Below are 111755 nucleotides of genomic sequence, written 5' to 3' on the forward strand. Positions count from 1 at the left end.
GGGGGGGGGCCCGGGTCCGCGCCCCGCCCCTTCGTCATGTCGGCATCCGCCGCTGGTTGCGTCGCTTCTCCGCCTGGCTGAACGGCTCCCGGACCGAGATCGGCGCGTCCACCGGCGCCACAGCCTCCTCGGGCGCGGAACTCCCGGCCCCGGCCATCTCCGCCCGCTGGTCGGCATCCCCGTAGTCCAACCGGGCCGCCGGACCGGGCGTGGAGAGATCCGCCGTCGGGGCCCAGGCGACCGAGAGATCGTCAACCGGTTCGTCGTCTTCTGCCATGCTTCCTCCTCCAGGAAACGGTAGGAGGCCCGGGCCGGTCACACGGGCAAATGGCACGGTGTCGATGCGCACCGCTGCCGGAGCCGCCCGCCCCGGCGGCCGCCCGCTAGAGCTGCTTGCCGTAGAGGAAGAAGACGCGCTCGATCCGCGCCCCGGCGCTGCCCGCGTAGAACGGCACCGGGCCGACCCAGCCGATCTCGGCCCGCAGGTGTCCGGCCGCCCGCTGGTCACGCAGGCAGCGGCGCAGCAGTACGCCGCCGATTCCCAGGCCCTGGGCGGCCGGCGCGGTACCCATCGGCCCGAACCAGCTCGGCCGGGACGAGCCGTACGCGGCGAAGCCGAGCAGTTCCGGTGCGCCGCTCCCGGCCGGCGTACGGACCGCGAGGTGGCAGCCGGCGCCCGATCGACCGATCGAGTGCAGCAGTTCGAGGTCCCAACTGCCGCCGAAGGTCGACAGGGCGAACCCGGTCAGCATCTCCAGGTCGGCCGGCTCGGCCCGACGGACCGTGACGCCCTGCTCCGCCAGCCGTCGCTCGGCCGCCTCGGTGGAGCGCAGCGCCGGAGAGGAGTCGGTGGAGAGGTCGGCGGTCATGTTCCAGGCGGTGCCCTCCGGGCTGTAGTCGAGCGCCAGCACGGTGCAGATCGCCGGGGTGTACCGGACGTCGATGCCGGGCCAGACGTAGTGCGGCGGGTTTCCGGCGACGCGTACCCGAGACGCCCCGAGCCCGCCGAGCGCCTGCTCCAGCCGCCTCACCAGGGCGCGGCCGATGCCCTGTCGCCGCCGGTCGGGGCGCACCGCGACCAGGTCGAGGTGGCCGGCGGTCGGGTCCGGACCCCGGTCCGCCATCGAGCCGAGCGCGACCCCGGCGAGCGCGCCGTCCTGCCAGGCGGCCACCCCGACGGTACGGCGTGGCCCGGCCGCACCCGGCAGCGGCGAGTCGTCCCGGAGCCGGGCCACGATCTCGGCAGCCTCGGCCGAGTCGTCGGGCAGGTCCAGTGCCGCCCGGCAGAGTTCCACCACGGCGGGTAGCTGGTCGTCGGTCAACTCGGTGAGGGACGGCTCGGCGCTCATGGTCGGCGACCCTAACCGAGCCCGGCCGACCCGACACGGCCCGGTCCGGCGCCGGCCGGGCCGGGGGCGGCTACCGCCCGGTCCGGCCGAGTTCCCGGGCGGCCTCGACCGCCGCGTACGCGTCGACCAGTCCGGCGCCGGTGAGGTGGCGTTCCGCGCCGCACGTGTCGGTGTTCAGTCCCGACGGGTCGGTCGGGTCGGCCGGGCCGGCGGTGTCGACCAGGATGCGTCGGGTCGCCTCCAGGTCACCGACCAGCGCCGGGTTGGCCGACCAGATCAGCGCGACCACCCCGGCCAGGTGCGGTGCCGCCATCGAGGTGCCGCTGAGCGGGCCGTACCCGCCGCCGGGCAGCGCCGACAGCACGTCGGCGCCGGGCGCGACCAGGTCCGGTTTGCTCACCCCGCCCGGCGCCGGGCCACGGCTGGAGAAGGAGGTGACCCGGCGCTGCCGGTCCACCGCACCGACGGTGAAGACGTCCGGGTACGGGGCGGGCGGGTCGTCGACCGACCCGCAGAACGGGCCGGTGTTGCCGGCGGCGGCGACGAAGAAGATCCCGGCCGCCGCCAGCGCCGAGGTGGCCGGCTGGAGGGTCTCCCGGGCGCAGCCCTCGACCTCCGGGCAGCCCCACGAGTTGCTGAGCACCTGGGGTGCCCGGTCCGGGCGCCCCTGGCTGAACGGGTCGGCACCCGGCGGGAACGGTGCCAGCATGAACTGGAGACAGTCGAGGTAGTGCGCCGGGTTCCCCAGGTTCCGGTCCAGGTTCACGCAGCCGACCCACTGCGCACCGGGCGCCACCCCGACCCGCTCGTCGCCGACGGCGGTAGCCAGGGTGTGCGTACCGTGGCCGCCCAGGTCGGTGGGGGAGCGGGAGCCGTTCCACGGGTCGTGCCAGGAGTCGTCGCCGCCCCGGAAACCGGCGGAGAGTGCCGGGTGCCGGCCGTCCACGCCGGAGTCCGAACTGCCCACCACGATGCCGGAGCCGTCCACGCCGAGCTGCGACCAGACCCGGTCCGCGCCGATCAGGCCGAGGTTCCAGCTCGGTACGGTCGGTGCCGGCTCGTCGCCACGTCTCGGTGAACCGCCGGCCGGCAGCGGGCGCAACCGCTGGCTGACCAGTACCCGGTCGACGTCTCCGCGCCGGGCCAGCCAGGCCCGTACCGCCGCGCCGCCCTGCACCTCGATCCCGTTGACCAGGTAGTACGGGGTGTGCTCCAGGTGCAGCCGGTCCAGTTCCCGGCGCAGGTCCGCCTGGGAGCGTTCGGCGGTCTCGACCAGTCTCCGGTACACCTCCCGGCCCCGGGCCTGCCGACCGGCCGGACCGGTCTGCGCCGCCACCCCGGTCAGGTCCGCCTGCTCCCGGAGTACCACGAAGAGCCGTTCGCCGTGCCAGCCCGGGGAGCCGAGCCCGACGTACACCGCGCCGGTGGCGAGCAGCAGGACTCCGGCCACGGCCGCGGCGACCGGGCGGCGCGGTACGGGTGCGGCGGTGCGACCGAGGCCGACCCCGTACCCGATGCCGAGCAGCACCGCGACGGCGAGCGAGCCGGTGGCGGCGACGGCGGCCCAGAACGGCACGTCCCGGGCACCGGAGAGCAGCAGCGTGATCTCCTCCGGGTCGACCAGGGTCAGCGGCCCGGCGACGGCGATGCCGACCAGCCAACCGACCGGGGCGGAGCCGACCGGCCGTAGTCCCGATTCCGTCGCCCCGGCCGCTGGCCGGGCCCGGGAGGTCACCCGCAGGGCGGCGAGCGCGAAGCCGGCCGGTGGGAGCAGGAGCAGCGCCCCGAGTTGCGCCCCGGACTGGCCGATCCCGCCCGCGAGCAGCGCCAGCGTCACCCCGGCCACCAGCCCGCCGACCAGGACCAGTCGGGCCCCGCCCACCGGGCGTTCCGTCGCCGGGCCGCCGCCGTGACCCGTCGCCGGGCGCTCATAACCGGCCCAGAACCCTCCATCGAGGACGGTGGCGGCCAGCCAGCCCAGCGCGGCCGAGGCGAGCAGCCCGCAGAGCGTCTCCACCACGCCACCGAGGGCGCCGAGCCAGACCCAGGGCAGCAGCAGGGCGAGTCCGCCGGCCACGGCCAGGCCGGTCGCGGCCGGCTCGGCCCGGACCTGCCCCGGCCGGCCGGGTGACCGCCGAGACGCGCCGCCGAGACGCCGGATCAGCAGGGCGCCCACTCCGGCCGTCCCGGCCAGCCCGCCGAGGTAGACCTCCGGCAGGGTGGGCGGTACCGCCCGGAGCAGTCCCAGCCCGCCGAGGGCGATCGCGCCGAGCAGCCAGGCCCGGCCGGCGGCCCGGACGGCCGGGGAGCGGGGCAGCGCGGCGAGCAGGCCGGCGGGTACCCCGACGAGCAGCGCGGTGACGACACCGGTCACCGGCCAGAGCCAGTCCTGCCGGTCCAGGCCGGCGACGAGCAGGACCTGTTCGAGGAGCCAGCCGACGGTCTGGCCGCCGACGGTCGCGCCGACCGCCCCGACCCCGACCAGCGCGGCGGCGACCACCGGCCAGGCCCCGCCGCCGGCCGCCGGCACCGGCCGGACCGGCGGTGCCGGCCATCCCGGGTACGGCCCGCCGGGCCAGGGCTGCTGCGGTGCCGTCGACCAGGGCTGCTGCGCTGACGCCGGCCAGGGCTGCTGCGCTGCCGGCGGTGCCGACCGGCCCGGAACCGGCGGGGGTGGGGGCGGTGGCAGCGGGGAGGGTTCGTCGGGCGGCGGTGGCGGACCATCCTGCATCACCGAACAGTACGGCCCGGCCCTGCCCAGCGCCGACCTGCCGTACGGCCGTGATCAGCCGTCTGCCGTACGGCCGCGATCAGCCGTCCGCCTCCGGCTCGGCGGTGGCGTTGCGCAGCCGGCTGACCAACTGCTCCAGCGCGGCGACCTCGGCGCGCAGCGCGGCCCGGCCCTGGCGGGTGAGTCGCAGCCAGGTGCAGGGCCGGCGTCCCTCGTACCCCTTGACCACCCGGAGCAGTTCGGCCTGTTCGAGGATGCGCAGGTGCCGGTTGAGGTTGCCGTCGGTCAACCCCAGCTCGTCCCGGAGGGTGGCGAACTTGCACTCCCGGGTCTCGCTGAGCACGGTGAGGATGCCGAGGCGGACCCGCTGGTGGACGGTGTCGTCCAGGGCCAGTGCCGGATGGGCCGGGGTCGGCCGCTCGTCAGGCATCGCGGACGCGTCTGGCCCGGGCCGCGCGTACGGCGGCGAAGACGAGGAGCGGCAGTGCCATCAGCACAAGGTAGTGCCCGGGCCGGAGGGCGAGCTGGCCGCCGAGTGAACCGGACTCGCCGCCGAGGATGTCGGTAGCCCAGGGCGGCAGGTAGCCCAGCGGGTAGGTGCCGCACAGCCAGGCGGTGAGCAGGGCGATCCAGATCCCGGCGGCGGTGAGACCCGCACTGCGCTCGGCCCGGGCGAGCGCCAGTACGGCCACCGCGACCGGCAGCAGCGGGGTCAGCAGGCCCGGCCAGAACCAGGCGGGTGCGGGGGCGAGGGCGGTGGACCGGACCTCCGTCCCGGGTACCGCCGCGAGGACCGCGAGCAACAGCAGCACTCCGAGACCGGCGCCGACGAAGAGCGGCCAGGAGACCCGCAGTCCGAGCCGGCGCGCCCGCAGGGTGTACCAGGCGGCTGTCGTGGCGAACAGCAGCGGGGTGCCGACGAACCAGAAGGCGTAGGACAGGACCGGGTGTCGCTGCTCGTCCGGGAGGCCGGCCCAGTATGGATGGTCGATGCTGAGCGCGACCGGTTGGCCGAAGGGCGTCCGGTAGAGGGCGATGCTGGCCAGCAGCAGCACGGCGACGGCGAGTGCCGGCAGCCAGGCGCCGCCGTGGGTCCGGGTGCGGGTGCGGCTGCGCAGCCGGTCCAGCTCGGCCAGGATCTCGGCGGGCCGTTCCTCGTCGGTGGAACTCATCGTCGCCCCCTCAACTTTGCATCAGCACTGAACTCTGCAATGCAAAGTCTAGAGGCCCTGTCAATGCTCCGCGCCGGCTCCGCTGGAAGTGACACCCGCCGAGGCCCGCTCCGGCACCGGTACGGCTACCGTGGACGGGTGCGTGACCCCAGCCTTTCCCGGAACACGGCCAGCCGGCTCTCCCCGTCCCGTCGCGCCGCGGACCTACGACGGCTGCGGAGCGAGCGCTTCGACGTACTCGTCATCGGTGGTGGGGTGACCGGCGCGGGCGCCGCACTCGACGCCGCCTCCCGAGGGCTCAAGGTGGCCCTGGTCGAGGCCCGCGACTTCGCCGCCGGCACCTCCAGCCGGTCCAGCAAGCTGATCCACGGCGGGCTGCGCTACCTGGAGCAACTGGAGTTCCACCTGGTCCACGAGGCGCTGACCGAACGGGGCCTGCTCGCCACCCGGCTCGCACCGCACCTGGTGCGCCCGGTGCCGATCCTGGTGCCGCTGCCGCCCGGCAGCGGTCCGGCCGGACTCGCCGGCCGGGCCTGGCGACGCTCCTACTACGGCACCGGGGTCGCCGCCTACGACGCCTTCGCCGGGATCTTCGGCGGCGGGCGGGGCATGCCGCTGCACCGGCACCTCACCCGGGAGGGAGCCCGGCGCACCTTCCCCAGCCTCCGCGCCGACGCGATCTCCGGGGCGATCCGCTACTACGACGGGCAGGTCGACGACGCCCGCCTGGTGGTCACCCTGGCCCGCACCGCGGCCAGCCTCGGCGCGGCGACGGTGAGCAGCGCCCGCGTCGTCGGCCTGCTCCGGCAGGCCCGCGAGGTGACCGGGGTGCGGGTCCGGGACATGGAGGCGCCGCCCGGCTCCCCGGACGCCGAGTTCGAGGTACGCGCCCGCACCGTCATCGCGGCCACCGGGGTGTGGAGCGACGACATGTCCGAACTCCTCGGCGACGTCGGGGTGCGGCGCGGCCTGCGGGTACGGGCCTCCAAGGGAGTACACCTGGTGGTGCCCCGTTCGGCGATCACCGGCGACGCCGGGCTGATCCTGCGTACCCCGACCTCGGTGCTCTTCGTGATCCCGTGGGGCGGGCACTGGATCATCGGCACCACCGACACCGACTGGCGGCTCGACCGGGCCCACCCGGCGGCCTCGGCCCGGGACATCGACTATCTGCTCGACCAGGTCAACACCGTGCTGGACCGGCCGCTGACCACCGCCGACATCGAGGGCGTCTACGCCGGGCTGCGCCCGCTGCTCAGTGGCGAGGCGGACTCGACCTCGAAGCTCTCCCGCGAGCACGCCGTCTACGAGCCGATGCTCGGGCTGCTGCTGGTGGCCGGCGGGAAATACACGACGTACCGGGTGATGGCCGCCGACGTGGTCGACCGGGCCGCCCGCCGGCTCGGCGGGGTACGCGCCTCACGCACCGCCGACCTGCCGCTGGTCGGCGCCGACGGCTACGCCGCGCTGTGGCGGGACCGGGCCGACCTGGCCCGCCGGCACGGGGTGCAGGCCGGGGTGGTCGAACACCTGCTGGAGCGGTACGGCAACCTCACCACCCACCTGCTGGACATGGTCGACGCCGAGCCGCTGCTCGGCTCCCCGCTGGCCGGGGCACCCGAGTACCTCGCCGCCGAGGTGGCGTACGCCGCCCGGGCCGAGGGGGCGCTGCACCTCGACGACGTGCTGACCCGGCGTACCCGGATCTCCTTCGAGACCGCGCACCGGGGCACCGAGTCGGCCGAACACACCGCCGAGATCATGGGTCGGGTGCTCGGCTGGGACGCCCCGGTCCGGGCCCGCGAGGTCGAGCACTACCTGGCCCGGGTGCAGGCGGAACGGCAGTCCCAGCGGATGCCGGACGACGCCACCGCCGACGCGGCCCGGGTCGGGGCGCCCGACGTACGCGGTTTCGCCGCCGACCGGGGTGCCGGCCGGGACGGGGCGGAACTGCCCGGCTGAGGCGCGCCGGACCCCGTTCAGCCCGCGCCGTCAGCGCACCTCGCCCGGACCCGGCTCAGCCCCGCCCCGTCAGAGCACCTTGCCGGGGTTGAGCAGCCCGGTCGGGTCGAGTGCGTCCTTGATGGCCCGGTGCACCCGCAGGCCCACCGGCCCGATCTCCCGGGCCAGCCAGTCCCGCTTGAGCAGGCCGACGCCGTGCTCGCCGGTGCAGGTGCCGCCGAGCGAGAGACCCAGCTCCATGATCGCGTCGAAGGCGCGCCGGCCCCGCTCCAGGTTCGCCGGGTCGGCCCGGTCGACCACGATGTTCGGATGCATGTTGCCGTCCCCGGCGTGCCCGACCACGCCGATCGGCACGTCGTGCTCGGCGGAGATCCGGGCCACCCCGTCGAGCAGCGCCGCGAGCGCGTCCCGGGGTACCGCCACGTCGTCGATGACCAGCCCGCCGATGCCGTCCGGATAGGTGGCGGCGGCGAACCGCTCCATCGCCGGGTGGGCCAGCCGACGGGCCTGGAGCAGCGCCGCCGCCTCCTCCGCGTCGGTGGCCGCGAAGACCTCGTCGGCGCCGCTCGCCGTGCAGACCTCGGCGAGCTTGGCGAGGTCTGCGGCGGCCCGGGTGCCGGTGTCGGCGGCGGCGAGCAGCAGCGCCTCGGCGTCGGTGCGCAACCCCATCGGCCGGTACGCCTCGATCGCGCCCAGATGGGTGCGGTCGAGCAGTTCCAGCAGGCTCGGGCTGAGCCCCCGGGCGGAGATCTCCGCGACCGCCCGGCCGGCGGCGGTGGTGGAGGGGAAGACCGCGACCAGGGTCAGCGACTCCTCGGCGGCCGGCCGGAGCGAGACGGTCACCTCGGTGATCACTCCGAGGGTGCCCTCCGAGCCGACGAAGAGCCGGGTCAGGTCGTATCCGGCGACCCCCTTGGCGGTACGCCGTCCGGTGCGCAGCACCTCACCGTCGGCGAGCACCACCTCCAGACCGAGGACGTACTCCGTCGTCACGCCGTACTTGACGCAGCACATTCCGCCCGCGTTCGTCGCCACGTTGCCGCCGATGGTGGAGGACTCCCACGAGCCGGGGTCGGGCGGATAGCGCAGGCCGTGCTTGGCGACGGCGGCGGCCAGCATGGCGTTGACCACGCCCGGCTGGACCACCGCGATCCGGTTCACCGGGTCGACCTCGCGGATCTCGTCCATCGACACCGTGGAGAGCAGCACCGCCCCGTCGACCGCGTTGGCGGCTCCGGCGAGCCCGGTCCGGGCCCCCTGCGGCACCACCGGTACCCCGTGCGCGGCGGCGGTGCGGACCACCGCGACCACCTCCTCGGTGGTCCGGGGCCGGACCAGCACGGCCGGTGTTCCGGCCACGCAGAGGTCGGCCTCGTCGCGCTGGTGGCTGCGGAGCAGGTCGGGGTCGGTGAGCACGGCGGAGTCGCCGAGCGCCGCCCGCAGGTCGTCGAGAAGATCCGGCATGCCTGGCAGGCTAGTCGCCCGACGAGTACGTCGACCACGGTCGTTTCCGACCGTCGGGGAACACCTCGGACAACCCGGTCGACGCTCACTGGCGCCGCCCGGACGGGTTCGACCGGTTCGTCAGCGGGTAGTCCCCGCCATGCGCTCCGTCCGGGCCACCGTGGCCAAAACGCCCGTGGACCTCGATCGGGAGCGGATCGCCAACCTGGCGAAGGAGTTCCGGCAGCGGTCCCGGGCCACCGTGCGGGACCGCTGGCACGCCGTACGCTTCAACCTGGTGCTGGCGCTCCAGGCGGGGGTGGCGGCCGCGCTGGCCTGGGTCGGCTCGCACGAGTTCCTGGGCAACCCGTCGCCGGTCTTCGCACCGATCTCCGCGATCGGTACCCTCGCCTCCTCCGTCGGCCAGCGGCTCCGCCGGACGGTCGAGTTGATCATTGGCGTGGCGGTCGGCATCGGCATCGGCGACGCCCTGGTCTTCTCCGCCGGCGCCGGACCCTGGCAGCTCGGCGTGATCGTCTTCCTGGCGATCGTGGTCACCATCTTCCTCGGCGGTGGTCCGGCGGTGGTGACCCAGGCGGCGGCGACCGCGGTGCTGATCGTGACCGTCGAATCGCCGCTGCGGGGCACCATCGAGTTCCCCCGGGTCATCGACGCGCTGATCGGCGGGGCCGCCGGGCTCGTGGTGATCGCACTGGTGCTGCCGTTGAACCCGTTGCGCGTGGTGGACCGGGCGGCCCGGCCGGCCCTGGGCCGGCTCGCCGAGGAACTCTCCGAGACCGGGGAGGCGCTCAAGGTCCGGGATCCGGGCCGGGCAGAGGCCGCGCTGGACCGGCTCCGCGAGGTGGAGAGGCACCTGCAGGGCTTCGAGGAGGCGTTGGAGGGCGGCCGGGAGACCGCGATCCTGGCACCGGTGCGCTGGCACCGCCGGGGAGCGCTGACCCAGTACGTGGAGAGTTCCGAGTACATCGAGCACGCCGTGCACAACAGCGGGACCCTGATCCGGCGGGCGGTCACCGCGCTGGAGGACGAGGAGCCGATCCCGGAGGAGATGTCGAACGCGGTCACCATGCTCGCCGAGGCGGTACGGCTGCTGCGCCGGGACCTCGGGCACGGCGTACGCCCGGAGGCCGCCCGGGAGCAGGCGTTGCAGGCGATCGGCAAGGCCGGTCGGGCGTACGCCGAGGGGGTCGGGTTCTCCGGCAGCGTGGTGATCGCACAGGTGCGTACCACCGGCAGTGACCTGCTCCGGGCCACCGGCATCGAACGGCTGGAGGCGAACCAGCTCGTACGCCGGGCGGCGGGCGGGCACGCCGGAGAGGCAGCCGCGGAGGCCGCCCGGCAGCCCGACATGCCGCCGTCGGACCGACGCTCCGGTGGCCCCTCGTTCGGGATGGGCCCGGCACGTTGACCGTGGCGCCGCCACTCCGCCCGGCAGCGCGCCCGCACCGGGCGCGGACCACCGGGTGCCGGGCGCGGCGCAGGTCAGCGGGGGGCCGCCAGGGCGGTGAGCAGCCGGTCGACGTGCCCGGCGGTGCTGCCCAGCCCGATGCTCGCGCGCAGCGCGGTCGGCGGCAGGTCCGGCCGCCCGCTCCGGGCGGCCGCCTCGGCGAGCAGCCGCCGGGCCAGCGGGTGCGCACAGAAGAGCCCGTCCCGCAGCCCGAGCTGCCAGCGCTGGGCGAGGTCGGCCGCGACCGCCGCCGAGTCCCGGCCGGCGACCACGAACGAGACGATGCCGACCCGGGGCGCGGCCGCGTCGAAGGTACGCAGTTCGACCACCTCCGGCAGGGCGGCGAGCCCGGACCGCAGCCGGGCGAGCAGGGCCTGCTCGTGCGCGTACAGCGCGCTGCGGTCCGCCCCGGCCAGGGCAGCGCAGACCGCGGCCAGCGCCACCGCGCCGAGCAGGTTGGGCGTGCCCGCCTCGTGCCGGGCGGGCCCCTCGACCCAGCGCACGTCATGGGTGGCCGCCCCGACCCCGAGGGTCGCACCGCCACCGGCCAGGTACGGCGGGGCGGCGTCGAGCCAGTCCGCCCGTCCGGCCAGTACGCCGATTCCGAACGGCGCGTACAGCTTGTGTCCGGAAACGGCCACGTAGTCGACTGCCAGGGCGGCGATGTCCAGTTCGGCGTGCGGGGCGAGCTGGGCGGCGTCCAGCGCGATCCGGGCGCCGTGCCGGTGGGCGACCCGGGCCAGGTCGGCGACCGGCCAGCACTCGCCGGTGACGTTGCTGGCCCCGGTCACCGCGACCAGGATCGGTGCGCCGCCGCCGCTGCCCCGGCGCAGTTCCCGCAGTGCCGCGTCGACCGCTCGCACGGCGTCGGCGACCGAGCCGGGCACCGGCAACCGGACCGTACCGGTGGGCCAGGGCAGCAGGTTCGCGTGGTGCTCGGCGGCGAAGGTCACCACCCGGGTGCCGGGCGGCAGGGCCCGGGCCAGCAGGTTGAGCGCGTCGGTGGTGTTGCGGGTGAAGACGACGTGGTCGTCCGCGCGTGACCCTAGGAAGTCGCCGACCTGCTGCCGGGCCCGCTCGTACGCCAGGGTGCTGCGCCGGGAGAGCGCTCCGGCGCCCCGGTGCACGCTGCCGTACCAGGGCAGCAGCTCGGCCACGGCGTCGGCGGCGGCCTGCGCGCACGGTGCGGTGGCGGCGTAGTCGAGGTTGATCTGTCCCGGCACTCCGAGCACCCCGAGCGGCGCTGCCGGAGTCGACGTTGCCGGTGCGGTTACGCCGGTCGGCCGGGCGGGTGCGGAAACGACACTGGTGCTCATCGGGGATACCTCCGGTGGCCAGGGACCCCGGAGCGGGTGGGGACGGGGTCCGCGCTTGCCCGGTGCGGGCGCGCACCGAGCCCGGTCATCACCCGGGGCACCCCACCGCGAACCTCGACGAGGGTTGCCGGCCAGCAAGCCGGGGCTTGACGCTGGCGCTCGTGACCTGCCAGAGAGCATAACCGGCCCGGTTGTGGTCCGGCCGGGCTGGCCGGAGGAACTACGCTGATCACATGGCCGACACCCCGCCCGGTACGGCGGCGCCCCAGCCGCCGTCGCCGACCCCGCCGTGGCCGCCCGCCCCGTCGGGGCAGTTCCCGCCCCCCGCATTCGGCCTGCCGGAGGTGGCGGCGCCCGAGCGGCGCAGCCTGGCCCGGCTGTTGACGATGATCGGGGCGATAGCGCTGATCGTCGTCTGCGCGGTGCTGATGGCCTGGGAACTGGTGTCGCCGGCCGGGGTCACGCCGCCACTGATCGGGCTGGGCGCGGCGGCGCTGCCGGTGCCGGTACTGGTCGCCTGTTTCCTCTGGCTCGACCGGTACGACCCGGAGCCGGTCAAGTATCTCGCCTTCTGCCTCGGCTGGGGTGCGGCGGTCTCCACCTTCGCCGCGCTGCGCACCAACACCTTCGCGGCCGACACCCTCCAGCTCCCCCTCCCGGTGGTCGGGGTGCTGGTCGCGCCCTTCATCGAGGAGCTGACCAAGGCGCTCGGGCCGCTTCTGCTCCTGCTCTACCAGCGCCGCAAGTGGTCCGGGATCACCGACGGCATCGTCTACTGTGGTCTGTCGGCGGTCGGCTTCGCCATGGTCGAGAACATCCTCTACTTCGGCCTGCACGGCTACGCCGAGGGCGTCGACCAGTACGGCCCGGCCACCGGTGCGCAGAACGTCTTCGGGATCTTCATCCTGCGGGTACTGATCAGCGGCTTCGCCCACCCGCTCTTCACCTCGATGACCGGCATCGGGCTCGGCATCGCCGTCCGGTCGGCCAGCCGCCCGATCCGGATCCTCGCCCCGCTCGCCGGCCTGCTGCTGGCGATGATGCTGCACGGCGCCTGGAACCTGGCAGCGACCCTCACCCAGCTCTCCGGTGAGCCGCTGATCCTGCTCTACAGCTACCTCGGGCTGATGGTGCCGATCTTCCTGGGCGTGGTCGGCCTGGCCGTCTGGGTCCGGAGCTGGGAGGGCCGGCTCACCCAGCGCCGGCTCCCCGACTACGTCTCGACGGGCTGGCTCACCCCACCCGAACTGGCCGCGCTCGGCACCCTCGGCCGGCGGCACGCGGCCCGCCGCTGGGCCCGCCGGATCGCCGGTGAGGAGGGCGCCAAGGCGATGCGCGCGCTCCAGATCTCCGCGACCCGGCTCGCCCTGCTCCGGGACGGGCTGGTGCGTGGGCTGGAGCGCCGGCCGGCGCAGCTCGCCCGCAAGCTCGACGAGGAACGCCGGCTGCTCGACGCGATCCAGGCCGCCCGCAGGGTCTTCGTCGGCCGGGATCCGCAGGCACCGGCGGGAATCTGGGACGGATCCCGCTACCACCTGTCCTTCCCGGACGGCTCCCGCCGGACCCTGCCGGCGCCGGCCGAGCCGGTGGTACCGATCCCGGTGGTCCTGGTGGCGCCCCCGCGCCCACCGGCTCCGGTCTACCCCGCCCCCGGGTACGGCCCGTACGGCGGACCGCCGGCCTCGTACCCCGGAGCACCCGGCCCGTACGGCGGACCGCCCGCACCCGGCTCCGGGCCGGTCGGACCCTGGCCGGGGCCGTACCGGCGCTGACTCCGAGCGTCAGTGGCGGCGGGCGGCCGGGCGCGTCACAGGTAGAGGCCGGTGGAGTCGGTCTCTACCCGCTGGGCGGCGACGGCGTGCACGTCGCGTTCGCGCAGCAGCACGTACTCCCGGCCGTGCAGCTCGACCTCGGACCGGTCGTCGGGGTCGAAGAGCACCCGGTCGCCGGAGACGATGGAGCGCACGTTCGGACCGACACCCACCGCGGTCGCCCAGGCCAGCCGCCGGCCCATCGAGGCGGTCGCCGGGATGACGATGCCGGCGGTCGAGCGCCGCTCGCCCTCGCCGCCGTCCGCCCGGACCAGCACCCGGTCGTGCAGCAGGCGGATGGGCAGGCCGTTGTCGTTGGTTTCCTCGGCGGTCACGACCGGAACGGTACCGCGTGCCACCTCGGGCGGGTCGCCGGTGTCACCCCCCGCCGGCCGTCCGAGCCGGCCGGTCAGGGTGCGGCTACCGTAGGAAGGCCGGTTCCGCCGTGGGAGGTGCGCTTGCGCCGTTTCGAGCAGCTACGAGCAAGGATTCGTCGCGCGTACGCGTTCGGACGTTCGTCGGACCCGTCCGGCGGGCACACCGATCCGGCGGGGGTGAGTCCGGCCGCCACGCCCGAGGCGGCGCCCGTCCCGCCGCCGGTCGGGGGCGAACCGGCCAGGGAACTGCACCCGTCGACGTCGAGCCGGGACGACGCGGACGTACCGCACGCGCTGCGGATCGCCGCCGCCTGGTCGTGGCGGCTGATCGTCATCGGCCTGGTCGCCTGGGCACTGCTGCGGCTGGTCGGCGCGGTCCGGATCGTGATCATTCCGTTGGCGATCGCGCTGCTGCTCTCCGCCCTGCTGGCCCCGCTGGTCGGGCTGCTGCTCCGGGCCCGCTTCCCCCGCTCCCTGGCCACCGCGGTGGTGCTGGTCACCGGGCTGGCCGCGGTGGTCGGCACGCTCACCCTGGTGGTCAACGAGTTCATCCAGGGCGTACCGGACCTCAGCCGCAACGCCACCAGCGGTATCCGGCAGATCCAGGAGTGGCTGAAGACCGGGCCGCTGCACCTGTCGGACAACCAGCTCAACTCGTACATCGAGCAGGGCGAGCAGTGGATCAACGAAAACACCCAGTCGTTGACCAGCGGGGCGGTCTCCACCGCCGCGACCGTCGCCGAGCTGCTCACCGGGGCGCTGCTGGTGCTCTTCGCCACCTTCTTCTTCCTCCGGGACGGCGAGAAGATCTGGCGCTTCCTCGTCCGGCTGCTCCCGGTGGCCGCCCGGTGGCGGGTCGACGACGCCGGCCGGGCCTCCTGGGCGACGCTGGTCGCGTACGTCCGGGCGACCGTACTCGTCGCGTTCATCGACGCGGTCGGGATCGGCATCTTCCTGGTCATCTTCGACATCCCGTTCGCGTTCCCGCTGGCCGCGCTGGTCTTCCTCGGCGCGTTCATCCCGATCGTCGGCGCCACCCTCTCCGGCGCGGTGGCGGTGCTGGTCGCCCTGGTCGACAGCGGCTGGGTGACCGCGCTGATCATCCTCGGCGTGGTGATCGGGGTGCAGCAGGTCGAGGGACACATCCTGCAACCGCTGATCATGGGTCGGGCGGTGGCGATCCACCCGCTCGCGGTGATCGTCGGGATCGCCGCCGGTGTCGTGCTGGCCGGCATCGTCGGCGCCCTGGTCTCGGTACCGCTGATCGCGGTGCTCAACACCGCCGTCCGTCGACTGGCGCACCGCCGCCCGCCCGCGGTGCCCCCGGACGCCGTCGTGGTCGCCGCGAAGGCACCGTAACCGCCCCGGCGCGGAGCGGCTCAGGACTTGCCGAGTCGCTCCAGCGCGCCCCGGGCGACCTCCGGCCGGGTCGTGTACCAGAACGGTGGCAGCGACTTCCGCAGGAAGGCGCCGTACCCCCGGGCGGTCTCCAGCCGGGAGTCGAGTACCGCCACCACGCCCTTGTCGCCGGTCGACCTAATCAGCCGGCCGACCCCCTGCGCCAGGCGTACGGCGGCGACCGGGACGCTCACCGAGGCGAAGCCCGAACCGCCGGACGCGTCCACCGCCGCCGCCCGGGCCGCTGCCAGTGGCTCGTCCGGGCGCGGGAACGGCAGCCGGTCGATCACGACGAGCTGGCAGGAGTCACCGGGCACGTCCACGCCCTGCCAGAGCGACATCACCCCGAAGAGGCAGCTCGCCCGCTCCTGCCGGAAGCGGCGGACCAGCAGCGGCAGCGCCTCCTCGCCCTGGAGCAGGATCGGCAGGTCGGTGCGGGCCCGGAGCAGCTCGGCAGCCTGCAACGCGGCCCGGCGCGACGAGAAGAGCCCCAGGGTACGGCCGCCGAGCGCGCCCACCAGCCCGAGCAGTTCCTCGCCGGCCGCCGCCGGCAGCCCCGAGGCGCTCGGCCGGGGCAGATGCGCGGCGACGTAGAGGATGCCCTGACGCGGGTAGTCGAACGGGGAGCCGACGTCGAGCGAGCGCCAGCCGGCGTCCGGCTGCGGCCCGTCCGCGTTCGAGGTCTCCGCCTTCGAGGTCTCCGCGCTCGCGCTGCCCGCCCTCGCGGCACCGTGCTGCTCGGTGGCGTCCGGCTGCGCCGGGCGGGACGCCCCGGCACCCGGTCGCGCCGCCTCGGGTCGTACCGTCCGCAGCGCCGCCGCGCGCGGGTGCGGCCGGGTCGGGTCGACCGCCGGATCGGCCGGTGCGGCGAGCCCGAGAGCCCGGGCCACGGTGTCGAACCGGCCGCCGAGGGCGAGCGTGGCCGAGGTGGCGACGACGGTGCGGTCCTCGTACAGGTGGGTGGCGAGGGTGCCGGCCACGGAGAGCGGCGCGACGACCAGGGCCCGCCGGCCCGCGCCGCCGCCGTCCGGCTTCTCGACCCAGGCCACGTCGTGGTCGGCCTCCTCCAGCAGCCGCTGGGCGGTCTTCGACAGGTCGTCGAGTACGGCCTTCGCCTGCTGCTTGCGGACCGGGTCGGGATCGTCGGCCTTCACGTCGCCGATCTTCTCCAGCGCGCCCCGGGTCGCCGCGTCCAGCAGCGTGCACGCCTCCCGCAGCGGCCCCGGCAGCTCGCCGGTGATCCGCCCGGCCGGCGCCTCGGCGAGTCCCACCGCCAGCGAGTCGCCGGCCGCCACCAGCGACTCGGCCAGCTCCGGGTCGAGCAGGGGCCGACTGCGCCGGGCGGCCCGGTCGATCAGCTCCGGGATCAGTTCCGCCTGCGCCGCCGAGGAGACCCGGTCCGCCAGCTCGTGCGCCTCGTCGATCACCAGCAGCTTGTGCGGCGGCACGATGTGCCGGCCGGCGAGCATGTCGACGGCGAGCAGGCTGTGGTTGGTCACCACCACATCCGCCTCGCGGGCCCGGGCCCGGGACGCCTCGGCGAAGCACTCGGTGCCGTACGGGCAGCGGCCGGCGCCGACGCACTCCCGGGCCGGCATCGAGACCAGCCGCCACGCCTGGTCGTCGACGCCCGGGTCGAGTTCGTCACGGTCACCGGTCCCGGTCTCCATCGCCCAGTCCCGGATCCGCTCGATCTGCTTGCCCAGCCGACCGGCCTCACCGAGCCACTTCATCCCGCCGCCACCGCCCCGGCCCGGCGTGTCGAAGAGGGCGTCCTCCGGCTCGTCCTCTGTGGAGTTCTCCAGCCGGGCCAGGCAGAGGTAGTGGTGCCGGCCCTTCAGCACCGCGAACGTCGGCCGCTCGCCGAGGACCGGGGTGACCGCGTCGGCGAGCCGGGGCAGGTCGTGCTCGACGAGCTGGGACTGGAGCGCGAGAGTCGCCGTGGAGACCACCACCGGACCGTCCACGGTCAGCGCCGGGGCGAGGTACGCCAGCGACTTGCCGGTGCCGGTGCCGGCCTGCACCAACAGGTGCTCGCCGGAGAGGATGCTCTCCTCGATCGCGGCGGCCATCTGCTGCTGACCCGGACGGGCCTTGCCACCCGGCACGGCCCCGACCGCCGCGGCGAGCAGCTCCGCTCCGCTGGGGCGCTCGCCCCGGCGCCGCCGACGGGACCGGGGCGCCGGGGGGCGGCCGGATTCCGCCGCCTCGGAGCCGATCAGGGTGGGGACGCTGGAGTCGGTGGCGGGGACGGTCACCGTGCGACCGTACCCGCCGTTCCCGACACCGCCGCGCTCCCTCGCCCCGGCGGGTCCGCGACCCCGCCCCGACCGGCGTACGGGCCAGGGCTGCCGGCCGCCCGCGGGCTGGGGCGATGTTGTCGATTCCGATGCCTGCCGGTCCCTTCGCGCACCGCGTGTACTGGGCGACATCGGCTAGGGTGCGGGCATGTCGAGCGATGTGGTCCGAGTCGTCTACCGCAAGTACGACGGCACCGCGCACCGGGACTACCCCGCCCGCAGACTGACCGAGGACGACCTCGGCGTGTGGCTCGGCGTGACCGCCGGGACGGCGTCGGTCTACCACGGCCGCCCCTCGGTGGAACAGATCCCGTTCGTGCTGCTGGTACCGCACGGCACGTGGTGGAGCGCGATGTTCAACCCGCCGCCCCGGACCAGCGAGGTCTACTGCGACATCACCAGCCCGGCCCGCTGGGAGGGGGACACCGTCCACCTGATCGACCTCGACCTCGACGTGGTGCGCCGCCGCGGCACCGGCGTGGTGGAGCTGCGCGACGAGGACGAGTTCGCCGAGCACCGGGTCCGGTTCGGCTATCCGGAGGAGACGGTGACGCAGGCCCGGGCCGCGGCGGAGTGGCTGCACGTCGCGCTCGGCGACGGTACCGAGCCGTTCGCGTCGGCGTACCGGAAGTGGCTGGCGCTGGTCGTCTGATCCCGGCGCCGGAGGCACCCGGACGGGCGCGGACGCCGCGCGGCGCAGCTCAGCGCCGGAGCAGCCAGGGGTGCTCGTCCTGCCCCATCCGGGGCACCCGGGCCAGCTTCTCCGGGTTGAGCTGGTGGTAGGCGGCGGTGATCCGGCCGTCGGCGGCGGTGAACCACATGACGCCGTGCAGCGGCAGGCCCGGCCGGTAGTCCGCCTCGATCTGGAGGCCGAGCGTGCCGTTGACGAGCACCGGCCGCATCCGCAGGTCGCGGGTCTCCCAGGCGGCCCGGCGGATCAGCCCGAGCGTGAACCGGGCGACCTTGACCGCGCCGACCACCGGGCGCCGCGACGTCGGGAAGAGGCCGCCGCCGTCGCCGACGAAGAGCACGTCCGGGGCGAGCACCTCGAGCAGCCGCTCGGGTTCGCCGGACTCGACGGCCGCCAGGAACGCCCTGACCAGCCGCTGGTGTTCGGCCGGGTCGGCGGAGTCGCGCGGGCCCTCCTCGGCGACCGCCCGCCGGGCCCGGGAGGCGAGCTGCCGGGCGGCGGCCGGGCTGGTCCCCAGCACCGTGGCGATCTCCGCGAAGGGCACCGCGAAGACGTCGTGCAGCACGAACGCGACCCGTTGCTCCGGACTGAGCCGTTCCAGCACGGTGAGCAGGGCGATGCCGACCTGCTCGGTGTGCGCGGCCCGCTCGGCCGGGTCGGGCGCGAAGCCCTCCGCCCCGCCGGCCGGGTCGGTGAACCGGCTGACGACCGGCTCCGGCAGCCACTCGCCGTGGTAGGACTCCCGGCGTACCCGGGCGGAGCGGAGCACGTCAAGACAGATCCGGGCGGTGGCGGTGGTGAGCCAGGCCCGCAGGTCGCGTACCTCGGCGCGGGCCTGCGGGGTGTCCAGGGCGGCGGCGTAGCGCAGCCAGGTCTCCTGTACGGCGTCCTCCGCCTCCGCCCGGCTGCCGAGCATCCGGTAGGCGACCGTGGTGAGGTGGGCCCGTTCGGCCTCGAACTCGCTGGCCAGATCGCGCACCGCTGCCTCCCCCGCCGCCGTACGTCCCTGCCGCGAGGTTAGCCCCGACCCGGGGTCCGGCCGCGCCCGGTCCCGGGTCCGGTGGTACGGAATCGGCAGGTCAGGACCTTCCGGCACCTGAACGGGCGGTCTCGGCGCGGCGAATCTCACACCGCCGGTGCGGTGGGGTCGTTCGGGCGGATTCGTCCCGGCGTGCCGGTAACCAAGGTGAACATCAGATGAATGGCAGATGAATCGCCTCCGACCAGGGGTGGGCGGGCGAAAACTGCGATCCGAGGTTTCCTAGCATTCCCCCAGGGGCAGCCTCTTGCGGCCCGCCACCCGTCCGCCGACGCAACGAGGTCCGTGCCGTGAAGTTTTCCCTCCGCCCCTCCGAGGGCGCGTTCTACGAGTTGTTCACCAGGGCCGCTCAGAACCTCGTGCGGGGCACCGAGCTGCTGAACGAGCTGGCGCTGCCCGGGGTCGACGTGCAGTCGGTCAGCGAGCGGCTCACCGAGGTCGAGCACGACAGCGACCAGATCACCCACGACCTGTACAAGAAGATCAACTCCACCTTCGTCACGCCGTTCGACCGGGAGGACATCTACCGGCTCGGCTCGCTGCTCGACGACGTGATGGACCACCTGGAGGCGGTCGGCAACCTGCTCTACCTCTACGGGCTGACCAAGCTGCCGTCGCTGCCCCGGGAGATGCACGAGCTGGTGAACGTCCTCGACCAGCAGGCGAAGCTCACCGCCGAGGCGATGCCCCGGCTGCGGGCGATGAAGGACCTCGAGGACTACTGGATCGAGTGCAACCGGCTGGAGAACGACGGCGACCAGGCGTACCGGATGCTGCTGGTCCGGCTCTTCTCCGGCGAGTACGACGCGCTGACCGTGCTCAAGATGAAGGAGGTCGCCGACGAGCTGGAGGCGGCCTGCGACGCGTTCGAGCACGTGGCCAACACGGTCGAGACCATCGCGGTCAAGGAAAGCTGACCTCCTGTGGAACCTGAACTCATCGCCGTACTGGCGGTGATCGCCGTCGCGCTGCTCTTCGACTACACCAACGGCTTCCACGACGCCGCGAACGCCATCGCCACCAGCATCTCCACCCGGGCGCTGACGCCCCGGGTCGCCCTCGGCATGGCGGCGATCGGCAACTTCATCGGCGCGCACTTCGGCGCGGACGTGGCCAAGACCGTCGGCTCCGGCCTGGTCGAGCTGCCGCCCGGCGTCTCCAGCCTCGGCATCGTCTTCGCCGGGGTGATCGGCGCGATCACCTGGAACCTGGTCACCTGGTACTTCGGCCTGCCCTCCTCGTCCTCGCACGCGCTGATCGGCGGGCTGGTCGGGTCGACGCTCGCCGCCTCCGGCACGGTGCTCTGGAAGGGCATCGGGGAGAGCGTCGTCCTGCCGATGATCCTCTCGCCGCTGGTCGGTTTCCTCCTCGGTTACCTGGTCATGGTCGCCGTTCAGTGGATTTTCCGGAACGGCCAGCCGGGCAAGCTCAACCGGGGCTTCCGGTGGGCCCAGACCGCCTCGGCGGCGGCGATGTCGATCGGGCACGGCATGCAGGACGCCGCCAAGACGATCGGCATCGTGGTGCTCGCCCTCTTCGTCGGCGGCTACCAGGGCAGCGCCGAGCACATCCCGGAGTGGGCGTTCTGGACCTCGGCGACCGTACTGGCCCTCGGCACGTACGCGGGCGGCTGGCGGATCATCCGTACCCTCGGGCGGAAGATCATCGACCTCCGCCCGCCGGAGGGCTTCGCCGCCGAGACCGTCGCCAGCGGGGTGCTCTACTTCAACGCCCTGGTGCTGGGCGCGCCGATCTCCACCACCCACACCATCACCTCGGCGATCATGGGTGTCGGAGCGACCAAGCGGCTCTCCGCCGTCCGGTGGGGCGTGGCCGGCAACATCGTCGGCGCCTGGATCCTGACCTTCCCGGCGGCCGGCTCGATCGGCGCGCTGATGTACGTCGTGGTCAACCCGCTCTTCTGAGCACGCAGAGGTGTTAGGAAGGGCCCCTTCTACAACAGAAAGCGATAAGCGGGGGCCCTTCCTTTCACGGGTACGTGACGCCGATCTGGGCGCGGATGTCGTCTAGCAGGGCCATCACCTCCAGGGTGGCGGCGTGCGGCACCAGCGGGCTCTCCAGCAGCCCGGCGGCGAGGCAGCGCTGCACCTCGGCCGCCTCGTGCTGGTAACCCGAGCCGGTCAGGTCGACCGGCAGCAGCTCCGGGTCGGCGCCGTCCCGGATCAGCGTGACCTGGCCGGGCCGGTAGAACGGCGGCGCCAGCTCGATCCGGCCGGTCCGTCCGGTGATCGCCGCCGCCACCCGGGTCGCGCCGATCATGCCGCAGCTCAGCGTGGCGACCGCACCCGTCTCGTAGCCGAGGATGATCCCGGTGTTCTCGTCGACCCCCTCCGGGCTGATCCTGGCCCAGGAGCGGATCTGGTCCGGCCGCCCGAGCAGCAGGTGCGCCAGGCTGATCGGATAGACCCCGAGGTCCAGCAGGGCGCCGCCGCCGAGCGCCCGGGCCCGCATCCGGTGCTCCGGCGGGAACGGGCCGCCGACCCCGAAGTCCGCCTGCACGCTGGTCACCTCGCCGATCGCGCCGTCGGCGATCAGCTCCAGGATCCGGAGTACGACCGGATTGCACCGCATCCACATCGCTTCCATCAGGAAGCGGTTGCTGGCGGTGGCGGCGTCGACGAGCCGCTGTGCGGCGGGCCGGTCCAGGGTGATCGGTTTCTCGACGAGTACCGCCCGGCCGGCGTCGAGGCAGGCCATCGTGGCGTCGAAGTGTGCCGCGTGCGGGGTGGCGACGTACACCACGTCGAGGTCGTCGTCGGCGGCGAACTCCTGCCACGACCCGTACGCCCGGGGGACCCCGTGCCGCTCCGCGAAGGCGCGGGCGGTCTCCGGGGTACGGGAGCCGACGGCGACGACCTCGGCGTCCGGCAGCAGCTTCAGATCCTCGACGAAGGTCGCGGCGATGTAACCGGTGGCCAGGATGCCCCAACGGGTCCTGCTGTCGGGGCTGGATTGCTGCGCCATGGAACCTCTTCGACTACGGGCCGGCGGCTACGTCCGGCAGCCAACGGCAGTCAACGGCACGGGGGCACGACTCCGAAGCATCTGCCGGACCTGCCGGGTGAACCTGATCATCGTCCACCACGTCAGCCCCGTTCCGCGACTCAACCCGCCCCCGGGTTGCCGCACAGTCGCCGCGCCGGGCTGAAGATCGCGCACAATCCGGGAAGTGGTGCGCTTCGCCCTGGGCTGAGGGCGCCACTTCCCGGAAACAGCATTCCCGGCGTTCACTACGCTCGCTGCATGACCAGCTTCGCCGTCCCGGAGTCGATTGCCGCGCACGCTCGTCGGTTCTACGCCGAGGGCGGGGTGCCGGTGGCGCCTCGGCCGGCCGCGACCGTACTGCTGCTTCGGCCCGACGCGTCCGACGAGACCGGCTTCGAGGTCTACATGATCCGCCGCGCCGCCAGCATGACCTTCGGCGGCATGTACGCCTTCCCGGGCGGCAGCGTCGACCCGGGTGACGAGGAGATCCGGCTCGACTGGACCGGGCCGGACGCCGCCGGCTGGGGCGACCGGCTCGGCCTGGCCCCCGGGGCGGCCCAGGCGGTGGTCTGCGCAGCGGCCCGCGAGGTCTTCGAGGAGGCGGGGGTGCTGCTCGCCGGCCCGGACCGCGACGCGGTGGTCGGCGACGTCAGCGGCGACGAGTGGGAGCGGGCCCGGCAGGCGCTGGTGAACCGGCGTACGGGTTTCGCCGACCTGCTCCGGGACTGCCGGCTCACCCTCCGCTCCGACCTGCTGCTGCCGTGGAGCCGGTGGGTCACCCCGGAGTTCGAGCCGCGTCGCTTCGACACGTACTTCTTCGTGGCGCTGCTGCCGCTGGGACAGCGGCCCCGGGACGTCTCCGGGGAGGCCGACCACACCACATGGATCCGGCCGGCGGACGCGCTGGCCCGGGCGGCGGCGGGGGAGATGGCGATGTTGCCGCCCACCCTGATCATGCTGACCGAACTCGACGCATGTCCCGACCTGGCCAGCCTGCCGGAGATGGCCGCCGGCCGGAACCCGGCGGCCCCGGTCGTGCCCCGCATCGCGGAGGCCGAGGACGGCACCCCGCGTTTCGTACTCGACTGAACCTCACTCGCGGAGGACCGGTTGCGGGTCAGCCGAAGCGGCCGGTGATGTAATCCTCGGTCTTCTTCACGCTCGGGTTGCTGAAGATCTTCTGGGTGTCGTCGTACTCGATGAGCCGGCCCGGGTCGCCGGTGCGCTCGATCGAGAAGAAGGCCGTCCGGTCCGAGACCCGGGCCGCCTGCTGCATGTTGTGCGTCACGATGATGATCGTGTAGCGGTCCTTGAGCTTGAACATCAGGTCCTCGATCGCCAGCGTGGAGATCGGGTCCAGCGCCGAGCAGGGCTCGTCCATCAGTACCACCTGCGGTTCGACCGCGATGGTCCGGGCGATGCAGAGCCGCTGCTGTTGCCCGCCGGAAAGGCCCGCGCCGGGCTTGCCGAGCCGGTCCTTGACCTCGTCCCAGAGGTTGGCCGAGCGCAGCGCCCGTTCGGCCGACTCCGCCAGGACCGACTTCTTCCGTACCCCGTTGAGCCGCAGCCCGGCGACCACGTTGTCGAAGATCGACATGGTGGGGAAGGGGTTGGGGCGCTGGAAGACCATCCCGATCATCCGGCGGACCGCGGTCACGTCCACGTCCCGCTCGTAGATGTTCTGGTCGTCGATGGTGAGCCTGCCGTCGACCCGGGCGCCGGGCAGCACCTCGTGCATCCGGTTGATGGTGCGCAGGAAGGTCGACTTGCCGCAGCCCGAGGGCCCGATGAGCGCGGTGACGGTCTTCGGTTCGACGGTGAGGTGGATGTCCTCGATCGCCTTGAACGAGCCGTAGTACGCGGTGACACTGGTCGCGTCGATTCGCTTGGCCATGATGGTCATTCCTTCGGATTGGCGGCTGGAGCCGTCGGGTTAGCGGCTGAACCGGTTGCGGCGGGCCAGCAGTTTCGCCGCGATCGTCAGGATCAGCACGAGGGCGACGAGGGTGAGTGCGGCGGCCCAGGCGCGGGCCGGCGCGTACCGGGAGGCGTCCCCGGCCTGCTGGTAGACGAAGAGCGCCAGCGACGACTGGTTGTTCTCGAACGGGTTGAAGTTGATCGCCGCGCCGCCACCGGCGACCAGTAGCACCGGTGCGGTCTCGCCGGCCGCCCGGGCGACGGCCAGCATCACGCCGGTGACGATCCCGGGCAGCGCGGTGGGGAGCACGATCCGCAGGATCGTCTTCCACTTCGGGATGCCGAGCGCGTACGCGCCCTCGCGCAGCGGCGCCGGCACCAGCCGGAGCATCTCCTCGGTGGACCGGACGATGGTGGGCAGCATCAGCACGCTCAACGCGAGCGAGGCGGCGAAGCCCGAGTAGCCCGGCCGCCCGTCGTTGAAGTACGGCGAGACGATCAGGATCCAGAAGGCGAGTACGAAGAGGCCGGCGACGATCGACGGGATGCCGGTCATCACGTCCACGAAGAACCGGATGGTGAAGGCGAACCGGCCCCGGCCGTACTCGACGATGTAGATCGCGCAGGCGATCCCGAGCGGCACGGTGATCAGGGTGGCGACGCCGACCTGCTCCAGCGTGCCGACGATGGCGTGGTAGGCGCCGCCGTTCGGGTCCCGGGCCCCGATGTTGTTCATCGAGGTGCCGAAGAAGTTGCCGTCCAGCCGCTCGACGCCCTTGCTGACCAGCGTCCAGGTGACCGAGGCCAGCGGCAGCAGGGCGAGTACGAAGGCGGAGTGGATCAGCGCGCTCCAGGTGCGGTTGCGCGCCTGCCGCCGCCCCTCCACCGCGTTGCTGGCGGCGAAGAGACCGACCAGGTAGAAGACCACCGCGAGCGCGACGACCAGGGCGGCGCCGCCGATCCCGGCGCCGTAGACCAGTGCGGCGGAGACCACCACGGCGGCCACCGCGATGCCGAGGCTCGCCGCCACCGGCAGTTTCCGGGTACGCAGTTGCGGGCTCTGCCCCGGCGCGGCCGAGGGGGGTGCCGGCGTCAGTGTTGTCGTCATGCGGCGGACTCCGTGAACTCCCGGCGCCGGTAGATGATCGCCCGCGCGGTGATGTTGACGATCAGCGTGATCGAGAAGAGCACCAGGCCGGAGGCGATCAGCGCGCCCCGGCCGACGTCGTTGGCCTCGCCGAACGCGTTGGCGATGTTGGCGGCCACGGTGTTGCCACCGTTTTCGATGATGTTGAACGAGATGTTCGAGACGATGCCGAGGGTCATCGCCAGCGCGATGGTCTCGCCGAGCGCCCGGCCCAGGCCGAGCATGGTGGCGCCGATGACGCCCGGGCGGCCGTACGGCAGCACCGCCGTGCGGATCATCTCCCACTTGGTGGCGCCGAGCGCGAGCGCGGCCTCCTCGTTGGCGGTCGGGGTCTGCCGGAACACCTCGCGGGAGAGCGAGGTGATGATCGGCAGCACCATGATGGCCAGTACCAGCGAGCCGAGCAGGATCGACCGGCCGAACGGCCCCTCGCCGCCGAAGATCGGGATCCAGCCGAAGTACCTGTTCAGCCAGACCGAGAACTCCTGGACCGGGCTGTAGAAGAAGTCCCGCCCCCAGAGCCCGAAGACCACGCTCGGCACCGCGGCCAGCAGGTCGACCAGGAAGCCCAGCGCGGTGCCGAGCCGCCGGGGCGCGTAGTGCGACAGGTAGAGCGCGATGCCCAGCGCCACCGGTACGGCCAGCAGCAGCGCCAGCACCGAGGTGAGTACGGTGCCGAAGGCCAGCGCCCCGATGCCGAACCTCGGCTGCGCCTCGTTGGGGAACCAGCCCTCGAAGGTGAGGAAGTTGACGGTGTTGGCGTTGAGCGCCGGTACGGCCTTGGCGATCAGGAAGATCGCGATCGCCACGATGATGACCAGCACCATCGTCCCGGCGGCCATGGTGAAGCCGTGGAAGAGGCGCTCGGCGCCGAAGGCCCGCCGCCGGGGCAGCGCGCCGCCGCCACCCAGGCCGGTGCCGTCGCCGCCGCGCCAGCCGGCTCCGTCCGGAGCGCGGCCTGCGGGTGTCACTGGTGCGTCGACCGACAGCGCGGCACCGGCGGACCCGGGGTGACCGATGGTCACAGCGGGTCCGCCGGTGCCGGCGTTGGCCGAGCGGTCTGGGGTGTCGCCCATCTGCTCGCTCGCTCCGTTGACGAAGTTATGAGGATGATCTATCGGTGGATCAGGCGAGAGCCTTGACCGACGCCTCGACCTTGCTGCGGACCGACTCCGGCAGCGGGGCGTAGCCCAGCTCGGTCAGGTCGGCCTGCCCCTCGGTGCTGGCGGCGTAGCTGAGGAAGCCCTTGACCAGCGCCAGCTTGTCCGCGGCGAGGCCCTTGGAGCAGACGATCTCGTAGGTCACCAGGACGATCGGGTACGCCCCGGACTCCTTGGTGTTGAAGTCGATCTTCATCTTGAGGTCGTCGCCCTGGCCCACCACCTCGGCACCGGCGATGGTCTTACCGGCCGACTCGGCGGTCAGCTCGGCGAACTCGCCGGCCCCGTTGCCGATCTTGGCCATCTTCAGGCCGCCGTTCTCGGCGTACGACATCTCGACGTAGCTGATGCTGCCGTCGGCCTGCTTGACCGCGCTGGCCACGCCATCCGACTTGGCCGCACCGGTGCCGCCCGGCGCCTTCCACGCCTTGCCCTTGCCGAAGGTCCAGTCCGCCTCGGCGGTCTTGGCCAGGAAGTCGGTGAAGTTGTCGGTGGTGCCCGACTCGTCCGAGCGGTGCACGGTCTGGATCGTGGTCGACGGCAGGGTCGCGCCCGGGTTGTCGGCCTTGATCGCGGCGTCGTCCCACTTGGTGACCTTGCCCGCGAAGATCTTGGCGAGGGTGGCCGGCTTGAGCTGGAGGTTGTCCAGCCCGTTGACGTTGTAGACGACCGCGACCGGGCCGATCACCATCGGCAGGTGGATGGCCTTGCCGTCGGGGCACTTGGCGTCGGCCTTCGGCTGCTCGTCCTCCTTGAGTGCCGAGTCCGAGCCGGCGAAGTCCGCGGTACCGGCGATGAAGGCCTGGATGCCCGCACCGGAACCGCTCGGCTCGTAGTTGATGGTCGAGCCGGTGCACTTCTGCTGGTACGCCTTGCGCCACTCGTCGACCGCGTTCTTCTGTGCCGACGAACCCTGGGCGTTGATCGTGCCCGTGGCGCAGTCGGCCGCCGCGGAGGACCCGGAGGCCGATGCCTCGGTGGGCTCGTTATTGTCCGAGCCGCACGCGCTGACTGCCAGTGCCGTGGCCAGAGCGAGGCAGGCAATGGTGCCGTGCCGCTGGAGCTTCACCTGAAAGGTTCCCTTCACCTTGTACGAAGCAAGCCCGAGGCGCGCCCCGGGAGCCGACTGGTGGTCGGCTAGTAGGGAAGTTAGGAGCGCCAGGTAGCCGGTTCGCCGGTCGTGAGTGAACGCAGGGTGAACAGGGGGAGCCGGCTGGGTGGCCGGATCCTGAGGGCGAGATGTCCGTTCCGTGAACCGTGGGACCGGTGCGACATGTAGGGCCGTTAGTGCGGTTCGCCACCACCCGGGCCGACCGGACGGAGGGTGCCGGATGCTCCGTACGGCCCGGTCAGGCCGGGGTCTGCGCCGACGGCGGTGACGAGCGGTACCGCACGTGCCGCAGCCAGTTCGCGAAGCCGAGCCGGGTGTAGAGCGCCATCGCCCCGGTGTTGGACTCGTCGACGTAGAGCATCACCCGGGTCAACCCACGGTCACGCAGGTGGTGCAGGCCGGTCAGGGTGAGCGCCCGACCCAGCCCGAGTCCGTGGCTATCCGGGTCGACGCCGAGCACGTACACCTCGCCGATCGGCGCGCCGCCCGCCGGCTGGTCGGGCGGCGCCGTCGCGCCGTGCACCTTCGCCCGGTCGTGCACCTTCGTCCAGTGGAAGCCGAGCAGCCGTCCCGACGACTCCTCGACGGCGAGCAGGAAGCCGGCCGGGTCGAACCACGGCTCGGCGAGGCGCAGCCGCAGCTCGGCCAGGTCCCAGCGGCCCTGCTCGGGATGGCTGGCGAAGGCCCGCCGGTTGACCGCCAGCCACGCCTCGTCGTCGGTGCCGGGCCGGAAGGCGCGCACCGAGACCCCGTCCGGCAGTTGCGGCTCGGGCAGCGGGTCCCGCAGCGAGCGGCGCAGTTGCCAGAGCACCCGGGAGCGGTGCAGTCCCAGGTCGAGGGCGAGCGCGGCGGCCGACGGGTGGTCGCTGTGCGCCCAGACCAGTAGCGCGCCGGTTTCGGGTACGCCCGCCAGCGCCGTCGAGACCAGCCTCCGGCCGAGCCCCTGCCGACGCCACATCGGGTGTACGACGAGTTCGGCGGCGACCTCGGCCGCCCCGTCCGGCGCCTCCAGGTGCGCGTAGCCGACCACCGTACCGGCGGGTTCGCGGGCGACGAGGTGGGTGGCGGTGTCCTCCCCGGCGGCCCGCCGGAGCCGCAGCGTGACGTGTTCGGAGAGCGGGTCGGCGCCGTCGGCGGCACCGGCGGCGCCGGCCAGTGCGAGTATCGCCTCGACATCGTCCGTTGCGAGCCGGTCGAGCCTGGCCACCCGAGGGTCCGCCGCGTGCTCCATGGTCATCTTGTCACCGTAGCTCCCGCTGCGGTGTGACCACCGGCCGGAGGATCAGGACCACACCGGCTGCCCGGCCGCTGGGGTACCGGCGGCGGGTTGTCCAGCCGGGGCCGCCGCACCGCCCGGCCGGCCCTGCGGCGGCGTACCGGCCGAGGGCTGTCCGGCCGCGGGTTGTCCGGCCGAGGGCGTGCCGGCCGGCGGCGTGCCGGCCGGCGGGGGGCCGCTGGGCAGCGCCGCCAGGGCGTATTTCCGGGCGAGGTCGGGCAGCAGCCAGTGGAGCGCGACCAGGGTGCCCTGCCGGTTGCCACCGGCGTCGTGCAGCAGCACGATCGCCCCGGGGCCGACGCCGGCACTCACCCGCGCCGCGATGGCACCGGCGCCGGGGCGGGTCCAGTCCTGCGGGTCCACCGCCCAGTGCAGCGAGGTCATCTCCAACTGCCGGGCCACCGCGACCACGGACGCCGTCCAGGCCCCGCCGGGCTGCCGGAAATAGCCGATCCGCGCGTCGGGTACGGCGGCCCGGATCGCCTCGTTGGTGCGGACCAGGTCGGCCCGGATGCTGGCGCTGGGTCGGCTGCCCAGCTTGACGTCGTGCCGCCAGGAGTGGTTGCAGAGGGTGTGTCCCTCCGCCACGATCGCCCGGACCAGTTCCGGATGCGCCTGGGCGTTCTCGCCGACCAGGCAGAAGGTGGCCTTGACGTGGTATTCGGCGAGCGCCGCCAGGATCTGTGGGGTGTACCGGGGGTCGGGGCCGTCGTCGAAGGTCAGCGCCACGTAGCTGGCGCCGGTGCTGATCCGGGCACCCTGCGGCCCGTCCTGCTCGGGTGGCAGCCTCGGCGGCTCGTGGCCCCGGGTCCGGTCCGGATCGGCGGGTTGCGGACCGCCGCTGGGCGGGACGGTGGCGGGCGGGGCCGGCAGCGCCGGATCCGCCGGCCCGCCGGGCTGCCCCGGGTCGGCCCGTCCCTCGGCGGGCCCGCCGGCCCGGTCTGCGGAGTGCTGGTCGGTCGGCCCGTCTGCCTGGTGCTGGGCCCGGCTCTCCGGCCGGGCGGCCAGTGGTCCGCCGGGCCGGCCGAGGGTGTGGCCGAGGGCGTACGCGCCGCCGAGCACGGTGACGGCGACCAGCGTCGCGATCGTGAGCATCCGGGTACGGGACATGGTCGGCATCAGCGGTCCACCCCGGGGACATAGGCCCGTCCCGTCCTGAAACCCACCGTGGAAACCGCTGGTGCCACCTCTGCCTCCTCCGGACGCTCCCGGTCAAAGGCTACGTACGTATTGCCCGAATCATTATGGTTTCTCGCATCTGCTGTGAACTCTCCTCACGCCGGTACGCCAGAAGGCCACCCGGCCGTGCCGGATGGCCTTCCTGGTCGAACTTGGACGTCGTCGGGATCGGTTCAGACGGGCAGCGGCACGCTCTCCGACTCGGGCAGCGGGCGGGACGGCGGGGTGACGAACTTGTAGCCCACCTGCCGGACGGTGCCGATCATCGACTCGTACTCCGAGCCGAGCTTGGCCCGCAGGCGGCGTACGTGCACGTCGACGGTGCGGGTACCGCCGAAGTAGTCGTAGCCCCAGACCTCGCGGAGCAACTGGTCGCGGGTGAAGACCCGGCCCGGGTGCTGGGCGAGGAACTTCAGCAGCTCGAACTCCTTGTAGGTCAGGTCGAGCGGCCGGCCCTTGAGCTTGGCGGCGTAGGTGTCGGGGTCGATGGTCAGCTCGCCGGCCCGGATCAGCCCGCCGGCCGCCGCGGTCGCGTTGCTGAGCCGGCCGACCGCCAGCCGCAGCCGGGCCTCCACCTCGGCCGGACCGGCACTGGCCAGGATCACGTCGTCGACGCCCCAGTCCGCGTTCAGGGCGATCAGACCGGCCTCGGTCACCACCGCGACCAGCGGCACGCCGAGCCCCGTGGCGTGCAGCATCCGGCAGGTGGCCCGGGCCTCGCTCAGCTCGGAGCGGGCGTCGACGAGCACGGCGTCCGGGCTGGGCCCGGAGACGAGGGTGCGGACATCGCGCGGGGCGGTACGCACCGAGTGGGGGAGCAGGTCGAGAGCCGGCAGCACAACGGACGGTTCGCCTGCGCGCGCGGTCACCAGCAGCAGGATCTCCACACATCACCTCCGTCCCGGCGGCACCAGGGGCGCCGCGCGGTGGCCAGCGGCACTCGGCCGGGGGGATCCGGGACCGCTGGAGACTGGGGTCGTCCCGGCGTCACTGACGGGTAGGTAAGGCTCAACCTTATCGGAACTTCCGCCGGACGCTCTCACACGTTCGGTTCATGGGTTGTGGGATCGGTCATTACAGGCAGGTTTCCGATCGTGCCACCGGTTCGGGGAAGCCGGGCCCGGCGCGTCGGGCGGTCGGTCTGGCACGATCGGGGCGTGTACCCCTCGACGCCACCGGAGACAGGCCGCGACTCGTGGCCGGAGAACCGCCCCGGCCCGGCCGGCCCGCACCGCGCCCCGGACCCGCGCGGCCGCCCCGCCGGCCCGGACCCCCGCACCCCCTTCGACGGTCCGCGCCCGGCCGACGCCCCGCGACCACCGGACGGCGAGGCGGACCCCGAGGACCTCGACGCCGACGAGGAGCTGCCGCCGGTACCGATCCGCCGGCTGCTGTCGGTGGCGATCGCCGGCTTCGCCGGACTGCTCGGCATCGGCCTGATCTTCGGGGCCCAGACGGCCGGTCCGGGTGCCCGGCTGCCGTTCGCCGTGGTCGTCTTCGGGGTGCAGCTGCTCTTCGTCCTGGCCTGGACCATGGCGATGCGCCCGCCGGCCCTGCTGCTGGTCGGCGGCGTCGCGGTGGCGGTCGCGGCGGCCGCCGACGCCGCCGCGGTGCTGCCGCAGATCGCCGCGCTCGCCCCCCTCGGGTACATGGCCGCGGGCGGCTTCCTCGTCGGGGTGCTCGGGCAACTCGTCCGCCGGGCCGACCGGGCCCGGGTGACCGAGTCGCTCGGCGCCACCCTCTTCATCGTGGTCGGCGTGGTCGCCTTCGGCACGCTGATCGTGCTCAGCCGGATCCCGAAGGGTACCCAGGCGATCCTCGTCTGCCTGACCGCTGCCGCGGTGGCGCTGACCGTCGCCCGGGTGACCGACGCGGTGCTGCCCTGGCCGCGCCTGGCCCCGCAGGTGCCGCGCGGTGCCGCCGGTGTGGTGATCGGGGCGATGCTCGGCACCCTCGCCGCCGGCATCCTCGGCAGCTACCTGGTCGCGTTCACCCCGACCAGTGGTGCCCTGGTCGGACTGGTCGCCGCCGCCGCGGCGGTGCTGGCCGACCTCGGGGTGGGCTACGCCGAGGCGGGCCGGTTGATGGCCGGGGAACCGCCGACGATGTGGGTCGCCCGGCACATGCAGGGCCCGCTCGGCGGCTTCGCGCTGGCCGCACCTGCCGCGTACGCGATGAGCGTCTTCTTCCTCTGACCAGGGCCGTCCCCGGCGGCGGGCGAGGCGCTTCCCGACCCCCGGTACGGCGGTGTACCTCGACGGTTGGAGATGTGGCCGGTCGGGTAGATAGTGGTCCCGGCGACGGTGGTAGATGGGTGCGACGGCACCGGATCAGGGGGACGGCGTGGCGGACAGCTATCCGGCAGACGGCGGGACGTACGAGGAACGGCCCCGTCGGCGCAGGGGGCGTCGGGCGCTCGTCATCCTGCTGATCCTGCTCCTGGTGCTGGCCGCGCTGCTGGTGGTGGCCGACCGGGTCGCCGCCGGTGTCGCCGAGCGGGTCGTCGCGGACCAGATCGACCGGGAGATATCCCGGAAGAACGTGCAGTCCGCCGCGCCCGAGGTGACGGTCGGCGGCTTCCCGTTCCTCACCCAGGTGCTGAACGGCCGGTACGACTCCGTCAAGGTCCTGCTCCGGGACGTACAGGGGCCGGTGGAGGGCAGCAACGCGACGGTGAAGGTGCCGGAGCTGACCGTCGACGCGCGGGACGTGACCGCCTCCCTCGACACGCTCCGCTCCGGCCAGGGCGAGGTCACCGCCAAGACGGTCCAGGGCACCGGCACGGTGACCTACGACAGCGTGGTGGCGCTGATCAACCGGCCGGGAGTGCAACTGCGGGAGCAGGACGGCAAGCTCGGCGTGACCGCACCGCTCCAGGTGCCGATCATCAACCAGGAGCTGACCGTGCAGGGCATCGCGAACCTGACCGTCGACGGCGGCGAGATCGTGATCGGCTTCGACCAGCTCACCTCGGCCGACCTGCCGAACAACCCGTTGATCAAGACCTTCGTCAGCAACTTCGCCCGGCAGCTCTCGGTCCGGGTGCCGCTGCCGCCGCTGCCGTTCGCGCTGGAGGTGCACGAGGTGCGGCCACTGCCGAACGGACTGGCAGTGACCGCCAGCGCCCGCGATGTTGCGCTGAGCGAGGTCAGCTGATCAGAGTGGTCGTACCCGGCCCGGTGTCGATCCCGGATCGTGGTTGGTCCTGGGTGACGAGTCGGTAGCGCTGATAGGCTCCGTGGTCATGGGGACGCTCCTCACCAAACGGCGCGCGGTCGACCTGTGCCGCGTGGCCACCTGCCTGTGTCGCCCCGTCATCTGACGGCGGGGCTGTTCTGCGTACCCTCTGAGTCCTTTCCTCACGCCCGGCAGCGGCGCCGTCGCACGTACCCGTGATCCGTCCTATCAATGGGTCCCGCGCGTGACATGCGACAACAACATCGGTCGACCTCCACGCGCAGGCTCACACACAATCCTCACCAAGGAGTGATCTGATGAGTCGCGACACCGCACTCGTCTCGGCCGACTGGGCCGAGAAGAACCTCGACGCTCCCGGCGTGGTCTTCGTCGAGGTCGACGAGGACACCACCGCGTACGACGGTGGGCACATCGCCGGTGCGATCAAGCTCGACTGGAAGACCGACCTCCAGGACCCGGTGCGCCGGGACTTCGTCAACAAGGAGCAGTTCGAGGCGCTGCTCTCCGAGCGCGGCATCTCCAACGACGACACCGTGGTGCTCTACGGCGGCAACAACAACTGGTTCGCCGCCTACGCGTACTGGTACTTCAAGCTCTACGGCCACCGCGACGTGAAGCTGCTCGACGGCGGCCGCAAGAAGTGGGAGCTGGACGCCCGCCCGCTCGTCACCGACCAGGTCTCCCGCCCCGCGACGCAGTACGTCGCGCAGGAGCCGGACCTGTCGATCCGGGCCTTCCGCGACGAGACGGTCGCCGCGATCGGCGTCAAGAACCTGGTCGACGTCCGCTCCCCCGACGAGTACGCCGGCCGCCTGCTCGCCCCGGCGCACCTGCCGCAGGAGCAGGCGCAGCGGGGTGGGCACATCCCGACCGCGCTCAGCGTGCCGTGGTCGAAGGCGGCCAACGAGGACGGCACCTTCAAGTCCGACGACGAGCTGCGCCGGATCTACGGCGAGGCGGGGCTGGACGGCAGCAAGGACACCATCGCCTACTGCCGGATCGGCGAGCGCTCCTCGCACACCTGGTTCGTGCTCAAGGAGCTGCTCGGGCACCAGAACGTGAAGAACTACGACGGATCCTGGACCGAGTACGGCTCGCTGGTCGGCGTGCCGGTGGCGCTCGGCGACGAGCCGGGGGAGGCGTGAGCACCATGACCGCTCCGATCGCCGCCGGTTGCGCGGCACCCGACCAGGCGGCTCCGCTGCCGGCGGGCCTGGACCTGGAGAAGGAAACCGTCATCACCGGGATCGTCAGCGCCGAAAGCGGCGAGGCGGTTCCCGGGGCGTACGTCCGGCTGCTCGACTCGACCGGTGAGTTCACCGCCGAGGTGGTCACCTCGCCGGCCGGGCAGTTCCGGTTCTTCGCCGCGCCGGGCACCTGGACGCTGCGGGCGCTCTCCCGGCACGGCAACGGCGACCTCTCGGTCACCGCCGGCCGGGGGGTCAACGAGGTGGCCGTCACGGTCGCCTGATCCGCCGCCAGATTCCACGCCGGAGTCCCGCCGATCGCCTCCGATCGGCGGGACTCCGGCGTTTCGGGGTGTCCGGGCCAGCCGGTGGTGGAGCCAGCGGCACGGCTGCCGATTGAGCGATCGCTCAAACTCGCCTATCCTGACTTTTGAGCGATTGCTCAACCTGTCTGACGGGGGTGTCGAGATGGACGAGCCGGAGCGACCGCCAGGTCGGCGGAGCGGCGCGAACTGGATCCTGGCCGGACTGATCGCCGGAGGCGGCGCGATCGCCTTCGTGCTCACCGTGCGGACCGGGCGGGCCGACAGCGCCATGCTCTTCGTCGGGCTGCCGGTGCTGCTCGCCGCGGCGCTGGCACTCATGCCGCCGCGGACCACCCACGGCCGGGTCTTCGTGGTCACCACCATCGTGTTGCTGCTGGCCGCGGTGGCCCTGCACGAGGGCGCCATCTGCGTGGTGCTCGCCGCCCCGCTGGTGTACGCGGTCGTGCACGGCAGCACCGCACTGATCCGCTGGCTCCGCGAGTCGTCCTCGCGCGCCTACGGGGCGCTGGTGTTGCCGTTGCTGCTGCTCGGCGGGGTCGAGGGCAGCGTCGACGGGTTGCGGATCGCGCCGGACCAGTCGGTCGAGGTGGTCCGGACGGTCCCGGTCCCGGCCGGTGAACTCGCCGGCCGGTTGGCCGCCGGCCCACGACCCACCCCGGTCCGGTCCGTTCCGCTGCGGCTGCTCGGCGTACCCGTACCCCAGCACGTCGGCGGGACCGGGCTGGAGGTCGGCGACCGGTGGGCGTTCGGATACCACGGCACGGCACACGGTCCCGGCGGCCACCTCCTGGCCGAGGTCGACTCGGTGGCGCCGGACCGGATCGGCTTCCGGTTCGTCGAGGACACCTCGATCACCGCCCGGTGGTTGACCTGGGAGCGGGCCGACCTGCACTGGCGTGCGGTCGACGCCGGACACACCGAGGTACGGGTCACCGCCGCCTACCGGCGGGGCCTCGACCCCTCCTGGTACTTCGGGCCCCTCCAGGACGCGCTGGTGCACGAGGGCACCGGCCACCTGCTCGACATGCTCGACCTGCGATGACGACACCGGCAGCGGCACCCTCGGCGGCAGCGTCGACGGCACTGGCTCCGGCGACGACGGCGGTGCTGGGATGAACCTGACGACGGTCCGCTACCTCTGCCTGCTGGTACCCGTGGCGCTGACCCTCGGCGCGGCCCGGCTGGAGCGCGGCCGCGAGGCCCGGTTCGCCGCGCTGCTCGCCTTCGTCGCGGCGGCCGTCGGGATCGCGGCCCTGACCGAACTGGCCCGCCCCACCGGGTGGTACGCCTTCGCCCCGGTCGACGGCACGTTCCGGGGCATGCCGGTCGACCTCTGGCTCGGCTGGGCCCTGCTCTGGGGGCCGATACCGGTGCTGCTGCGCGGCGTGCTGCCGCTGCCGGTGGCGCTCGGCCTGCTCTGCTGGCTCGACGCGGTCGCGATGCCGCAACTGCGCCCGCTGGTCCACCTCGGACCGTCCTGGCTGGTCGGCGAGGCCGTCGGCCTGCTCTGCGTGGCGCTGCCCGCCCAGTTGCTCGGCCGGTGGAGCGCCGACCGCCGCCGGTTGCCCGCCCGGGTACTGCTGCAACTGGTCGTCTTCACCGCGCTGGTGCTGTGGCTGCTGCCGACCGTGGTGTTCGAGTTCGGCGACGGCTCGTGGGACCGGCTCCTCCGGTTACCGGCGACCTCGCTGTTCGTACTGGCCCAGCTCGGCCTGCTGCTGGCCGTACCGGCACTGGCGGCGGTACGCGAGTTCGCGGTCCGGGGCGGTGGCACGCCGTACCCCTGGGACCCGCCGCGCCGGCTGGTCACCACCGGTCCGTACGGCTATGTCGGCAACCCGATGCAGGTCAGCGTCGTTGGGCTGCTCCTGCTGCTGGCAGTGGCGACCGGCAGCGGTTGGCTCGCCGTCGCCGCGCTGGCCGGGGTGGCCTTCGGTGCCGGCGTGGCCGGCCCGCACGAGCGGCGCGACCTCGACGACCGGTACGGTCCGGACTGGCGCCGTTACCGGGCCCAGGTCCGTGACTGGTGGCCCCGGTGGCGGCCGTACCCGTCGGACGGGCCGACCGCGCGGCTCTGGCTCGACGGCGACTGCGGACCCTGCGCGGCCGTCGGCGCCTTCCTGGACCGGTGCGCTCCGCGCCGACTCCTCCTCCGACCGGCGGCGGAGCACGACCGCCCGCTGCGCCGTGCCGGTTATGCCGACGGCGACGGGTACCAGGAACGGGGGGTGGCCGCCGTCGCCCGCGCACTGGACCACGTCACCCTGGGCTGGGCCTATCTGGGCTGGTTGCTGCGGTTGCCGGGAGTGGCCTGGCTGGCGCAGTTGGTGACCGATGCGATGATCGCACCGCCACATCTGACCCGCCCGCGAGGAGAGGAATGTCCGACACCAAGCAGCGACTCCTCCACGGGACCCTCGCCGCCATCGGCACGCACGGCATCGCCGGGATATCCGCCCGGACCATCGCCAGCGCCGCCGGGGTGAACCAGGCGCTGGTCTTCTACCACTTCGGCAGCGTGGACGAACTGCTGGCGGCGGCGTGTACGGCCAACACCGCCGATCGGGTCGCGACCTACTCCGCCCGGTTCGCCGAGGTACGCACGCTGCGCGAACTGCTCGACGTCGGCCGGGCGCTGCACGAGCAGGAGAAGGAACTCGGACACGTCTCGGTGCTCGCGCAACTCCTGGCCGGCGCCCAGACCGACCGGCGGCTCGCCGAGTCGGTCGCCGCCGCGCTGAAGCTCTGGGTCGACGAGATCGAGTCGGTGCTCCGCCGGCTACTGGTGAATTCCCCCTTCGCGGAGATCGCCGACGTCGGCGGGCTGGCCCGGGCGATCTCCGGGGCATTCGTCGGCCTCGAACTCTACGAGGGAGTGGACCCGGCGGGGGCCAGCCGGGCGTTCGTCGCTCTCGAACAGCTCGCCCTGCTGATCGACGTCGTCGACGACCTGGGCCCGGTACCCCGGCGGGCGCTGAAGGCCACGGTCGAGCGCGCGGTCCGCCGTAGCCGGGGAGCCTGACCCGGCCTGACCCGGGCCGACCCGGCCTGACCCGCAGCCGGCCGCCCGGGCCGTGGCGGCCCGGCGGAGCTGGACGGGTGCGTGCCGGAGCGGCGTGCCGGACGTGTGCGACGGGCGGGAACGGGAACCCGCACGGGTGGCGGAAACGGGCTGAAACGGTCGATGGGGGACGTCATGCCGCAGAACTCGGCCGAGACCACCACCGTCGGCGAGTACCTGCTCTGCCGGCTGCACGACCTCGGCGTACGGCACATCTTCGGGCTGCCCGGCGACTACAACATGGAGTTCCTCGACCAGGTCGAGGCGTTCCCGGACATCGAGTGGATCGGTAGCTGCAACGAGGTCAACGCGGCGTACGCCGCCGACGGGTACGCCCGGCTCGCCGGCATCTCCGCGATCGTCACCACCTTCGGCCCCGGCGAGCTGTCGGTGGTCAACGGCCTGGCCGGCGCGATGGCCGAGTCGGTGCCGATCGTCTCGATCGTCGGCGGCCCGACCACGGAGATCATGGACCGCCGGACCGCCATGCACCACTCCCTCGGCGACGGTGACTTCGACCGGTGGGTCCGGGTCGCCCGGGAGGTGACGGTCGCCCAGGCCACCCTGAGCGCCGGCAACGCCACCGTCGAGATCGACCGGGTGTTGCGGGAATGCTGGATCCAGCAACGCCCGGTCTACCTCCGGCTGCCCGGCGACGTCGCCCGGCAGCCGGTCCCGAAGCCACCCCGGCGGTTCGACCGGCCGGCACCGGAGGTCGCCCGCGAGCAGCTCGACGCGTTCGACGCCGCCGCCCAGCGACTGCTCAACGGTGCCACCTGCCCGGCCCTGCTGGTCGGCAATCTCGCCCTCCGGTACGGCCTCGGCGCCGAGATCGCGGCGCTGCTGGCCGAACGGCACTGGCCGGCCGCGACCCAGGGGCTCGGCCGGGGGCTGCTCGACGAGACCAGCCCGAACTACGTCGGCGTCTACAACGGCGGGGACAGCGCCGAACCGGTGCGGCGGATCGTCGAGGAGGCCGACGTGCTGGTCTGCGTCGGTACCAAGTTCTTCGACTGGGACGGCCTCTTCACCGCCGACCTCGACCCGGCCAGGATCATCTCGATCGGTCGGCGGGCGAGTTCGGTCGGCGGGCGGCTCTTCGAACCGGTCGCCCCGGCCGCCGCGCTGGCCCGGCTGCACACCCTCGGACCGGTCCGCGCGGTCGACTGGGCGACCGCACCCGATCCGGGCCGGCCGGCGGCAGCGCGGCTCGACCCGGCCAGCAACGCGCCGATCACCCAGGCCCGGCTCTGGCCGGCGGTCGCGGCGATGCTCGCCGAGGGCGACATCGTGGTACCGGAGACCGGTACCCCGTCGTTCGGGGTCGCCTCGATCCGGCTGCCGAGGCGCGCGGTCTGCGTACAGGCGCCGCTGTGGGGAGCGATCGGGTACGCCGTACCGGCCGCGTTCGGCGCGGCGACGGCGGCACCGCAGCGGCGGGTGGTGCTGATCACCGGCGACGGTTCGCTGCAACTGACCGCGCAGGAGATCAGCCGGATGATCGCCACCGGTCAGCGACCGGTCATCCTCGTGCTGAACAACGCCGGCTACACCGTGGAACGGGCCGTCGACGGGCGGCGCCAGCCCTACAACGACATCGACAACTGGCGGTACGCCGACCTGCCGGCCGTCTTCACCCGGCAGGTCACGGTCGACTCGCACCTGGTCAGCACCGAGGGCGAGCTGGCCCGGGTACTGGCCGAGCTGGGCGGCGTACCGGATCGGCCGACCCTGGTCGAGGTGGTCCTCGACCCGCAGGACCTGCCGGCCGGGATGCCGCAGTGGGGCCGGGAGACGACGGCGGTCGACTACCAGTCGACGCTGGGCGACGAACCCCGGCTCTCCTGGCGGGGTCTGCCCGACCAGGTGTGATCGGTGGCGGGAGGACTTGACCCTGACGCTACGTCAACCCGCCATGCTGCCTGTCATGGAATTGCCGGCAACAACCAATCGGCTCCAGGAGCCTGCGATCCACGTGCAGGGCCTGACGAAGTCGTACAAGGAACTGCGGGTGCTGCGTGGCGTGGATCTCGACGTGGCCCGGGGCAGCATCTTCGCCCTGCTCGGCTCGAACGGGGCCGGCAAGACGACCCTGGTGAGGATCCTCTCCACGCTGCTTCGGGCCGACGCGGGCACCGCCCGGGTCAACGGTTTCGACGTCGCGAACCAGGCCGCCGGGGTACGCGAGTCGATCAGCCTCACCGGCCAGTTCACGGCGGTCGACCAGATCCTCACCGGGCGGGAGAACCTCGTCCTGGTCGCCCGGCTGCGGCACCTGAAGAACCCGGGCGTGACCGCCGACGAGCTGCTGAGGCGCTTCTCGCTGACCGAGGCGGGCAACCGGCGGGTGGCGACGTACTCCGGAGGCATGCGCCGCCGGCTGGACATCGCGATGAGCCTCATCGGGAACCCGCCGGTGATCTTCCTCGACGAGCCGACGACCGGGCTGGATCCGGAGGCGCGCATCGAGGTGTGGCAGGCCGTGAAGGAACTCGCCAACGGCGGCACGACCGTGCTGCTCACCACCCAGTACCTGGAGGAGGCCGAGCAGCTCGCCGACCGGATCGCGATCCTGCACCGGGGTCGGATCATCGTCGACGGCACCCTGGCCGAGCTGAAGCAGCTACTGCCGCCGGCCAAGGTCGAGTACGTCGAGAAGCAGCCCTCCCTCGAAGACGTCTTCTTCGCGGTCGTCGGCGATGCCGGCGGGGACGGGGGCGGCGGCGGGGACGGCGAGGCAGACAGGGGCAGCCAGGCTGTCAAGACCAGGTCGAGCAGGAAGTAAGGGACGACAATGGCCACGCATTTCCTCGCCGACACCGCCGTCCTCACCGGACGGACCATGCGGCACGTCACCCGCAGCCTGGACACCATCATCACCACCGCGATCACACCGGTCGCGATGATGCTGCTCTTCGTCTACGTCTTCGGCGGCGCGATCGACACCGGTGCGGTCTCGTACGTGAACTACATGCTGCCCGGCATCCTGCTCATCACCATCGCGTCCGGCATCTCCTACACCGCGTTCCGGCTCTTCACCGACATGCAGGGCGGAATCTTCGAGCGATTCCAGTCGATGCCGATCGCCCGCTCGGGGGTGCTCTGGGCGCACGTCCTGACCTCGCTGCTCGCCAACCTCATCTCGCTGGTGATCGTCGTCGGCGTCGCCCTCCTGATGGGCTTCCGCTCGGGTGCCGGAGTGCTGGCCTGGCTCGCGGTCGCCGGAATCCTCGTCCTGCTCACCCTGGCGCTGACCTGGCTCGCCGTCATTCCCGGCCTCACCGCGAAGTCCATCGACGGCGCGAGCGCGTTCTCCTACCCGCTGATCTTCCTGCCCTTCATCAGCTCGGCGTTCGTGCCCACCGACACCATGCCCGGCCCGGTACGCGCCTTCGCCGAGCACCAGCCGGTGACCTCCATCGTCAACACGATCCGCGACCTGCTCACCAGGCAACCGGTCGGCACCGAGGTCTGGACCGCCCTCGCCTGGTGCGTCGGCATCCTCCTCGTCGCCTACCTCTTCGCCAACATCTCCTACCGGCGCAGGATCTCCTGACCCGGCGTCGACGGGGTCGGGGCAGGATCAGGGCATGCTGACGATCGGTCAACTGGCGGCGTACGCGGGCGTCACGGTGCGGACGGTGCGGCACTACCACCAGATCGGGCTACTGCCCGAGCCGGAACGGGACGCCTCGGGCTACCGGCGGTACGGCGCGACGGCGGTGGTCTCGCTCATCAAGATCCGTACCCTCGCCAACGCCGGCGTGCCGCTGGCCCAGATCGATCAGCTACTCGACGCCGACGCGTCGACCTTCGCCGAGGCGGTCCAGGAGATCGACGGCCAGCTGCGCGACGAGATCGAACGGCTGGAGACCAGCCGTAAGCAGATCGCGCAGCTAGTCGCCGGGGACGATCTGGTACTCCCGCCGGAGGTGACCGCCTATCTCGATCGGCTGCGGGAGATGGGGGTGTCGGAGCGGATCGTGCAGGGCGAGCGGGACGGGTGGATCCTGCTCAGGGCCCGCTGGCCCGATCGCATCCGCGAGTTCATGCCCGGAAAGTTCGCGCAGCTCGACGACCCGCGACAGGTCCAGCTCTATCGGGTCCTGTCGGAGATCGTCGACGGCGACCCGTCCGAGGCGGGCGACGAGTCGCGTCTGGAGGAGGTTGCCGACATCATGGCCGGCCTGTTCGAGCAGGCGTACGCCTCCGGCGAGGCCGATCTCGGCGTGGTGCTGGGCGACACCCTGCCGTTCGACCTCCTGCACGCACTCGCCGTCGAGGCCGACCCTCGGGCGCGGCGGCTGCTGGGGCTGATGCGTGAGCGTGGCTGGACCGGTTGGACCAGGCTGGAGCGGCTGGCGGAGCCGCCGGCCCGCACCGCGCCGGACGCGACCGGCACCGAATAGAACCGGCCCGCACTGTCCAAATGGCGGAAGCGCGACGCTCGCCAGGAGACGCCCTGACACACGGCTCGGTGCGTCCGATCATGTCTTGAGTTGGACATCAGGCCGCGATGTCGCCGGAAGCGTAACCTACGGGTTACGCTTCCGAGCGTGGACGAGGTGGTGGCCGCGATCGCCGATCAGGTGCGGCGGGAGATCCTGCTGATGCTGCGCGACGAACCGCTCTCGGCCGGGCAGATCGCCGACCGCTTCGTGATCAGCCGGCCGGCGGTCAGCCGTCACCTGCGGGTGTTGCGCGAGGCCGGTCTGGTGCGCGACACGGCCGACGGACGTCGACGTGTCTACACACTGGTCACCGCGCCGCTCGACGAGCTGACCGGGTGGCTGGGACGGCTGATGCGCCCGTCCGGCTGGCAGCACCGCCTCGATGCACTGGAGACCGAGGTCTACCGCACCCGCCGCGAGCGGCAGACGGCCGCCGGGCGGCACCCATCCCAGAAGGAGACCGCATGAGCCCGACACCGACCGGCCGACTGTTCGGCAACGACCTCGTCCTGACCCGCACCTTCCGCGCGCCCGTCGCCGACGTCTGGGCGAGCCTCACCGATCCGGCGCGCACGGCACGCTGGTTCGGCCCGTGGCAGGGCGACGCGGCGCCGGGAAGCACCATCAAGGTCCAGTTGGTGCACGAGGAGGGCGAGCCCTGGATGGACCTGACCGTCGACGCGTGCGAGCCGCCGCGTCGGCTGGTGGTCTCCGCCGTGGACGAGCACGGCAGTTGGCACCTGGACCTGGCGCTGGTCGAGAATGCGGGCGTGACCGAGCTGCGGTTCACGCAGCACCTGACCGGTACCGAGGAGGTCGGCGAGGTCGGACCGGGCTGGGAGTACTACCTCGACGCGCTGGTAGCCTCCCGCGACGGCCGGCCGGCGCCGAACTTCGACGACTACTACCCGGCGATGAAAGGGCACTTCGAGGCAGAGCGATAGGCGATCCGCCCAAGAGCGAAGGCGGCTGCTGCGGCTTCGTCGCGCAATGCCGTGCGACGGGGTCGTCGGATCAGTCGCGTGCCGCGATCGTGTACGGCTGGCCCGCCACCGTGACCGGCGTGCCGAAGTACGTGTACCCGAGGTGGTAGACGAAGCCCTGCTCACCGGCGGCCGAGTCGTCGGTGAACGTGACCCGCAGGGTCGCCGTGTACGTCTGCCCGGGCTGGAGGCTCGGATAGCCGTCGGCGTACCACCAGTAGTAGCCGCTGCTCGGCCCGGACACCTGGGTCCACTGCCCACCGTCGAGCCGCTCGACGATGACCTGCTCGTTGCCGGAGCGGTACAGGGCGAGGCCCGGCCTCAGCAGCGGGTACGGCAGCGGCGTGGTGTTGGTGAGCGTCATCGTGACCACGGCCGGGGCGCCGACGGGGAGCCGGTCCGGCCAACCGGTCAGCTCGGCCCGGGGTTCCACCATCGTCATCCGGTCCGGCTCGGGATCGGTCGCGAACGTCGTGCCGTAGTCGTCCAGCGCCTCGGTCGTCACCCGCACCGTCACGTCGTCGACGTGCGGGGCGGAGCTGGTCGGCCGGGTGGACACCTGGAGGCGAACCGTGGCAGTGCCGCCGGCATCCACTCCGGACAGTTCCGGGGTGGTGGCGACGAGGCTGTCGCCACGGGTCTCGTAGCTCAGCTGGCGGTACTGGCTACCGAACTGGTGGGTCAGGACCAGCGTGGAGGCGAGCGGTCGTACCGCACTGCCGGCCACCGGTGTGACGGTCAGCCGCAGCCGAATCGAGAAGTGGGCGGTACCGCCGGTGTTGACGACCTGCACCGGGAGGTCGGTCGGATTGAGTCCGGCACCGACGACGGCCGGCGGACTGATGTCGACGTACGGGCCGGCGGTGGCTGCCCCGGCCCGGGTGGCAGGCAGCACGACCGAGCTGACCAGCAGCAGAGTCGCTGTCGTGCCGCGCAGGAACGCAAGGCGCATGTCGGTAACCCCCGTAATGGACACGTACGCTCCCGCGAGCGTAACGGCCGGGATCGCTGCCCGCCGTCCGGTTCCCGGCGGCGGTTGTATGGTCGGGACCGTGCGGGAGCTGCCGGCGTTCGGGGTGCAGTTGAGGCGGCTGGCCGAGCCGCGTGGCATCGACGTCGGCTCGTTGGCCGGACGGGTGGACGTCGCCGAGATCACGTCGGTGCTCGACGGTGGCGAGCCCGACCCGTTGCTGTTGCGTCAGCTGGGGCCTCTCCTCGGCCTGCATCGAAGCGACCTCTTCGTCATCGCCAATCGACAGGTACCCGACGACCTCGCCCCACGGGACGCGATGGCCGGCGGCGCCGTCGGGTGGCTGGCGTGGTCACTGACGTACCTGCCGCGCGCCGTACCGGAACTGCACCAGTTCGTCCGATCGCTGCCCCGGGAACCCCGGCCGGAGCGAGCCCGTCCGCCGGAGTCGCCGCCTGCGGTGCCCGCGCACCAGCGGTACCCGAACACCGCCGGTGGGCTGGTGGTGCGCCTGCTGCACAACCGCAATCTCACCTGGAGCGGTTCCGCCAAGTTCCTGTTCGGGCTGGGCGGCGGCCCGATGCTGTCGGCGTCGACGATCGGCCTGATCGGGGGTGCCAGGAAGGCGCTGACACCCGAACTGCTGGCCGGGTTCGCGGCGTTCCTCGACATCCCGGCAGCCGACCTCAGCGCGCTCACCGGCATCGACCTGACCGGCGTCGAACCGACCGGAGTCGGCCGGCCGGTCCACCCGGACGCGGCCGAGGCCGCGGCGTTGATCTGGAGCGCCCGTAGCCTGACCGCCGACCAACTGCGGCAGGTGGACGATCGGGCGCACGCCATCCGACACGACCGCGCCGACGAACTTCGGCCCGAACTCCGGTGCGGTTGCCCCGGGCCGCGCTGAGGCCAGGTTTCCGAGTTCGACGGCCAGGTTTCCGAGTACGGCGCGGCTACCCGGGTCGACGCGGATTGCCATGAGCTGGGGCGTTACGACGTTTCGCGCACCGGAGGTAGGGCTGGCACCACCTTGCCGGTAGCGCAGCCTGATCCCGGGATTGGTCAGTGGGCTGCAATGACCTGGCCGGGAATCCTCGACAGGATCGATGCATGACGACGACGCAGAACAGCACCGGCAGGAAATCCCGACTGGTCAGAATGACGGCGGTCATGGTGGCCGCCGCGGCCGCGCTGACCGCGACCGGTGCCGGCACCGCCGTTGCCGTGGCGGCCGACGACCGCCCGGCGGTGGCGACCCTCGGCAACCCCGGCAAGAACGACGTGATGGAGGACGTCGCCCGCCGGATGATGGCGGTCGGCCCACCCGGATTCGCGTCCCGGATCGGCAAGGACCACCGGGTCGGACGTACGGCCGCCGGGCTCGCGGACATCGCCACCAAGCGGCCCATGGCCCCGCGCGACCAGTTCGAGGCCGGCAGCAACACCAAGACCTTCACGGCGGTACTCGTCCTGCAACTGGTGGACCGGGGACAGCTCCGGCTCGACGCACCGGTCTCGCGGTACCTGCCGGGCGTCGTGCCGAACGGCGGGAACATCACCGTACGGATGCTGCTCAACCACACCAGCGGGCTGTTCAGCTACACCGCTGACGACGACTTCATGGCTGGACTGGAGCGCGACCCGCTGCGGGTGTGGACCGACCGGGAACTGCTCGCCGTGGCGTTCAAACACGAGCCGAACTTCCCGCCGGGCAAGGACTGGTCCTACTCCAACACCAACTACACGCTGCTCGGGATGATCCTGGAAAAGCTGACCGGCAAGAGCCTGCCCGTGCTGGTGCAGCAGCGCATCGCCGGACCGCTCGGCCTGCGGCACACCTACTACGCCAACCCGGCCGCGGTGCGGACCGGGCCGGGCTACGCCCACGGTTACGGGGTCAAGCTCGCCGGCCCGGAGCCGGCCTACGTGGACACGACCGGCTGGCCGATCGGCGGCTGGGGCGGTGCGGCCGGGGCCGTCATCTCCAACACCGACGACCTCGCCCGGTTCTTCTCCGCCGTACTCCAGGGCAAGCTCTTCTCGAAGGCGCAGCTCAAGCAGATGACGACCACGGTCGAACTGCCGGCGGGCTTCGGTATGACGGGTGGCTACGGTCTCGGGCTGATCCGGCTCGACGCGGCGTGCGGCACGGTGTGGGGCCACGGCGGCGACACCCTCGGGCACCACAGCGTCGCGCTGGCGACGGTCGACGGCCGGCGTACCGTGGTCAGCGTCGCCAACGCGGAGCCGTTCGACGCCGAGCCGAACCCCCGCTGGGACCACTACTACCGGGTGGCGATGGCCGCGACCGACGCGTCCGTCTGCGAAATGCTCGACAAGCCGGTGCCGGACTCGGTCCTGGAGGACCTGCACAGCGAGGCTCCCGCCTCGGCCACCGCGAAGTAGCTCCGCTCCGTACCGCTCACGACGCCTCCCGGCGGTCCTCGCCGGGAGGCTCGTCGCGTCCACGGTCGGGCGAAGCCACCCAGCATGCTGCTCCGGCCGTGGCCGTCATTGCGGAACTTCGGTCGCGGCGACGGCGCGCTCGGCGGCACGGCTGACCCGCTCCCAGCCGGCCCAGGTCTCCATCCTCCGGCGGGAGATGTCGAACGCCAGGTCGTAGACCATGCTGCCGAGCAGCAGCCGGAGCGGCGGATCGTCACTGTCGACCAGCTTCAGCAGCGCCTCGGCGGCCAGCCGGGGATCGCTGTCGATCGAGCCCTCCGCCCACTGCCGCTCCAGCTCGGCGCGGAGCGGCGCGTAGGCCGCCATCGGGGTGGTGGCGGCCATGCTGGTGTACAGGTCGGTCCAGTACCCGCCCGGCTGCACGATGCTGACCTTGATGTCGAAGGCCGCCGCCTCCATCGCCAGGGCCTCGCTCATGCCTTCCAGCGCGAACTTGCTCGCGCTGTACATCCCGGTGCTCGGGAAGCCGCCGAGCGCGGCGATGCTGGAGATCTGCACGATGTGGCCGGCACGCCGGGCGCGCAGGTGCGGCAGTACGGCCTGGTTGACCCAGAGCGCGCCGAAGAGGTTGACCTCGAACTGGGCCCGGGCCTCGGCCTCGGTGAACTCTTCGAGCATCCCCATCGACATGGTGCCGGCGTTGTTGACGACGATGTCGAGGTGGCCGAAGTGCTCGACCGCGGTGGCCACGGCGTCGATGACCGCCGCCCGGTCGGTCACGTCGAGCGGCAGCGCCAGCAGCCGGTCACCGTGCCGCTGGTCGAAGGCGTCCCGGGCGATGCTGCGGGCCGCGGCGACCACCCGGTCACCGCGGTCGAGGGCGGCGACGGCGAAGGCGCGGCCGAGACCGCGGCTGGCGCCGGTGATGAACCAGGTACGCGGCGCGGCGGTGGGAGGTGGGGTGCGCATGGGTGGAACTCCGTTCGTTGCATCTGTGAGACGAGACGGTCCGTCTCGTTGTGTTCTCGAAGGTAGGCCACCTCGCTTCCTGCGTCAAGACGAGACGGTTCGTCTCGCCTTTGATATGGTGATCTCATGACGCCCAACACAGCCCGCCGCAGAGAGGCGTCCCGACGCGCCATCCTCACTGCCGCGTTCGACCTCATGCAGGAGGTCGGCTACGCCAAACTCAGCATCGAGGGCATCGCCGCCCGCGCTGGCGTCGGCAAACAGACCATCTACCGCTGGTGGCCCTCGAAGGGCGCGGTCCTCTTCGACGCCTTCCTCGTACTCAGTGAGGGCAGCGAGGGCGAGCCGCCCGTACTCCCGGACACCGGCGACCTGGCGGCCGACCTGACAGCGGTGCTGCGTGCCACGGTCGAGGAGCTGAACGATCCCCGCTACGAGCAACCGATGCGCGCCCTGGCCACCGAGATCGCCCACGACCCCGAGCTGGCCGCCGCCTACGCCGAACGGTTGGACGGGCCGTTGAAGGAAGCCAAGCGACAGCGACTGCGCAGCGCACAGCGGGCCGGGCAACTAGCCGAGGACCTCGACCTCGACGTGGCCGTGGAGCTGATCTGGGGACCGCTGCTCAACCGCTGGCTGCAACGCAGCGGGCCACTCACCCCCGAGTACGCCGATCGGGTCGTCGCCACCGCCCTCAACGGCCTACGGCCCCGCCGCTCCGGCGATTGACCCAGCGCTCGACGCGGGGAGTCAGCGGTCGTCGGGGTCGATCCGCAGGCAGTCGTTGACGTGCCCGGCGCGCAGCGGGCACCGCCCGCCGCCGTCGAGCGGCTGGTCGCAGAAGACCGGGTGCCGCAGCGCCGGATCGCCGGCCGGGGCGACGGCCGTCTCGCCGGGGACCAGGTCGGGCAGGAAACGCAGCGACCGGGCGAGGGTACGGGCCAGCAACTCCGCCGCCGGCAGGTCCGTGCTGGTGACGGTCAGATGGACGACGTACCGCTGGCGAGGTCTGGTGGTCGTCGGCCCGTCGGCGGCGGCGGTGGTCTCCCGGCTCATACCCGGTTCGCCCGCCGGTAACGGGCCTGCCAGTCCCGCAGGGCGTTCTTGATCCGGCTGTTCTCGGTGCGGGTCCGGGCAAGCTCGGCCCGGACCTCGGCGAACTCGTCCGCGACCCGGTAGAGGAAGCTGCGCACCTCCTCCGGATCGAGTCCGCGACGCACGCCGGAGAATCGCTGGAAGCGGATCTGGCCGGCGGTCAGCGGCGGGTACGCGACCCGGGCATAGTGGCTGCCGGCGTTCGGTGGCCTGGCCGGGGTGGTCGGCGGCGGCGGGGCCGCTGCCGGGAAGAAGGATTGGAACAGTGAGCGCTCCTGGCTGCCACGCGAGGAGTACCCGGCAGCAACTATTGGAAGAACTGGAAGAAGCCAATGAGTTGTTGCAGGTGGCGTCTCAGGCCTGATCAGATTGGAGGGCCACGCGAGGAGTGCCATGCCAGCGACCCCGGATTACATCCGGATCTCCGACGAGATCATCGCCGACGTTCGGTCGGGAAGGTACAAGCCTGGGGACAGGCTGCCCTCCATCGCCGAGCAGTGCAAGCTCTACAACACCAGCTCGTCGACCATCAATCTGGTGAATGTGCGACTTGAGGCGCTCGGTGTCATCGACCGGCACCAGGGCAAGGGTGTCTTCGTGACCGATCCGAAGACCTGGCTGCGCAAGCCCTGACCACAGTGCCAGCTTCCTACTTGGCGTGCTGGCGGCGGACCATTTCGTTGATCCAGATGGGCGCGAACGGAGACGTGCAGCCGGCAGGCGTCGGGTAATCCTTGAGTACTTCCAGGCGCTCGCCGATGGCGAGGGCGCGGGCGCGGTGCTCGGGGTGTTCGATGCCGATCTGGGCCAGGCAGTTGTTCATCGCCCACTGGAGGCGATCCGGGGCGTCCTTCATCTCCGCCTCGACGATGTCGAGCAGTCCGGCGAGGTCGAGGCCCTCGGGCTTCTTGACCACGCGTTCGCTGGTCAGCGCCCAGCCGGCGCTCGCGACCACCGGGTCCGGATCGGCAAACCAGGCCAGGCGCAGAGCCTCGGAGTGCGGACTCTTCTTCACCACGTAGTTCACCAGCCAGTCGTGCACCTTGGGGGTGCGCGCCTCGCGCAACATGACGTCCAACTCGTCCCGCTCGAACGCCTTCGGGCGGCAGATCAGCAACGCCAGCAGCCTCGCCGCGGTGTCGCCGGTCTGCCAGAGCTGGCGCGCGAGTTCCTGCTGCGTCTTCAGCCGCTTAGCGACCGCGCGCAGCTTGCCGAGGTTCACCCCGTGATCGTCACCGTGTTTCTCGTTCACCTCGCGCATCTTCGGGTCGTCGAGCGCGGCCAGTTCGGCCATCACCTCGGCGACCGTCGTCCCGGTCGTCCCGGCCACCTCAGCCTCCTCTCCGGCACCTGCGACGTGCAGCGTACGTCGGAATGCCGGTGACCGGGGCCGGCGCGGCGGGCCGGCAGCGACCGCGACGGGCGTGGCCAGACCAGCGCATCGATTCGGGTTGATCCACGAGTCCACTTTCCGGCTCGGCCCTGCGACAATGGCCGTGCTCCAGCTAGGAGGGACACGCGGATGGCCGGGAGAAGTTGGCGGCTGAGCCTGACCTTCAGTCCCGTCGCGGTACTGCCGACGGCCGCACTCGCGCTGCTGACCCCGCTGATGGACGGACTCGACTTCGACGGCGGGTTCTGGAGCTGGGGAGTGCCGCTCGTCGCGGTCTACGTCGTCAACGCGGGACTGGACTGGCTGGGCACCGGCTCCGGTTATTCCGGCTGGCTCTCGGGGCGGACCGGCGGCTGGGTCAAACTGCGCTGGCTGTTGACCGGTGTGCTGGTCAACGTGCTTCTGCTCGCCGTGCTTCCCCGGTTGCAGGGCCTCTTCGGGTTGGACACCTCGACCGGCGGGCCGGGTACGGTGCTGCCGGCGGGAGCGATCCTCGGCCTCTGTTTCTTCGTCGGCTCCCGGTTCGAGGACGTGTCGTTCTTCTTCGAGAAGGGCGGTTCCGGCGACCCGCCGGAGGGCGTACGAACCGAGGACTGACCGGCCCGTCGAACCGGCCCGGCGGGTCGTCAGAGACCGAGGTCGCTCAGCCCCGGATGGTCGTCGGGGCGGCGCCCGAGCGGCCAGTGGTACTTCCGCTCAGACTCTCCGATCGGCAGGTCGTTGATGCTGGCCAGCCGGACCCGCATCAGGCCGTTCTCGTCGAACTCCCAGTTCTCGTTCCCGTACGACCGGAACCAGTTCCCCGAGTCGTCGTGGAACTCGTAGGCGAACCGTACGGCGATCCGGTTCCCCTCGGTGGCCCAGAGTTCCTTGATCAGGCGGTACTCCAGCTCCCTGGCCCACTTGCGCCGGAGGAACGCGACGATCTCGTCCCGCCCGTTGAGGAACTCGGCCCGGTTGCGCCACCGGGAATCCGGGGTGTACGCCTGCGCCACCTTCTCCGGATCCCGACCGTTCCAGGCATCCTCGGCCATCCGCACCTTCTGCGCGGCGGTCTCACGGGTGAACGGCGGTAGCGGAGGACGGGTCGTCATTTCCGCATCCTATGGAGCAGCGCCGGTGATTGCCGGTGTTCACCCGGGAGTCAGGCACCAGTAGCCGTACGGGTTGCGGTAGAGGTCGTCCGGGTCGTAGCGGGCACAGTCGCGGCGGCCGAGCAGCCAGTGCGGTGCGTCGGCGGCGAGCGCGAACACCTCACCGTCGCGGATGCGCCGGCCCGCCGGCTCGGTCAGCAGGTAGCGGGCCAGGGCGTCGAGCAGGCGTACCTGCTCGTCGACCTCGGCCGGCCCGGTCGGCTGCCCGGCGCGCAGTTCGACGTCCGGGGCGCCGAGCAGGTGCATGCCACAGCTGTAGACCGCCACGCCGTCGGTGATCGGCCGCTTCACCCAGGCCCGGTGCAGCACCACCGCCAGGGTCGAATCGTCGGTCGCGGCGGCGGCCCGGTCGGCCAGGTCGAGCCAGCGGTCGCGGCCGTGTGCCAGGCCGCTGCTCTCGTTGCGTACCGCCGTGGCGCCGGTCCGGAGCAGCGCGGCGGTCAACGCCAGCATCCGCCGGGAGACCTCGATCGCGGTCTGCCGGGTCACGGGCGGCGAGAGCAGGTACGCCACCGTGTCGTGCTCCTTGACCGCCCGCCGGTCCGCCTCGGTGAAACTGCGGCCGGTCAGCGAGGAGCGGAACGAGGCGGCCATCCTCGGGTCGGGCTCCGGACGGGAGTACTCGGAGTCGAGGCCGCATTCCGGGCCACCGATCTCGGCCGCGAGTCGGGCCACGACGTCGAGGTCCAGCCCCGCGCCGAGCACACAGAGGACGTGCTGCGGCGGTACCGATCCGGCCTCGTCGATCACGCCCGGCAGGTTACCAACGGGTACGGCCGCACTGTCAACGCCTCCGGCACAACGGATCGCCCGCACCCGGTACCGGCCGGGCGCCCGACGGCAGGGGCGGGGGGGCCCCCCCCCCCCCCCCCCCCCCGCGGGGGCCCCCCCCCGCCGGGGGGGGGCCCCCCCCCCCCCGGGGGGCGGGGGGGCCCCCCGCCGCTCGACAGTCACCGCCGGATCAGCACTCCGGCCGAGCCGCCGGTCAGATCCCGCCCAGCCGGGCCGGACACGGGTTCACCGGCTCCAGGGTGAAATCGAGCGTGCTGACCAGGCTGGCCTGGATCTGCTGTCGCCGCACCTGCGGCACCCAGCCGTCCTTGGCGACGATGACGTCGTACCGGCCGCGCGCCAGCCACCAGGAGTAGCCGCCCCGGTTGCTCGCCGACAGGGTGTAGCCGGTGGCCGGATCGCCGACCAGGTTGGCCCGGACCGTCGCCGCCAACGGCACCTCGGCGCCGCCACAGGTCCGGCCGATCACCGTGCCCTGGATCTTGCCCCAGCTGCCGGGCGGGGAGACGTTCATCTCCACCCCGACCACCGGTACCGGATAGGGGCTGTCGGTGACCAGGCCGAGTTCGGCGGTGTAGGTGCCGGGCTGCGCGACCCCGGCCGCCGCGGTGGCGGTCAGGCTGACCGTGATGGTCCGGGACGCACCGGCGGCCACGGTGAAGCTGGCCGGCGTACTGCTCAGCCAGGACGCCCCGCCGTCCTCCAGACACGCCTCCAGCCCGCCGAGCCGCTCGGTCTCGGCCGACCCGACGAACGAACTCGGCGAACCACCGACCTTGTACGCCCCGCATACGCCAGCGCCCCGGTAGCGGGCGAACTGCGCGTTCGGCAGGTTCACCCAGGCGCCGGCCACCGGGTCGTAGCCGATCGTCCGGTTCGTCAGCGTGGTCGAGGCGGCGGTGGCGCCGCCGGCCAGCACCAGCATGCCGCCGGCCGCCGCGTACTGCGAGCCCCAGAGGTCGAGCGGCATGTCGGGCAGCGGGGACCAGGCGTCGGTCGCCGGGTCGTAGACGTAGCCGTTCTTGAACTCGACCGCGCCGACGCCACCGGCGCAGTAGACCCGGCCGCCGATGCCGCCGCAGGACATCCAGGAGGAGCCCTGCGGATAGTCGGCGGCGGTGTCGAACTTGCCGGTCAGCGGGTCGAAGACCGTCACGTCCGCGGTGTCGACCGAGCACTCGTTGTCGCCGCAGCCGCCGATGACGTAGAGCTTGCCGCCACTGGTCGCGAACGCCGCCGCCGCCCGGGGCGCCGGGTTGGAGACCCCGGGCAGGGTGCTCCAGGTCCCGGTCGCCGGGTTGAACATGTCGACCGTCTCCACCGGGGCGTCACCGTCGCCCCAGCCGCCGATGGCGTAGATCCGGCCGTTCAGCGCGGCGACCGCCGGCTTCGACCGCGCGGTCGGCAGGTCCGGCAGCGCCGTCCAGACGTTGGTCGCCGGGTCGTAGACCCAGCTCTTGCGCTCGGTGCCGGTGTCGGCACCGCCACCGATCGAATAGACCTTGCCGTCCAGGGTCACCGCCGAGTTGTCGTAGACCGACGCCGGGAGGTTCGCCACCCGGGTCCACGCCTCGTCGACCAGCGGTGCCGCGGCCGCCGTCCCGGTGCCGGGCCCGTACGCGGTTCCGGTGCGACTCTTGCTCAGCCCCTTCATCCTGTACTCGACCAGCTCGGCACCCTTCGCCGAGAGCTGGCTGAACCGGGCCGCCCGCTCCAGCGCCTGCACGGTGGCCGGCGCGTTGCCGGTGTTGGTGACCGTCAGGGTGACGTTCCGGGTGCTGCCGTACGGCTGGTGCAGCTCCAGCGCCTTCGGGGTGACCGTCAGCCGGGCCGCCTTGAGCGCGAAGTCGGCCCGCCGGGTGGCGTCCGGCGCCACCGTCACCTGCTTGCTGAGTCCCCGGTACGGCGACAGGCTGGCGGTGAACGGCTGCGCCCCGGTCAGGCTGGAGTAGAGCCAGTAGAAGCCGTCCGGGATGTTCGGGTCGTCCGGCGTCGCCGCCGACACGCCCCGGTCGGCCGGCTGGTTGCCGCTGACCACCGTGACACCGTTGACCGGGTCGCCGGTGTTGGCGTCGGTGGTGAAGCCGGCGACCAGGCCGCCCGGCTTCGGGGTGCAGGTCCGGTTGACCAGCGCGACGTCGTCGACCTGCCACCACCAGGCGAAGGTGCCGTTGAAGCGGAACCGCACCCGGGCGTTCGCCGCCCCGGCCGCCCGGTCCAGCGGAACCTCCTCGACCCGTGGGCCGCGCCGGCTGACCGTCTGGTGCCAGACGTTGGTCCAGGTCGTACCGCCGTCGGTGGAGACGTCGACGTCGGCGGTGTCGCTGACCCCGACCGCCCGCCAGTCGCTGTTGAACCGCAGCAGCGGCGCGCCGGTCGCCGAGAGGTCCAGCGCCGGGGTGACCAGATCGGTGTCCTGGGTGTTGCCGCTGCCCAGCGCGTCGCTGTCGACGATCGCGAAGTTGCCGGTGCCGCCGGTCAGGTTGGTCCGGCCGGCCGGGTCGTCGAAGCTCCAGCCGCCGGAGTCGGTGCGGTTCACCACCGACCAGCCGGCCGGGGCCGAGGTGCCGTCGAAGCTCTCCGTCAGCAGCGGGTCGCTGACCCCGGCCGTGTAGCCGGCGGCGGTGCAGGCCGGCAGTACGGTGGCGGTGATGTTGACGGTCTTCGAGCCGGTACCGACCGCCACCTCGGTGCTGACCGGCCGGTAGCCGGGGTAGACGACCGTGGTGTCGAGCCGGTAGGTGGCGCTGCCGGGGACGGTGAAGGAGAAGGCGCCGGTCACCGGGTCGGTGAAGACGGGACCGCCGGGCCGGCCGGAGATTTCGATCTTGGCGTACAGCGGCCAGCCGTGTCCGGAGCCGTCGGTGACCTTGCCGGCGACGGTGACCATCCGGGCAGTGGCCAGGGCGAAGTTCTGGGTGAGCACGTCGCCCCGGGCCACCGTCACGGTGGCGGTGCCGGGGTTGAAGCCGTACCCGACGACCGTCAGTTCGTGGGTGCCGACCGGCAGCACCAGGGCGTACCGGCCGTCCGCGTCGGTGGTGGTGTTGAACTCGCCGCTGCGTACCTCGGCACCGGCGACCGGCTCCCCGGTGCTGGCGTTGCTGACGGTGCCGGTGACCCGGCCCGAGTCGCCGCGCGGTGCCCCCCGGACCGCCTGGTACGCGTTGAGCCGGCCCTCGCCGAAGGTGTTGTTGTCGTCGACGGTGCCGCCGCAGCCCAGCGCGTCGACGTCGGTGGCGGTGTCGTCGAGCAGCCGCTCGGTGGCCGGAATGTTGCCGCGCAGTCCGGGTGCGGCCGACCAGACCAGCGCGACGGTGGCGGAGACGTGCGGTGCCGCCATCGAGGTGCCGCTGCCCACCCCGTAGCCGCCGCTGGAGAGGCTGGACCGGATGTCGCTGCCCGGCGCGGCGATGTTCGGCTTGACCGAGCCGTCGATGCTGGACGTTCCCCGGCCGGAGAAGCTGGAGACGTTGTTGTTGCTGTCGTAGGACCCGGTCGCGTAGGTCAGGGGGTAGTCGCCGGGGTTCTCGGTGGTGTTGCAGCCCGGTCCGTCGTTGCCGGCGGAGAAGCTGGGGAAGATGCCGGCGGCCCGCCAGGAAACGACGATCTGCTTGTACCACTCGTCGCCGCGACCGCCGCCCCACGAGTTGTTGACGATGTCCGGGCGCAGGTCTGGCCGGGGGTTCTGCCCGTTCAGGTCGGTCGGGGCGAGTACCCACTCGCCGGCGGCGAGCAGTGAGGCGTCGGAGCAGTTGTTGGTCTCGCAGCCCTTGGCGGCGATCCACCGGGCGCCGGGCGCCACGCCGATCTGGTTGCCGGCACCGTCGTCGCCGACCATGGTGCCCATGGTGTGCGTACCGTGGCCGTTGTTGTCGCACGGCGCCGGGTTGGCGCAGACCTCGGCGGGGTCGAACCAGTTGTAGTTGTGGTCGAAACCGCTGCCGGTGTTGCCTCGGTAGGAGTCGCGCAGCGCCGGGTGGTCGAAGAGCACGCCGCTGTCGATGTTGGCGACGACCACGTCCTCGCCCCGGGTGTCGAACTCGGACCAGACCCGGGGCGCCTCGATGTTGGCGACGTTCCACTCGACCGCGTCGGTACCGGTGTCGGTGCTGGCCCGGAACGGCTCAGGTTTGATCAATTCGTAGGTACGACTCGGTTCGATGCTCTGCACGTCGTCCCGGGCCGCGATGGCGTCGAGCAGGGCGCGGTCGCCCTGCACCCGCACCATGTTCGCGATCCAGTACGACCGGTACGTCGTGCCGCGTTCGTCCAGTTCGGCGCGGAGGGCGCGCTGGCTGCGCTCGGCGGTGGTGGTGAGCGTCCGGTAGACCGCGGCGGCCCGGTCGTCGGCGTCGGCCAGCTTGGCCGCCCCGCTGAGCTCGGCGCGTTCGCGCAGGTAGACGTTGAACGTGCTGGTGCCCTCGGCGGCGAGTTCGGCGAGCAGTTCCCGGCTCACCTCCGCTTCGGGACCGGCCGCCGTGGCGACCGCGGGCTGTGCGGTGACGCCGAGCAGCACGGCGGTCGCGCCGACCAGCAAATGCCAGCGTCTTGGCCGGTCAGCCCGGCTCCGTCCAGATCGGTGCGGCATGGTTCCTCCCCCACTGTTCGGCCTCCCGAGCGGTCTCGGAAGCCACTTCCCAGCCCCGGGTGTCCGGGCTGCCGGCACGCGCGCTCCGACGTTTGCTTACAGACAGCGCCCCCCACATTGGCTTGGAGTAATGCTCTTGCTCGCCAGGGGTGGTGATCAATGCCCGATGTCGGCCAGTATCTAGGCAGTAACTAGGCGTATCTCGGTCAGGAGTGAGCCGGATGCCTTATATCGGTTAGCGTCGCTGTTGACTCGCCCGGTCAAACCCGTTTGGCTAGGGCCCGCAGCCGACGGGGGAGGAGTGGAGCGAGGTGGCAAACGGAGAAGTCCCGCTGGTCGTGTGCGTGTCCACGGACGTCGCCGTGCGGGAACGGGTGGTCCGGCGGCTCGACGACTTCGGCACCGTAGTGATCTGTTCGGACCTGTCCGAGTTGCGGGCAATGCTGTTTCCGATGGTCGGCAACGCGACGGATTCCGGACCGGGCCCGGTGAGCCTCGGTGACCTCTCCGTCGACCCGGGCGGGCACCTGGTCACCTGGCGCGGCGAGCCACTGGCGCTGACCCGGCTGGAACGTGAACTCCTGGCCCGGCTGGCCAGCGCACCCCTCGGAGTGTGGACGTACGAGCGGCTCTTCGGGTCGGTCTGGGGCGGTGCCTACCTCGGCGACACCGCCATCCTGCACTCCGCGGTGAAACGACTGCGCCGCAAGCTGCGCGCCGTCGAGGGCGGTCCGCAGGTGCAGACCGTACGCGGCGTCGGCTACCGGCTGGCTCCCGGACACTGACCCGACCCGCGTTGCCGGCTCGGTGCCGACGTCCCGGCGGCGTCGTGCCACCATGGCCTGCGTGAGCCTCGACGCCCCGGCACCGGCCTGGCCCGGTCAGCCGGACCCGCCCACCCCGCCTCGGCAGCGGCGCTGGCTGCTCGTCGGCCTGGTGGGCTGGGGTGTGCTGCTGCTTGTGCTCACCGTCGTCTCGGTCTACCGGGACGAGCCGACCGTGCCGGAGCAGCGCAGCATCGAGCAGGCCGAACCCGTGCTGGACCGGGCCCTCGGTGAACTCGTCGCGGCGGCCGGCCCGGACGTCGCCGTCGAGATCGCCGCCGGGCGGACACCCGACGACTGCGAACTCACCGTCGTCCGGGACGGCGCCGCGCTGGAGGCGACGGTCCTGGTGCACGCGCCGGACGCGGACGTACCCGCGCTGCTGGACCGGATCGCGGACCGGCTGCCGGCGGCGTACCGGGCCGGGGTCCGGCACAGCGCCGACGGGAGCCGGCACACCCTACGCGCCGACGCGGGCGAGTTCGTGGCCGTCGAAGGCGGTCAGGCCGGCCCCGGACTGGTCGAATTGACCGTCCGGACCGGCTGCCGGCCGGTTTCGGGCGACCCGGACGACCGGGCCGTCCCGCCGCTGCCGCCGGCCGACCCCGACCCGCTCCAGGTGCTCGGCGCGCTCGGCGCGACCGAGCCGACCCCGGTCGCGCTGGCCGCCGCGCACTGCCCGGGACAGGGCACCGCCTGGACCGCACACGCCGCCGGCCGGGGAACGCCGGCGGGTCCGCCGAGCGCCGCGCTGCCCCGGCCGCCCGGCGCCGTCGTGGTCGCCGACACCACCGAGCTGTACGCCTACCGCAGCGGCCCGGTCAGTGTGGTGGTGGAGAGCGGCGAGGGCCGGATCCGGGTCGCCGTCAGCCGTGGCTGCGACCGCTGACCGCTGGCCGCTGACCGGTGCAGCGGTAGCGCGACTAGTAGACCAGCGCCTGGGCGCCGTCCGCCATCGCCTCCTCGACGAAGACCGCAGCCCCGGCGATGCGTACCCCGGGCAGCAGGTCGGACTCGCCGATCTCCCGGCGGGCGGCGCACTGGGTGCAGACCGTGACCCGGCCGCTGCTCAGGATCACGTGCAGCAGCTCGGCCAGCGGCGCGGAGTGCGGCAACTCGAACTCCTCGGCCCGGCCGGGCAGGGCGAACCAGCTCGACTCACCGGTCAGCCAGAGCGACACGTCGACCCCGGAGGCGACCGCCGTGGCGGCCACGGTGAACGCCTGCGCGCAGCGCTCCGGCGAATCCGAACCGGCGGTGACCTTGACGACCAGGGTGCGAGCCATGCCGCCAGCATAGGATCTACCCGTCATGGTTACCGAGATTGGGTTCGTCAGCCTGCTGGTCGCGGGCTTCGGCGCGCTCGCCGGTTACCTGGTCTACCTGGCAGTGAGAATTTCGAGAGGACGTTGGTAGTGCGAGGAGTGAGCCGGGTTTGAGCGACAACCCGATCGAGCCGCCGCCGTGGCTGAACGCGCCGCCGGTCGACCCGTACCCGTACGAGGAGACGTACGACCTGCGCAAGGGGCCGGACCTGCACCCGGCGCTGCTCGGGCTGCTGCCGTACGTCGGGCTCTGGCGTGGGCGGGGCCGGGGCGGGTTCCCCAGCATCGAGGACTTCGACTACGCCCAGGAGATCCGGATCACCCATGACGGGCGGCCGTTCCTCTACTACGAGTCGCGGGCCTGGCTCCTGGACGAGCAGAGCCGGCCGGTCCGGCCCGCCGGTCGCGAGGTGGGCTGGTGGCGGGCCGTACTCGACGCCGACGGCCGGGGCACCGACGAGCTGGAGGTTCTGCTCACCACCCCGACCGGGATCATGGAGCTGCACCTCGGCAAGGTCACCGGCACCCGGGTGGAGATCGCCACCGACGCGGTGGTGCGCAGCGCGACCGCCAAGGAGGTCACCGCCGGGCACCGGCTCTTCGGCATCGTCGAGGGGGCGCTGCTCTACGCCCAGGAGATGGCCGCGGTCGGGCACCCGCTCTCCCCGCACCTCTCCGCCCGGCTGATCCGGGTCGGCGGCTGAGGTGTAAGGAAGGGCCCCTTCCTATCGTTTTCTGTTGTAGAAGGGCCCCCTCCTAACACTCGAAGCCGAGCAGGTCCCGCAGCGCGGCGGTGTGCGGCGAGGCGGCCAGCGGTACCCCGTCGAGTTCGCGGACCTCGGCGAGGCCGCGTACCGACGAGGTGAACCAGACCCCGTCGGCCGCCCGCAGTTCGGTGGGGGTGACCAGCCGGTGGGTCGGCGTCCAGCCCAGGTCGTCGACCTGCCGGAGCAGCCAGTCGGCGGTCACGCCGGGCAGGATCCCGGTCTGCTCCGCCGGCACGGTGCAGAGTTCCCCGCCGGTCAGCCAGACCAGGTTGGCGGTCGGCCCCTCCAGGGCGTACCCGTCGGTCGAGGTCCAGAGCACGTCGTCCACGCCGTTGCCGGCGGCCCAGCGCCGGGCGGCCTCGCTCAGCCCGTACGACGTGGTCTTGAGCCCGCCGAGCAGCCACGGCCGGTCGGCGCGGGCGTCGGCGGCGATCCCCAGCGGCAGGGTCGCCACCCGGATGCCGTCCCGCCGGGCCTGCCGGGACGCGGCCGGCACCCGGGAGAGGGTGGCGTAGACGGTCGGTCCGGTGCCCCCCTCCGGTCCCCGGGTGCAGACCAGCCGCAGCGCCCCCTCGGTCCCGGCCGGCCAGCCGGCGCAGGCGGTGTCGAGCAGGTCGCGCAGTTCGTCGGCGCGGGGCAGCGGCAGCTCCAGTACCGCCGCCGAGCGGGCCAGCCGGGCCAGGTGCTCCCGGACCAGCCAGGGGCGGCCGGCCCGGACGTGCATCGTCTCGAAGAGCCCGTCACCCCGGAGTACGCCCCGGTCGTCGGCCCGGACCACCGGCTCGTCGGCCGGCACCACCCCCCGGCCCAGTACGGCGACGACGACCGGCTGCTCGCTCGACATCCCGCCGAGGGTAGCCGCCGACGAGCCGGTCCTCGCCGAGGCGCACTATGCTTTGTCGGTGTCGGAATCGTCACTTGCGGAGATGCTGCGTTCCCGCGGACTGCGGTTGACGGCGCAGCGGCAGTTGGTCCTCGAAGCCGTGCTGGAGCTGGGGCACGCCACGCCCGAGCAGGTGCATTCGGCGGTCCGGGAGGTCGCCGCCGGAGTGAACATCACCACGATCTACCGGACCCTGGAACTACTCGAACGCCTCGGGCTTGTTACCCATACGCACCTGTCCCACGGGTCACCGACGTACCACGCCGCGGGTGAGGACACCCACGTGCACCTGGTCTGCCGGGTCTGCGGGGCGGTGGACGAGGTCGATCCGGAGGTCTTCGGCCCGCTCTGCGAGAAGCTGGCGGCCGAGCGGGGCTTCCAGGTCGACATCGGGCACGTGGCGCTCTTCGGCGTCTGCGGGCGGAGCGACTGCGAGGAGCGGCGAGAGTGACCGACTGCGAGGAGCGGCGAGGATGATCGACATCGCGGGTGCGGTGGCCGTCGAGGCGATCGACGAGCAGACCCGGGACCAGCCGGAGCCGGAGCACGCCGCGGCCGGGGTACGCCCGGTGGCCGCCCACTACGGCGACCCGATCCGGGAGCAGCGGCTGCTCGCCACCGACGTCGGCCTGGTCGACCGGTCGCACCGGGGGGTGATCGCCGTCCCCGGCTCCGAGCGGGCGAGCTGGCTGCACACCCTGACCAGCCAGCATCTCGGCTCGATCGCCGCCGGGCAGGGCACCGAGCTGCTGGTCCTCTCCCCGCACGGGCATGTCGAGCAGCACGCCATGGTCGCCGAGGACGGCGAGACCACCTGGCTGGACACCGAGCCCGGCGACACCGGCGGGCTGCTGGGCTATCTGGAGAAGATGCGCTTCTTCACCCCGGTCGATCCCCGGGACGTCACCGCCGACTGGGCCCTGCTCTCCCTGGTCGGTCCGCGCGCCGCCGAGGCGGTCGCCGCGCTCGGCGTCACCGGGCTGGTCGAACCGGACCTGCTCGGGGTGCCGGGTCCGAAGTTCGCCGCCGGCTCCCTGCCGCCCCGGCCGACCGTCGTGTACGACGTACGCGCGCTGCCGGGCGGTGGCTGGGCGCGCCGGGTTCGGCTCGGTGTCGACCTGCTGGTGCCCCGGGGGAGCATGCCGGAGGTGGTCGGCACGCTGACCGCCGCCGGGACACCGGTCGCCGGACTGTGGGCGTACGAGGCGGTGCGGGTGGCGCAGCGGCTGCCCCGGGTCGGCTTCGAGACCGACCACCGGACGATTCCGGCCGAGGTGGGGCTGGTGGCTCCGGCCGTACACCTGGACAAGGGCTGCTACCGGGGGCAGGAGACGGTGGCCCGGGTGCACAACCTGGGCCGCCCGCCGCGCCGGCTGGCGCTGCTGCACCTCGACGGGGTGACCACCGACCAGCTTCCGGCGGCCGGTGCCCCGGTGACCGCCGACGGGCGTACGGTCGGCTTCGTCGGTACGGCGGTCCGGCACTTCGAGTTGGGCCCGGTCGCGCTCGCCGTGTTGAAGCGGTCGGTGCCGGACGACGCGGTGCTGCTGGTCGAGGGGCAGGCCGCGGCGATCGACCCGGAGTAGCCGGCCGCCACCTCGGCTAGGATCCCGGCATGACGGGCACCTTGATCACGGTCGCGCCGACCGGGGCGGAGTCGGCGAAGGCGGAGGTGCCGGCGCTGCCGGTCACCCTCGACGAGCTGGTGGTCACCGCCAAGGAGTGCGAGGCGCTCGGCGCCGCGGTGATCCACGTGCACATCCGGGACGACGAGGCCCGGCCCACCCTCGATCCGGGTCGGCTGCGGGAGACCGTGGCCGCGCTGCGGGAGAGCACCGACCTGATCGTGCAGCTCTCCACCGGTGGCGCGGTCACCGATCCGGAGGCGGACCGGCTGGCCGTGCTCGACGCCGATCCGGAGATGGCCTCCTGCACCATGGGTACGGTCAACTTCGGCGAGGACGTCTTCCTCAACCGCTGGGGGTTCATCGTCGACCTGCACACCCGGATGCAGGATCGGGGCGTCGTGCCGGAGTACGAGATCTTCGACCTCGGCCACCTGGCCGCGCTGCGCCGGCTGCTCGACCGGTACGGCCTGCCGGCCGGCGGGCACGTGCACGTCGACTTCGTGATGGGGGTGCCGGGTGGCATGCCGCCCAGCACCGAGGCGCTGGTCGCCTGTGCCCAGGCGCTGCGGGACCTGCCGGCGGGGACGACGTTCTCGGCGACCGGCATCGGCCGGAGCACCATCCCGGTGATGCTCGCCTCGGTCTCGGCCGGCGGGCACCTGCGGGTCGGCATGGAGGACACCACCAGCTACGCCAGGGGGCGTCCGGTGGAGTCCAACATGCAACTGGTGGCCCGGGCGGTCGGGCTGGCCCAGCTCGCCCAGCGTCCGCCGTTGAACCCCACGCGGGCGCGGGAGCTGTTGGGACTCGCGGCACAGCGCTGAGGGGCGCCGGGCCGGTGCGCCGGCCCGGTGGGTACCGTCCGCGACCATGGGCGAGATCTACGACGGCGGCGTACCGCTGGTGGAGGCGGTCCGGTCGGGCTTCGTGGAGTCCGTGCACCGGGGTTCCGTGGTGGTGCTGGACGCGGCCGGTTCGGTGCGGGCCGAGGCGGGCGACATCCGGGGGCCGGTGTTTCCGAGGTCGTCGAACAAGCCGCTCCAGGCGATCGGGATGCTCCGGGTCGGGCTGCCGCTGTCCGGTGCCGACCTGGCCGTCGCCTGTGCCAGCCACCATGGCGAGGACCTGCACGCCGACCGGGTCGGTGCGCTGCTGCGGCGTACCGGGCTGACCGAGTCGGCGCTGCGCTGCCCGCCGGACCTGCCGCTGTCGGAGTCGGCCCGGGATGCCCTGCTGCGGGCCGGCGGTGGGCCGTCCCGGCTCCGGATGAACTGCTCCGGCAAGCACGTCGGGATGCTGCTCGCCTGTCAGGCGGCCGGCTGGCCGATGGCGGAGTACTGGCATCCCGAGCACCCGCTCCAGCGGGCGATCACGGTCGCGATCGAGGAGTTCACCGGCGAGCCGGCGGCGGCGGTCGGGGTCGACGGTTGCGGTGCGCCGCTGCTCGCCGTCTCGCTGACCGGGCTCGCCCGGGCGTACCTGCGGCTGGTCTCGGCGGAGCCGGGCTCGCCGGCCCGGGTGGTCGCGGACGCGATGCGGGCGTACCCGGAGATGGTCGCCGGCACCGACGACCAGGCGTACGACACCCGGCTGATGGCCGCGATCCCCGGGCTGCTCGCCAAGAGCGGCGCGGAGGGGGTGCTCGCGGTGGCGGTGCCCGGGGTCGGCGCGGTGGCGGCCAAGATCGACGACGGTGCGTCGCGCGGCCGGATGCCGGTGCTGGTCTCGGCGTTGCGCCGGCTGTCGGTGGAGGCCCCGATCCTCGATGAGCTGGCCGAGTTGCCGCTGTACGGCGGTGGCGAGGTGGTCGGCGCGGTGCGCGCCCGCTGGTGACCCCTCGGCGCGGTGCGCGCCGCTGGTGACCGGCGTCGTCGACTGAGACGCCGCTAACTATTGCTAACTTTCGCAAGCATTCTGCTTGCAGGAGCAAGCGCTGCCGGGCTACCGTCGAGGCATGGCCAATCCGAAGGACCTTCCGCGGGACATCGGCGGGTTCATCCGTGACCTGCGCCGCAACGCGAAGATTTCGTTGCGGCAGCTGGCCGAGCAGGCCGGGGTGAGCAATCCCTACCTGAGCCAGATCGAGCGCGGGCTGCGCAAGCCGAGCGCCGAGGTGCTCCAGCAGCTGGCCAGCGCCCTGCGGGTCTCCACCCCGGCGATGTACCTCCGGGCCGGGCTCCTCGACGACCGCGAGGGGCAGGGCGTGCTCGCCGCCATCGCGGCCGACCCGGACCTGACGATGCCGCAGAAGCAGTCGCTGAGCCAGATCTACGAGACGTTCCGTCGGGAGAATCTCCGACACACGGACGTACCCGCCGAGTCCGGCACCGCCACTCCGGCCGCCGAGCCCGGTGCGGCCACTCCGGCCGCCGAGTCCGGCACCGCCGACGCTGCGGGCCCGGCCACCGTCGACCGGAACCCGGCGGACGCCGTACTCGAATCGGTGGCGGTGACCGAGGCGGGTGCCGCCGCACCACCACCGACCGAAGCCCGGCCCGGCGCGGAATCCACGCCGCCGGCCGCACCGACCAGGAGGACCGCCCGGAAGGCGGTCAAGAAGGCCGCACCGTCGACTCCGACGGTCACCCCGGCCTCTGACGAGGAGGAACAGTCATGACCCAGCCCCGAACCGCCCGCATCCCCGCCCCGCTCTACGCGGTGGCCGGTGCCGGCGAGCTCGCATACCAGCAGTTGCGCCGGCTGCCCGCCGTGGTCGGCGGTCTCGGTGACGAGGCCACCCGCTCCGAGCTGCGGGAGAAGGCCGCGACGACCACCGCCGAGCTGCGGGAGAAGGCCGTGCTGACGCTGCGCAACGCCAACTCCGGCGCGGCGAACCTGCGGCACCGGGCCGCCAACCGCGAGCTGGACCTCGACGGGCTGCGGGAGGCGACCATCCGCAACGCGGCCGTGGTGGTGGCCGGCGCCCAGGCCGCGCAGGAGCGGGCCATCGCCGTCTACGGCGACCTCGTCGCCCGGGGCGAGCGGGTGGTCGGTTCCGGCGTGGTGCAGGCCGCCGACACCGTCAACGCGGACATGGTCGCCACCGAGACCCCGGCGGTGACCGCGGCCGGGCAGCCGGCGCTGAGCAGCACCCCGCCCGAGGTCGTCGAGCAGGTCAAGGAGGTCGCCGCCGCGACCGAGGCTGCCGGTACGGCCGAGGAGACCGCCGAGGCCACGCCGGCCAAGGCCGTCACGAAGCGCCGCCCGGCGGCGAAGTCGACCCGTCCGGCGGCCAAGCGCAGCCGCCCGGCGGCCGACAAGTAGTCGCCGAGGACCGACAACCGGTCACCGGACGAGCGCCGGTGACCTCGGGTGGGTGCGCCAAGTGGCACGTACCCGGGGTCACCGGCATAAGCTTTCCGCCATGGGCACAGCCGCGCCGATCTTCTTCGACGACGTCGTCTTCATCATCAACCTGGTGCTGATCGTCTTCGCCCTCGTGATCCAGGGCGTCGCGCTCGTGCACTGCGTCACCCAACGTTCCGACGCCTTCCCGGCGATCGGCACCCTCCCCAAGGGAGCCTGGGTCGCCATCCTGGCGGTCTGCCTGGTGCTCACCCTGCTGCTCTACCGGCCGCTCAACCTCTTCGCGCTGATCGGTATCGCGGCGGCGTTGATCTATCTGCTCGACGTCCGGGTCGGACTGCGCGACCTGACCGACGGCAAAGGCTTCTGGTGAGAGATTTCCGCTGGCCACCGCCGCCCGACGGCGGGCCACGGACGTACGGCCCGGGGCCGACCGCGCCGCGCAGCGGTCGGCCGGCGCTGCCCGATCCGGAGACCGAGCTGGTCGCCACCCCGCACGGCGTACGGCTGGAGCGGCTGGTGACCGGCGACGGTGACCCGGTCACGGTCTTCGCACACGGGCTCGGCACCGGCATCTCCACCACCCGACCGTTGGGCAGCGCGGTCAACGGACGCAAGATCTTCTTCCAGTTCCGTGGCCACGGCCGCTCCGAGGCTCCGGAGGGCGACTGGAGCTACGCCGACCTCGCCCGTGACCTGCGGGCGATCGCCGATCTGGGCGGCGCCAGCCGGGCGCTCGGGATCAGCCTCGGCGCGGGCGCGCTCTGCCGGCTCCTCTGGGAGAGTCCGGCCCGGTTCGAGCGGGCGGTCTTCGTGCTGCCGGCCGTACTCGACGAACCCCGCCCTGAGGTGGCCCGGCGGCGGCTCACCGAGCTGCTCGGCGCGGTACGCAGCGGCGACGCCGCCGAGGTGGCCGAGGCGGTGGCCTTCGAGGTGCCTCCGGCGATTCGCAACACCCCGGCCGGCTGGGCCTATCTGCGGCAGCGGGTGGACCAGTTGACCCGGGACGGGCTTGCCGCCGGGCTGGCCGGCCTGGCCGGTCAGGTCGCCGTGCGGCAGCGCTCGGCGCTGGCGGCGGTCACCGCCCGTACCCTGGTGATCGGCTGTGCCGGCGACGACCTGCATCCGGTCGAGGTCGCCGAGCAGCTCGCCGAGGCGCTGCCGGCGGCGACGCTGCACGTCTACGACCGGCCCGGCCTGCTCTGGACGCACCGCGCCGACCTGCGCGAACGGATCTCCGGCTTCCTCAACTGAGGATGCCGTCGAGCCCTCGGTACCACCGGGTTCGGGCCGGCCGGGGTAACGTGGCGAGCCATGGGCGTTTCCCAGCACGGCCGGACGCACCGGCTCGACCTTGCCGACCCGACCCTGCGGGAGTGGGAGTGCACGGTGCTCTCCGCCGACCCGGAGCAGGGGATCGTGCTGGACCGGTCGGCCTTCTATCCGGGTGGCGGCGGCCAGCCGCCGGACCACGGGGTGCTGCTCTGGCAGGGGGTGCAGACCCGGATCGTCGGCACCCGCAAGGGCGACGACCTCTATCTGATCCCGGCCGAGGGTGACCCGCTGCCGCCGCCCGGCACGGCGGTGACCGGCGCGGTGGAGGACCAGCGCCGCAGCCTGCTGATGCGTACCCACTCCGGGCTGCACGTGCTCTGCGGCGTGGTGTTCCGGGACTTCGGCGCGCTCGTCACCGGCGGCAACATGGAACCGGGCGAGGCACGGATGGACTTCAACCTGCCCGAGGTGCCGACCGACTTCAAGGCCCGGCTGGAGGAGCTGGTCAACACCGAGGTCGCCGCCGACCGGGCGGTGGCGGTGAAGGTGCTGCCCCGGGACGAGGCGCTGGCCCTGCCGGACATCATCCGGACCCAGTCCAACCTGATCCCCGCCGACGAGCGGGAGATCCGGATCGTCGACATCGTCGGGCTGGACGTGCAGGCCGACGGCGGCACGCACGTCGGCTCCACCGCGCAGATCGGCAAGGTCCAGGTGGTCAAGGTGGAGAGCAAGGGCCGGGCCAACCGGCGGGTGCGGGTCCGGCTCGTCAGCTGAGCCGGGCCTTCCGGAAATCCAGACGCAGGCTGTCAGGATTAGCTGTCAAGGTCGACAACATGACAGCAGAACTGACCGGAAAGGTCGCACTCGTCGCCGGGGCCACCCGGGGTGCCGGCCGGCAGATCGCCGTGCAGCTCGGCGCGGCCGGCGCCACCGTCTACGCCACCGGGCGGAGCACCCGGGAGAAACGCTCCGAGGTGGACCGGCCGGAAACCATCGAGGAGACCGCCGAACTGGTCACCGCGGCCGGCGGCGTCGGAATCGCGGTACAGGTCGACCACCTCGTCCCCGACCAGGTACGCGGGCTGGTCGAGCGGATCGACCGGGAACAGGGCCGGCTGGACGTACTCGTCAACGACGTCTGGGGGGCGGACCGGCTGATCGGCTGGTACAAGCCGATCTGGGAGCAGAACCTCGACGACGGCTTCCGCACCCTGCGGCTTGCCGTCGACACGCACATGATCACGAGCCACTTCGCGCTGCCGCTGCTGATCCGCCACCCGGGTGGCCTGGTGGTGGAGGTCGGCGACGGCACCAAGGAGTACAACGACCAGAACTACCGGCTGTCGGCCTTCTTCGACCTGGCGAAGACCTCGGTGAACCGGCTCGCCTACCTCTGGGCGCACGAGCTGAAGGAACACGGCGGCACGGCCGTCGCGCTCACCCCGGGCTGGCTGCGCTCCGAGTTCATGCTCGACGAGTTCGGCGTCACCGAGGAGAACTGGCGGGACGCCGTCGAGAAGCAGCCGCACTTCGTCATCTCGGAGAGCCCGGCGTACGTCGGCCGGGCGGTCGCCGCGCTCGCCGCCGACCCGGACAGGGCCCGCTGGTCGGGGCAGTCGCTCTCCAGCGGACAACTCGCCAAGGTGTACGGCTTCACCGACCTCGACGGCAGCCAGCCGGACGCCTGGCGCTACATCGTGGAGGTGGAGGCGGCCGGCAAGCCCGCCGACGCCACCGGCTACCGCTGACCGCTAGCGACGGCTGCCGTTGACGGCTGCGGACGGGGGCGGCCCGGCACCGGCTACGGCGGGTCGCCGGCGTAGAGCTGGGCCAGCCGTCGGGCCGCCGAGGCGAGCCGGGCCCGCAACTCCGCCGGCTCCAGCACCTCGACCTCCGGGCCGAGGCTGAGCAGTTGGCCGTACGCGACGTCGGGGGACTCGACGGGCAGCCGGGTGACCACCCGGCCCTGCTCGTCGGGCTCCCCGGCGTTCGCCTCGGCCTCCCGTACGGCCGGCGCCTCGGTGACGTACCGCAGGGCGTACCGGCCGGCGGGGCTGAGCCGGATCGTGATCTCGTCGCGCAGCATCTGCCGGACGAACCGTTCCGCCTGGCCGGCCCAGTAGGCGGCCAGCTCGAACGAGTCGTCCCGGGTGAACGTCTCCGTGCCGACGGTCACCTCGGTCATCCGGTCCACCCGGTAGGTGCGGTGCCCCGCGCCGACCCGGGCCACCAGATACCACGCCCCGCCCTTGCACACCAGCCCGTACGGCTCGACGCTGCGGGTCACCTCCCGGTCGCCGCGGCGGTAGCGGAACTCCACCGTCCGGTCCTGCCACACCGCCTCGGCCAGCTCGCTGAGCCAGGCCGGCGGATCCGCCTCCCGGAACCACCCCGGCACGTCGAGGTGGAACCGTCGCTGGACCCGGGTCGACGCGTCCCGCAGCCCGCTGGGCAGCGCGGCCAGCACCTTCAACTGGGCCGCGGTCACCACGTCGGCGAGACCCATCTCGCCGACCGGGCCGGGCAGCCCGGAGAGGAAGAGCGCGTCGGCCTCGGTCCGGCTCAGCCCGGTCAGCCGGGTCCGGTAGCCGCCGAGCAGCCGGTAGCCGCCGGCCCGACCCCGGTCGGCGTAGATCGGGATGCCGGCGGCGCCCAGCGCGAGTACGTCCCGGTAGATCGTCCGTTCCGAGACCTCCAGCTCCCGGGCGAGTTCGGCGCCGGTCATCGACTCACGGTTCTGCAGGAGCAGGACCAGGGAGATCAACCGGGTGGCGCGCATACGTCCCATCCTGCCCGGCCGGGCCGACGCCGTTCCGCCCGGCGGCGCCGCCGTCCCCCACCACGAGAGCGGCACCGCGTCGTCGTGCCGGCGTGCGGAACGGCCGATAGGCTCTCCGGTCGTGCAGACCCCCACCCCCACCGGGCCGCGCCCCCGCCGGCTCGGCTCGTTCCTCTCCGCGTTCGGTTCCGGCGTCGGGCTGCTGTTCCGGGGGCTCGGTGTCTACGGGCGCAGTCCCGGGCTGGTGCTGCTCGGCATCGTGCCCGCGGTGATCTCCGGGGCGCTCTACCTGGCCGGCCTCGGCACGCTGATCTACTTCTCCGACGACCTCGCCGCGCTGATCACCCCGTTCGCCGACGACTGGTCGGACGGGCCGCGCCAGATCCTCCGGGTGGTCGCCGGGTTCGCCCTGCTCGGCCTGGGCGGCCTGCTCGGAGTACTCACCTTCACCGCGCTCACGCTGGTGATCGGCGACCCGTTCTACGAGAAGATCTCCGAACGGGTGGAGGAGCGCTACGGCGGCGTGCCGGACGAGGTCGAGCTGCCGTTCTGGCGGTCGCTGCGGCGCAGCATCGCCGACGCGGCGCGGCTGCTCGTCCGGTCGGTGCTGTTCGGGGTACCGCTCTTCGCCGCCGGGTTCGTGCCGCTCGTCGGGCAGTTCGTCGTACCCGTGATCGCCGCGATGGTCGGCGGCTGGTTCCTGGCGATGGGGATGGTCGGGGTGCCGTTCCAGCGGCGCGGTCTCCGGCTGCCGGACCGGCAGCGGGCGCTGCGGGCGAACCGACCGCTGACCCTGGGCTTCGGGGTGGCGGTCTTCCTCTGCTTCCTGATCCCGCTCGGCGCGGTGCTGCTCACCCCGGCCGCCGTCGCCGGAGCCACCCTGCTGGCCCGTCGCTCGCTCGGTGAGTCGATCGACCACCGCGACCGGGCCGGCGTGACCGCGTCCGGAGCGGCCTGACCCGGCCAGGTCGGGTTCGGTCAGGCGGAGGCGCGCAGCACGAGTTCGGTGGGGAGCAGGACGGTCGGCTCGATCCGTTCACCGGCGGCGAGCCGGAGCAGTTGGCGGGTCATCGTCCGGCCGAGATCCTGGATCGGCTGCCGTACGGTGCTCAGCGGCGGGTCGGTGTAGCCGGCCAGCTCGATGTCGTCGAACCCGATCACCGCCACGTCGTCCGGCACCCGGCGACCCGCCTCGCGCAGCGTACGGAGGGCACCGTGCGCCATCAGGTCGGAGGCGACGAAGACCGCGTCCAGGTCCGGTTCCTTGGCCAGGAGCTGGCGCATCGCGACCGCCCCGGACTCCCGGGTGAAGTCGCCGACCGCCTCGACCGGCCGGCGTCCGGCGTCCCGGAGTTCGGCCCGGTAGCCGGCGAGCCGGTCGATCCCGGCCACCATGTCCTGCGGGCCGGCGATGGTGGCGATCCGCTGCCGGCCGGAGTCGAGCAGGTGCCGGACCGCGCCGCGTACCCCGGCGACGTGGTCGACGTCGACGTACGGCACCGGGACGGGAGCCTGGCCGAGCGGGCGCCCGCTGCACACCACCGGCAGCCCCGCCTGGGCGAGCGCCCCGGGCAGCGGGTCGGCGCCGTGCAGGGAGGCGAAGAGTACCCCGTCCACGTGCCCACCCATCGCGTAGCGCTCGACCCGCTCGTGGCTGGCCGCCGACTCGGCCAGGGTCAGCACGAGCTGCTTGCCGGCGGCCTCCAGCTCCCGGCTGACCCCGAGGATGATCCCGGGGAAGACCTGGTCGTCGGAGAAGACCCGGGTGGACGCCTCGGGCAGGATCAGCGCCACCGAGTCGGTCTGCTGGGTCACCAGGCTGCGCGCCGCGAGGTTGGGGACGTAGCCCAGCTCCCGCACCGCCCGCCGGACCGCCTGTTGGATCGGCTCGGCGACCGTGGTCGAGCCGTTCACCACCCGGGACACGGTGGCCCGGGACACTCCGGCCCGTTGAGCCACCGCCTCCAGCGTGGGCCGCGCGCGGGTCACCGCCATCTCCGCTCCTCAGCTCAGCCGCCGGGGAAATGGTTCCACGCGCGCCTGAAGGTCAACAACCCCGTCGGCGGGGTGCCGGGCCGGTGCCGGTCAGCTGACGCGCAGCCCCTGGAGCAGTCCTGCGTCGCCGGCCACGTCGAGGGTGTCGAAGCCGAGTCGCCCCCAGAGAGCAAGCAGCAGGTCACTGGCGGTACCCGAGATCTGCGCCCGGGCGTGGTGGTCGTCGCTGTCCAGGATCGTGTCGGTGTCCAGCAGGGCGACGCCGGCACCGCGCAGCCGCAGGTACCACTCCTGCCCGGCGTCGGTCGCGATCAGGTGGACCACTCCGTGGAAGGGCTGCTCGGTGGCCCGCCGGCCGGCCGGCAGATGGGTGTCGAGCACCTCGCCGACCCCGTCCGCCGCGAGCTTGGCCTCGATCGGCTCCCCGGCGGCGACCGCCATCTGCGCGTCCCAGCGGTGCACCGCGGTCTCCTGCGCCATCCGGCGGTGCCAGAACCCGGCCTTCTTCGGCTGCGGCGCGTAGTTCCAGGCCGGCGCCTCCGGGTCGACCCGGTCCAGTACGGCCATGAGCTGGTCGAACTCCTGCCGCCACCACTGGACGGCCGCCGGCCCGGTCGGCAGGCCGTCCGGGACGGTGAGCGGGTCGGCCCGCTCGGTGCTGCCCCGGCTCACGATGCCCCTGGCCCGGGCGTAGACCGAGCCGAGATGGTGCACCAGATCGGTCATGGTCCACTCGGGACAGGACGGCACCCGGATGTCGAGCGGCGCTTCGGCGATCGTGGCGCCGAAGGTCGGCCCCTCGGCGCGGAGCGCACCGATCCAGAAGTCCTTGGTGCCGTGCAGTCTGGTCATGACGATCCTCCCGTGCCACCGGGCCGCCACCGGCCGGGCTGTCTCTCAGCCTAGGGTGAATGCTGTGCCAGACGTTAACGCCCGCCCGATAACCGCCGCCGACTCCGCCGATCCCGCACGATTGGCCGGTTATACGACCCTGCGGCTCGGCGGCGCGCCCCGGCGACTCGTCACCGCGACCCGAACGGATGAAATTCCGGCGAAACTGCGCGAGGCGGAGCTGCGGGACGAGCCGGTCCTGGTGCTGGCGGGCGGCAGCAACGTGGTGGTCGCGGACGAGGGCTTCCCCGGCACGGTGCTGCTGGTCCGGTCCCGGGGCTTCGAGGTGGTCGCCGAGGACGAGGCGGCGGTGACCATCCGGGTGGCGGCCGGCGAGCCGTGGGACGACCTGGTGGCGGCGACCGTCGAGGCCGGCTGGTCGGGGGTGGAGTGCCTCTCCGGCATCCCCGGGTCGGCCGGCGCCACCCCGATCCAGAACGTCGGGGCGTACGGGCAGGAGGTGGCGGAGACGGTCACCGGGGTCGAGGCGTACGACCGGCTGACCGGCGAGGTGACCCGGATGAGCGCGGCCGAGTGCGCCTTCGGGTACCGGTCCAGCGTCTTCAAGTACAACGACCGGTGGACGGTGCTCACCGTCGACTTCCGGCTGCTCCGCTCGACACTCTCCGCCCCGGTGCGCTACGCCGAGCTGGCCCGGGCGCTCGGGGTCGAGGTCGGCGACCGGGTGCCGCTGGCTGACGCCCGGGCGGCCGTACGCGCGCTCCGCGCCGGCAAGGGCATGGTGCTGGACCCGGCCGACCCGGACACCCGCTCGGTCGGGTCGTTCTTCACCAACCCGGTGCTGGACGCCGGGGCGTACCAGGCGCTGCGGGAGCGGGCCGCCGGGCTCGGCGAGCCGCCGTCCTGGCCGGGCGCGGGCGGCACGGTGAAGGTCAGCGCCGCCTGGTTGATCGACAAGTCCGGTTACCCGAAGGGTTACCAGGGGCCGGGCGGGGTGGCCATCTCCTCGAAGCACACCCTGGCGCTGACCAACCGGGACGGCGGCTCGACCGGTGCCCTGCTGGCGCTGGCCCGGGAGATCCGCGACGGGGTGCACGACCGGTTCGGTGCCACCCTGCACCCGGAGCCGGTACTGGTGAACTGCGCTCTCTGAGCCCGCGTCAACTGCGCTCTCTGAGCCCCGCGCCGGACCCGCCGTTCCGGGCCGGGCCCAGCGCGTCCCGGTTCCTTGCGGCGCAAGGTACCATGTCCCGCATGGTTACCCTCCACACCGGCCGTCGCTAGATGGCCGCGGCCAGACCCGAGGCGCTGCCCGGCCAACTCCGTCGCGGCACGTTGGAATACTGCGTGCTCGCGCTGCTCCGGCCCGGCGAGCGCTACGCCCTCGACCTCGTCCGCGAACTGGGCGCGGTCGACGGCATGGTGACCAGCGAGGGCACCATCTACCCGCTGCTGTCGCGGCTGCGCCGGGACGGTCTGGTGGAGACCGCCTGGCACGAGTCGCCCAGCGGACCGCCCCGCCGCTACTACCGGCTCACCGCCACCGGGCGGGACCGGCTCGACCAGTTCGTCGGCGAGTGGATCCGGTTCCGCGACGCGGTGGATTCGCTCGTCATCCCGAAGGAGACCAGATGAGCCCGACCACCCCCGACGCGCTCGTCCGAAACTATCTGCGCCGGCTGCGCGCCGAACTGGCGCCGCTGCCGGCCGACCGCCGGCAGGAGGTGCTCGACCAGATCGCCGAGCACATCGCCGTACGCCGGGCGGAGCCGGACGGGCAGAGCCTGGCCGAGGTGCGCGCGATGCTCGACCGGCTCGGTGATCCGGCGACCCTCGGCGCGGACGCCCGGGAGCGGTTCGGCGTGCCGCCCCGCCGCCGTGGCCCGCTGGAGACGCTGGTGCTGCTCTGTTGTGGGTTCGGCCCGTTCCTGGTGCTGGTTCCCGCCGTCGCCCTGCCGTCCGGGCCGGTCCGGCCGTGGCACGTCGTCCCGGTCGCCGTCGCGGCGCTGCTCTGGCTCTCCCGGTTCTGGCCGGTCCGGGACAAGCTCACCGCCACCGCGATGCTGCTCGGCTGCGCCGCCGTCTTCGTCCTGCTCGACCTGGTCGGCTTCCAGGACACCGGTCTCGGCTCCCTGGCCCTGCTGCTGGTGGCGCTCTTCGTGCCCTTCGGCGCCGCCACCTGCTATCTGGCGATCCGGACGTCCCGGCTCGGCACCGCCGCCCCGCCGGCCGCACTCGGCACCCGGTAGCCGGGTCGCACCCGTGCGGTGCGGGCGGGGCTACCGCGCCGGGTCCGGCCCGGGGGCGTCGGGTGGCGCCACCGCCGACCAGGCCACGGTCACCTCGCCGAGCCGCCACCGTGCCGGCCGGTCGAGTACGGGCCAGCCGGCCGCGCGGACCGCCTCGACCGTACGCCGCCAGCGCTGCCGGGGCCCGAAGGTGGCGTACGGGGCCGCGTCCCGCCAGCCCTCCTCCAGCGCCCGGATCAGCCCGTGTACGCCGGTGCCCGGCACGTTGTGGTGGATCAGCGCCTTGGGTAGCCGCTCGGCCAGCGAGGCCGGGCTCTCCAGTGTGGATAGTCGGGCGGCCAGGGTCAGCGAACGGGGGCCGGTCGCGTCGACGAGCAGCCAACCGGCCAGCCGGCCCAGCTCGTCACAGGTCCCCTCGACCAGCACGCCGCCCGGTTGCAGCGCCCCGGTCATCCTCCGCCAGGCCGGTACGACCTCCGGCACGACGTACTGCCGCAGCACGTTGAACGCCCGGACCAGCACCGGGCGGAGCCCGGCCAGCTCGAAGCCGCCCCGGTCGAAGACCAGTCCCGGCGGGTCGGCGGCGGGCGCGGCGGCGGCGACGCGTACCGGATCGATCTCCAGCCCGACCACCCGGACGTCCGGCCGGACGGCGGCCAACCGAGCCCGCAGCTCGACCACGGTGACCGGGCTGGCGCCGTAGCCGAGGTCCACCACCAGCGGATCGGCGGCGTCCCGGAGCAGGTCGGCGCAGGTCGCCGCGATCCAGTTGTCCACCCGGCGCAGCCGGTTGGGGTTGGTGGTCCCCCGGGTCACCGCACCGACCGGGCGGGCCGGCGCACCGCGAGCGGCCGGCGGCGCGGCACCCCGCCGGCCGGACGGCGGTGCCGGCCCGGCGGGCCGACCGGCACCGCCCGGGTCACCGGCGGCGCCGTCCGACCGCCGCGGCGGCATGGCTCACTCCCCGCTGTCGGTACCGACCCGGTGCACCTTGTGCTGGGCGGCCTGGGCCAGCGGCCGGACCACCAGCCGGTCCACGTTGACGTGCTGCGGTCGGGTGGCGCACCAGGCGATGCAGTCGGCCACGTCGTCGGCGACCAGCGGCTCGGCGACCCCGGCGTAGACCGCCGCCGCCCGCTCGGCGTCGCCGTCGAACCGGACCAGCCCGAACTCCTCGGTCCTGACCATGCCCGGGTCGATCTCGACGACCCGGACCGGCCGTCCACAGAGTTCCAGCCGCAGCGTCTCGGCCAGCGCCGTCTGGGCGTGCTTCGCCGCCGCGTAACCGCCGCCGCCCTCGTAGACGATCAGACCGGCGGTGGAGCTGAGCACCACCACGGTCCCGGCACCCGAGGACTCCAGGGCGGGCAGCAGCGCCTGGGTGACCCGGAGCGTGCCGAGCACGTTGACGTCGTACATCCACTGCCAGTCGGCGACCGAACCCGACTCGACCGGATCGAGGCCGCGCGCCCCACCGGCGTTGTTCACCAGCAGCGTGACCGGGCCGCCCAGCTTCCCGGCGGCGGCGGCCAACTCCGCGACCGACTCGTCCGAGGTGACGTCGCAGGGCTGTGCGGTCGCCGTACCGCCGGCCCGGCGGATCTGCTCGACCAGGGCGTCCAGCCGGTCGGCCCGGCGGGCGGCGGCGAGCACGGCAAAACCCTCGGCGGCCAGCCGGCGGGCCGTGGCGGCGCCGATCCCGCTGGACGCTCCGGTGACGATCGCGACAGGGGTCATCGGGACATTCTGGCCCAAGCCGTCCCGAGGCCGTGACCTGGGCCCGAATGAGGTCGGTCACCTCCTCGGGCACCCGGACGATTGGCGTTGGCCCGATCGGGAAGATGACACCCATCACGGTGGTTGCTCTGTGAGGTGACCCGGTCGTGCGGGACGGCGCAACACGTTGACAGAAGGAGCGGACGTGGCGGAACTGCACACCGGCGTAGCCCGGCAACGAGGTATCCAGCCGTGGCCGACGCCACGACGCATCGCGACCCTCTCCGTGCACACCTCACCGCTGCACCAACCCGGCACCGGCGACGCCGGCGGGATGAACGTCTACATCGTCGAGGTCTCCCGGCGGCTGGCCGAGGCCGGCGTCGAGGTCGAGATCTTCACCCGGGCCACCTCCAGCGACCTGCCGCCGGTGGTCGAGATGGCCCCGGGCGTGACGGTCCGGCACGTCACCTCCGGCCCGTTCGAGGGGCTGGCCAAGGAGGAACTGCCCGGCCAGCTCTGCGCCTTCACCGCCGGGGTACTGCGGGCCGAGGCCGCCCGGCCGCCCGGCTTCTACGACCTGATCCACTCGCACTACTGGCTCTCCGGTCAGGTGGGCTGGCTGGCCAAGGAGCGCTGGGGCGTACCGCTGGTGCACACGGCGCACACCCTGGCCAAGGTGAAGAACGCCCGGCTCGCCGAGGGGGACCGGCCCGAGCCGAAGGCGCGGGTGATCGGCGAGGAGCAGGTGGTGGCCGAGGCCGACCGGCTGGTCGCGAACACCACGGTCGAGGCCCGGGACCTGATCTCCCGGTACGACGCCGACCCGGACCGGGTCGAGGTGGTCCGCCCCGGCGTCGACCTGGACCGGTTCAGCCCGTCCCCGGCCGGTCGGGAGGAGACGGCCCGGCTCGCCGCCCGGCGCCGGTTGGGACTGCCCGAGCGGGGCACGATCGTCGCCTTCGTCGGCCGGATCCAGCCGCTGAAGGCGCCGGACGTGCTGCTGCACGCCCTCGCCGAGCTGCGCCACTCGCAACCCGAAGCGGCCGGGACGGTCACCGTGGTGATCGCGGGCGGACCGAGCGGCAGTGGCCTGGACCAGCCGACCTCGCTGATCGAACTCGCCGCCCGGCTCGGCGTCGGCGACGCGGTGCGGTTCCTGCCGCCGCAGACCGGCGACGACCTGCCGGCCCTCTACCGGGCCGCCGACCTGGTGGCGGTGCCGTCGCACAACGAGTCGTTCGGCCTGGTCGCCCTGGAGGCACAGGCCTGCGGTACCCCGGTGGTGGCCGCCGCGGTGGGTGGTCTGGTCACCGCCGTCCGGGACGGCAGCAGCGGAGTACTCGTCGACGGGCACGACCCGCGCGACTGGGCCCGGGTGCTCGGCGGCCTGCTGGCCGCGCCACGGCGCCGGGCCGAGCTGTCCCGGGGCGCGGTCGAGCACGCCCGCGCCTTCTCCTGGGCTCGTACCGCCGGCGGGCTGCTCGCGGTCTACCGTGAGGCGGTGGCGGAGTACCGTGACCGGCTCGCCTCGGAGCTGGCGGACGGTACCGCGGCGCTCCCGCTGGCGACCTGCTGAACGCGCGCGTGCCGCGAGCCGGACGGGAAGGGGCGGAGATGCAGTCTCGGGCGGAGATCGGTCGGCTGATCGAGGCGGTCTGTGCCGACCGGGAGCTGGCCTGCGAATCGACCGGCGAATACTCGTACGCGGTCACCCTGCCGGGCACGCACAAGCTCAAGACGGTCTGCAACCTGATCGTCGGGGAGCACTCGCTGCGGATCGAGGCGTTCGTGATGCGCCAGCCGGACGAGCGGCGTGAGGAACTCTTCACCTGGCTGTTGCAGCGCAACGCCCGGATGTACGGGGTGGCGTTCTCGGTGGACGCGGTCGGTGACGTCTACCTGACCGGCCGGGTCGGCCTGGCCGGGGTGACCGAGGAGGAGTTGGACCGGCTCTTCGGCTCCGTGCTGACGTACGCGGACGAGTCGTTCGACACCATGCTGGAGATCGGCTTCGGTACGGCGATTCGCCGGGAGTGGCAGTGGCGGGTCAGCCGGGGTGAGTCGTTGGCGAACCTGCGAGCGTTCGCGCACCTCTTCGAGCGTTCGGAGACGGAAAACTCGGGTTTGGACCGCCCCTGACGGGTATGCCCCGGCGGCGGCACCAGGATGTGGCAATGGCCGCGCCGCCTGCCGAGACAGACTGTCAGAGGGAGCGTGAGGATCTCATGGCTCAGCGGAACAGTTCCGGTCGCGGCGCAACCGCGACCGCGACGAAGCGCCGATCCAGCAGCAGCAGCCGATCCAGCAGCACGGGCGACATCAACGAGCAGAAGATCAGCTCGATGAAGGCCGACGACATCCGGGGACAGCTCAGAAAACGCGGCATTTCAGGCATATCCGCGCTGCGCAAGATGGACCTGGTGAAGAGCCTCGTCCGGACGTTGAGAGCCGAGAGCCGGGGCGGGACGACCGGCCGGAAGACCACGGCGGCGCCGGCCAAACGGGCGACCGCGAAGAAGGCCCCGGCCAAGCGGGCCACCGCGAAGAAGGCGCCGTCGCGTACGGTCGCGGCGAAGAAGGCCCCGGCCCGGAAGGCCACCACCGCCAGGGCGACCGCGAAGAAGGCGCCCGCCCGGAAGACGACGGCGAAGCGGGCGCCGGCCAAACGGGCGACCGCGAAGAAGGCCCCGGCCAAGCGGGCCACCGCGAAGAAGGCGCCGTCGCGTACGGTCGCGGCGAAGAAGGCCCCGGCCCGCAAGACGGTGGCCGCCGCCCGGAAGGCACCGGCCCGCAAGGCCGTGACCTCCGCCCGGACGACGAGCGGTGCCAAGCGGACCGGTGCCACAGCGGCCCGCAGGGCGACCGGCACCCGCGCCACCGGTCCAGCCAAGGCCAGCGGTCCGGGCAAGGCGACCAGTCCGGGCAAGGCGACCGGTCCGGGCAAGGCGACCGGTCCGGGCAAGGCGACCGGAGCCCGGAAGGGTACGACCGCCGGGAAGAGCACCACGGCCGCGCGCAAGACGACCGGCGCCCGGAAGTCGACCGCCGCGCCGGCCAGCAAGGCGGGCGGGGCCCGGAAAGCCAGCTCCAACGGCGGCGGTCAGTCCAGGTCGCTGAAGTACGCCCAGCCGATCTCCTCGCCGCAGGACACCCCGGAGCGTCCGGGGCGGAGCCTGGTGACCCGGGACCACGACGTGATCCGGCGCTGGGCGGAGGGCCGAAACGCCCAACCGGCGACGATCGAGGGCACCGAACGCGAGGGCCGGCTCGGCGTACTGACGTTTGACTTCCCCGGTTGGCGGGAAGGCGGACGACTGAAGCCGGTTAGTTGGGACGACTGGTTCCACACGTTCGACCTACGCCAACTGAATTTCATTTACCAGGAGCAGCTCACGGACGGGCGGCAGAGCAACTTCTTCCGTACCGAATCGCCGATGCGCGAGGACGGCTGACAATCCCGGCAGGTGGACCGGGAATGTCTCGGACCGCCCGGGGTGTTGCACCACAAGGCGCCGGAATATCGATCGTCCTTGGATGTGATGGGCGAGACAGAGGTACCGGCTTGTGCCGGTCATCCGGCGACAACTAACGTTATTGCACGCGCCACGCTCGGAAGCGTTCGGGGGAACGACAGATCGCGCAGATCTGTGCACCGGGCACTGGCGCTGGGGGACGGGTGGTAGTTGAAGCCGTTGGGGGACGGCGCACGCCACCTGTAACCGGCGGTGCGTGCGGGCGACGTTTACGGGGGTGAACGTCGCCCGCCGCCGCCGGTCCATCCCGTCCGGCCCAGGCGATCGTCACGTAGTCGCGGTGGTGCCGACCGAGAAGACCTCTCCGTTGGCCGGCACGCCGATTTCCCGCCAGGTGAATGGAATACCCCGAGCGATATCCAGATCCGGATTGTCCATCAACTGGAAGTGGACATGCGGTTCGGTCGAGTTGCCGGAATTCCCGCACTCCGCCACCGGCTGGCCGGTTCGTACCCGGTCGCCCGGTCGCACGAGCAGCGAACCCCGCCGCAGGTGCGCGTAGGCGGCGTACCGGCCGTCGCCGAGGTCCAGGATCAGATGGTTGCCGAGGATCTGCCCGGGGCCGGCGATCTCCCGGAACAGCCCCTCGAAGACGAGGTAGAGCAGGGCCGGGTACGAGTTGCGGCTGAGATGGTCCCGGTTGCGGTCGACGGCCCGCAGCACGGTGCCGTCGGCAACCGCCAGCAACGGTGCTCCGAAACCGGGGAAGTCCCGGTTGCGCCGGACCGGCGGCCACCAACCGAAGCCCGGACGCGGCCGGTCCGCCGGCTCCGCGACCAGGTCGATCGCGTACGTCTGCCCGTAGGCGCGCACCCCGTGGCTGGGTACCTTGCTGGTTGGGCTGTTCAGCGCCGTCCAGCGGCCCGCCACCGGCGGGTCGACCTCGACCGGCGAGTCGGACACCTGCGCCTGCGCCCTGGCGAGCATCCGCCCCATCACCACCCGCAGCGCGATGGCGAGCGCGATCGCCAGCCAGCCCCACAGTGACGTGAAGTCGAGGAAGAACCCGGCGACCAGGATCACCAGGAACGCCAGCCAGCAGCAGCGGTGCAGGATCGTCAGTGCCTTGAACATGGGAGTCTCCTCTCGGGCGTCGACGGGCCGCGCGGCCGGTCAGGCCCGGGCGATCGCCACCGCCACCAGCAGTGGCACGACGCGTCCGGGTGGCACCTCGTAACGCCCCCGACCCGGGCTCTGTAGCCAGCCGGCCGCGGCCAGTTGCCGCAGGTGGTGGTAGGCCTGTCCGGTCGTGCCGAGGCCGTCGAGCGCGGTGAGCTCGGCGACCGTACGCCGGCCGGCCAGGATCTCGCGGAGCAGGCGCAGCCGGACCGGGTGGCCGAGCGCGGCGAAGGAGTCCGCCAGATCGGTCCAGTCGCCCGCCTCGCCGTCGAGCAGTGCCTCGGTCGGCAGGCCGTACTGCCAGTCGTAGCGCTCGTGGCTGGGCAGCCGGACCGAGCCGGTGTAGAGCACTCCGCCCTGCTCGGCGCCGAGCGCCGAGAGTCGCGACTTCAGGCCGTCCAGGGCCCAGAAGTCGCCCTCCGGCGGCGGTGGCTCCGGCCGGGGCGCCGTCGCGGCCGGTCGTTCCTCCAGGGCGGCCAGCCGTCGTTCCAGTTCGGCGACCCGTTCCTCCAGCGTCACGTCTTCGATATTACGTAATTACGTAACTCAACGCCAGTTGCCGTCGCCGCTGGGTGTCGCGAGAAACTCCTGACTCAGACGCGGGCGGTGGCCGAGCGCCGTCCCGAGCCTGCCTCGTCGGCCGCCCCGGCGCCCGCCGCCTCCGGGCTCGCCGCCTCCGGGCTCGCCGCCTCCGGGCTCGCCGCCTCCGGGCTCGCCGCCTCCGGGCTCGCCGCCTCCGGGCTCGCCGCCTCCGGGCTCGCCGCCTCCGGGCTCGCCGCCTCCGACTGCGGTCCGGTCGCTCCCGCAGTCGGTCCCGTCGTGCCGAGCTCGGCTCCACGAAGTGCCGTGACCCGCCGTTCCCGGGCCGGCCCGGACAGCAGGTGGGCGGCCGCCACCACCCCGCCGAGCACCGCGCAGCCCAGCCAGAGCGCCGAGTTGCCGAACTGTTCCCGTACGAAGCCACCGGCGACCGGGGCGGCGAACGTCGCCACCGACCAGGAGAGCGAGAAGAGTCCCTGGTAGCGACCGCGCAGCGCCGCCGGGGACAACTCGGCGATCAGGGTGGAGTTGGATGGCGAATTGAGCATCTCGCCGAGAGTCCAGATCAACACGGTCAGCACGTAGAACCAGGCCGCGTCCGCGAACGCGGTCAGCCCGAAGCCGAGCCCGGTGATCAGGGCGGCCAGCGCCAGTACCCGGGAGCGGCCCCGCCCCCGGATCAGTCGCGGTACGAAGAGCTGCCCGGCCACGATCAGCACCCCGTTGACCGCGATCACGGCCCCGTACGTCGACGGCGACAGCCCGTCCTGGCCCATCGCGATCGGCAGCATCGAGATGTGCTGCATGAAGACCAGCGCCAGCAGGATGTTCAGCCCCACGAAACCGATGAAGACCCGGTCGCGCAGCGCGCTGCCCAGCCCGCCCCGGTGCGGTGCGACCAGCCCGGCCGCGTCAAGGCGGACCCGCCGCGTCTCGCCCACCCGCAGGAAGATGATCAGTGCGGTGCAGAGCATTGTCGCCGCGTCGACCACGAAGAGCAGCAGGTAGCTCGCCTCGGCGGCGAGCCCGGCCAGGATCGCGGCGCAGGCGAAGCCGAGGTTGATCGCCCAGTAGTTCAGGGTGAAGGCGCGCAGCCGGTCCCGTTCCGGTACGACGTCGACCATCATCGCGCCGAACGCCGGCCGGGCCCCCTCGGCGAACATCCCGAGCAGCAGCGCGCCGAGCGCGACCAGCCACAGCTCCCGGGCGAAGCCGAGCGCCAGCATCATCGCCGCCGCGCCCAGGTGCGCGGTGAGCAGCGTGGGCCGCCGGCCCCACCGGTCGGTGAGGATCCCGCCGGTGAGGGTGCCGACCGCCCCGCCGGCGCCCCAGAGCCCGAGCACGATTCCGGCCTGGAACTCGGAGAAGCCCCGTTCGGTGGTCAGGTAGATGGCCAGGAAGACGAGGACGAAGGAACCGAGCCGGTTGATCAGCGTGCCGGTCCAGAGGTACCAGAAGGTCCGGGGTAACCCGCCGGTGGTGTCCTGGAACCACTTCCCGACCGTTCGCATCCGCCGCCCCCGTACTTGTAATGACCGCGCATCGTGAGACGCCTTACGAAGCTAGTGCGGCGGGTCCGGCCTGGTCATCCCGTTTTCCACGTGTCGGTCGTCACCCCGGGTCGCCGCATGCCTTCCCGACGGGTCCGGCAGGATGAGTTTCATGACTGCGAGCACGAGTGATCGGCCGGAGGGAGCCGCGGTGGCGGGCGAGGGCGCCGCGGTGGGCACGTTGGTGCTGCTCCGGCACGGCGAAAGCGACTGGAACGCCAAGAACCTCTTCACCGGCTGGGTCGACGTGGACCTCACGGCCAAGGGTGAGAGCGAGGCCCGGCGCGGCGGCGAGCTGCTGCGCCAGCACAACCTGCTGCCCGACGTGCTGCACACCAGCGTGCTCCGCCGGGCGATCCGCACCGCCGAGCTGGCGCTGAACGCCGCCGACCGGCACTGGATCGCGGTACGCCGCTCGTGGCGGCTCAACGAGCGGCACTACGGCGCCCTCCAGGGCAAGGACAAGAAGCAGACCCTGGCCGAGTACGGCGAGGAGCAGTTCATGCTCTGGCGCCGGTCGTACGACACCCCGCCGCCGCCGATCGCCGACGGCGACGAGTGGTCCCAGGCCGGCGACCCGCGCTACGCCCTGCTGCCACCCGAGCTTATGCCGAAGACGGAGTGCCTCAAGGACGTCGTCGACCGGATGCTGCCGTACTGGTTCGACTCGATCGTGCCGGACATCCTCGCCGGCCGTACGGTGCTGGTCGCCGCGCACGGCAACTCGCTCCGGGCGCTGGTCAAGCACCTGGACGGCATCTCCGACGAGGCGATCGCCAAGCTCAACATCCCGACCGGGATCCCGCTGCGCTACGACCTCGACCGGTCGATGCGCCCACTGGTGACCGGCGGCGCGTACCTCGACCCCGAAGCGGCCAGGGAGGCCGCTGCCGCGGTCGCCAACCAGGGCCGCTGAGGTGTAAGGAAGGGCCCCTTCTTATACAAAAAACGATAAGAAGGGGCCCTTCCTTACACCTGGGTCTCGCCGGTGACGAGGTAGACGACCCGGCGGCCGGCGTTCACCGCGTGGTCGGCGTACCGCTCGTAGAAGCGGCCGAGCAGGGTGGCGTCGATCGCGGTCTCCACCCCGTACGGCCAGTCGTCGGCGAGCAGCACCGCGAAGAGTTGCCGGTGCAGCTCGTCCATGGCGTCGTCGTCGGAGTCGAGTTCGGCGGCGACGGTGGCGTCGGGCTTGGAGAGGACGTTCGTGATCTTGTCGGCGATCCGGTCCGCCACCCCGGCCATCTCGGTGAAGACCGGACGCAGCTCGGCGGGTACGGCCGGAGACGGGTGCCGGCGTACGGCCGTCTTGGCCACGTGGTCGGCGAGGTCGCCCATCCGCTCCAGGTCGGCGGCGACGTGCAGGGCGGTGACCAGGGCTCGCAGGTCGGAGGCGACCGGTGCCTGCCGGGCCAGCAGGTCACAGACCCGCTCCTCCACCTGTCGGTAGAGGGCGTCGATCTCCGCGTCCCGCTCGATCACGCCCTCGGCGGCCGTCCGGTCGGCGGTGAGCAGCGCCCGGGTGGCCTGCCGCATGGCGACCCGGATCGCCTCGGCCATGTCCACCAGCAACTGGCTCACGATGTTCAGGTCGATCCGGAATTCGTCGCGCATGATCACGTCCTGCTCGGAGGTGGCGGTTTCGCCGGCCGTGGCGGGTTCGCGCCCGGACGGTGGGGTGTCGGTCCGGACAACGGTAGGGGGATCCGGCGGCGCCGGGGTGAACATCGGTGAACGGCACCGGGCCGGCGGGTGAACATTCTCGGATGCCCGCGTGATTCGCCCGATTTTGCCTGGTCGACAGGTTAACGATGACCCTACGATCGCCGCGTGGAATGGGGGGTGGTCGCGGGCGTGCTCATCGGGCTATGCCTCGGCCTGTCCCTCGGTCCGCTCCGCCACCGGGTCGCCGGATGGCTCCCGGCCGGGCGCACCGTCACCGGCCGAGGCGGGACACGTAGCGACAGGAGGCTGGCGATAGGCACTGACGAGCAGGCCGGCGGGCTGCCGGGACTCGGCCGCAAGAGCCTCGACTCGCTCCGGGTCGGGGTGGTCGTCCTCGACGCACACGACGTCCCGGTCCTGGTGAACCCGGCCGCCCGGGCGATGGGACTGCTCCGGGTCGGCAGTACCCCGGGCACGGTCGCCGCGCACCCGATCATCCGTACCCTGGCCGGCCAGGTGCGGCGCACCGGGGTGCGCCGCGAGGTCGAGCTGGACCTGCCCCGGGGCCGCGAGGGTGGCATGTCCGATCCGCTCGGCGTGCACCTGCGGGCGATGGGGCTCGGCTCCGGTTACATCGCGGTCGAGGCGGCCGACGTGACCGAGTCGCACCGGGTCGCCCGGGTCCGCCGGGACTTCGTGGCCAACGTCAGTCACGAGCTGAAGACCCCGATCGGCGCGTTGCAGCTGCTCGCCGAGGCACTGCTGGACGCCACCGACCAGAGCACCGGAAACGGGACGCTGGACCCGGGCGAGGACATGGCGGCGGCCCGCCGGTTCGCCGAGCGGATCCAGCACGAGTCCACCCGGCTCGGCAAGCTCGTCAACGAACTGCTCGAACTCACCCGGTTGCAGGGCGCGGAGCCGCTGCCCGCGCCGGAGCCGGTCGCACTGGACTGGGTCACCGCCGAGGTGGTCGACCGGACCCGCACCGCCGCCACCGCCCGGCAGATCACCGTCGTGGTCGAGGGCGAACGGGACCTGACCGTCTACGGCAGCGACAGCCAGATCGCCACCGCGGTCAGCAACCTGGTGGAGAACGCGATCGCGTACTCGGCCGAGCGGACCGAGGTGACGGTGGCGCTCCGGAGTACCGGCGAACACATCGAGATCGCCGTCACCGACCAGGGCATCGGAATCGCCCCGGACGACGTGGGACGGATCTTCGAGCGGTTCTACCGGGCGGACCAGGCCCGGTCCCGGCAGACCGGCGGCACCGGCCTCGGCCTCGCGATCGTCAAGCACATCGCCACCAACCATGGCGGCCGGGTCGAGGTGTCGAGCACTCTTGGCGGTGGCTCGACGTTCACCCTTCGGCTTCCCGCGCGTCCGCCGGACGCCTTCCTGCCGCCAGCCCCGTCAGTTGAGATCGAAACCGGTTCGTTCGGATAGTTCCGAGCCGGACCGACACCAGAGAGGAAAGTCCGTGGCCCGCGTACTCGTGGTCGAGGATGAGGAGTCGTTTTCCGACGCCCTCTCCTACCTGCTGCGCAAGGAAGGATTCGAGGTCTCGGCCGCGGCGACCGGCACGGCGGCGCTGACCGAGTTCGACCGTACCGGCGCGGACATCGTGCTGCTCGACCTGATGTTGCCCGAGATGTCCGGTACCGAGGTGTGCCGGCAGCTCCGGCAACGCTCCCAGGTGCCGATCATCATGGTCACCGCCCGGGACAGCGAGATCGACAAGGTGGTCGGGCTGGAGATCGGCGCCGACGACTACGTGACCAAGCCGTACTCGCCGCGTGAGCTGGTCGCCCGGGTCCGGGCCGTACTGCGGCGGCGCGGCAACGAGACCGTCGAGCCGGGCACCCCGACGCTGACCGCCGGCCCGGTCCGGATGGACATCGAACGGCACGTGGTCACCGTCGACGGTTCCCCGGTGCAGCTTCCGCTCAAGGAGTTCGAGCTGCTGGAGCTGCTGCTCCGCAACGCCGGGCGGGTGCTCACCCGGGGGCAGTTGATCGACCGGGTCTGGGGCGCGGACTACGTCGGCGACACCAAGACCCTCGACGTACACGTGAAGCGGCTGCGTTCGAAGGTCGAGCCGGAGCCCTCCGCACCGCGCTTCATCGTCACCGTCCGGGGCCTCGGCTACAAGTTCGAGCCGTAAACCGGGGCATCCACGCCGGTCAGTGCCGGCGCATCCGCCCCGGTCAGCGGGGAGTGCCGCGCGGCCTGCGCTGCGGCGCCGGCCGCCGCCCGGCGGCGGCGGCCTTCGGGCTGGCCGGCTCCCGGCCACCCTCCTCGGGCCCGTCCAGCACCGGGTCGGCCCCGGCGGTCGCCGGATGCGTGGCCACCAGGCCGCGCCGCTCCCGCTCGGCGCAGAGTTCGGCCAGCTTGGCGTACGCCGGCTTGCCGATCAGCGCGGTCAGCTCCGGGGAGTACGACAGGTACATCGCCTCGGTGCCGACGTGCGCCTCCGGCGACGAGGTGCACCACCAGTCGAGGTCGTGCCCGCCCGCGCCCCAGCCCCGCCGGTCGAACTCGCCCAGCGTGCTGACCAGCACCTTCGTCCCGTCCGGACGCTTGACCCAGTCCTGGTCCCGGCGTACCGGCAGTTGCCAGCAGACGTCCGGCTTGTATTCCAGCGGGTGTACGCCGTCGCGCAGCGCCTGGGCGTGCAGCGCACAGCCGCCCCCGCCGGGAAAGTCGGCGTCGTTGAGGAAGACGCACGGCGCCTCCTCGCTGCGGGTCGCCGTACGCCGGGCCGGGGTCTCGCCGTCCACCGAGTCCATCTCGGTGTAGTTCTTGAAGCCCCGCCGGTAGTGCTGCCAGGTCTGCGGGGTGAGTCGCTTGACCGCCGACCGGACCCGCTTCTCGTCGTCGGCGTCGGTGAAGAACGCGCCGTGCGAGCAGCAGCCGTCGGCGGCCCGGCCGGCGATGATGCCGTGGCAGGTCTGGCCGAAGACACAGGTCCAGCGGGAGAGCAGCCAGGTCAGGTCGGCCCGGATCAGGTGCTCGGGGTCGGCCGGGTCGGTGAATTCGAGCCACTCCCGGGGAAAGTCGAGCGGGACCTCCCGGGCGCGCGGGTCGGCGGGGTCGTCCACCAGGATCCGGAGCTGGTCGCGTGCTGCTGCCACCCGGTCAGCCTACGCCCGCTATCCGCCCGCGACCTGCGTCTAGTGTCTTTGCCATGCGGCTCGGCGTGCTTGATGTCGGTTCCAACACCGTGCACCTTCTGGTCGTGGACGCGCATCACGGCGCCCATCCCTGGCCGGCGCACTCCGAGAAGGCGGTGATCCGGCTCGCCGAGCAGATCGGCCGGGACGGTGCGTTGACGGTCGCCGGCGCCGACGCGCTGGTCGCGGCGGTGAACGAGGCGAAGATGGCCGCGGCCCGGCTGACCGCCGACGATCTGCTGGCCTTCGCGACCTCCGCGGTCCGGGAGGCCACCAACGCGCCGGAGGTGCTGGCCCGGGTTCGGACCGAGACCGGGGTACTCCTCCAGGTGCTCTCCGGTGCCGACGAGGCCCGGATGACCTTCCTCGCCGTACGCCGCTGGTTCGGCTGGTCCGCCGGGCGGCTGCTGGTGCTGGACATCGGCGGCGGTTCGCTTGAGGTGGCGGCCGGGATCGACGAGGAGCCCGAGTTCGCCCAGTCGCTGCCGCTCGGCGCCGGCCGGCTCACCCGGGAGTGGCTGGAGGTGGGGCCGGAGAGCAACCACACCCCGTCGTCGGCGGCGGTCGCCAAGCTGGAGGCGTACGTCGAGGAGATGCTCGACACCGTGGTCGACGACACCGTCGAGGTCGGCTGGGACCGGGTCGCCGCCACCAGCAAGACCTTCCGGACCCTGGCCCGGCTGGCCGGGGCGGCACCCTCCTCGGACGGGCTCTGGGCGCCACGCAGCCTCTCCCAGACCGGGCTGCGACAGGTGATCGGCTTCATCCGGCACATCCCGCCGAGCAAGCTCGCCGAACTCGAAGGGGTCAGCGCCCGCCGGGCGCACCAGTTGCTGGCCGGGGCGATCGTGGCCGAGGCGGCGATGCGCCGGCTCGGGGTGGAGAACCTGGACATCTGCCCGTGGGCGCTCCGGGAGGGTGTGATCCTGCGCCGGCTCGATCTGCTGGAGCCGGCGCATGGGCGACGAGAACCGGCCTGACCTGGGCTTTCGTCCGCCACTGGGGCTTTGCGCCGGATCCGCGACCGGGTGGGATGTGCCGGATCGGGCTACCCTGAGACCGTGACCACCCGCGTACTGCTGTCCAGTTCCTCGGTCTTCCCCGAGCCGACCGCGGCCGCCTTCGAGATGGCGGCGGCGCTCGGCTACGACGGGGTCGAGGTGATGGTCTGGACCGACGCGGTCAGCCAGGACGCCGGAGCGCTACAGGGCCTGGCCCGGCACTACGGCGTACCGGTGCTCTCGGTGCACTCGCCCTGCCTGCTGGTCACCCAGCGGGTCTGGAGTTCCGACCCGTGGGAGCGGCTGCGCCGCTCGGCGGTGCTGGCCGAGACCCTGGAGGCACCGACGGTGGTGGTGCACCCGCCGTTCACCTGGCAGCGGGAGTACGCCCGCTCGTTCGTCGACGGGCTCGGCAAGCTCGGCGCCGAGCACCCGGGGATCCGGTTCGCCGTGGAGAACATGTACCCGGTCCGGATGGCCGGCCGGGAGTTCGTGCCGTACATGCCGGGCTGGAACCCGACCGACATCGGCTACCCCGCCTACACCCTGGACCTGTCGCACTGCGCCGCCTCGCACAGCGACGCGCTGGAGATGGCCGACACGATGGGGGCCGGGCTGGCGCACGTACACCTCGGGGACGGCACCGGCGAGGGCCGGGACGAGCACCTGGTGCCCGGCCGGGGCACCCAGCCCTGCGCGGAGCTGCTGACCTCGCTCGCCGGGCGCGGTTTTACCGGCTCGGTCGCGGTGGAGGTCTCCACCCGGCGGGCCCGCAGCCGCGCCGACCGGGAGAGCGACCTGCGGGCGGCGCTGGAGTTCGCCCGCCAGCACCTGGCCGCGCAGGCCCCGGTCGACGCCCGCTGAGCGGGAGCCGGCGCCCGCTGAGCGAAGGCCGGCGCCCGCTCACCGAGACCCGGCCCTCGCTGAGCGAGAGCCGGCGCCGACCGGAGCGCCCGGCCGACCTCGGCCTGCCGGGCCGGGAGCTATCGCGGGCAGAGCCACCGGACCGGCAGGGCGCCGCCCATGCCGGCGATCTGGGTACCGTCGTCGTTGACCGTGCCGCCCTGGTACCGCCAGCCTTCGGCGCCGGGCAGTTTCCGCTGGTTACCGTCCGGGTCGCGGAGCAGGACCTCACCCTCGCGCCGGTTGAGCACCAACAATCCGTGCACGTTGACGGCGCCCGGGTGGTCGCTGCCGACGATGGTGGCGGTGCCGGTCTCCAGGTCCCACAGCACCGGCATCGGCGCGCCGGTGCCCAGCGCGGGAGCGCCGTTGCTCTTGGAGCCCGTGCCCTGCGCCCAGCGGCCCCGGATGCCGTGCACCGAGCCCAGGTCCGTCCCGGCCGGCAGCGGCAGTACGCTGCCCCGGCCCTCGACGTCCCACCGGTAGGGGAGGCCGGCCTTGTGCAGGCCGCCGATCACCACCCCCGAGTCGGCGATGCCGGTGGCGAACGCCCCGTCCGCCGGGGCCGGCAGTACCTCCATCCGGACAGAGCCGGCCAGGTCACGCCAGACGACGGCCCGCTCCGGCCGGCCGAACAGGGTGCCGGCGACCTCGCCCCGGGCGTTGATTCCCTGCGCCGTGCCGCCGGTGTATCCGGCCGGGACCGGCAGCCAGACCAGCTTGCCGTCGACGTACGCCCACGGGGCATCCTGCCCGTTCGACCCGGTGGCACTGCCCACCACGACGCCGTTGTCGTTGACGTCCCGGGCTATCGCGTCCGCCTCGACCGGGACCGACCGCAGCCGCCCCTCCTGCCACCAGGCGGGGAGGTTCGCGATCCCGGGGCGCTGGAAGCTGCCGACCAGGTGCCGCCCGTTCGGGGAACCGGCCAGCACCGCTCCCGAGGTCGCGCCGGCAGGCAGCGGCAGGTGTTCGAGGGTGCAGGCGGCGGTCGCCGGGGAGGCGCTCGGCGCGACGGTGCCGGCCGGACCGGGGGGCGGGGCGGTGTCGTCGTCCCACGGGAGGAACCCGCCCATCACCAGTACGAGGGCGGCGGCCGGCAGCAGCGCCCCGAGGGCGGTCGCCGTGGTACGCCGTCGCCGGCCGGCACGTTGCCCGGCGGCCAGCAGCCCGTCCGCGCTGAGCCGCCCCGCCGGAGGGGTGACGGCGGCCAACCGGGCCCGCAGGTAGCGGGCGTCTTCGTCGTCGGGTTCTGTCACTGGTTTCCCGCCTCCTGTAACTGACCCGGACTGCCCGTCGGCCACTGGCCGCGCAGCAACTCCCGCATCGCGGCGAGCCCCCGGGAGGTCTGGCTCTTGACGGTGCCGGTGGAGCAGTTGAGGACGGCCGCCGTCTCGGCCACCGACATGTCGCAGAAGAACCGCAGCACCAGTACGCTGCGCTGGCTGCGGCTCAGCGTGCCGAGCGCGGCGCGTACGGCGTCGGCGTCCTCGCTGCTGGCGGCGGGTTCCGCCGCCAGCTCCGGTACCCGCCAGGCGAGTAGCACCCGGGCCCAGGACCGGCGGCTCTCGTCGACGTAGCGGCGTACCAGGATGCGGTGCACGTAGCCGTCGAGGTTCTCGACGGCGCGGATTCTCGACCAGCGCAGGTAGACGCAGACCAGCGTCGACTGGACGATGTCGTCGGCCCGGTTGGCGTCACCGCAGAGCAGGTACGCGGTCCGTCGTAATCGGTCGAGTGACGCCGAGACGTACTCGACGTAGTCCTGATCCTCTTCCGCCGTCACCCGGGCTCCTCTCCGCTGCGTCTACTCGTTATCGGAGTGACACGGCGGTTCGGTTGCCGGTCGGCGGAAGAATCTTCGCCGGGGTGCCGGACCGGCGCCGCTTGTCGGTACCCCTCGTTACGCTCGGCCGATGGTGACCGTAGCCGACGTACGGGCGCTGGCCCGGACACTGCCGCGCAGCAGCGAGCACCTGATCCGCGACCGGGTGAAGTTCCGGGTCGGCGCGATCGTCTACGTCGCCTTCTCCCGGGACGAGGAGACGATGGGTTTCGGCTTCCCGAAGGAGGAGCGCGCGGCCCTGGTCGCCGCTGACCCCGAGCTGTTCCTCCTGCCCGGCGAGTCGGACCTGCGCTTCAACTGGGTGTGCTGCCGGCTCGCCCGGCTCGACCACGAGCAGATGACCGAGTTGGTCACCGAGGCGTGGCGGATGGTGGTTCCCAAGTTCCTGGCCCGGCAGCGGCTGGGCGGCTGACCGGCTGGATCTGCCGCTGGTGGCGGGGCAGGCTGTCAGCCGCCCCGCTTCGGCGGCAGCACCACCCGGGCGACGCCGGGCAGCCGGCAGAGTTCGGCGTCCAGTTCGGAGGTGGCGACCCGGTCGGCGGCGGCCTGGTCGGCCAGCTCGACCTGGTACAGATCATGGCGGCGAGGTGGCAGCATCGGGGTGGCCGAGCCGGTGCGTTCCGGACCGGTCGTGCCGTCGGTGTCGTCCCGGGGCTCCAGCCGGACCGCGACCACATCCGGGAGGGCACGCAGCTTCGCCTCGACCGCCTGCCGCTCCGACTCCGAGATCGTCCTCGACAGGTACACCCAGATCTCGCGCCAGTCCCCCTTCTTCGGCGCGGGCGACAGACTTCCCCAGGCGCAGCTCTGCACGGCCGGGGCCGACGGTGGCGGGGTGGGCCCGGATCCTCCCTGGTAATAGACCACGTCGTCGACCCCGGGCAGCTCACGCAGTTCGGCGACGAGCGGACCGGCGACGGCACGGTCGAAGGCGTCCCGGTCGCGCAGGGTCAGCCTGAAGGACTCGGGGAGCTTGTCGGCGCGTACCCCGTCGAGCAGGTCCGGATTGTCCGCCAACTGCTCCTTGATGTCCGCGTACGCCTGCTCCCGGCTCCGGAAGCTGACCTCGGCCGCGTCCGGTACGCCGCGCAGCCTCTCCTGCACCGCCTGCTTCTGCTCCGGGGTCACGTCGGCGGTGAGGAAGACCGTGATCGGCGGATTGACCCGCTCGACGGGGTCCGGCCGGCAACCGGCCAGACCACTGGCCAACAGGGCCATCAGCACCAAGGTCGTCACCGCTCTGCGCACGGCGCGCAGCGTAGCGGAGCGCGGCGACCCGACGCGGCCGGTTTTCCGGCGGTCTTCCACCCAGGACTGTCGGGGCGGTCCCTGGTCGGGGGCGTCCGGTAGGGTGCCCCGGGTGCGACGGATGGCTGCCCTGGTGCTGATCGGAATCGTCACGGTGGTTGGCGGCTGCGGGCCAGGTGAGGTGCCCGAGCCGCAGGTGGAACCCTCACACAGGGTGTCGTATTCGATCAGTGCCTCCGGCACGGCCAACGAGAGCCTGAAGATCAGCTACGCCGGCCCGGACGGCGGCGGCGTCGAGGCGGCGTCGCCGGGGACGGTGCCCTTCTGGAGTACCGAGGTCACCACCAAGCCGGGCGTCGCCCTCCTCTTCGTACAGGGCAACGCGAACAGCTCCGACCTGTCGTACCAACTGACCTGCACCATCAAGGTGGACGGCGTCGAGGTGGTCCACGGCAGCGGCCCGTACTCGTGCGCGGCGCAGTTCGAGCTGTCGAGGCTGCCGTCGGTCCTGGCGGAGAAGGCACCGTCGGCCGCGTCCGGTCCGACCACCCCTGCGGTGGCCCTGCCGTCGGCTCCGGCGACGCCGTCCGGACGGCCGCAGGTGGCGGGCTGCGGATTCGTCGAGGGGGAGGAGGTGAGCCGGATCGTCAGCGAGCTGGCCAGCGCGTCCAAGCCGGTGCAGAAGGTGAGCGGGGACCGGAACCGGTGCACCTACGTCCTCGACCACGACCTCACCCAGGTCACCATGACGTGGCGGCCGGGCGACAAGGCGGAGCAGGTCTTCGGCGGGCCGAAGGTCTCCGGCCTCGGGGTCACCGCGTACTGGGCGGACCTGGGCAGCTTCGGGGTGCTTGAGGCACAACTGCCCAAGGGCGCGTTCAACGTGCGGGTCGACGTCAAGGGCCTGAACATCGACCTGCGGGAGTTCGCCATCGCCGTGTTCAAGGCGGCGAAGCCGCGACTGCCCAAGTGACGCCCGCGCCGCCCGGTGCGGCGGTCCAGCGGCCGTGAGGTGCCGGGCGACGCGCGACGGCGCGCCGCGACGCTGGTAATTGCTGGAAAAGAGTGGAACTCGTACGCTGCGAGCGTGGCCGAGTCGGTGGACGCGATCGAGCACCGGATCGACGCCCTGCGGGCCGAGATCCGGCGCGCGGTGGCGACCCGGGACACCGGCCGGACCCGGGCACTCCGGGCCGAGCTGCGGGCCGCCGAGCGCGACTGGGAGCAGGCGGTCGCCGATCTCGCCGACCTCGCCGACCCGGTCGAGGAGACGCAGGCGGGGGCCGGACCCGGGCCGGTCGGATCGCTGCTGCCGGTACGTGAGCAGGTACACCACGCGCTGACCCTGCTCTCCGTACCGGCCGCGCCGAAACTGATCGCCGAGGTGCACGCGGCGTTCTTCGGCCCGTCGGCACCGAGCCTGGCCGCGAACCGCCTCACCCACCTGCGACGGGACGAGAAGCGCTCGTTCGAGACGGCGCCGTACGGCCGGCCGTACCATCTCTGCGCGGCGCTGACCGCCGCGCACCTGGCACCGGCGCGGGGCCTGATCGCGGTCTCCACCTGGCCGCTGGAACGGAGGATCGTCGGCCCGCTCAGCCCTCGGGTCGACTTCCTCACCGCGGCGGTCCGGGTCGCCCGGCGGGCCGGCACGATGCCGGACGGCAGCGCCCCGGTCAGCAGACTGCTGTGGCGGTTCGCCACCAACATCCCCGGCGCCACCAACATCCCCGGCCCGACCGGATCACCGGCAACACTTGATCGCCATGACACAGTGGATCCGCAGACGGTGATCCGGGCGGCCGAGGCCGAACAGGCGGTACACGCCGAAGCCGACCGGGCACAGCGGAAGGCGGCGGCCGACCGGGCCCGCCGGCAGCTCGACGACGTGCAACAACTCTTCGGCAGTACGCTGCGGACGCTCCAGAGGAAGACGGCATGACGAGCATCAGCATGGACACCGGCAGGAGCACCGCCGATCGGCTGGCCGCGATCCGGGGTGGGGCGAAGCCGAAGCGGCACAACGCGCGTACCATCGCCGCGCTGACCCGCAACCCCGGCTGCGCCCGCCGGGCCGTGCTCGACACGGCCGGGGTGGACAAGCAGCGGCTGGCGGCGTACGTCGACTTTCCGGCCCGGTTCGGGCAGTCCGGCTTCGCCATCGCCCGGGGCAACGCGTTCGAGGCGCAGGTGAAGGCGAGCGGCGCCGCCGAGCTGGTGAGACTGCTCCGGGAACGGCTCGGGCTGCCGATTCCCGAGGTGGCGTACGACGACCTGGAGACGGTGACCGGGCGGGAGAAGGAAACCCCCGAGGTCCGGTACGCCCGCTCCCGGGCTCTGCTGCTGCGGGCCGCCGCCGGGGAGGAGGACGCCGGCACGCTCTTCGACCACCCGCTGCTCGCCCTGGAGGTGGCCGGCCAGCGGGTCTATCTCGAACCGGACCTGATCGCCTTCCAGCACGAGGGGCGGTTCCACGTCGTCGAGATCAAGTCGTTCGCGGTGGTCGACGGGCAGGCCGACCCGGGCAAGGTGTCGGCGGCGGCGATCCAGGCGGCCGTCTACGTGCTGGCGATGCGGCAGATGCTGGCCGAGGCCGGGCACGACCCGGAGATCGTGGCGCACGACGTGGTGCTGGTCTGCCCGCGCGACTTCTCCAACTCGCCGACGGCGGTGCTGGTCGACGTACGCCGGCAGTTGGCCGTACTGCGACGGCAGCTCGGCCGGATGACGAAGGTCGACGCGATGCTGGCCGCCCTGCCGGCGAACCTCAGCTTCGACCTGGCCCCGGACGCCGACGGGGTGCCGACCCGGGCCCCGGAGGCGCTGGTCGAGGCGTTGCGGACGGTGGACGCCCGGTACGCCCCGGACTGCCTGTCGGTCTGCGAGCTGGCCTACTTCTGCCGGGCCGAGGCGCGCGGCTGCACCGCCGCGCTCGGCACCTCGGCCCGGGAGGAGCTGGGCGGCATCGAGCGGGTCGAGACCGCGCTCGGGCTGGCGAAGGGCGAGCTGAGCCCGGCCGAGGAGCAGGAGGAGGCGGCGGCGCTGCTCCGCAACGCCGCCCGGCTCCGCGCCGAGGTGCTCGGGACGGCGGGATGATCCTGCTGTCCGGGCCCGCCGGGCCGGTGACGGCGGCGGTGGTTGCCGGGACGGTGGCGTGAGCACGCTGACCGCGCTGGCCAGGGCCGAGGCGGTGGCGGCCGGGCACGCCCAGCGGATCACGACCGTACGCCACCTGCACGTCGCGGACCGGCCGCTGGTCTTCATCCCGCTGAGCATGGCCGGCGAGGCGAACGCCCCGCTGGCCGCACTGGTCGGCACCGACCCGGCCGAGCCGAGACTGCTGGTGGTGCCGCAGCCGCGCAACCGGGACCAGCGGTTCGGCTTCGCCGCCGAGCTGGCCGAGGTGCTGCTGCCCTACCTGGACAGCTTCCGGGGCGTCACCGAGGCGGTCGCGGCCAACCGGGGCCGGGAGGTCCGCTACCGGTACGTCGACGCGCCGCAGGTGCTGGTGCCCAACTCGGCGGGGATCGGGTTCGTCCGGCTGTTCGGGCGGTCGACCCGGTTCCGGCGCACCGACGGCGACTATCCGGTGCATCCGTCGGTGCCGCTGCTCGGGCAGTGGTTGACGTTCCTGGCGGACCGGGCGGAGCATCCGGGCTCGGGGATGTTGCTGGCGATGACCGAGGCGCTCGGGCTGCACTGGGCGACCGGGCAGTCCGCGCTGGAGGATGCCCATCTGGCGGCGCTGCTGGCCTGGATCGACCCCGGGGACGGGTTGAGCGGGGCGGATGCGGCGGTGATGGCCGAGGACCCGCTGCGCTGGCCGCCGGCCGGGCCGGCCACGGATCCGACCTTCGACAACGAGGTGCTGGCGCCGGCGATGGCCGCCTACCAGGAGGCGGCGGGGAGTGGCGACGAGCTGCGGCGGTCGCGGGCTCGGGGCGTACTCGAAGAAGCCCTGCGGTCGCAGCTCACGCCGACCTGGGAGCTGATGTGGCGGGGCGTCTCGCTGCTCCGGGGACTGCCGGTCGGGGCGCGGGTTCCCGGGCGCTGGGCCGAGGACCGGGACGTCTTCAGCACCTTCACCCTCTATGTCGACGGGGGCGGCTATCCGCAGCCGCGCCGGGACGGGGCGGTCAACGCGGCGCAACGGCTGCACCGGCTCGAACGGGCGTTGCAGTCGTACGCCGTCCAGCGCGCCTACGACGACCCGCTGGTGATGGCCGACTACCGGCTGACCGGGGAGGCGTTCGTGGGTGAGGTGACGTTGGCGGATCCGAATCGGATCGACGACAGCGGGAAGCGGCGGGTGCTGCGGCCCCGGATCCAGGTGACGACGGGTGATCCGGTGCAGGTGACGGTGGGGGCGGTGCTGCACTCGCCGAGCCGGCCGGGGCAGAAGGCCCGGGTCGTCTTCGTGACGCCGGACCGGTCGACCGGTCGGACGGACGTGGTGTTGGAGCTGTCGGGTGGGTTGGGGCGGTCGTTGAGTCCGGCGCCGGGGAGCGTGCCGGAGGTGGGAGATTCGCTCTGCTACACGACGCTGTCGGACTCGTTCATGCCGCCGGGGGAGTTCCCGAGCCGGGAGGAGACGCCGTGGACGCACGGCGGGCCGCCGCAGGCGTACGAGGAGCCGGTCGAGCCGACCGTGGACGACGCTCGGGAGGAGTGGTCGTGAGGTCTGCTGTTCCGTCCTCTTCCAAGCTGGTGCTGCCGCCGGGTGAGGCGGCGCGGCGGGTGGTCGGGGAGGTACTGGCCGACCTGCACAGCGGCGACCATCGTGGGGTGGTGGTGGACTCGCCGCCCGGGGCGGGAAAGTCGACCCTGGTGGTGCGGGCGGCGGGCGAGCTGGCCGAGGCGGGCGAGCCGCTGATCGTGGTCGCGCAGACGAACGAGCAGGTCGACGACCTGATCGACCGGTTGGCGCAGGCGAAGCCGGAGCTGGCGATCGGGCGGTTGTCGGCGAACGACTACACGGCTACGGACCGGATCAAGAACTATTCGACGGTCCGGGTCGCGGCGAAGGTCGCGGACCTGGGCCCGTCGTCCGTGATCATCGGTACGGCCGCCAAGTGGGCACTGGTCCCGGAGGGGCGCTGGCCGTGGGCGATCGTGGACGAGGCGTACCAGATGCGCTCCGATGCGCTGCTGCGGGTGGCGGGGCGGTTCGACCGGGCATTGTTCGTCGGTGATCCGGGGCAGCTGGATCCGTTCTCGACGGTGGAAACTGAGCGGTGGACCGGGCTGACCTGGGATCCGATGCAGTCGGCGGTGGCGGCGCTGCTGCGACACAACCCTGATCTGCCGGTACACCGGTTGCCGGTGTCGTGGCGGCTGCCGGCGTCGGCGGCCCCGGTGGTGGCGGAGGCGTTCTATCCGTTCACCGGGTTCTCGGCGGGAACCACGGCTGCGCAGCGGTCGCTGACTTTTGCGACCGCTGGGTTCGGTGGTGGGGCGGTGGACGAGGCGCTGGAGATGGCGGCGTCCACCGGGTGGGCGCTGTACGAGCTGCCGGCGCGGCACACGCTGCGGACGGATTCGGAGGCGGCGGCGGCCTGTGCGCGGTTGGCGTTGCGGGTGCTGGAGCGGGGTGCGGTGGCGGTGTCGGAGCGTTCTCCCGAGGGCGCTGCGGTGACCGCCGACCGGATCGCGGTCGGGGCGGCGCATCGGGACCAGGTGGCGGCGATCCGGGCGCGGCTCGGGGCGGCCGGGGCCGGGATCACGGTGGACACGGCGAATCGCTTGCAGGGGCGCGAGTACGACGTGGTGATCGTGCTGCATCCGCTGTCGGGGCGGCGGGACGCGACCGCGTTCCACCTGGAGGCGGGGCGGCTGTGTGTGCTGGTGTCGCGGCACCGGCACGCGTGTGTGGTGGTGGCCCGGGCGGGGATCAGCGAGCTGCTGGACGCGCATCCGTCGACCGAGCCGGTGCACCTGAACGTACCGGTCAAGTTCCCGGACGGCTGGGAAGCCAACCAGGCCATAGCCGCGCACCTTGGCGGCCGCAGGGCGCTCGGCTAACCTACCGCGCCCAGAATGGTAGGCAAGAACGTCCCTGGGTTTACGGAACGAATTGCCGGGTGTCGCATCTCGTCTGCGTCTGATGAAGCCGCTGATTCCCAGACCTTCTGCACCGCACCGAACAACTGATCAATCCGGGGCGCGGCCCTGGCGCCCTGCGACTTGCTTGTCTCGAAGGAGACGTTCCGCCACCCACCGCGACGAGTCCGATGCTCGCAGTTTGCCAGCGGGCGGAGCCACCCCTGAAGCCGATGCTCAAGGGCGAGACCGGCGACCTCTAGGGAGATATCGTCAGGAAGCTGCGCCGCCTCAGGTAGCGCCGGCCACATCAGGACAAGCACGCGATGCCAGATTTCCGGTGGGAACGTGTTCGCCAAGTGGTGGCTTTCTCCGATGGGCAGGTGGTGCTGGCGTTCTTCAACGACTACCCGGCGTACGGGGTGCTGCTGTTCAACGGCGAACGGGTCATCCTGCAGCGCGTCGACGGACCCGTCGTGATCGACAGTTCCTGGGAGGACTGGGCGGAGGTGCCGGGCATGCGGCACCTGGTCGCGGGACTCGAGCGCCGCCACCTGCCGCAGCCCCTGCTGTAACTCGGGCCACCCGTCGACACGTACGCCAGCGCCCCGCCCGATCCCGACCTGCCACCGCCGGCCGACCAGTACTTCGGCCCCCGGCTGAGCCAGACGGAGCGTCGGGCTCGTCCCACCACATCGAACCGACCGACGCCGTACCACATGCCGTGAATTAGCCCGTGTCAGGCGGCCCAGGGCATCCATGCCGAAATGTGTCAGGATAGCCGTACATGGATGTCTGACCTCTGCGGGAGGATCGGGTGGCGTTCTGGCACGTCCGAGATCGGATACGCCTCGAAGCGGGGCATGTCCTGGATCTGGCCTCGGACGGTGGCGGGTTCGGCATTCAATACTGCGAGACGGCCCGTACCGCCAAACGCCCGACACACGGCAAGGCTGAGCAGCGGATTCAGTGCGGACACTGTGGACACGTCATCGTGTTCACCGTCTATTCCACCGCCCTGACCCGGCGGCACCGCTTCATCGCGTACGGCCTCGGCGCCGTCCTGCTGGCCGTCGCCGCCCTGGTCTACGGCATCGGCATCGACGCCGTCGTCTCGGCCGCCAGCCCGCTCTGGCCACTGCTGCTCGCCGCAGCCGAGATCGCCCTGATCGTGCTGGCCCTCGGATTCCTCGGCTACGCCGCCATGTTCGAGTACGGCGTCCGGTCGCCCCGGATGTGGCGTGGCGGGCCGGTGCCCCGCGACTCCCACCTGGCGATGTTCGACCCGCACCTCGGCAGCAAGCCGCTGTCCCACACCGGCCGGGCCAGCTCCTCGATCCACCATCAGCACACCGACGACCGTCCCACCGGGTCAGGCTCCACCTGACCCCGCACCAGCCAGCACCGCCTCCACTCCCCGACCGGCGGCACTGATCGGGCGATCGGGGCTCAGGTGGCGGCCTACCGGCCGGGAGGCTGGACCGGTGGTGGGCCCGGCAGCACCGGACCGTGGCCGCCGCCGTCCTGGCGGCGGTGCTCGCGACGGAGGTACACCCGGCGAGCGTCGTCCGAAAAGTTGACCACCCGCCACCCCTGGGCCTCAAGCAGCTCGGCTGCGGCCATGGTCTTCTGGAGCACGGTCACGCCCAGCCCGCCGACGCTCTCCACGCAGACGAACGTCAGCGGATAGTTGTGCAGCCGTACCTGCCCCGAGAGGATGTCCGTGGCCCTGAACCCACGAGGCGGTGGGGGCATCGTCATCCGCCCACGATAGTTGCCCGGCCCGAGGCGCCGTCGGGACTCCGAGGAGGACGACCATGGCAGAGGGTGCGAGCCGGCGCGGGTTCCTCCAGGGCGCCGGACTGGTCGGGGCCGGGCTGGTCAGCGGCGTCACCACTGGCGCGATGGTGCCGGCCGCCACCGTCGCCTGGCAACGGGCCGCCGCCGACGAGGACGCTCCGGACACCGCCTCGCCCCGGTTCACCCTCGCCGTCGTCCCGGACACCCAGTACCTCTTCGACGGCGACCGGGGCGACAGCGCACCGCTGACCGCGACACTGCGCTGGATCGTGGCGCACCGCTCGGAGCGGAACATCGTGCACACCGCCCACCTCGGGGACATCGTCGAGAACGGGGCCGCCGCCGAGCTTGCCGAGGCGGGTCGGGTCTTCGACATCCTCGACCGGCACCGGGTGCCGTACAGCGTGCTGGCCGGCAACCACGACGTCGACGCCTCCACCACCGACCAGCGTGGACCGAGCGCGTACCTGGAGGTCTTCGGGCCGCACCGGCTACGCCGGCAGCCGACGTACGGCGGCGGCACGCCGGACGGCTACAACACGTACCACGTCTTCTCCGCCGCCGGACGCGAGTGGCTGCTGCTGGCGCTGGACTGGCGGCCGTCGGACGGCACGCTCGACTGGGTGCGGTCGGTGCTGGCGGCGCATCCGACCAGCCCGGCCATCCTGACCACCCACGACCTTGCCGACGCCGACCACGCCGGTGCCACCTGGCTCTCCGGGCACGGCCAGCGGCTCTGGGACCGGCTCGTCAGGGACAGCGACCAGATCTTCCTCACCCTCAACGGGCACTACTGGCCGCCCGGGCGCACCGTGCTGCGCAATGACGCCGGCCGGGACGTGCGGGTGCACATCACCAACTACCAGAACCGTTACTACGGCGGCGGCGGGATGCTCCGGCTCTACTCGTTCGACCTGGCCCGGAACACCATCGACGTCGAGACGCTCTCGCCGTGGATCCTCGGCCAGTCGGCGCAGCGGCGCAACGCGCTGGCCCGGCGGGAGGTCGAGCTGACCGACCCGGCCAACCGGTTCAGCCTGGCGGTCGACTTCGCCGACCGGTTCGCCGGCTTCGCCCCGGTCGCCCGCCGCGCGGCGCGCGGGCCGGCCGCCGTGGTCGATGACGGCGTCGTCGCGTACTGGCGGTTCGACCAGGGGCGGGACGGCGCGGCGGTACCGGAGGGCTTCCGGGTCGAGGACCTCTCCGGCCGGAACAACCACCTGACCCGGCTCAGCCTGCCCGGTGGCCGTCCGGAGGTGCTCCGCTGGTCGGCCGAGCACCACGACGACCAGCCGGCGCACGGCAGCCTCTTCTTCTCCGGCGGCCGGCAGGCGGGCCCGGGCGGCTACCTGCGTACGGTCGACGGTGCGCCGCTGAACGCGGCGACGTTCCGGCAGGGCTACACGATCGAGGCGTTCGTGAAGCTGCCGGCCGACGTCCGGGAGAGCGGCTCGGGCGGGATGGGCATCCTGAGCCGGTACGGCACCGGCCGGGACGCCGGCAAGACCGGAGCCGACCCGGCGGAGCCGACCGCGCTGCTCGGGCTCTCCGCCGGGATGGCACTGAAGTGGGCCGTCTTCCCTACCGAGCTGGACGGCATCGTCGCCAACTGGGGGCACGAGCTGACCGCCGGAGAATGGTGCCACGTCGCGGTGGTGAACGACGGCCGGCTCAGCACCCTCTACGTCGACGGTGCCCGGCTGCTCCGCAACCCCTCCGTCGCGGCGTCCGGGCTGGCCACCTCGGGCGATTCGTGGCTGGTCGGGGCGTACCACCACGACCGGATCCCGCAGCCGGGCTTCAACGGGTGGATCGGTGACATCCGGATCGCCGACCGCCCGCTGCCGGTCGACCGGTTCCTCCGGGCCTGAACGCGCCCCGGTATCCGTCCCGCTGCGAGGCCGGCGGACCGGCCATATCCGTTCGGATATCAAGCCAGCTCGCGGCCATGAGTCGGTGACGGTCAGCCGGCGCGCAGGGCCTCGACGGCGGTCCGGGCCGCCTCGCCGATCGCCAGGTCGACGTCGATCCGGCGGGTCGCCAGCCGCCGGGTCCGGGCGAAGACCGCGATCGCGTACCGGCCGCCGTCCGGATACTCCGCGACCCCGGCCTCGGCGTGCAGGCCGGGCAGGGTGCCGATCTTCGCGGCCACCCGTACCCCGGGCGGGAAGCCGGAGGCGATCCGGGTCCAGAAGAGCTGCCGGCCCATGAGTTCCCGGACCAGCGCACCCGCCGGAACCGGGCCCGCCTCGTCCCGCCAGATCAGGCCGAGCAGCCGGGTGACCTCCCGGGCCGTACTGGAGGTGGTCCGCTCCGGATCGTGTACCCGCATCGCCCGGATCCGCTCCTCCGGCAGCAGCGGGAAGATCTGCGCGAACTCGGCGTCGTCCCGCGCGCCGACGTCGGCGTACATCGACTCCAGCAGTTGCCGGGGCCCGCCGAGGATCCGGGTACGGGTCAGTCCCAGCTCGGCCGCGAGCAGCGGCAGCACGTCCGGACCGACCCGGCGCAGCAGCAGGTCGGCGGCGCTGTTGTCGGTGACCGTGATGGCGAAGTACGCCAGGTCGCGCAGCGACACCTCGACGTCGTCGGCACAGCCGGCCGTACCCCAGCCGCCCAACCGGTCCTCGGCGCGCACCACCACCCGCTCGGTCGGGTCGAGTTGCCCGGCGGCGGCCTGCCGGGCGAACTCCAGTACCAGCAGGATCTTGAAGATCGAGGCGAGCACCACCTGGTCGTCGGCGCCGATGCCCAGCTCGGCCCCGCCGTCGATGTCGGTGACGTGCAGCCGGGCGTCGACGCCCACCTCGTCGAATATCCCGGTGATGGCTTCCACGGTCGGCACCTGGCGACGATAGCCGGCCGGCGGGCGGCTCCGATATCCGAACTCATATCATCAGCCGGTGGACCTGGCCCGGCACCTGCGGCAGTTCGTCGTGGTGGCCGAGGAGCTGCACTTCGGCCGGGCCGCCGAGATTCTCGGCATCGCCCAGCCGCCGCTGAGCCAGTCGATCCAGCGGCTGGAGCGGGAGCTCGGCGTCGTGCTCTTCGACCGCTCCCGGCGCCAGATCAGCCTGACCACCGCCGGGCAGCTCCTGCTGGCCGAGGCGCCGACCCTGCTCGCCGCCGAGGAACGCATCCGGATCGTGATGCGCAAGGCCCGGGACGGCGAGATCGGGACGTTGCGGGCGGGGGTACCGCCGGAGACCCCGGCCGTCACACTCCAGTCACTGCTGCACACGATGGCCGACCGGGCGCCCGGACTGGACGTGGACCTCCAGGAGCTGACCAGCGCGGAGCAGCTCCGGATGCTTGCCGAGGCCCGCCTCGACGTCGGGCTGGTGCACCACCCGGTCCGGGCCGAGGGGCTGCGGGTCGGGCCGGTCGTCGAGGTCCGGTTGGGGGTACTGCTGCCGCGCGCCTCGCCGCTGGCCCAGTTGCGGGAGGTGGCCCTGGCCGACCTCGCCGGGTACGACCTGGCGATCTTTCCCCGGGCCACCGCGCCGGACTGGCACGACCAGGTCCTCGACGTGTGTCGCCGGCAGGGCTTCACGCCCCGGCGGGTCCGGCACGCCGGCAACCCCGAGTTCCTGTTGGGTCTGGTGCTCGCCCGGGGATGCGTGGCGTTCGAGCCGGAGTCGACGGCCCGGCGGGAGCCCCGGGTCGCCTGGCGGCCGTTGACCGAACCGGTGTTGCGGCGCCGCACCTCGGCGGTCTGGCCGGACCGGGCGGCGCATCCGGCCGCGTCGACCTTCGCCGAGACCGCCGCCGAGATCCTGGCCGGGCCGGCACCGGCCGCCCCGACCGTGCTGCGCCCGGACCAGCCCCGCCCGTGGTCGGTGGTCTATCCACCGGACGACTTCCCCGAGCGCGCTCGACCGGGGCCGGGTGGGCGGAGGCGCTCGGTAGAGTGACCCGTCGTCCCGGCCCCGCACCTTCCGGAAGGTCCGCATGACGTTGTCCGCCCAGCGGGCCCGACGGTGGCGGCAGATCCTCTTCGAGCTGGTGCCCGAGCTTCCCGGTGAGTGGTCGGTCCGGGGTACCGGCCTCGGCACGTCGCTGGTCCGGGAGCCGCTGGACTGGGCACTCTGCTGGATCGGCTACTCCGGTTCGCCGAGCCGGCCCGTGGGCTGGGTCTCCGCCGGGGTGCAGCCGCTGGTGACGCCGCCGCTCGGCTTCGAGCTGACGTACGGCATCCGGATGGACGAGGTCCGCGCCGGCCCGCGTACCGTCGACCTGCTCTCCGACGACGCGGCCGACGGCACCCGGCGGTTCGTACTGGACGCGGCCCTGGCCAAGATCGACGCCTGGCCGGCCGAGCGTCTCGCCGAGGTGGCCGAGCGGGACTTCGCCCAGGAACCGCACCGCCGCCGCAGGCACTGGCATCACCTACCCGGCTGGCGGGTAGCCAGCGGCACCGGATCACCGGTCGAACCCGCGGAGCGGCTCGCCGAGCTGTGCCGGCAGGAGGTCGGTACGGCCACCGGCCGGGGCAACCAGGCCCGCGATCACCTCGGCGATGGGCGCGTCGGCGCCCGGCTGGCGGACCGGGGTGCGTTCTACGAGCGGCTGTCCGAGGCATGGCGCGACGGCGGATCCGGGGCGGCGCTGCGGCTGCTGGCCGAGCAACGCGACCAGGCGCTCGGCGCGTGCAAGCTCGACCGGGTGGCCACCGCGCCGCCGCTCGACCCCACTCCGTGAGCCGACGTTCCGTCCTGCCGCCCGGCGGCGGTGTGCCGGCGCGGTGCGAACGGAACCGTGCGGCGAGGCGGCGGCCGGCCGCCCACGGACGGTGGTTTCCGGCGGGACTGTCGCTCCGACCGGCTTGAATGGCGGGGCGGCCGTCTGCCGCAAGGCCGGGTTCGAGTTGTGCGGCGAGACCGAGTTCGAGTTGTGCGGCGAGACCGAGTTCGAGTTCCCGAAGGGGCGGCTGATGCGCTCCAACGACTGGCGACTCGACCTGACCGGAGCCGGCCGGCGCTGAGCTTCGGCGTCCGGGTCCAGCCGATCCGGGTAAAGTCCTGTCGATGCATCGTTCCCGGACGTACGCGGTCATCATCGACACGCCGGAGGCGGAGGTCGCCGCCGCCGCAAACTTCTGGTCGGGGGTGTTCGGCACCCCGGCCCGGCCGGAGCCGGACGAACCGCAGTTCCAGGTGCTGAGCCGGGCGATTCCGGGCCTGACGACGGCGATCCAGTCGGTCGACGCGCCGGCCCGCTACCACCTCGACATCGAGACCGACGACGTGCCGGCCGAGGTGGCCCGGCTGATCGCGCTCGGCGCCACCGAGGTCTCGACCTGGCTGGACTGCCACGTGCTCCGGGCACCGGGCGGTCACCTGCTCTGTGTGATCCCGGTGGCCAGTGATCCCGAGCTGTTCCGCGCCCAGGCCCGCACCTGGCCGGACCCACCGTCCGAACCGGACGGTGCGTAGCCGTGGCCGTGGCCCCGGCGGATGGGTCCGGGTGGGCGGGTTAGAGTCGCCCGCCCGGTGGAACTCGGCGGGCGGGGGCCGGGGAAGGTCCTGGTCGGGACGAAACCGGTCGCCGCGGTAGTTCGCGGTCGAGGAGGAACCAGATGTCCAGACGAAGCGCCCGAGCCGACGCCCAACCGAGCGACGGCACCGAGCGGGCCTCGGAGCGGCGGGAGGTGACGCGCTGATGGCCCGGCGCAACGACGTACGCCCGATCGTCAAACTGCGCAGTACCGGCGGCAGCGGCTACACGTACGTGACCCGGAAGAACCGCCGCAACGACCCGGACCGGCTGGTGGTGCGCAAGTACGATCCGGTGCTCCGCCGGCACGTGGAGTTCCGCGAGGAGCGCTGACGGCCGCCCCTGCGCTGTGGGCAGGGGCGGCGCCGCCGCGAGACGGTCAGCCGACCGGGGTCGGAGTCTTCTGCTCCACTGGAGTCTCCTCCACCGGAGTCTTCTCCATCCCGGTCGCGACGGGTGCCTGCGCCTCCACCGCAGCCCGCTTCCGGGCCCGGTGCGCCGCCACGTGCGACCGGGTGGCGCAGCGTTCCGAGCAGAACCGCCGGCAGCAGTTGGACGAGGTGTCCAGATAGACGTTGCCGCACCGGTCGTCGGCGCAGACGCCGAACCGGGAGCTGCCGTACTCGCACAGCCAGACCGAGAGGCCCCAGACCGCACCGGCGAGGAACTCGGCACTCACCGAGGCGCCCCGGCTGGTCACGTGCATGTGCCAGTCCTTGGCGTCGTGCCCGGAGATGCGTGGTTGGACGGGATAACTCTCCAGAAGCGAATTCAGTTCGGTCACGGCGTCGGCGTCCCGTCCCGAGGAGCCGAATTCGAAGACGTCCCGCAGCCGTTTCTGGGCCCGACGGAAGGCGGCGACGTCCCGTTCGGTCACCTCGTCGCGCATCCAGCCGTGCTCATCGGTGAAAACGGCCCGCAGGCCGTCGAGGTCGTCGAGTCGCGCGTTGACGAGATCGACCCCGGTCCGGGCGTACGCGTCGAAGTTCACCCGACAACCGTAGACGACTGACGGCTCCGGTGGTGCGTCCATGTAGCGGCGAAGGAACCGCGCGTAGCGGTCGGTGCTCCGGTGCCGGCCGCCCGTGGCCCGGACACCGCCGCCCGCCGATCGCCAACCAACCGCCCCCCGGCACCGGGTGATTATCCGATAACGACGGTATCGGGCGAAATTGCTGTCAACACCATCCTTCGTCACCTAAATCCCGGACGTGTTTCGACGTTCGACCGCACGGTTCGCGGCATGCCGGTTCAGCGGGTCGCGGTCGCCGGGGCAGGGCCCGGTCGCGGCGGAGTGGGTGCTGGCGGAGAGCGGCCGGGCCTCCGGTCCCCGAGTACGGGCAACCGGCTGGCGTTACGCTCAGCTCATGCTCCGATCGGTCATCCTCGCCGCCTCCCGGTCATCCCGGATCGAGCGGCTCGTCGAGACGGCCCCGTTCACCCGGGACGTCGTACGCCGGTTCGTCGCCGGCACCACCACCGACGACGCGCTGCGCGCCACCCGCCAGCTCGTCGCCGACGGTCTCGCGGTCTCCATCGACCACCTGGGCGAGGACACCGTCGGTGCGGACCAGGCGATCGCCGTCCGGGACGAATACCTGGCCCTGCTCGGCGGACTCGCCGGGGCCGGGCTCACCCCGCCGGCCGAGGTCAGCGTCAAGCTCTCCGCGCTCGGGCAGAAGTTCGACGAGCGGCTGGCCCGGGAGCACGCGCACGCGATATGCGCCGCCGCCGCCTCGGCGGGGACCACGGTCACCCTGGACATGGAGGACCACACCACCACCGACTCGACCCTGGACATCCTCGCCGAGCTGCGCAAGGACTTTCCGGGTACCGGGGCGGTGCTCCAGGCGTACCTTCGGCGTACCGAGGCGGACTGTCGGGAGCTGGCCACCCCGGGGTCGCGGGTGCGGCTCTGCAAGGGGGCCTACAAGGAGCCGGAGTCGGTGGCGTACCAGTCCGCCCGGGAAGTGGACAAATCGTACGTCCGGTGCCTGAACGTCCTGCTCTCCGGCCAGGGGTACCCGATGGTCGCCACCCACGACCCCCGGCTGATCGCGATTGCCGAGGACCGGTCCCGGTGGTTCGACCGTACGCCGGAGGAGTTCGAGTTCCAGCTCCTCTACGGGGTACGCCCGGACGAGCAGGCCCGGCTCGCCGAGGCCGGCCACACCGTACGCGTCTATCTGCCGTACGGCACCGACTGGTACGGCTACCTGATGCGTCGGCTCGCCGAGCGCCCCGCCAACCTGGCGTTCTTCGCCCGCGCCGTGGCGACCCGGGGATAGCGCCCGGTTCCCCGGCCCCGCCCGGCCCTCGGCCTGACTGGGATCGGCCCGCCCGGCCTGGCATCCTCGGACGCCATGGACTACTCCCGCGCGGTGGCGGCGTTGCGTGCCGCCCTCGCCGACTCACCCCGGGCACCCGCGGCTCCCGAGCTGGTGGAACAGATCCTCGGCCTGCTGCGCCCCTCGGTCGGACTCGCCGTACCGGCCCGGTCCCGCAACGGCGGGACTCCCGGACCGGTCGCCGGCTGGTACGGCGGACTGCCCGGGCTACCGGACGGCGCGCCGTGGCCGTACCACCAGGGTCGGCCGATGACGCTGCTGGCCCGGCTCGACTGTGCCGCGCTGGCGCCGCTGCTCGGTCCGGAGTGGACGCTGCCCCGGGACGGGGCGCTGCTCTTCTTCGTCGACGAGTGGCAGCACGCGGACTTCGGAGCGGATCCGGGTGACGACGGTTGCGCCGTGCTGCACGTACCCGTCGGGTCGCCGGACCGGGCCGCTCCGCCGGAGGTGGTGCTGATCCCGGCGCTGCCGCTGGTCGCCGCCCCGGTCCTGGCCGCACCCGACTACGCCGAGCCGGAACTCGCGCCGGTCTTCTCGACCGACCCGGTCAGGGTGATGAGCCTGGTCACCGAGATCCGCGACCGGCTGCCGACGGTGCGGCACCGGCTGCTGGGCTGGCCGGACGATCCGGTTGTGGAACTGCCGGGCCATCGGCCGCTGTTGACACTTGAGGCCGAGGAGGGGACCGCCTGGGGCGAGCTGGTCGGTGTCTCGTTCTGGATCGACGGCCCGGATCTGGCGGCGGGCCGGTTGTCCCGGGTACGCAGGGTCCTAGACGTCGCCTGACCCACCCGGCGGCCCTTGCCGGGACCCGGACAGGCGCATCCGGCCCGCCGAGGGTGCGATCTGCTGATCGTTCCCCCGACGGACCGGATGCGTCCGCTCCGTCACCGGTCATGGTCTCCGTTGCCGGCTACCGTCACCGGTCACCTGCGCCTCGGGTGCCGAGGATCAGCCGAAGCAGTTGTCGACCGTTTCCTTGCCGGCGCAGTTGTCAGGCCGGTTCTTGCTGATGACGGTGTCGTCGTCCACCTTGACCTTGGCGTGCTCGGCGAAGAGCCCGCCGCCCTTCTTGGTCGCGTCGTTCTCGACGATCTTGCTCTTCTTCAGTTCGAGCGAACCGCCCTCGACCGCGATGCCGCCACCGACCGAACGCGCGCCGACGGCGCTGTTCTTGCTGACCTCGGTGTTCCGCACGATCACCTCGGACTTCTCGGCGAAGATGCCGCCGCCGTCGCCCCGCGTGGTGTTCTTGGTGATCTTGCTGTCGTCCACCGTGAGCAGGCCCTTGATGGTGGCGATGCCGCCGCCGTCCTTGGTACCGAGGTTCTTGCTGACGTGCAGCCCCCGGACCGTGAGGGTGGCGTCCTTGTTGAAGAGGCCGCCGCCGACCTTCGCGGTGTTGCCGTTGACCTCGCCGTCCCAGACCTTGGTCCGGGCCGAGACGCTGGCGATGCCGCCGCCCTCTGCCGCGTTGTTGTGCTCGAAGGCGCTCTTGGTGATGTCGGCCGCCCCCTGGTAGTTGGCGAGCCCACCGCCGGCCTTGTCGGCGCTGTTGCTGAAGAACTCGGACTTCTCCACGGTGAGGACGCCACCGTTGAGGATCCCGCCACCGTTGCCGGCGGAGTTGTTCTCCTCGAACTTGCTCTCCGCGACCGCCAGGTGGCCGTCGTTGAAGATCGCGCCGCCGCCGCCGTCCTTGGCGAGTGCGGTGCTGTCCGAGATGGTGACCCGCTTGACCTTGGCGCTGGCGCCGTGGTCGACCGAGATCGCGCCGCCGGTGTCCGCCCGCCCGTTCTCCAGGAAGACGTCGCTCAACTCCAGCTCCCCGCCGTCCCGGACGGTGAAGAAGCGGAAGTCCTTGGCGTAGCTGTCCCGGGTGATGGTCGCGCCCTCACCCTTGATCTTGATCGGGGCCTTGATCACCGGCAGGCCGGACCGGTCGTTCTTCTTGTCGTACTTCTTGTCGTTCTTCTTCTCGTCCTTCTTGCCGTTCGGGCTACCCATCGCCCCTGACGCACCGGCAGGGCCGTTGGCGGCGTCGGACGGCGCCTTGCCGTAGTCCTTCTCGCCCTTGCCGTTGTGCTTCTCGCCGCTGTCGTCGTACGCGGTGAGCGTGTAGGTGCACTTCGGCGCGAGCTTGAGGCTGCCGCCGCCCTCGGCGTTGGCGTGTACCAGTGCGGCGATGAGCCTGTCGGGGTCGCACGGTACGGACGTCACCTTCTCGTCCTCGCGCTTGTCCTCGCCCCCGCGCTTGTCCTCGCCCCCGCGCTTGTCCTCGCCCCCGCGCTTGTCCTCGCCCCCGCGCTTGTCCTCGTCCCCGCGCTTGTCCGAACCGCAGCCCTCGCGGCCCTCCTGGGATCCGCCGTTCCAGCCGGAGCCTTCCGAGCCGGAGCCTTCCGAGCCGGAGCCTTCCGAGCCGGAACCTTGCGAGCCGGAACCCTGCGAGCCGGAACCCTGCCAGCCCGAGCCGTTCTCGCCGCCGCTCTGGGAGCCGCCGTGCCAGCGAGAGCTGTCGGAGCCGGGAGTCTCCCCGGACGAGCCCTTCTCGTCGCCGCCCTGCGATCCGCCCTGGGACCCGCCCTGCGATCCGCCTTGCCAGCCGGAGCCGCCCTGGGACCCGCCCTGCGATCCGCCTTGCCAGCCGGAGCCGCCCTGGGACCCGCCCTGCGATCCGCCTTGCCAGCCGGAGCCGCCCTGCGACCCGCCCTGCGATCCGCCCTGCCAGCCGGAGCCGCCCTGCGATCCGCCCTGCCAGCCGGAGCCGTTGGAGCCGTTGGAGTCCTTGTCGTCCTTGGAGTCCTTCGAGTCCTTGGCGTCCTTGTCGTCCTTGGAACCCTCGTGCTTCTCCTTGGCGTCCTTGGACTCGGTGGCCGGTCCGGCCTTCGGGTCCTTGGTCGCGGTCGGTCCGGCCTTGGGGTCCTTGGTCGCCGTCGGTCCGGCCTTCGGGTCCTTCGACTCCTCCGGCTTCGCCTTCGAGTCCTTGGACTCGGCGGCCGGTCCGGCCTTCGGGTCCTTGGTCGCCGTCGGTCCCGCCTTGGGGTCCTTCGACTCCTCCGGCTTCGCCTTGGAGTCCTTCGTGTCGCGCGGCGCGGCCTTCGACTCCTCGGCCTTCTTGTCGTCGTGGCCCTGCCAGCCACCACCGGGCTTGCAGTAGTCCTGCCAGTTGCCACCCTGGGAGTCCCCGCCACCCTCGTGCTTGCCGTTCTGGTCCTTGGGATCTTCGTGCCTGCCCCGGTCCTTGCCCTCGTCGCCCTTGTCGTCGTTGCTGGCGGCGACGATGGACAACTGCCCCAGGTCCACGTCTGCCAGACCCTTGTCGCCGGCCAACGTGGCGACACCGGCCAGTCCGGCCGCGCCGGCCACCAGGCTGCCGGCGACGATGCCCCCGGCTAAGAACCAGCGGGACCGACGCCTTTTCGGCCGAGTCGTGGGCTGACGGGGATCCACGTGGCTC

The 111755-nt window shown here is 72.7% G+C and carries 113 protein-coding genes, 2 pseudogenes and 1 riboswitch (1 of these 116 running past the window's edge); of the genes and pseudogenes, 69 read left to right on the plus strand and 46 right to left on the minus strand.

All coding sequences use genetic code 11. The features are described from left to right. Positions 1 to 34 precede the first annotated feature (34 nt). The 5 genes from V1634_RS30860 to V1634_RS30880 form a co-directional block, all read right to left on the minus strand. Positions 35 to 277, minus strand: coding sequence for a hypothetical protein (locus V1634_RS30860; protein WP_331211244.1), 243 nt, complete (start codon positions 275 to 277; stop codon positions 35 to 37). A 106-nt stretch (positions 278 to 383) separates the two neighbouring features. After that, on the minus strand, positions 384 to 1349 hold the full coding sequence (locus V1634_RS30865) for a GNAT family N-acetyltransferase (protein WP_331211245.1): 966 nt from the start codon (positions 1347 to 1349) through the stop codon (positions 384 to 386). 70 nt (positions 1350 to 1419) lie between these two features. Further along, a complete protein-coding gene (locus tag V1634_RS30870; RefSeq protein ID WP_331211246.1) occupies positions 1420 to 4080 on the minus strand; it encodes a S8 family serine peptidase in 2661 nt (886 codons plus the stop codon). Between the two features lie 79 nt (positions 4081 to 4159). Then, positions 4160 to 4510, minus strand: coding sequence for a winged helix-turn-helix domain-containing protein (locus V1634_RS30875; RefSeq protein WP_331211247.1), 351 nt, complete (start codon positions 4508 to 4510; stop codon positions 4160 to 4162). Further along, positions 4503 to 5252 (minus strand): hypothetical protein, encoded by a 750-nt coding sequence (locus tag V1634_RS30880; protein WP_331211248.1) that lies wholly within the window; start codon positions 5250 to 5252, stop codon positions 4503 to 4505. The genes V1634_RS30875 and V1634_RS30880 overlap by 8 nt, the downstream gene beginning before the upstream one ends. Positions 5253 to 5390: 138 nt before the next feature. Here V1634_RS30880 and V1634_RS30885 point away from each other — a divergent pair, with 138 nt between their 5' ends. Beyond that, positions 5391 to 7214, plus strand: a complete 1824-nt coding sequence (locus V1634_RS30885; protein ID WP_331211249.1) for a glycerol-3-phosphate dehydrogenase/oxidase — start codon at positions 5391 to 5393, stop codon at positions 7212 to 7214. A gap of 69 nt (positions 7215 to 7283) precedes the next feature. Here the strand turns inward: V1634_RS30885 and V1634_RS30890 are convergent, their stop codons facing one another. After that, complete coding sequence (locus V1634_RS30890) at positions 7284 to 8678, minus strand: FAD-binding oxidoreductase (RefSeq protein WP_331211250.1); 1395 nt, start codon at positions 8676 to 8678, stop codon at positions 7284 to 7286. A gap of 175 nt (positions 8679 to 8853) precedes the next feature. Between V1634_RS30890 and V1634_RS30895 the strand changes: the two genes are divergently transcribed. Beyond that, positions 8854 to 10086: an FUSC family protein gene (locus V1634_RS30895; RefSeq protein WP_331211251.1), complete on the plus strand. Its 1233-nt coding sequence runs from the start codon at positions 8854 to 8856 to the stop codon at positions 10084 to 10086. A 74-nt stretch (positions 10087 to 10160) separates the two neighbouring features. On the opposite strand, the gene V1634_RS30900 is transcribed toward V1634_RS30895, so the two are convergent. Beyond that, positions 10161 to 11441 carry an aminotransferase class V-fold PLP-dependent enzyme gene (locus tag V1634_RS30900; RefSeq protein WP_331211252.1) on the minus strand — a complete coding sequence of 427 codons (1281 nt, stop codon included), beginning with the start codon at positions 11439 to 11441 and terminating at the stop codon, positions 10161 to 10163. Positions 11442 to 11487: 46 nt separating this feature from the next. Further along, a riboswitch (SAM riboswitch) is annotated at positions 11488 to 11608 on the minus strand. A 66-nt stretch (positions 11609 to 11674) separates the two neighbouring features. Here V1634_RS30900 and V1634_RS30905 point away from each other — a divergent pair. Beyond that, entirely contained in the window at positions 11675 to 13213 is a 1539-nt protein-coding gene (locus V1634_RS30905) for a PrsW family intramembrane metalloprotease (RefSeq protein WP_331211253.1), read from the plus strand. 35 nt (positions 13214 to 13248) lie between these two features. On the opposite strand, the gene V1634_RS30910 is transcribed toward V1634_RS30905, so the two are convergent. Then, the gene (locus tag V1634_RS30910) at positions 13249 to 13587 is read right to left on the minus strand and encodes a GroES family chaperonin (RefSeq protein WP_101369320.1); all 339 of its coding nucleotides are present in this window, start codon (positions 13585 to 13587) and stop codon (positions 13249 to 13251) included. A gap of 123 nt (positions 13588 to 13710) precedes the next feature. Here V1634_RS30910 and V1634_RS30915 point away from each other — a divergent pair, with 123 nt between their 5' ends. Beyond that, complete coding sequence (locus V1634_RS30915) at positions 13711 to 14988, plus strand: AI-2E family transporter (RefSeq protein WP_407951880.1); 1278 nt, start codon at positions 13711 to 13713, stop codon at positions 14986 to 14988. A gap of 20 nt (positions 14989 to 15008) precedes the next feature. Here V1634_RS30915 and V1634_RS30920 read toward each other — a convergent pair whose 3' ends face one another. Beyond that, entirely contained in the window at positions 15009 to 17159 is a 2151-nt protein-coding gene (locus tag V1634_RS30920) for an ATP-dependent DNA helicase (RefSeq protein WP_331211409.1), read from the minus strand. A 316-nt stretch (positions 17160 to 17475) separates the two neighbouring features. On the opposite strand from V1634_RS30920, the gene V1634_RS30925 reads away from it, so the two are divergent. Beyond that, a complete protein-coding gene (locus tag V1634_RS30925; RefSeq protein ID WP_331211255.1) occupies positions 17476 to 17979 on the plus strand; it encodes a DUF402 domain-containing protein in 504 nt (167 codons plus the stop codon). A 49-nt stretch (positions 17980 to 18028) separates the two neighbouring features. Here V1634_RS30925 and sigJ read toward each other — a convergent pair whose 3' ends face one another. Continuing rightward, a complete protein-coding gene (gene sigJ / locus V1634_RS30930; RefSeq protein ID WP_331211256.1) occupies positions 18029 to 18997 on the minus strand; it encodes an RNA polymerase sigma factor SigJ in 969 nt (322 codons plus the stop codon). 350 nt (positions 18998 to 19347) lie between these two features. On the opposite strand from sigJ, the gene V1634_RS30935 reads away from it, so the two are divergent. After that, positions 19348 to 19974, plus strand: a complete 627-nt coding sequence (locus V1634_RS30935; protein ID WP_101369324.1) for a DUF47 domain-containing protein — start codon at positions 19348 to 19350, stop codon at positions 19972 to 19974. A 6-nt stretch (positions 19975 to 19980) separates the two neighbouring features. Then, complete coding sequence (locus V1634_RS30940; protein ID WP_331211257.1) at positions 19981 to 20982, plus strand: inorganic phosphate transporter; 1002 nt, start codon at positions 19981 to 19983, stop codon at positions 20980 to 20982. 64 nt (positions 20983 to 21046) lie between these two features. Here V1634_RS30940 and V1634_RS30945 read toward each other — a convergent pair whose 3' ends face one another. After that, complete coding sequence (locus V1634_RS30945) at positions 21047 to 22042, minus strand: Gfo/Idh/MocA family protein (protein ID WP_331211258.1); 996 nt, start codon at positions 22040 to 22042, stop codon at positions 21047 to 21049. Positions 22043 to 22321: 279 nt separating this feature from the next. Here V1634_RS30945 and V1634_RS30950 point away from each other — a divergent pair, with 279 nt between their 5' ends. After that, entirely contained in the window at positions 22322 to 23152 is an 831-nt protein-coding gene (locus tag V1634_RS30950) for an NUDIX hydrolase (protein WP_331211259.1), read from the plus strand. A 28-nt stretch (positions 23153 to 23180) separates the two neighbouring features. Here the strand turns inward: V1634_RS30950 and pstB are convergent, their stop codons facing one another. The 7 genes and pseudogenes from pstB to V1634_RS30985 all read right to left on the minus strand — a co-directional run bounded on the left by pstB (position 23181) and on the right by V1634_RS30985 (position 30740). Continuing rightward, entirely contained in the window at positions 23181 to 23957 is a 777-nt protein-coding gene (pstB, locus tag V1634_RS30955; RefSeq protein ID WP_331211260.1) for a phosphate ABC transporter ATP-binding protein PstB, read from the minus strand. A gap of 39 nt (positions 23958 to 23996) precedes the next feature. After that, positions 23997 to 25088, minus strand: a complete 1092-nt coding sequence (gene pstA, locus V1634_RS30960; RefSeq protein WP_331211261.1) for a phosphate ABC transporter permease PstA — start codon at positions 25086 to 25088, stop codon at positions 23997 to 23999. Then, the gene (gene pstC, locus V1634_RS30965; protein WP_331211262.1) at positions 25085 to 26203 is read right to left on the minus strand and encodes a phosphate ABC transporter permease subunit PstC; all 1119 of its coding nucleotides are present in this window, start codon (positions 26201 to 26203) and stop codon (positions 25085 to 25087) included. Before pstC ends, pstA begins: the two co-directional genes overlap by 4 nt. Positions 26204 to 26252: 49 nt before the next feature. Beyond that, entirely contained in the window at positions 26253 to 27356 is a 1104-nt protein-coding gene (gene pstS / locus V1634_RS30970; RefSeq protein ID WP_331211410.1) for a phosphate ABC transporter substrate-binding protein PstS, read from the minus strand. Positions 27357 to 27636: 280 nt separating this feature from the next. Further along, positions 27637 to 28635 (minus strand): mycothiol synthase, encoded by a 999-nt coding sequence (gene mshD, locus V1634_RS30975; RefSeq protein WP_331211263.1) that lies wholly within the window; start codon positions 28633 to 28635, stop codon positions 27637 to 27639. 207 nt (positions 28636 to 28842) lie between these two features. Beyond that, positions 28843 to 29793, minus strand: a pseudogene (locus V1634_RS30980) (polysaccharide deacetylase family protein); the annotation flags it as partial. 233 nt (positions 29794 to 30026) lie between these two features. Continuing rightward, complete coding sequence (locus V1634_RS30985) at positions 30027 to 30740, minus strand: winged helix-turn-helix transcriptional regulator (RefSeq protein ID WP_107257554.1); 714 nt, start codon at positions 30738 to 30740, stop codon at positions 30027 to 30029. Positions 30741 to 31010: 270 nt separating this feature from the next. On the opposite strand from V1634_RS30985, the gene V1634_RS30990 reads away from it, so the two are divergent. The 14 genes from V1634_RS30990 (at position 31011) to V1634_RS31055 (ending at position 43020) form a co-directional block, all read left to right on the plus strand. Continuing rightward, positions 31011 to 32048, plus strand: a complete 1038-nt coding sequence (locus tag V1634_RS30990) for a hypothetical protein (RefSeq protein ID WP_331211265.1) — start codon at positions 31011 to 31013, stop codon at positions 32046 to 32048. Positions 32049 to 32196: 148 nt separating this feature from the next. Further along, positions 32197 to 33009: an LmeA family phospholipid-binding protein gene (locus V1634_RS30995; RefSeq protein WP_407951886.1), complete on the plus strand. Its 813-nt coding sequence runs from the start codon at positions 32197 to 32199 to the stop codon at positions 33007 to 33009. Positions 33010 to 33097: 88 nt separating this feature from the next. Then, positions 33098 to 33175, plus strand: a complete 78-nt coding sequence (locus V1634_RS31000; protein WP_311202345.1) for an Ms5788A family Cys-rich leader peptide — start codon at positions 33098 to 33100, stop codon at positions 33173 to 33175. A 172-nt stretch (positions 33176 to 33347) separates the two neighbouring features. Continuing rightward, complete coding sequence (locus V1634_RS31005; RefSeq protein WP_331211267.1) at positions 33348 to 34196, plus strand: sulfurtransferase; 849 nt, start codon at positions 33348 to 33350, stop codon at positions 34194 to 34196. A 5-nt stretch (positions 34197 to 34201) separates the two neighbouring features. After that, positions 34202 to 34522 (plus strand): DUF1416 domain-containing protein, encoded by a 321-nt coding sequence (locus V1634_RS31010; protein ID WP_107263764.1) that lies wholly within the window; start codon positions 34202 to 34204, stop codon positions 34520 to 34522. 184 nt (positions 34523 to 34706) lie between these two features. After that, positions 34707 to 35606 (plus strand): hypothetical protein, encoded by a 900-nt coding sequence (locus V1634_RS31015; RefSeq protein ID WP_331211268.1) that lies wholly within the window; start codon positions 34707 to 34709, stop codon positions 35604 to 35606. Between the two features lie 76 nt (positions 35607 to 35682). After that, positions 35683 to 37050 carry an isoprenylcysteine carboxylmethyltransferase family protein gene (locus tag V1634_RS31020; protein ID WP_331211411.1) on the plus strand — a complete coding sequence of 456 codons (1368 nt, stop codon included), beginning with the start codon at positions 35683 to 35685 and terminating at the stop codon, positions 37048 to 37050. Further along, positions 36945 to 37586, plus strand: a complete 642-nt coding sequence (locus V1634_RS31025; RefSeq protein WP_331211269.1) for a TetR/AcrR family transcriptional regulator — start codon at positions 36945 to 36947, stop codon at positions 37584 to 37586. Before V1634_RS31020 ends, V1634_RS31025 begins: the two co-directional genes overlap by 106 nt. Positions 37587 to 37760: 174 nt before the next feature. Beyond that, entirely contained in the window at positions 37761 to 39497 is a 1737-nt protein-coding gene (locus tag V1634_RS31030) for an alpha-keto acid decarboxylase family protein (RefSeq protein ID WP_331211270.1), read from the plus strand. 55 nt (positions 39498 to 39552) lie between these two features. After that, positions 39553 to 40410, plus strand: a complete 858-nt coding sequence (locus V1634_RS31035) for an ABC transporter ATP-binding protein (protein ID WP_331211271.1) — start codon at positions 39553 to 39555, stop codon at positions 40408 to 40410. A gap of 9 nt (positions 40411 to 40419) precedes the next feature. Next, on the plus strand, positions 40420 to 41181 hold the full coding sequence (locus tag V1634_RS31040) for an ABC transporter permease (RefSeq protein ID WP_331211272.1): 762 nt from the start codon (positions 40420 to 40422) through the stop codon (positions 41179 to 41181). A 34-nt stretch (positions 41182 to 41215) separates the two neighbouring features. Then, on the plus strand, positions 41216 to 42034 hold the full coding sequence (locus V1634_RS31045; protein WP_331211273.1) for a MerR family transcriptional regulator: 819 nt from the start codon (positions 41216 to 41218) through the stop codon (positions 42032 to 42034). A 147-nt stretch (positions 42035 to 42181) separates the two neighbouring features. After that, the gene (locus V1634_RS31050) at positions 42182 to 42544 is read left to right on the plus strand and encodes a metalloregulator ArsR/SmtB family transcription factor (RefSeq protein ID WP_331211274.1); all 363 of its coding nucleotides are present in this window, start codon (positions 42182 to 42184) and stop codon (positions 42542 to 42544) included. Continuing rightward, positions 42541 to 43020: an SRPBCC family protein gene (locus V1634_RS31055; RefSeq protein ID WP_331211275.1), complete on the plus strand. Its 480-nt coding sequence runs from the start codon at positions 42541 to 42543 to the stop codon at positions 43018 to 43020. The genes V1634_RS31050 and V1634_RS31055 overlap by 4 nt, the downstream gene beginning before the upstream one ends. Before the next feature lie 70 nt (positions 43021 to 43090). On the opposite strand, the gene V1634_RS31060 is transcribed toward V1634_RS31055, so the two are convergent. Beyond that, a complete protein-coding gene (locus V1634_RS31060) occupies positions 43091 to 44011 on the minus strand; it encodes a hypothetical protein (RefSeq protein ID WP_331211276.1) in 921 nt (306 codons plus the stop codon). A 100-nt stretch (positions 44012 to 44111) separates the two neighbouring features. Here V1634_RS31060 and V1634_RS31065 point away from each other — a divergent pair, with 100 nt between their 5' ends. Beyond that, positions 44112 to 44936, plus strand: coding sequence for an XRE family transcriptional regulator (locus V1634_RS31065; RefSeq protein WP_331211277.1), 825 nt, complete (start codon positions 44112 to 44114; stop codon positions 44934 to 44936). Positions 44937 to 45139: 203 nt separating this feature from the next. Beyond that, positions 45140 to 46435, plus strand: coding sequence for a serine hydrolase domain-containing protein (locus tag V1634_RS31070; protein WP_331211278.1), 1296 nt, complete (start codon positions 45140 to 45142; stop codon positions 46433 to 46435). Positions 46436 to 46540: 105 nt separating this feature from the next. Here V1634_RS31070 and V1634_RS31075 read toward each other — a convergent pair whose 3' ends face one another. Then, a complete protein-coding gene (locus V1634_RS31075) occupies positions 46541 to 47404 on the minus strand; it encodes an SDR family oxidoreductase (RefSeq protein WP_331211279.1) in 864 nt (287 codons plus the stop codon). Positions 47405 to 47530: 126 nt separating this feature from the next. On the opposite strand from V1634_RS31075, the gene V1634_RS31080 reads away from it, so the two are divergent. After that, positions 47531 to 48133, plus strand: coding sequence for a TetR/AcrR family transcriptional regulator (locus V1634_RS31080; RefSeq protein WP_331211280.1), 603 nt, complete (start codon positions 47531 to 47533; stop codon positions 48131 to 48133). A 21-nt stretch (positions 48134 to 48154) separates the two neighbouring features. On the opposite strand, the gene V1634_RS31085 is transcribed toward V1634_RS31080, so the two are convergent. Together V1634_RS31085 and V1634_RS31090 are read right to left on the minus strand one after the other, a co-directional pair. Next, the gene (locus tag V1634_RS31085) at positions 48155 to 48460 is read right to left on the minus strand and encodes a hypothetical protein (RefSeq protein WP_331211281.1); all 306 of its coding nucleotides are present in this window, start codon (positions 48458 to 48460) and stop codon (positions 48155 to 48157) included. Continuing rightward, on the minus strand, positions 48457 to 48894 hold the full coding sequence (locus V1634_RS31090) for a DivIVA domain-containing protein (protein ID WP_331211282.1): 438 nt from the start codon (positions 48892 to 48894) through the stop codon (positions 48457 to 48459). The genes V1634_RS31085 and V1634_RS31090 overlap by 4 nt, the downstream gene beginning before the upstream one ends. Between V1634_RS31090 and V1634_RS31095 the strand changes: the two genes are divergently transcribed. Then, positions 48893 to 49132 carry a winged helix-turn-helix domain-containing protein gene (locus V1634_RS31095; RefSeq protein WP_107263767.1) on the plus strand — a complete coding sequence of 80 codons (240 nt, stop codon included), beginning with the start codon at positions 48893 to 48895 and terminating at the stop codon, positions 49130 to 49132. The genes V1634_RS31090 and V1634_RS31095 overlap by 2 nt on opposite strands. Before the next feature lie 16 nt (positions 49133 to 49148). Here the strand turns inward: V1634_RS31095 and V1634_RS31100 are convergent, their stop codons facing one another. After that, on the minus strand, positions 49149 to 49793 hold the full coding sequence (locus V1634_RS31100) for a DNA alkylation repair protein (protein ID WP_407951887.1): 645 nt from the start codon (positions 49791 to 49793) through the stop codon (positions 49149 to 49151). Between the two features lie 228 nt (positions 49794 to 50021). On the opposite strand from V1634_RS31100, the gene V1634_RS31105 reads away from it, so the two are divergent. Then, positions 50022 to 50489 carry a hypothetical protein gene (locus V1634_RS31105; RefSeq protein WP_331211284.1) on the plus strand — a complete coding sequence of 156 codons (468 nt, stop codon included), beginning with the start codon at positions 50022 to 50024 and terminating at the stop codon, positions 50487 to 50489. A gap of 29 nt (positions 50490 to 50518) precedes the next feature. On the opposite strand, the gene V1634_RS31110 is transcribed toward V1634_RS31105, so the two are convergent. The 3 genes from V1634_RS31110 to V1634_RS31120 all read right to left on the minus strand — a co-directional run bounded on the left by V1634_RS31110 (position 50519) and on the right by V1634_RS31120 (position 56429). Further along, positions 50519 to 50986 carry a nuclear transport factor 2 family protein gene (locus V1634_RS31110; RefSeq protein WP_331211285.1) on the minus strand — a complete coding sequence of 156 codons (468 nt, stop codon included), beginning with the start codon at positions 50984 to 50986 and terminating at the stop codon, positions 50519 to 50521. 39 nt (positions 50987 to 51025) lie between these two features. Continuing rightward, positions 51026 to 51796, minus strand: coding sequence for a hypothetical protein (locus V1634_RS31115; protein ID WP_331211286.1), 771 nt, complete (start codon positions 51794 to 51796; stop codon positions 51026 to 51028). A 235-nt stretch (positions 51797 to 52031) separates the two neighbouring features. Then, on the minus strand, positions 52032 to 56429 hold the full coding sequence (locus V1634_RS31120; protein ID WP_407951881.1) for a S8 family serine peptidase: 4398 nt from the start codon (positions 56427 to 56429) through the stop codon (positions 52032 to 52034). A 311-nt stretch (positions 56430 to 56740) separates the two neighbouring features. On the opposite strand from V1634_RS31120, the gene V1634_RS31125 reads away from it, so the two are divergent. Together V1634_RS31125 and V1634_RS31130 are read left to right on the plus strand one after the other, a co-directional pair. Further along, on the plus strand, positions 56741 to 57214 hold the full coding sequence (locus tag V1634_RS31125) for a winged helix-turn-helix domain-containing protein (protein WP_331211287.1): 474 nt from the start codon (positions 56741 to 56743) through the stop codon (positions 57212 to 57214). Positions 57215 to 57275: 61 nt separating this feature from the next. Further along, positions 57276 to 58142, plus strand: a complete 867-nt coding sequence (locus V1634_RS31130) for a hypothetical protein (protein WP_331211288.1) — start codon at positions 57276 to 57278, stop codon at positions 58140 to 58142. 34 nt (positions 58143 to 58176) lie between these two features. Here the strand turns inward: V1634_RS31130 and V1634_RS31135 are convergent, their stop codons facing one another. Continuing rightward, complete coding sequence (locus V1634_RS31135; RefSeq protein WP_101369368.1) at positions 58177 to 58539, minus strand: DsrE family protein; 363 nt, start codon at positions 58537 to 58539, stop codon at positions 58177 to 58179. Positions 58540 to 58564: 25 nt separating this feature from the next. Between V1634_RS31135 and mtfM the strand changes: the two genes are divergently transcribed. Next, positions 58565 to 58669, plus strand: coding sequence for a small membrane protein MtfM (gene mtfM, locus V1634_RS31140; RefSeq protein WP_278065698.1), 105 nt, complete (start codon positions 58565 to 58567; stop codon positions 58667 to 58669). Between the two features lie 19 nt (positions 58670 to 58688). Continuing rightward, positions 58689 to 59282: an FABP family protein gene (locus tag V1634_RS31145; protein WP_331211289.1), complete on the plus strand. Its 594-nt coding sequence runs from the start codon at positions 58689 to 58691 to the stop codon at positions 59280 to 59282. A 52-nt stretch (positions 59283 to 59334) separates the two neighbouring features. On the opposite strand, the gene V1634_RS31150 is transcribed toward V1634_RS31145, so the two are convergent. Further along, a complete protein-coding gene (locus V1634_RS31150) occupies positions 59335 to 60189 on the minus strand; it encodes an aminotransferase class IV (protein WP_331211290.1) in 855 nt (284 codons plus the stop codon). 58 nt (positions 60190 to 60247) lie between these two features. Between V1634_RS31150 and V1634_RS31155 the strand changes: the two genes are divergently transcribed. From V1634_RS31155 to V1634_RS31200, 10 genes are all read left to right on the plus strand, one after another. Beyond that, positions 60248 to 60679: a Fur family transcriptional regulator gene (locus tag V1634_RS31155; protein ID WP_331211291.1), complete on the plus strand. Its 432-nt coding sequence runs from the start codon at positions 60248 to 60250 to the stop codon at positions 60677 to 60679. 22 nt (positions 60680 to 60701) lie between these two features. After that, positions 60702 to 61814, plus strand: a complete 1113-nt coding sequence (gene ygfZ, locus V1634_RS31160) for a CAF17-like 4Fe-4S cluster assembly/insertion protein YgfZ (protein ID WP_331211292.1) — start codon at positions 60702 to 60704, stop codon at positions 61812 to 61814. A gap of 29 nt (positions 61815 to 61843) precedes the next feature. Then, positions 61844 to 62680, plus strand: a complete 837-nt coding sequence (locus tag V1634_RS31165) for a BKACE family enzyme (RefSeq protein WP_331211293.1) — start codon at positions 61844 to 61846, stop codon at positions 62678 to 62680. Positions 62681 to 62726: 46 nt separating this feature from the next. After that, a complete protein-coding gene (locus V1634_RS31170) occupies positions 62727 to 63689 on the plus strand; it encodes an asparaginase (RefSeq protein WP_331211294.1) in 963 nt (320 codons plus the stop codon). A gap of 121 nt (positions 63690 to 63810) precedes the next feature. Beyond that, on the plus strand, positions 63811 to 64473 hold the full coding sequence (locus V1634_RS31175; protein ID WP_331211295.1) for a helix-turn-helix domain-containing protein: 663 nt from the start codon (positions 63811 to 63813) through the stop codon (positions 64471 to 64473). Then, on the plus strand, positions 64470 to 65120 hold the full coding sequence (locus tag V1634_RS31180) for a hypothetical protein (RefSeq protein WP_331211296.1): 651 nt from the start codon (positions 64470 to 64472) through the stop codon (positions 65118 to 65120). Before V1634_RS31175 ends, V1634_RS31180 begins: the two co-directional genes overlap by 4 nt. A gap of 100 nt (positions 65121 to 65220) precedes the next feature. After that, positions 65221 to 65535 (plus strand): DUF2516 family protein, encoded by a 315-nt coding sequence (locus V1634_RS31185; RefSeq protein WP_331211297.1) that lies wholly within the window; start codon positions 65221 to 65223, stop codon positions 65533 to 65535. Continuing rightward, positions 65532 to 66416: an alpha/beta fold hydrolase gene (locus tag V1634_RS31190; protein ID WP_331211298.1), complete on the plus strand. Its 885-nt coding sequence runs from the start codon at positions 65532 to 65534 to the stop codon at positions 66414 to 66416. The genes V1634_RS31185 and V1634_RS31190 overlap by 4 nt, the downstream gene beginning before the upstream one ends. Positions 66417 to 66476: 60 nt before the next feature. Next, the gene (locus V1634_RS31195; protein WP_331211299.1) at positions 66477 to 67214 is read left to right on the plus strand and encodes an alanyl-tRNA editing protein; all 738 of its coding nucleotides are present in this window, start codon (positions 66477 to 66479) and stop codon (positions 67212 to 67214) included. A 59-nt stretch (positions 67215 to 67273) separates the two neighbouring features. After that, on the plus strand, positions 67274 to 68188 hold the full coding sequence (locus V1634_RS31200) for an SDR family oxidoreductase (protein WP_331211300.1): 915 nt from the start codon (positions 67274 to 67276) through the stop codon (positions 68186 to 68188). Positions 68189 to 68241: 53 nt separating this feature from the next. Here the strand turns inward: V1634_RS31200 and V1634_RS31205 are convergent, their stop codons facing one another. Beyond that, positions 68242 to 69219 (minus strand): helix-turn-helix transcriptional regulator, encoded by a 978-nt coding sequence (locus tag V1634_RS31205; protein ID WP_331211301.1) that lies wholly within the window; start codon positions 69217 to 69219, stop codon positions 68242 to 68244. Positions 69220 to 69340: 121 nt separating this feature from the next. Here V1634_RS31205 and V1634_RS31210 point away from each other — a divergent pair, with 121 nt between their 5' ends. Next, entirely contained in the window at positions 69341 to 70177 is an 837-nt protein-coding gene (locus V1634_RS31210; RefSeq protein ID WP_331211302.1) for an EI24 domain-containing protein, read from the plus strand. A 20-nt stretch (positions 70178 to 70197) separates the two neighbouring features. Here V1634_RS31210 and V1634_RS31215 read toward each other — a convergent pair whose 3' ends face one another. Beyond that, the gene (locus tag V1634_RS31215) at positions 70198 to 71214 is read right to left on the minus strand and encodes a LacI family DNA-binding transcriptional regulator (RefSeq protein ID WP_331211303.1); all 1017 of its coding nucleotides are present in this window, start codon (positions 71212 to 71214) and stop codon (positions 70198 to 70200) included. 90 nt (positions 71215 to 71304) lie between these two features. After that, the gene (locus V1634_RS31220; protein ID WP_331211304.1) at positions 71305 to 72066 is read right to left on the minus strand and encodes a maleylpyruvate isomerase family mycothiol-dependent enzyme; all 762 of its coding nucleotides are present in this window, start codon (positions 72064 to 72066) and stop codon (positions 71305 to 71307) included. Positions 72067 to 72130: 64 nt separating this feature from the next. Here V1634_RS31220 and V1634_RS31225 point away from each other — a divergent pair, with 64 nt between their 5' ends. From V1634_RS31225 to V1634_RS31235, 3 genes are all read left to right on the plus strand, one after another. After that, complete coding sequence (locus V1634_RS31225; protein WP_331211305.1) at positions 72131 to 73219, plus strand: UDP-N-acetylmuramate dehydrogenase; 1089 nt, start codon at positions 72131 to 72133, stop codon at positions 73217 to 73219. Positions 73220 to 73350: 131 nt separating this feature from the next. Next, positions 73351 to 73701 carry a PadR family transcriptional regulator gene (locus tag V1634_RS31230; RefSeq protein WP_331211306.1) on the plus strand — a complete coding sequence of 117 codons (351 nt, stop codon included), beginning with the start codon at positions 73351 to 73353 and terminating at the stop codon, positions 73699 to 73701. After that, positions 73698 to 74315 carry a DUF1700 domain-containing protein gene (locus V1634_RS31235; protein WP_331211307.1) on the plus strand — a complete coding sequence of 206 codons (618 nt, stop codon included), beginning with the start codon at positions 73698 to 73700 and terminating at the stop codon, positions 74313 to 74315. Before V1634_RS31230 ends, V1634_RS31235 begins: the two co-directional genes overlap by 4 nt. A 30-nt stretch (positions 74316 to 74345) precedes the next feature. On the opposite strand, the gene V1634_RS31240 is transcribed toward V1634_RS31235, so the two are convergent. Both V1634_RS31240 and V1634_RS31245 read right to left on the minus strand, forming a co-directional pair. Next, a complete protein-coding gene (locus tag V1634_RS31240; RefSeq protein ID WP_331211308.1) occupies positions 74346 to 75269 on the minus strand; it encodes a class I SAM-dependent methyltransferase in 924 nt (307 codons plus the stop codon). Between the two features lie 3 nt (positions 75270 to 75272). Continuing rightward, positions 75273 to 76052 (minus strand): SDR family oxidoreductase, encoded by a 780-nt coding sequence (locus V1634_RS31245; protein WP_331211309.1) that lies wholly within the window; start codon positions 76050 to 76052, stop codon positions 75273 to 75275. A 184-nt stretch (positions 76053 to 76236) separates the two neighbouring features. On the opposite strand from V1634_RS31245, the gene mshA reads away from it, so the two are divergent. Then, positions 76237 to 77610, plus strand: a complete 1374-nt coding sequence (gene mshA / locus V1634_RS31250) for a D-inositol-3-phosphate glycosyltransferase (protein WP_331211310.1) — start codon at positions 76237 to 76239, stop codon at positions 77608 to 77610. Between the two features lie 38 nt (positions 77611 to 77648). Continuing rightward, positions 77649 to 78173: a type III secretion system chaperone family protein gene (locus V1634_RS31255; RefSeq protein WP_331211311.1), complete on the plus strand. Its 525-nt coding sequence runs from the start codon at positions 77649 to 77651 to the stop codon at positions 78171 to 78173. Between the two features lie 91 nt (positions 78174 to 78264). Here V1634_RS31255 and V1634_RS31260 read toward each other — a convergent pair whose 3' ends face one another. Continuing rightward, complete coding sequence (locus V1634_RS31260) at positions 78265 to 78393, minus strand: hypothetical protein (RefSeq protein ID WP_331211312.1); 129 nt, start codon at positions 78391 to 78393, stop codon at positions 78265 to 78267. Positions 78394 to 78445: 52 nt separating this feature from the next. On the opposite strand from V1634_RS31260, the gene V1634_RS31265 reads away from it, so the two are divergent. Then, positions 78446 to 79486: a hypothetical protein gene (locus tag V1634_RS31265; protein ID WP_331211413.1), complete on the plus strand. Its 1041-nt coding sequence runs from the start codon at positions 78446 to 78448 to the stop codon at positions 79484 to 79486. Positions 79487 to 79834: 348 nt separating this feature from the next. Here the strand turns inward: V1634_RS31265 and V1634_RS31270 are convergent, their stop codons facing one another. The 3 genes and pseudogenes from V1634_RS31270 to V1634_RS31280 form a co-directional block, all read right to left on the minus strand. Further along, positions 79835 to 80641 (minus strand): M23 family metallopeptidase, encoded by an 807-nt coding sequence (locus tag V1634_RS31270; RefSeq protein WP_331211313.1) that lies wholly within the window; start codon positions 80639 to 80641, stop codon positions 79835 to 79837. 39 nt (positions 80642 to 80680) lie between these two features. Beyond that, positions 80681 to 81205, minus strand: coding sequence for an ArsR/SmtB family transcription factor (locus tag V1634_RS31275; protein ID WP_331211314.1), 525 nt, complete (start codon positions 81203 to 81205; stop codon positions 80681 to 80683). A gap of 310 nt (positions 81206 to 81515) precedes the next feature. After that, positions 81516 to 82737: pseudogene (locus tag V1634_RS31280) on the minus strand (MDR family MFS transporter); the annotation flags it as partial. A gap of 151 nt (positions 82738 to 82888) precedes the next feature. Between V1634_RS31280 and V1634_RS31285 the strand changes: the two are divergent. Next, positions 82889 to 83692 (plus strand): phosphoglyceromutase, encoded by an 804-nt coding sequence (locus V1634_RS31285; protein WP_331211315.1) that lies wholly within the window; start codon positions 82889 to 82891, stop codon positions 83690 to 83692. A 53-nt stretch (positions 83693 to 83745) separates the two neighbouring features. Here V1634_RS31285 and phoU read toward each other — a convergent pair whose 3' ends face one another. After that, the gene (phoU, locus tag V1634_RS31290; protein WP_331211316.1) at positions 83746 to 84390 is read right to left on the minus strand and encodes a phosphate signaling complex protein PhoU; all 645 of its coding nucleotides are present in this window, start codon (positions 84388 to 84390) and stop codon (positions 83746 to 83748) included. Positions 84391 to 84606: 216 nt separating this feature from the next. On the opposite strand from phoU, the gene V1634_RS31295 reads away from it, so the two are divergent. Beyond that, positions 84607 to 85890 carry a sensor histidine kinase gene (locus V1634_RS31295; RefSeq protein ID WP_331211317.1) on the plus strand — a complete coding sequence of 428 codons (1284 nt, stop codon included), beginning with the start codon at positions 84607 to 84609 and terminating at the stop codon, positions 85888 to 85890. A 34-nt stretch (positions 85891 to 85924) separates the two neighbouring features. Further along, positions 85925 to 86608 (plus strand): response regulator, encoded by a 684-nt coding sequence (locus V1634_RS31300; protein ID WP_101369394.1) that lies wholly within the window; start codon positions 85925 to 85927, stop codon positions 86606 to 86608. 43 nt (positions 86609 to 86651) lie between these two features. Here the strand turns inward: V1634_RS31300 and V1634_RS31305 are convergent, their stop codons facing one another. Then, on the minus strand, positions 86652 to 87551 hold the full coding sequence (locus V1634_RS31305; RefSeq protein ID WP_331211414.1) for a hypothetical protein: 900 nt from the start codon (positions 87549 to 87551) through the stop codon (positions 86652 to 86654). An 80-nt stretch (positions 87552 to 87631) separates the two neighbouring features. Between V1634_RS31305 and V1634_RS31310 the strand changes: the two genes are divergently transcribed. Both V1634_RS31310 and V1634_RS31315 read left to right on the plus strand, forming a co-directional pair. After that, positions 87632 to 88597, plus strand: a complete 966-nt coding sequence (locus V1634_RS31310) for a Ppx/GppA phosphatase family protein (RefSeq protein WP_331211318.1) — start codon at positions 87632 to 87634, stop codon at positions 88595 to 88597. Between the two features lie 147 nt (positions 88598 to 88744). Further along, complete coding sequence (locus V1634_RS31315) at positions 88745 to 89482, plus strand: sugar phosphate isomerase/epimerase family protein (RefSeq protein WP_331211415.1); 738 nt, start codon at positions 88745 to 88747, stop codon at positions 89480 to 89482. A 119-nt stretch (positions 89483 to 89601) separates the two neighbouring features. Here the strand turns inward: V1634_RS31315 and V1634_RS31320 are convergent, their stop codons facing one another. Both V1634_RS31320 and V1634_RS31325 read right to left on the minus strand, forming a co-directional pair. Next, a complete protein-coding gene (locus V1634_RS31320; protein WP_331211319.1) occupies positions 89602 to 90780 on the minus strand; it encodes a hypothetical protein in 1179 nt (392 codons plus the stop codon). Beyond that, complete coding sequence (locus V1634_RS31325) at positions 90777 to 91307, minus strand: SigE family RNA polymerase sigma factor (RefSeq protein ID WP_331211320.1); 531 nt, start codon at positions 91305 to 91307, stop codon at positions 90777 to 90779. Before V1634_RS31325 ends, V1634_RS31320 begins: the two co-directional genes overlap by 4 nt. Positions 91308 to 91437: 130 nt before the next feature. Here V1634_RS31325 and V1634_RS31330 point away from each other — a divergent pair, with 130 nt between their 5' ends. Beyond that, positions 91438 to 91779 (plus strand): MmcQ/YjbR family DNA-binding protein, encoded by a 342-nt coding sequence (locus tag V1634_RS31330; protein ID WP_331211321.1) that lies wholly within the window; start codon positions 91438 to 91440, stop codon positions 91777 to 91779. 35 nt (positions 91780 to 91814) lie between these two features. Here the strand turns inward: V1634_RS31330 and V1634_RS31335 are convergent, their stop codons facing one another. Next, positions 91815 to 92615, minus strand: a complete 801-nt coding sequence (locus V1634_RS31335; protein WP_331211322.1) for a permease-like cell division protein FtsX — start codon at positions 92613 to 92615, stop codon at positions 91815 to 91817. Positions 92616 to 92829: 214 nt separating this feature from the next. On the opposite strand from V1634_RS31335, the gene V1634_RS31340 reads away from it, so the two are divergent. From V1634_RS31340 to V1634_RS31370, 7 genes are all read left to right on the plus strand, one after another. Further along, positions 92830 to 93588 (plus strand): hypothetical protein, encoded by a 759-nt coding sequence (locus tag V1634_RS31340; protein WP_331211323.1) that lies wholly within the window; start codon positions 92830 to 92832, stop codon positions 93586 to 93588. A 114-nt stretch (positions 93589 to 93702) separates the two neighbouring features. Continuing rightward, on the plus strand, positions 93703 to 94557 hold the full coding sequence (locus V1634_RS31345; protein WP_331211324.1) for a hypothetical protein: 855 nt from the start codon (positions 93703 to 93705) through the stop codon (positions 94555 to 94557). Continuing rightward, positions 94554 to 95711 (plus strand): hypothetical protein, encoded by a 1158-nt coding sequence (locus tag V1634_RS31350; protein WP_331211325.1) that lies wholly within the window; start codon positions 94554 to 94556, stop codon positions 95709 to 95711. The genes V1634_RS31345 and V1634_RS31350 overlap by 4 nt, the downstream gene beginning before the upstream one ends. A 58-nt stretch (positions 95712 to 95769) precedes the next feature. After that, entirely contained in the window at positions 95770 to 97293 is a 1524-nt protein-coding gene (locus tag V1634_RS31355) for a hypothetical protein (protein WP_331211326.1), read from the plus strand. Between the two features lie 32 nt (positions 97294 to 97325). Further along, the gene (locus V1634_RS31360) at positions 97326 to 98636 is read left to right on the plus strand and encodes an AAA domain-containing protein (RefSeq protein ID WP_331211416.1); all 1311 of its coding nucleotides are present in this window, start codon (positions 97326 to 97328) and stop codon (positions 98634 to 98636) included. Positions 98637 to 99016: 380 nt separating this feature from the next. Beyond that, entirely contained in the window at positions 99017 to 99229 is a 213-nt protein-coding gene (locus V1634_RS31365; protein ID WP_331211327.1) for a SitI3 family protein, read from the plus strand. A gap of 419 nt (positions 99230 to 99648) precedes the next feature. Then, the gene (locus V1634_RS31370) at positions 99649 to 100041 is read left to right on the plus strand and encodes a hypothetical protein (protein ID WP_331211328.1); all 393 of its coding nucleotides are present in this window, start codon (positions 99649 to 99651) and stop codon (positions 100039 to 100041) included. A gap of 74 nt (positions 100042 to 100115) precedes the next feature. On the opposite strand, the gene V1634_RS31375 is transcribed toward V1634_RS31370, so the two are convergent. Continuing rightward, the gene (locus V1634_RS31375) at positions 100116 to 100415 is read right to left on the minus strand and encodes a hypothetical protein (RefSeq protein ID WP_331211329.1); all 300 of its coding nucleotides are present in this window, start codon (positions 100413 to 100415) and stop codon (positions 100116 to 100118) included. Between the two features lie 56 nt (positions 100416 to 100471). On the opposite strand from V1634_RS31375, the gene V1634_RS31380 reads away from it, so the two are divergent. Beyond that, positions 100472 to 102325, plus strand: coding sequence for a LamG-like jellyroll fold domain-containing protein (locus V1634_RS31380; RefSeq protein ID WP_331211330.1), 1854 nt, complete (start codon positions 100472 to 100474; stop codon positions 102323 to 102325). A 92-nt stretch (positions 102326 to 102417) separates the two neighbouring features. Here V1634_RS31380 and V1634_RS31385 read toward each other — a convergent pair whose 3' ends face one another. Further along, the gene (locus tag V1634_RS31385; RefSeq protein WP_331211331.1) at positions 102418 to 103299 is read right to left on the minus strand and encodes a serine hydrolase; all 882 of its coding nucleotides are present in this window, start codon (positions 103297 to 103299) and stop codon (positions 102418 to 102420) included. A gap of 58 nt (positions 103300 to 103357) precedes the next feature. Here V1634_RS31385 and V1634_RS31390 point away from each other — a divergent pair, with 58 nt between their 5' ends. From V1634_RS31390 to rpmG, 5 genes are all read left to right on the plus strand, one after another. Further along, positions 103358 to 104368: a LysR family transcriptional regulator gene (locus tag V1634_RS31390; protein WP_331211332.1), complete on the plus strand. Its 1011-nt coding sequence runs from the start codon at positions 103358 to 103360 to the stop codon at positions 104366 to 104368. Between the two features lie 37 nt (positions 104369 to 104405). Continuing rightward, entirely contained in the window at positions 104406 to 105155 is a 750-nt protein-coding gene (locus V1634_RS31395; RefSeq protein WP_331211333.1) for a hypothetical protein, read from the plus strand. Between the two features lie 124 nt (positions 105156 to 105279). Further along, positions 105280 to 105438 carry a hypothetical protein gene (locus V1634_RS31400; protein WP_331211334.1) on the plus strand — a complete coding sequence of 53 codons (159 nt, stop codon included), beginning with the start codon at positions 105280 to 105282 and terminating at the stop codon, positions 105436 to 105438. Between the two features lie 43 nt (positions 105439 to 105481). Then, positions 105482 to 105889 carry a VOC family protein gene (locus tag V1634_RS31405; protein ID WP_331211335.1) on the plus strand — a complete coding sequence of 136 codons (408 nt, stop codon included), beginning with the start codon at positions 105482 to 105484 and terminating at the stop codon, positions 105887 to 105889. 226 nt (positions 105890 to 106115) lie between these two features. Then, complete coding sequence (gene rpmG / locus V1634_RS31410) at positions 106116 to 106283, plus strand: 50S ribosomal protein L33 (protein WP_107257639.1); 168 nt, start codon at positions 106116 to 106118, stop codon at positions 106281 to 106283. A 46-nt stretch (positions 106284 to 106329) separates the two neighbouring features. Here the strand turns inward: rpmG and V1634_RS31415 are convergent, their stop codons facing one another. Beyond that, the gene (locus V1634_RS31415; RefSeq protein WP_331211336.1) at positions 106330 to 106941 is read right to left on the minus strand and encodes a CGNR zinc finger domain-containing protein; all 612 of its coding nucleotides are present in this window, start codon (positions 106939 to 106941) and stop codon (positions 106330 to 106332) included. A gap of 376 nt (positions 106942 to 107317) precedes the next feature. Here V1634_RS31415 and V1634_RS31420 point away from each other — a divergent pair, with 376 nt between their 5' ends. After that, the gene (locus V1634_RS31420; protein WP_331211337.1) at positions 107318 to 108238 is read left to right on the plus strand and encodes a proline dehydrogenase family protein; all 921 of its coding nucleotides are present in this window, start codon (positions 107318 to 107320) and stop codon (positions 108236 to 108238) included. A gap of 75 nt (positions 108239 to 108313) precedes the next feature. After that, positions 108314 to 109084, plus strand: a complete 771-nt coding sequence (locus V1634_RS31425) for a DUF1963 domain-containing protein (RefSeq protein ID WP_331211338.1) — start codon at positions 108314 to 108316, stop codon at positions 109082 to 109084. A 165-nt stretch (positions 109085 to 109249) separates the two neighbouring features. Here V1634_RS31425 and V1634_RS31430 read toward each other — a convergent pair whose 3' ends face one another. After that, positions 109250 to 111755 carry the 3' portion of a hypothetical protein gene (locus V1634_RS31430; RefSeq protein ID WP_331211339.1) on the minus strand. It continues 17 nt past the right edge of the window, so 2506 of the gene's 2523 nt are visible here — the last part of the coding sequence; its start codon lies off the right edge, out of view — the gene reads right to left on this strand; the stop codon is at positions 109250 to 109252.

It is taken from the genome of Plantactinospora veratri, from assembly GCF_036421995.1.
Taxonomy (GTDB): Bacteria; Actinomycetota; Actinomycetes; order Mycobacteriales; family Micromonosporaceae; genus Plantactinospora; species Plantactinospora veratri.

Bases quoted from the DNA above. Each gene is read 5' to 3' on its own strand.
- V1634_RS30860 (WP_331211244.1), bottom strand. From the start codon at position 277: ATGGCAGAAGACGACGAACCGGTTGACGATCTCTCGGTCGCCTGGGCC.
- V1634_RS30865 (WP_331211245.1), bottom strand. From the start codon at position 1,349: ATGAGCGCCGAGCCGTCCCTCACCGAGTTGACCGACGACCAGCTACCC.
- V1634_RS30870 (WP_331211246.1), bottom strand. From the start codon at position 4,080: ATGCAGGATGGTCCGCCACCGCCGCCCGACGAACCCTCCCCGCTGCCA.
- V1634_RS30875 (WP_331211247.1), bottom strand. From the start codon at position 4,510: ATGCCTGACGAGCGGCCGACCCCGGCCCATCCGGCACTGGCCCTGGAC.
- V1634_RS30880 (WP_331211248.1), bottom strand. From the start codon at position 5,252: ATGAGTTCCACCGACGAGGAACGGCCCGCCGAGATCCTGGCCGAGCTG.
- V1634_RS30890 (WP_331211250.1), bottom strand. From the start codon at position 8,678: ATGCCGGATCTTCTCGACGACCTGCGGGCGGCGCTCGGCGACTCCGCC.
- V1634_RS30900 (WP_331211252.1), bottom strand. From the start codon at position 11,441: ATGAGCACCAGTGTCGTTTCCGCACCCGCCCGGCCGACCGGCGTAACC.
- V1634_RS30905 (WP_331211253.1), top strand. From the start codon at position 11,675: ATGGCCGACACCCCGCCCGGTACGGCGGCGCCCCAGCCGCCGTCGCCG.
- V1634_RS30925 (WP_331211255.1), top strand. From the start codon at position 17,476: ATGTCGAGCGATGTGGTCCGAGTCGTCTACCGCAAGTACGACGGCACC.
- V1634_RS30945 (WP_331211258.1), bottom strand. From the start codon at position 22,042: ATGGCGCAGCAATCCAGCCCCGACAGCAGGACCCGTTGGGGCATCCTG.
- V1634_RS30950 (WP_331211259.1), top strand. From the start codon at position 22,322: ATGACCAGCTTCGCCGTCCCGGAGTCGATTGCCGCGCACGCTCGTCGG.
- pstB (WP_331211260.1), bottom strand. From the start codon at position 23,957: ATGGCCAAGCGAATCGACGCGACCAGTGTCACCGCGTACTACGGCTCG.
- pstA (WP_331211261.1), bottom strand. From the start codon at position 25,088: ATGACGACAACACTGACGCCGGCACCCCCCTCGGCCGCGCCGGGGCAG.
- pstC (WP_331211262.1), bottom strand. From the start codon at position 26,203: ATGGGCGACACCCCAGACCGCTCGGCCAACGCCGGCACCGGCGGACCC.
- mshD (WP_331211263.1), bottom strand. From the start codon at position 28,635: ATGACCATGGAGCACGCGGCGGACCCTCGGGTGGCCAGGCTCGACCGG.
- V1634_RS31000 (WP_311202345.1), top strand. From the start codon at position 33,098: ATGGGGACGCTCCTCACCAAACGGCGCGCGGTCGACCTGTGCCGCGTG.
- V1634_RS31005 (WP_331211267.1), top strand. From the start codon at position 33,348: ATGAGTCGCGACACCGCACTCGTCTCGGCCGACTGGGCCGAGAAGAAC.
- V1634_RS31010 (WP_107263764.1), top strand. From the start codon at position 34,202: ATGACCGCTCCGATCGCCGCCGGTTGCGCGGCACCCGACCAGGCGGCT.
- V1634_RS31015 (WP_331211268.1), top strand. From the start codon at position 34,707: ATGGACGAGCCGGAGCGACCGCCAGGTCGGCGGAGCGGCGCGAACTGG.
- V1634_RS31025 (WP_331211269.1), top strand. From the start codon at position 36,945: ATGTCCGACACCAAGCAGCGACTCCTCCACGGGACCCTCGCCGCCATC.
- V1634_RS31030 (WP_331211270.1), top strand. From the start codon at position 37,761: ATGCCGCAGAACTCGGCCGAGACCACCACCGTCGGCGAGTACCTGCTC.
- V1634_RS31035 (WP_331211271.1), top strand. From the start codon at position 39,553: ATGGAATTGCCGGCAACAACCAATCGGCTCCAGGAGCCTGCGATCCAC.
- V1634_RS31040 (WP_331211272.1), top strand. From the start codon at position 40,420: ATGGCCACGCATTTCCTCGCCGACACCGCCGTCCTCACCGGACGGACC.
- V1634_RS31045 (WP_331211273.1), top strand. From the start codon at position 41,216: ATGCTGACGATCGGTCAACTGGCGGCGTACGCGGGCGTCACGGTGCGG.
- V1634_RS31055 (WP_331211275.1), top strand. From the start codon at position 42,541: ATGAGCCCGACACCGACCGGCCGACTGTTCGGCAACGACCTCGTCCTG.
- V1634_RS31060 (WP_331211276.1), bottom strand. From the start codon at position 44,011: ATGCGCCTTGCGTTCCTGCGCGGCACGACAGCGACTCTGCTGCTGGTC.
- V1634_RS31070 (WP_331211278.1), top strand. From the start codon at position 45,140: ATGACGACGACGCAGAACAGCACCGGCAGGAAATCCCGACTGGTCAGA.
- V1634_RS31075 (WP_331211279.1), bottom strand. From the start codon at position 47,404: ATGCGCACCCCACCTCCCACCGCCGCGCCGCGTACCTGGTTCATCACC.
- V1634_RS31080 (WP_331211280.1), top strand. From the start codon at position 47,531: ATGACGCCCAACACAGCCCGCCGCAGAGAGGCGTCCCGACGCGCCATC.
- V1634_RS31085 (WP_331211281.1), bottom strand. From the start codon at position 48,460: ATGAGCCGGGAGACCACCGCCGCCGCCGACGGGCCGACGACCACCAGA.
- V1634_RS31095 (WP_107263767.1), top strand. From the start codon at position 48,893: ATGCCAGCGACCCCGGATTACATCCGGATCTCCGACGAGATCATCGCC.
- V1634_RS31090 (WP_331211282.1), bottom strand. From the start codon at position 48,894: ATGGCACTCCTCGCGTGGCCCTCCAATCTGATCAGGCCTGAGACGCCA.
- V1634_RS31100 (WP_407951887.1), bottom strand. From the start codon at position 49,793: ATGGCCGAACTGGCCGCGCTCGACGACCCGAAGATGCGCGAGGTGAAC.
- V1634_RS31105 (WP_331211284.1), top strand. From the start codon at position 50,022: ATGGCCGGGAGAAGTTGGCGGCTGAGCCTGACCTTCAGTCCCGTCGCG.
- V1634_RS31110 (WP_331211285.1), bottom strand. From the start codon at position 50,986: ATGACGACCCGTCCTCCGCTACCGCCGTTCACCCGTGAGACCGCCGCG.
- V1634_RS31120 (WP_407951881.1), bottom strand. From the start codon at position 56,429: ATGCCGCACCGATCTGGACGGAGCCGGGCTGACCGGCCAAGACGCTGG.
- V1634_RS31135 (WP_101369368.1), bottom strand. From the start codon at position 58,539: ATGGCTCGCACCCTGGTCGTCAAGGTCACCGCCGGTTCGGATTCGCCG.
- mtfM (WP_278065698.1), top strand. From the start codon at position 58,565: ATGGTTACCGAGATTGGGTTCGTCAGCCTGCTGGTCGCGGGCTTCGGC.
- V1634_RS31150 (WP_331211290.1), bottom strand. From the start codon at position 60,189: ATGTCGAGCGAGCAGCCGGTCGTCGTCGCCGTACTGGGCCGGGGGGTG.
- ygfZ (WP_331211292.1), top strand. From the start codon at position 60,702: ATGATCGACATCGCGGGTGCGGTGGCCGTCGAGGCGATCGACGAGCAG.
- V1634_RS31165 (WP_331211293.1), top strand. From the start codon at position 61,844: ATGACGGGCACCTTGATCACGGTCGCGCCGACCGGGGCGGAGTCGGCG.
- V1634_RS31170 (WP_331211294.1), top strand. From the start codon at position 62,727: ATGGGCGAGATCTACGACGGCGGCGTACCGCTGGTGGAGGCGGTCCGG.
- V1634_RS31175 (WP_331211295.1), top strand. From the start codon at position 63,811: ATGGCCAATCCGAAGGACCTTCCGCGGGACATCGGCGGGTTCATCCGT.
- V1634_RS31180 (WP_331211296.1), top strand. From the start codon at position 64,470: ATGACCCAGCCCCGAACCGCCCGCATCCCCGCCCCGCTCTACGCGGTG.
- V1634_RS31185 (WP_331211297.1), top strand. From the start codon at position 65,221: ATGGGCACAGCCGCGCCGATCTTCTTCGACGACGTCGTCTTCATCATC.
- V1634_RS31195 (WP_331211299.1), top strand. From the start codon at position 66,477: ATGGGCGTTTCCCAGCACGGCCGGACGCACCGGCTCGACCTTGCCGAC.
- V1634_RS31200 (WP_331211300.1), top strand. From the start codon at position 67,274: ATGACAGCAGAACTGACCGGAAAGGTCGCACTCGTCGCCGGGGCCACC.
- V1634_RS31205 (WP_331211301.1), bottom strand. From the start codon at position 69,219: ATGCGCGCCACCCGGTTGATCTCCCTGGTCCTGCTCCTGCAGAACCGT.
- V1634_RS31215 (WP_331211303.1), bottom strand. From the start codon at position 71,214: ATGGCGGTGACCCGCGCGCGGCCCACGCTGGAGGCGGTGGCTCAACGG.
- V1634_RS31220 (WP_331211304.1), bottom strand. From the start codon at position 72,066: ATGACCAGACTGCACGGCACCAAGGACTTCTGGATCGGTGCGCTCCGC.
- V1634_RS31230 (WP_331211306.1), top strand. From the start codon at position 73,351: ATGGCCGCGGCCAGACCCGAGGCGCTGCCCGGCCAACTCCGTCGCGGC.
- V1634_RS31235 (WP_331211307.1), top strand. From the start codon at position 73,698: ATGAGCCCGACCACCCCCGACGCGCTCGTCCGAAACTATCTGCGCCGG.
- V1634_RS31240 (WP_331211308.1), bottom strand. From the start codon at position 75,269: ATGCCGCCGCGGCGGTCGGACGGCGCCGCCGGTGACCCGGGCGGTGCC.
- V1634_RS31245 (WP_331211309.1), bottom strand. From the start codon at position 76,052: ATGACCCCTGTCGCGATCGTCACCGGAGCGTCCAGCGGGATCGGCGCC.
- V1634_RS31255 (WP_331211311.1), top strand. From the start codon at position 77,649: ATGCAGTCTCGGGCGGAGATCGGTCGGCTGATCGAGGCGGTCTGTGCC.
- V1634_RS31260 (WP_331211312.1), bottom strand. From the start codon at position 78,393: ATGTCGTCGGCCTTCATCGAGCTGATCTTCTGCTCGTTGATGTCGCCC.
- V1634_RS31265 (WP_331211413.1), top strand. From the start codon at position 78,446: ATGGACCTGGTGAAGAGCCTCGTCCGGACGTTGAGAGCCGAGAGCCGG.
- V1634_RS31270 (WP_331211313.1), bottom strand. From the start codon at position 80,641: ATGTTCAAGGCACTGACGATCCTGCACCGCTGCTGCTGGCTGGCGTTC.
- V1634_RS31285 (WP_331211315.1), top strand. From the start codon at position 82,889: ATGACTGCGAGCACGAGTGATCGGCCGGAGGGAGCCGCGGTGGCGGGC.
- phoU (WP_331211316.1), bottom strand. From the start codon at position 84,390: ATGCGCGACGAATTCCGGATCGACCTGAACATCGTGAGCCAGTTGCTG.
- V1634_RS31310 (WP_331211318.1), top strand. From the start codon at position 87,632: ATGCGGCTCGGCGTGCTTGATGTCGGTTCCAACACCGTGCACCTTCTG.
- V1634_RS31315 (WP_331211415.1), top strand. From the start codon at position 88,745: ATGGCGGCGGCGCTCGGCTACGACGGGGTCGAGGTGATGGTCTGGACC.
- V1634_RS31330 (WP_331211321.1), top strand. From the start codon at position 91,438: ATGGTGACCGTAGCCGACGTACGGGCGCTGGCCCGGACACTGCCGCGC.
- V1634_RS31350 (WP_331211325.1), top strand. From the start codon at position 94,554: ATGACGAGCATCAGCATGGACACCGGCAGGAGCACCGCCGATCGGCTG.
- V1634_RS31375 (WP_331211329.1), bottom strand. From the start codon at position 100,415: ATGACGATGCCCCCACCGCCTCGTGGGTTCAGGGCCACGGACATCCTC.
- V1634_RS31380 (WP_331211330.1), top strand. From the start codon at position 100,472: ATGGCAGAGGGTGCGAGCCGGCGCGGGTTCCTCCAGGGCGCCGGACTG.
- V1634_RS31395 (WP_331211333.1), top strand. From the start codon at position 104,406: ATGACGTTGTCCGCCCAGCGGGCCCGACGGTGGCGGCAGATCCTCTTC.
- V1634_RS31405 (WP_331211335.1), top strand. From the start codon at position 105,482: ATGCATCGTTCCCGGACGTACGCGGTCATCATCGACACGCCGGAGGCG.
- rpmG (WP_107257639.1), top strand. From the start codon at position 106,116: ATGGCCCGGCGCAACGACGTACGCCCGATCGTCAAACTGCGCAGTACC.
- V1634_RS31420 (WP_331211337.1), top strand. From the start codon at position 107,318: ATGCTCCGATCGGTCATCCTCGCCGCCTCCCGGTCATCCCGGATCGAG.
- V1634_RS31425 (WP_331211338.1), top strand. From the start codon at position 108,314: ATGGACTACTCCCGCGCGGTGGCGGCGTTGCGTGCCGCCCTCGCCGAC.